Source organism: Paenibacillus sp. S28 (assembly GCF_016624415.1).
Lineage (GTDB): Bacteria > Bacillota > Bacilli > Paenibacillales > Paenibacillaceae > Paenibacillus_AQ > Paenibacillus_AQ favisporus.
This window is the reverse complement of record NZ_JACVTM010000013.1, coordinates 1-115,343: the sequence shown is the minus strand read 5'-3', so window position 1 is coordinate 115,343 and position 115,343 is coordinate 1. Positions and strand designations below refer to the sequence as shown.

Annotated in this window: 100 protein-coding genes (1 of these 100 running past the window's edge); 73 read left to right on the top strand and 27 right to left on the bottom strand. The window is 53.9% G+C overall.

What is annotated here, in order from left to right:
- The 4 genes from IAE55_RS25555 to IAE55_RS25540 all read left to right on the top strand — a co-directional run.
- A protein-coding gene (locus IAE55_RS25555) for a hybrid sensor histidine kinase/response regulator (RefSeq protein WP_200634252.1) crosses the window boundary here: on the top strand, positions 1-1,919 show its 3' portion. Its footprint begins 1,195 nt before the window's first position; 1,919 of the gene's 3,114 nt are visible here — the last part of the coding sequence; its start codon lies beyond the left edge, outside the window; the stop codon is at positions 1,917-1,919.
- Positions 1,897-2,997, top strand: coding sequence for a response regulator (locus tag IAE55_RS25550; RefSeq protein WP_200634251.1), 1,101 nt, complete (start codon positions 1,897-1,899; stop codon positions 2,995-2,997). The genes IAE55_RS25555 and IAE55_RS25550 overlap by 23 nt, the downstream gene beginning before the upstream one ends.
- A gap of 189 nt (positions 2,998-3,186) precedes the next feature.
- On the top strand, positions 3,187-5,151 hold the full coding sequence (locus IAE55_RS33935; RefSeq protein WP_234489860.1) for a dockerin type I domain-containing protein: 1,965 nt from the start codon (positions 3,187-3,189) through the stop codon (positions 5,149-5,151).
- Between the two features lie 4 nt (positions 5,152-5,155).
- Positions 5,156-8,113: an InlB B-repeat-containing protein gene (locus IAE55_RS25540; protein WP_200634250.1), complete on the top strand. Its 2,958-nt coding sequence runs from the start codon at positions 5,156-5,158 to the stop codon at positions 8,111-8,113.
- 82 nt (positions 8,114-8,195) lie between these two features.
- Here IAE55_RS25540 and IAE55_RS25535 read toward each other — a convergent pair whose 3' ends face one another.
- Positions 8,196-9,020, bottom strand: a complete 825-nt coding sequence (locus tag IAE55_RS25535; RefSeq protein WP_145161971.1) for an AraC family transcriptional regulator — start codon at positions 9,018-9,020, stop codon at positions 8,196-8,198.
- Between the two features lie 315 nt (positions 9,021-9,335).
- On the opposite strand from IAE55_RS25535, the gene IAE55_RS25530 reads away from it, so the two are divergent.
- Both IAE55_RS25530 and IAE55_RS25525 read left to right on the top strand, forming a co-directional pair.
- Positions 9,336-11,519, top strand: a complete 2,184-nt coding sequence (locus IAE55_RS25530) for an alpha-galactosidase (RefSeq protein WP_200634249.1) — start codon at positions 9,336-9,338, stop codon at positions 11,517-11,519.
- Positions 11,520-11,629: 110 nt separating this feature from the next.
- On the top strand, positions 11,630-11,821 hold the full coding sequence (locus IAE55_RS25525; RefSeq protein ID WP_200634281.1) for a hypothetical protein: 192 nt from the start codon (positions 11,630-11,632) through the stop codon (positions 11,819-11,821).
- Between the two features lie 90 nt (positions 11,822-11,911).
- Here the strand turns inward: IAE55_RS25525 and IAE55_RS25520 are convergent, their stop codons facing one another.
- Positions 11,912-12,148, bottom strand: coding sequence for a hypothetical protein (locus IAE55_RS25520; protein WP_116233076.1), 237 nt, complete (start codon positions 12,146-12,148; stop codon positions 11,912-11,914).
- Positions 12,149-12,451: 303 nt separating this feature from the next.
- Positions 12,452-12,571 (bottom strand): YjcZ family sporulation protein, encoded by a 120-nt coding sequence (locus tag IAE55_RS33930; protein WP_208629353.1) that lies wholly within the window; start codon positions 12,569-12,571, stop codon positions 12,452-12,454.
- A gap of 405 nt (positions 12,572-12,976) precedes the next feature.
- Here IAE55_RS33930 and IAE55_RS25515 point away from each other — a divergent pair, with 405 nt between their 5' ends.
- Positions 12,977-13,867, top strand: coding sequence for a cation diffusion facilitator family transporter (locus IAE55_RS25515; RefSeq protein ID WP_105445147.1), 891 nt, complete (start codon positions 12,977-12,979; stop codon positions 13,865-13,867).
- A gap of 22 nt (positions 13,868-13,889) precedes the next feature.
- On the opposite strand, the gene IAE55_RS25510 is transcribed toward IAE55_RS25515, so the two are convergent.
- Positions 13,890-14,735 carry a WYL domain-containing protein gene (locus IAE55_RS25510; RefSeq protein WP_200634248.1) on the bottom strand — a complete coding sequence of 282 codons (846 nt, stop codon included), beginning with the start codon at positions 14,733-14,735 and terminating at the stop codon, positions 13,890-13,892.
- Positions 14,722-16,029: a helix-turn-helix transcriptional regulator gene (locus IAE55_RS25505; RefSeq protein WP_200634247.1), complete on the bottom strand. Its 1,308-nt coding sequence runs from the start codon at positions 16,027-16,029 to the stop codon at positions 14,722-14,724. Before IAE55_RS25505 ends, IAE55_RS25510 begins: the two co-directional genes overlap by 14 nt.
- 232 nt (positions 16,030-16,261) lie before the next feature.
- On the opposite strand from IAE55_RS25505, the gene IAE55_RS25500 reads away from it, so the two are divergent.
- On the top strand, positions 16,262-17,527 hold the full coding sequence (locus IAE55_RS25500) for a class I SAM-dependent methyltransferase (protein ID WP_200634246.1): 1,266 nt from the start codon (positions 16,262-16,264) through the stop codon (positions 17,525-17,527).
- Between the two features lie 5 nt (positions 17,528-17,532).
- On the top strand, positions 17,533-20,118 hold the full coding sequence (locus tag IAE55_RS25495; protein WP_200634245.1) for a metallophosphoesterase: 2,586 nt from the start codon (positions 17,533-17,535) through the stop codon (positions 20,116-20,118).
- 66 nt (positions 20,119-20,184) lie between these two features.
- Here the strand turns inward: IAE55_RS25495 and IAE55_RS25490 are convergent, their stop codons facing one another.
- The gene (locus IAE55_RS25490) at positions 20,185-20,514 is read right to left on the bottom strand and encodes an ArsR/SmtB family transcription factor (protein ID WP_105445150.1); all 330 of its coding nucleotides are present in this window, start codon (positions 20,512-20,514) and stop codon (positions 20,185-20,187) included.
- Between the two features lie 254 nt (positions 20,515-20,768).
- Here IAE55_RS25490 and IAE55_RS25485 point away from each other — a divergent pair, with 254 nt between their 5' ends.
- From IAE55_RS25485 to IAE55_RS25475, 3 genes are all read left to right on the top strand, one after another.
- Positions 20,769-21,398 (top strand): HD domain-containing protein, encoded by a 630-nt coding sequence (locus IAE55_RS25485; RefSeq protein WP_089549375.1) that lies wholly within the window; start codon positions 20,769-20,771, stop codon positions 21,396-21,398.
- Positions 21,399-21,685: 287 nt separating this feature from the next.
- On the top strand, positions 21,686-22,702 hold the full coding sequence (locus tag IAE55_RS25480) for a phosphodiester glycosidase family protein (protein ID WP_200634244.1): 1,017 nt from the start codon (positions 21,686-21,688) through the stop codon (positions 22,700-22,702).
- 31 nt (positions 22,703-22,733) lie between these two features.
- Positions 22,734-23,810, top strand: a complete 1,077-nt coding sequence (locus tag IAE55_RS25475; RefSeq protein ID WP_200634243.1) for a bifunctional glycosyltransferase family 2/GtrA family protein — start codon at positions 22,734-22,736, stop codon at positions 23,808-23,810.
- Positions 23,811-23,937: 127 nt separating this feature from the next.
- Here IAE55_RS25475 and IAE55_RS25470 read toward each other — a convergent pair whose 3' ends face one another.
- Positions 23,938-24,630, bottom strand: coding sequence for a hypothetical protein (locus tag IAE55_RS25470; protein ID WP_200634242.1), 693 nt, complete (start codon positions 24,628-24,630; stop codon positions 23,938-23,940).
- Positions 24,631-24,922: 292 nt separating this feature from the next.
- On the opposite strand from IAE55_RS25470, the gene IAE55_RS25465 reads away from it, so the two are divergent.
- A complete protein-coding gene (locus IAE55_RS25465; RefSeq protein ID WP_200634241.1) occupies positions 24,923-25,708 on the top strand; it encodes a hypothetical protein in 786 nt (261 codons plus the stop codon).
- 78 nt (positions 25,709-25,786) lie between these two features.
- Here the strand turns inward: IAE55_RS25465 and IAE55_RS25460 are convergent, their stop codons facing one another.
- Positions 25,787-29,818: an endo-1,4-beta-xylanase gene (locus IAE55_RS25460; RefSeq protein WP_200634240.1), complete on the bottom strand. Its 4,032-nt coding sequence runs from the start codon at positions 29,816-29,818 to the stop codon at positions 25,787-25,789.
- Positions 29,819-30,205: 387 nt separating this feature from the next.
- On the opposite strand from IAE55_RS25460, the gene IAE55_RS25455 reads away from it, so the two are divergent.
- Positions 30,206-31,093, top strand: a complete 888-nt coding sequence (locus IAE55_RS25455; protein ID WP_200634239.1) for an ADP-ribosylglycohydrolase family protein — start codon at positions 30,206-30,208, stop codon at positions 31,091-31,093.
- A 72-nt stretch (positions 31,094-31,165) separates the two neighbouring features.
- Here the strand turns inward: IAE55_RS25455 and IAE55_RS25450 are convergent, their stop codons facing one another.
- Positions 31,166-32,344 carry an epoxide hydrolase family protein gene (locus tag IAE55_RS25450; RefSeq protein WP_200634238.1) on the bottom strand — a complete coding sequence of 393 codons (1,179 nt, stop codon included), beginning with the start codon at positions 32,342-32,344 and terminating at the stop codon, positions 31,166-31,168.
- Positions 32,345-32,486: 142 nt separating this feature from the next.
- Here IAE55_RS25450 and IAE55_RS25445 point away from each other — a divergent pair, with 142 nt between their 5' ends.
- The 4 genes from IAE55_RS25445 (at position 32,487) to IAE55_RS25430 (ending at position 36,589) form a co-directional block, all read left to right on the top strand.
- On the top strand, positions 32,487-33,428 hold the full coding sequence (locus IAE55_RS25445) for a helix-turn-helix transcriptional regulator (protein WP_200634237.1): 942 nt from the start codon (positions 32,487-32,489) through the stop codon (positions 33,426-33,428).
- A 199-nt stretch (positions 33,429-33,627) separates the two neighbouring features.
- Positions 33,628-34,074, top strand: coding sequence for an Hsp20/alpha crystallin family protein (locus IAE55_RS25440; protein ID WP_145161928.1), 447 nt, complete (start codon positions 33,628-33,630; stop codon positions 34,072-34,074).
- A gap of 302 nt (positions 34,075-34,376) precedes the next feature.
- Positions 34,377-35,765: an FAD-dependent oxidoreductase gene (locus IAE55_RS25435; RefSeq protein WP_200634236.1), complete on the top strand. Its 1,389-nt coding sequence runs from the start codon at positions 34,377-34,379 to the stop codon at positions 35,763-35,765.
- A 347-nt stretch (positions 35,766-36,112) separates the two neighbouring features.
- Positions 36,113-36,589 (top strand): SgcJ/EcaC family oxidoreductase, encoded by a 477-nt coding sequence (locus tag IAE55_RS25430; protein ID WP_234489859.1) that lies wholly within the window; start codon positions 36,113-36,115, stop codon positions 36,587-36,589.
- Between the two features lie 201 nt (positions 36,590-36,790).
- Here IAE55_RS25430 and IAE55_RS25425 read toward each other — a convergent pair whose 3' ends face one another.
- Genes IAE55_RS25425 through IAE55_RS25415 form a run of 3 tightly spaced genes read right to left on the bottom strand, consistent with a single transcriptional unit; the run spans position 36,791 to position 39,934 of the window.
- Positions 36,791-38,095: an MFS transporter gene (locus IAE55_RS25425; RefSeq protein ID WP_145161922.1), complete on the bottom strand. Its 1,305-nt coding sequence runs from the start codon at positions 38,093-38,095 to the stop codon at positions 36,791-36,793.
- A gap of 55 nt (positions 38,096-38,150) precedes the next feature.
- Positions 38,151-39,296, bottom strand: a complete 1,146-nt coding sequence (locus IAE55_RS25420; protein WP_145161920.1) for a cysteine desulfurase family protein — start codon at positions 39,294-39,296, stop codon at positions 38,151-38,153.
- Entirely contained in the window at positions 39,269-39,934 is a 666-nt protein-coding gene (locus IAE55_RS25415; protein WP_145161918.1) for an ArsR/SmtB family transcription factor, read from the bottom strand. Before IAE55_RS25415 ends, IAE55_RS25420 begins: the two co-directional genes overlap by 28 nt.
- Before the next feature lie 375 nt (positions 39,935-40,309).
- Here IAE55_RS25415 and IAE55_RS25410 point away from each other — a divergent pair, with 375 nt between their 5' ends.
- The 10 genes from IAE55_RS25410 to IAE55_RS25365 all read left to right on the top strand — a co-directional run bounded on the left by IAE55_RS25410 (position 40,310) and on the right by IAE55_RS25365 (position 49,630).
- Complete coding sequence (locus IAE55_RS25410) at positions 40,310-41,761, top strand: amino acid ABC transporter substrate-binding protein/permease (protein ID WP_145161916.1); 1,452 nt, start codon at positions 40,310-40,312, stop codon at positions 41,759-41,761.
- Positions 41,754-42,482, top strand: a complete 729-nt coding sequence (locus IAE55_RS25405) for an amino acid ABC transporter ATP-binding protein (RefSeq protein ID WP_105445159.1) — start codon at positions 41,754-41,756, stop codon at positions 42,480-42,482. The genes IAE55_RS25410 and IAE55_RS25405 overlap by 8 nt, the downstream gene beginning before the upstream one ends.
- 211 nt (positions 42,483-42,693) lie before the next feature.
- Positions 42,694-43,023 carry a PadR family transcriptional regulator gene (locus tag IAE55_RS25400; RefSeq protein WP_076173111.1) on the top strand — a complete coding sequence of 110 codons (330 nt, stop codon included), beginning with the start codon at positions 42,694-42,696 and terminating at the stop codon, positions 43,021-43,023.
- Positions 43,023-44,318: an FtsW/RodA/SpoVE family cell cycle protein gene (locus tag IAE55_RS25395; protein WP_200634235.1), complete on the top strand. Its 1,296-nt coding sequence runs from the start codon at positions 43,023-43,025 to the stop codon at positions 44,316-44,318. Before IAE55_RS25400 ends, IAE55_RS25395 begins: the two co-directional genes overlap by 1 nt.
- 129 nt (positions 44,319-44,447) lie before the next feature.
- The gene (locus IAE55_RS25390; protein ID WP_116233052.1) at positions 44,448-44,786 is read left to right on the top strand and encodes a PadR family transcriptional regulator; all 339 of its coding nucleotides are present in this window, start codon (positions 44,448-44,450) and stop codon (positions 44,784-44,786) included.
- Complete coding sequence (locus IAE55_RS25385) at positions 44,773-45,387, top strand: DUF2812 domain-containing protein (RefSeq protein WP_200634234.1); 615 nt, start codon at positions 44,773-44,775, stop codon at positions 45,385-45,387. Before IAE55_RS25390 ends, IAE55_RS25385 begins: the two co-directional genes overlap by 14 nt.
- A 278-nt stretch (positions 45,388-45,665) precedes the next feature.
- Positions 45,666-46,727 (top strand): D-alanine--D-serine ligase VanG, encoded by a 1,062-nt coding sequence (vanG, locus tag IAE55_RS25380; protein ID WP_200634233.1) that lies wholly within the window; start codon positions 45,666-45,668, stop codon positions 46,725-46,727.
- A complete protein-coding gene (locus IAE55_RS25375; RefSeq protein WP_234489858.1) occupies positions 46,724-47,548 on the top strand; it encodes a D-alanyl-D-alanine carboxypeptidase family protein in 825 nt (274 codons plus the stop codon). Before vanG ends, IAE55_RS25375 begins: the two co-directional genes overlap by 4 nt.
- Complete coding sequence (gene vanT, locus IAE55_RS25370; protein ID WP_234489857.1) at positions 47,545-48,756, top strand: serine racemase VanT catalytic subunit; 1,212 nt, start codon at positions 47,545-47,547, stop codon at positions 48,754-48,756. Before IAE55_RS25375 ends, vanT begins: the two co-directional genes overlap by 4 nt.
- Positions 48,757-48,895: 139 nt before the next feature.
- The gene (locus IAE55_RS25365) at positions 48,896-49,630 is read left to right on the top strand and encodes a WD40/YVTN/BNR-like repeat-containing protein (protein ID WP_200634232.1); all 735 of its coding nucleotides are present in this window, start codon (positions 48,896-48,898) and stop codon (positions 49,628-49,630) included.
- 95 nt (positions 49,631-49,725) lie between these two features.
- Here IAE55_RS25365 and IAE55_RS25360 read toward each other — a convergent pair whose 3' ends face one another.
- Positions 49,726-50,100, bottom strand: coding sequence for a hypothetical protein (locus IAE55_RS25360; RefSeq protein ID WP_200634231.1), 375 nt, complete (start codon positions 50,098-50,100; stop codon positions 49,726-49,728).
- 469 nt (positions 50,101-50,569) lie between these two features.
- On the opposite strand from IAE55_RS25360, the gene IAE55_RS25355 reads away from it, so the two are divergent.
- Positions 50,570-51,961: an MATE family efflux transporter gene (locus tag IAE55_RS25355; protein WP_145161895.1), complete on the top strand. Its 1,392-nt coding sequence runs from the start codon at positions 50,570-50,572 to the stop codon at positions 51,959-51,961.
- Positions 51,962-52,061: 100 nt separating this feature from the next.
- Here the strand turns inward: IAE55_RS25355 and IAE55_RS25350 are convergent, their stop codons facing one another.
- On the bottom strand, positions 52,062-52,826 hold the full coding sequence (locus tag IAE55_RS25350; protein ID WP_145139070.1) for a DeoR/GlpR family DNA-binding transcription regulator: 765 nt from the start codon (positions 52,824-52,826) through the stop codon (positions 52,062-52,064).
- Positions 52,827-53,211: 385 nt separating this feature from the next.
- Here IAE55_RS25350 and IAE55_RS25345 point away from each other — a divergent pair, with 385 nt between their 5' ends.
- From IAE55_RS25345 to IAE55_RS25305, 9 genes are all read left to right on the top strand, one after another.
- Positions 53,212-53,961: an ABC transporter ATP-binding protein gene (locus IAE55_RS25345; protein ID WP_105445251.1), complete on the top strand. Its 750-nt coding sequence runs from the start codon at positions 53,212-53,214 to the stop codon at positions 53,959-53,961.
- The gene (locus IAE55_RS25340) at positions 53,954-55,573 is read left to right on the top strand and encodes an ABC transporter permease (protein WP_200634230.1); all 1,620 of its coding nucleotides are present in this window, start codon (positions 53,954-53,956) and stop codon (positions 55,571-55,573) included. The genes IAE55_RS25345 and IAE55_RS25340 overlap by 8 nt, the downstream gene beginning before the upstream one ends.
- A 278-nt stretch (positions 55,574-55,851) precedes the next feature.
- Complete coding sequence (locus tag IAE55_RS25335; protein ID WP_234489856.1) at positions 55,852-56,856, top strand: extracellular solute-binding protein; 1,005 nt, start codon at positions 55,852-55,854, stop codon at positions 56,854-56,856.
- Between the two features lie 54 nt (positions 56,857-56,910).
- Positions 56,911-58,008: a 2-aminoethylphosphonate--pyruvate transaminase gene (gene phnW, locus IAE55_RS25330; protein WP_200634229.1), complete on the top strand. Its 1,098-nt coding sequence runs from the start codon at positions 56,911-56,913 to the stop codon at positions 58,006-58,008.
- On the top strand, positions 58,005-58,844 hold the full coding sequence (gene phnX / locus IAE55_RS25325; protein ID WP_200634228.1) for a phosphonoacetaldehyde hydrolase: 840 nt from the start codon (positions 58,005-58,007) through the stop codon (positions 58,842-58,844). The genes phnW and phnX overlap by 4 nt, the downstream gene beginning before the upstream one ends.
- Before the next feature lie 172 nt (positions 58,845-59,016).
- Positions 59,017-59,400 (top strand): VOC family protein, encoded by a 384-nt coding sequence (locus IAE55_RS25320; RefSeq protein WP_152399593.1) that lies wholly within the window; start codon positions 59,017-59,019, stop codon positions 59,398-59,400.
- Between the two features lie 101 nt (positions 59,401-59,501).
- The gene (locus IAE55_RS25315) at positions 59,502-60,098 is read left to right on the top strand and encodes a LysE family translocator (protein ID WP_200634227.1); all 597 of its coding nucleotides are present in this window, start codon (positions 59,502-59,504) and stop codon (positions 60,096-60,098) included.
- 7 nt (positions 60,099-60,105) lie between these two features.
- Positions 60,106-60,891 carry an AraC family transcriptional regulator gene (locus tag IAE55_RS25310; protein WP_200634226.1) on the top strand — a complete coding sequence of 262 codons (786 nt, stop codon included), beginning with the start codon at positions 60,106-60,108 and terminating at the stop codon, positions 60,889-60,891.
- 305 nt (positions 60,892-61,196) lie between these two features.
- Positions 61,197-61,790: a YdhK family protein gene (locus IAE55_RS25305; RefSeq protein WP_200634275.1), complete on the top strand. Its 594-nt coding sequence runs from the start codon at positions 61,197-61,199 to the stop codon at positions 61,788-61,790.
- Between the two features lie 209 nt (positions 61,791-61,999).
- On the opposite strand, the gene IAE55_RS25300 is transcribed toward IAE55_RS25305, so the two are convergent.
- Positions 62,000-63,076 carry an LCP family protein gene (locus IAE55_RS25300; protein WP_234489855.1) on the bottom strand — a complete coding sequence of 359 codons (1,077 nt, stop codon included), beginning with the start codon at positions 63,074-63,076 and terminating at the stop codon, positions 62,000-62,002.
- Between the two features lie 353 nt (positions 63,077-63,429).
- On the opposite strand from IAE55_RS25300, the gene IAE55_RS25295 reads away from it, so the two are divergent.
- The 4 genes from IAE55_RS25295 to IAE55_RS25280 all read left to right on the top strand — a co-directional run bounded on the left by IAE55_RS25295 (position 63,430) and on the right by IAE55_RS25280 (position 66,186).
- The gene (locus tag IAE55_RS25295) at positions 63,430-63,768 is read left to right on the top strand and encodes an antibiotic biosynthesis monooxygenase family protein (RefSeq protein WP_186382023.1); all 339 of its coding nucleotides are present in this window, start codon (positions 63,430-63,432) and stop codon (positions 63,766-63,768) included.
- 161 nt (positions 63,769-63,929) lie between these two features.
- Entirely contained in the window at positions 63,930-64,505 is a 576-nt protein-coding gene (locus IAE55_RS25290; RefSeq protein ID WP_105445174.1) for an NADPH-dependent FMN reductase, read from the top strand.
- Positions 64,506-64,713: 208 nt separating this feature from the next.
- Complete coding sequence (locus IAE55_RS25285) at positions 64,714-65,292, top strand: TetR/AcrR family transcriptional regulator (protein ID WP_116233032.1); 579 nt, start codon at positions 64,714-64,716, stop codon at positions 65,290-65,292.
- Between the two features lie 75 nt (positions 65,293-65,367).
- A complete protein-coding gene (locus tag IAE55_RS25280; RefSeq protein WP_200634225.1) occupies positions 65,368-66,186 on the top strand; it encodes an SDR family oxidoreductase in 819 nt (272 codons plus the stop codon).
- A gap of 190 nt (positions 66,187-66,376) precedes the next feature.
- On the opposite strand, the gene IAE55_RS25275 is transcribed toward IAE55_RS25280, so the two are convergent.
- Positions 66,377-66,694, bottom strand: coding sequence for a winged helix-turn-helix transcriptional regulator (locus tag IAE55_RS25275; RefSeq protein WP_076173085.1), 318 nt, complete (start codon positions 66,692-66,694; stop codon positions 66,377-66,379).
- Positions 66,695-67,006: 312 nt separating this feature from the next.
- Between IAE55_RS25275 and zwf the strand changes: the two genes are divergently transcribed.
- The 6 genes from zwf (at position 67,007) to IAE55_RS25245 (ending at position 75,804) form a co-directional block, all read left to right on the top strand.
- A complete protein-coding gene (gene zwf / locus IAE55_RS25270) occupies positions 67,007-68,509 on the top strand; it encodes a glucose-6-phosphate dehydrogenase (protein WP_200634224.1) in 1,503 nt (500 codons plus the stop codon).
- A gap of 76 nt (positions 68,510-68,585) precedes the next feature.
- Positions 68,586-69,479, top strand: a complete 894-nt coding sequence (gene gnd / locus IAE55_RS25265) for a phosphogluconate dehydrogenase (NAD(+)-dependent, decarboxylating) (RefSeq protein WP_076173084.1) — start codon at positions 68,586-68,588, stop codon at positions 69,477-69,479.
- Positions 69,480-69,707: 228 nt separating this feature from the next.
- Positions 69,708-70,373: a fructose-6-phosphate aldolase gene (fsa, locus tag IAE55_RS25260; RefSeq protein ID WP_076173083.1), complete on the top strand. Its 666-nt coding sequence runs from the start codon at positions 69,708-69,710 to the stop codon at positions 70,371-70,373.
- Positions 70,374-70,700: 327 nt separating this feature from the next.
- Positions 70,701-72,995 (top strand): ABC transporter ATP-binding protein, encoded by a 2,295-nt coding sequence (locus tag IAE55_RS25255; protein ID WP_200634223.1) that lies wholly within the window; start codon positions 70,701-70,703, stop codon positions 72,993-72,995.
- Positions 72,992-73,555 carry a DUF1854 domain-containing protein gene (locus IAE55_RS25250; protein ID WP_200634222.1) on the top strand — a complete coding sequence of 188 codons (564 nt, stop codon included), beginning with the start codon at positions 72,992-72,994 and terminating at the stop codon, positions 73,553-73,555. The genes IAE55_RS25255 and IAE55_RS25250 overlap by 4 nt, the downstream gene beginning before the upstream one ends.
- A 41-nt stretch (positions 73,556-73,596) precedes the next feature.
- Positions 73,597-75,804, top strand: coding sequence for an ABC transporter ATP-binding protein (locus tag IAE55_RS25245; RefSeq protein WP_145161855.1), 2,208 nt, complete (start codon positions 73,597-73,599; stop codon positions 75,802-75,804).
- A gap of 179 nt (positions 75,805-75,983) precedes the next feature.
- Here the strand turns inward: IAE55_RS25245 and IAE55_RS25240 are convergent, their stop codons facing one another.
- Positions 75,984-76,268: a hypothetical protein gene (locus IAE55_RS25240; RefSeq protein ID WP_105445183.1), complete on the bottom strand. Its 285-nt coding sequence runs from the start codon at positions 76,266-76,268 to the stop codon at positions 75,984-75,986.
- A 240-nt stretch (positions 76,269-76,508) separates the two neighbouring features.
- Between IAE55_RS25240 and IAE55_RS25235 the strand changes: the two genes are divergently transcribed.
- From IAE55_RS25235 to IAE55_RS25225, 3 genes are all read left to right on the top strand, one after another.
- Positions 76,509-77,831 carry an MFS transporter gene (locus IAE55_RS25235; protein WP_145161852.1) on the top strand — a complete coding sequence of 441 codons (1,323 nt, stop codon included), beginning with the start codon at positions 76,509-76,511 and terminating at the stop codon, positions 77,829-77,831.
- Positions 77,803-78,717: a polysaccharide deacetylase family protein gene (locus IAE55_RS25230; RefSeq protein ID WP_145161849.1), complete on the top strand. Its 915-nt coding sequence runs from the start codon at positions 77,803-77,805 to the stop codon at positions 78,715-78,717. The genes IAE55_RS25235 and IAE55_RS25230 overlap by 29 nt, the downstream gene beginning before the upstream one ends.
- A gap of 148 nt (positions 78,718-78,865) precedes the next feature.
- Positions 78,866-79,981, top strand: coding sequence for a mechanosensitive ion channel family protein (locus IAE55_RS25225; RefSeq protein ID WP_234489854.1), 1,116 nt, complete (start codon positions 78,866-78,868; stop codon positions 79,979-79,981).
- A 120-nt stretch (positions 79,982-80,101) separates the two neighbouring features.
- Here the strand turns inward: IAE55_RS25225 and udk are convergent, their stop codons facing one another.
- Positions 80,102-80,737, bottom strand: coding sequence for a uridine kinase (gene udk, locus IAE55_RS25220; RefSeq protein ID WP_089549327.1), 636 nt, complete (start codon positions 80,735-80,737; stop codon positions 80,102-80,104).
- A 293-nt stretch (positions 80,738-81,030) separates the two neighbouring features.
- On the opposite strand from udk, the gene IAE55_RS25215 reads away from it, so the two are divergent.
- Entirely contained in the window at positions 81,031-82,002 is a 972-nt protein-coding gene (locus IAE55_RS25215; protein WP_145139360.1) for an acetylxylan esterase, read from the top strand.
- Positions 82,003-82,469: 467 nt separating this feature from the next.
- On the top strand, positions 82,470-85,718 hold the full coding sequence (locus tag IAE55_RS34150; RefSeq protein WP_200634221.1) for an S-layer homology domain-containing protein: 3,249 nt from the start codon (positions 82,470-82,472) through the stop codon (positions 85,716-85,718).
- Between the two features lie 77 nt (positions 85,719-85,795).
- Here IAE55_RS34150 and IAE55_RS25205 read toward each other — a convergent pair whose 3' ends face one another.
- Positions 85,796-86,539 (bottom strand): MBL fold metallo-hydrolase, encoded by a 744-nt coding sequence (locus tag IAE55_RS25205; RefSeq protein WP_442793352.1) that lies wholly within the window; start codon positions 86,537-86,539, stop codon positions 85,796-85,798.
- Positions 86,540-86,742: 203 nt separating this feature from the next.
- Positions 86,743-87,711: a hypothetical protein gene (locus IAE55_RS25200; protein WP_200634220.1), complete on the bottom strand. Its 969-nt coding sequence runs from the start codon at positions 87,709-87,711 to the stop codon at positions 86,743-86,745.
- Between the two features lie 281 nt (positions 87,712-87,992).
- On the opposite strand from IAE55_RS25200, the gene IAE55_RS25195 reads away from it, so the two are divergent.
- The 3 genes from IAE55_RS25195 to IAE55_RS25185 all read left to right on the top strand — a co-directional run bounded on the left by IAE55_RS25195 (position 87,993) and on the right by IAE55_RS25185 (position 90,859).
- The gene (locus tag IAE55_RS25195; RefSeq protein WP_200634219.1) at positions 87,993-89,051 is read left to right on the top strand and encodes a fatty acid desaturase; all 1,059 of its coding nucleotides are present in this window, start codon (positions 87,993-87,995) and stop codon (positions 89,049-89,051) included.
- Between the two features lie 69 nt (positions 89,052-89,120).
- Positions 89,121-90,263 (top strand): sensor histidine kinase, encoded by a 1,143-nt coding sequence (locus IAE55_RS25190; protein ID WP_105445188.1) that lies wholly within the window; start codon positions 89,121-89,123, stop codon positions 90,261-90,263.
- The gene (locus tag IAE55_RS25185) at positions 90,260-90,859 is read left to right on the top strand and encodes a response regulator transcription factor (RefSeq protein ID WP_105445189.1); all 600 of its coding nucleotides are present in this window, start codon (positions 90,260-90,262) and stop codon (positions 90,857-90,859) included. Before IAE55_RS25190 ends, IAE55_RS25185 begins: the two co-directional genes overlap by 4 nt.
- A 41-nt stretch (positions 90,860-90,900) precedes the next feature.
- On the opposite strand, the gene IAE55_RS25180 is transcribed toward IAE55_RS25185, so the two are convergent.
- Together IAE55_RS25180 and IAE55_RS25175 are read right to left on the bottom strand one after the other, a co-directional pair.
- Entirely contained in the window at positions 90,901-92,310 is a 1,410-nt protein-coding gene (locus IAE55_RS25180) for a sensor histidine kinase (RefSeq protein WP_105445190.1), read from the bottom strand.
- Positions 92,288-93,025, bottom strand: a complete 738-nt coding sequence (locus IAE55_RS25175; RefSeq protein WP_105445191.1) for a response regulator transcription factor — start codon at positions 93,023-93,025, stop codon at positions 92,288-92,290. Before IAE55_RS25175 ends, IAE55_RS25180 begins: the two co-directional genes overlap by 23 nt.
- Positions 93,026-93,189: 164 nt before the next feature.
- Between IAE55_RS25175 and IAE55_RS25170 the strand changes: the two genes are divergently transcribed.
- From IAE55_RS25170 to IAE55_RS25150, 5 genes are all read left to right on the top strand, one after another.
- Positions 93,190-94,092, top strand: a complete 903-nt coding sequence (locus tag IAE55_RS25170) for a hypothetical protein (RefSeq protein ID WP_105445192.1) — start codon at positions 93,190-93,192, stop codon at positions 94,090-94,092.
- 236 nt (positions 94,093-94,328) lie between these two features.
- Positions 94,329-95,426: a threonine aldolase family protein gene (locus IAE55_RS25165; RefSeq protein ID WP_105445193.1), complete on the top strand. Its 1,098-nt coding sequence runs from the start codon at positions 94,329-94,331 to the stop codon at positions 95,424-95,426.
- A gap of 139 nt (positions 95,427-95,565) precedes the next feature.
- A complete protein-coding gene (locus IAE55_RS25160) occupies positions 95,566-96,072 on the top strand; it encodes a DedA family protein (RefSeq protein ID WP_076173067.1) in 507 nt (168 codons plus the stop codon).
- A gap of 93 nt (positions 96,073-96,165) precedes the next feature.
- Positions 96,166-96,765, top strand: a complete 600-nt coding sequence (locus IAE55_RS25155) for a peptide-methionine (S)-S-oxide reductase MsrA (RefSeq protein WP_325168681.1) — start codon at positions 96,166-96,168, stop codon at positions 96,763-96,765.
- Between the two features lie 326 nt (positions 96,766-97,091).
- Positions 97,092-98,270 carry an MFS transporter gene (locus IAE55_RS25150; protein WP_234489853.1) on the top strand — a complete coding sequence of 393 codons (1,179 nt, stop codon included), beginning with the start codon at positions 97,092-97,094 and terminating at the stop codon, positions 98,268-98,270.
- A gap of 115 nt (positions 98,271-98,385) precedes the next feature.
- Here the strand turns inward: IAE55_RS25150 and IAE55_RS25145 are convergent, their stop codons facing one another.
- Positions 98,386-98,676: a transporter gene (locus IAE55_RS25145; RefSeq protein WP_105445195.1), complete on the bottom strand. Its 291-nt coding sequence runs from the start codon at positions 98,674-98,676 to the stop codon at positions 98,386-98,388.
- A gap of 46 nt (positions 98,677-98,722) precedes the next feature.
- Positions 98,723-99,040 carry a hypothetical protein gene (locus tag IAE55_RS25140; protein WP_105445196.1) on the bottom strand — a complete coding sequence of 106 codons (318 nt, stop codon included), beginning with the start codon at positions 99,038-99,040 and terminating at the stop codon, positions 98,723-98,725.
- A gap of 350 nt (positions 99,041-99,390) precedes the next feature.
- Between IAE55_RS25140 and IAE55_RS25135 the strand changes: the two genes are divergently transcribed.
- The 4 genes from IAE55_RS25135 to IAE55_RS25120 all read left to right on the top strand — a co-directional run bounded on the left by IAE55_RS25135 (position 99,391) and on the right by IAE55_RS25120 (position 103,560).
- Complete coding sequence (locus IAE55_RS25135) at positions 99,391-100,521, top strand: serine hydrolase domain-containing protein (RefSeq protein WP_200634216.1); 1,131 nt, start codon at positions 99,391-99,393, stop codon at positions 100,519-100,521.
- 70 nt (positions 100,522-100,591) lie between these two features.
- On the top strand, positions 100,592-101,440 hold the full coding sequence (locus tag IAE55_RS25130) for a MurR/RpiR family transcriptional regulator (protein ID WP_076173063.1): 849 nt from the start codon (positions 100,592-100,594) through the stop codon (positions 101,438-101,440).
- A 196-nt stretch (positions 101,441-101,636) separates the two neighbouring features.
- Complete coding sequence (locus tag IAE55_RS25125) at positions 101,637-103,235, top strand: ATP-binding protein (protein WP_200634215.1); 1,599 nt, start codon at positions 101,637-101,639, stop codon at positions 103,233-103,235.
- A 49-nt stretch (positions 103,236-103,284) separates the two neighbouring features.
- Positions 103,285-103,560, top strand: a complete 276-nt coding sequence (locus IAE55_RS25120; RefSeq protein WP_200634214.1) for a hypothetical protein — start codon at positions 103,285-103,287, stop codon at positions 103,558-103,560.
- Between the two features lie 13 nt (positions 103,561-103,573).
- On the opposite strand, the gene IAE55_RS25115 is transcribed toward IAE55_RS25120, so the two are convergent.
- A complete protein-coding gene (locus tag IAE55_RS25115) occupies positions 103,574-104,125 on the bottom strand; it encodes a GNAT family N-acetyltransferase (RefSeq protein ID WP_200634213.1) in 552 nt (183 codons plus the stop codon).
- Between the two features lie 153 nt (positions 104,126-104,278).
- The gene (locus IAE55_RS25110; RefSeq protein ID WP_200634212.1) at positions 104,279-104,713 is read right to left on the bottom strand and encodes an Lrp/AsnC family transcriptional regulator; all 435 of its coding nucleotides are present in this window, start codon (positions 104,711-104,713) and stop codon (positions 104,279-104,281) included.
- 164 nt (positions 104,714-104,877) lie between these two features.
- On the opposite strand from IAE55_RS25110, the gene IAE55_RS25105 reads away from it, so the two are divergent.
- From IAE55_RS25105 to IAE55_RS25070, 8 genes are all read left to right on the top strand, one after another.
- Positions 104,878-105,330 (top strand): VOC family protein, encoded by a 453-nt coding sequence (locus IAE55_RS25105; RefSeq protein ID WP_200634211.1) that lies wholly within the window; start codon positions 104,878-104,880, stop codon positions 105,328-105,330.
- 175 nt (positions 105,331-105,505) lie between these two features.
- Positions 105,506-107,836, top strand: coding sequence for a helix-turn-helix domain-containing protein (locus IAE55_RS25100; RefSeq protein ID WP_200634210.1), 2,331 nt, complete (start codon positions 105,506-105,508; stop codon positions 107,834-107,836).
- A 222-nt stretch (positions 107,837-108,058) separates the two neighbouring features.
- Entirely contained in the window at positions 108,059-109,021 is a 963-nt protein-coding gene (locus tag IAE55_RS25095; protein WP_234489851.1) for an ABC transporter permease, read from the top strand.
- A 12-nt stretch (positions 109,022-109,033) separates the two neighbouring features.
- Positions 109,034-109,933 (top strand): carbohydrate ABC transporter permease, encoded by a 900-nt coding sequence (locus IAE55_RS25090; protein ID WP_089549307.1) that lies wholly within the window; start codon positions 109,034-109,036, stop codon positions 109,931-109,933.
- 13 nt (positions 109,934-109,946) lie between these two features.
- Positions 109,947-111,620 carry an ABC transporter substrate-binding protein gene (locus tag IAE55_RS25085; RefSeq protein WP_200634209.1) on the top strand — a complete coding sequence of 558 codons (1,674 nt, stop codon included), beginning with the start codon at positions 109,947-109,949 and terminating at the stop codon, positions 111,618-111,620.
- Between the two features lie 16 nt (positions 111,621-111,636).
- On the top strand, positions 111,637-113,010 hold the full coding sequence (locus IAE55_RS25080; protein ID WP_200634208.1) for an alpha-L-fucosidase: 1,374 nt from the start codon (positions 111,637-111,639) through the stop codon (positions 113,008-113,010).
- Between the two features lie 207 nt (positions 113,011-113,217).
- Positions 113,218-113,532: an ArsR/SmtB family transcription factor gene (locus IAE55_RS25075; RefSeq protein ID WP_089549304.1), complete on the top strand. Its 315-nt coding sequence runs from the start codon at positions 113,218-113,220 to the stop codon at positions 113,530-113,532.
- A 103-nt stretch (positions 113,533-113,635) separates the two neighbouring features.
- Positions 113,636-114,130, top strand: a complete 495-nt coding sequence (locus tag IAE55_RS25070; protein WP_325168680.1) for an SRPBCC family protein — start codon at positions 113,636-113,638, stop codon at positions 114,128-114,130.
- A gap of 219 nt (positions 114,131-114,349) precedes the next feature.
- Here IAE55_RS25070 and IAE55_RS25065 read toward each other — a convergent pair whose 3' ends face one another.
- The gene (locus IAE55_RS25065; protein ID WP_116233006.1) at positions 114,350-115,195 is read right to left on the bottom strand and encodes an AraC family transcriptional regulator; all 846 of its coding nucleotides are present in this window, start codon (positions 115,193-115,195) and stop codon (positions 114,350-114,352) included.
- Positions 115,196-115,343: the final 148 nt, after the last annotated feature.

Below are 115,343 nucleotides of genomic sequence, written 5' to 3'. Positions count from 1 at the left end.
TCCTCATGACGGATCGGATTCGCGGAGCTTTCCTGCGGAGTGAACGTTTGGCTCAGCAGCTGCTGGTCCATGACCGGCAAAAGGATGAATTTTTGGCAAAAACATCGCATGAGCTGCGTACACCCTTGCACGGCATCATCAATTTGTCGGAGACGCTGCTGGAAAACAAGACGACACCGCTTGCAGCGGAGCACCGTGAGAACATCAGGCTGCTGCATCTGATCGGGCGGCGGCTTGCCGGACTGGTTAATGACATCCTTGATATGAACCGGATTCGGTACGGTCAGCTCGATGTGCAGCCGAAGCCGGTCGATCTGTACGTATCGACTCGCTTTGTCATGGAAACGTTGTCGATTGCGCCCATCAAGAATGGAGTCCGGCTTGCAGACGAGCTGCCTCCCGCGCTTCCCCTTGTCCTGGCAGATGAGAACCGGCTGCGGCAGATTTTGCACAATCTGCTCGAGAACGGATTAAAGTACACCGACAGGGGAACCGTCTCGATCTCGGCCGAAAGGCGGGGGGAGCTGCTGGCTGTTTCAGTAAGCGATACGGGGAGGGGGATCCCGGAAGAAGTCATGGATGATTTGTTTCAGCCGTTCTTCCAACATGACGAGGAAGGCTCCCATTCGCGTGATGGCATCGGGCTGGGACTTAGCATTTCGAAGCAGCTGGTCGAGCTGCAGGGTGGTCAGATGCAGGTGGAATCCGAAGTGGGCCGGGGCTCCCGGTTCACGTTTACATTGCCAATTGCCTGGAGCGGAGAGCATGAAGCGGCAGCGGCCGCAGAAAACGCCACAGCCCAAGCATATCCAGGGGATCGGCAGTACCCGGAGTACGGGAGAGGGAGATACACAGTACAACGGGACGACCAGGAGCCTCACCAGCCTCCCCAGTCCATGTCCAGCGGACAGAAGGAGATGTTCCATGTTCTCATCGTTGACGATGAGCCCTCCAACCTGAAGGTGGCCACGGACGCGATTGGCTCCATGGGACATGCCTATACAACGGCGGCCGGCGGGGCAGAGGCAATGGAGGCCCTTCGGCAAAGAAAACCCGATCTGGTGCTGCTCGACTTGATGATGCCCGGCGTATCGGGGCTCGACATTTGCCGGGAAATCCGCTCTCTGCACGGGCTGGCCGAGCTTCCGGTACTGATGCTGACCGCCTCGGGGCAGACGCGCGATACTCTGGCCGCCTTTGCGGCGGGGGCCAACGACATTTTGCATAAGCCTTTTGAACTGGCGGAGCTTCGGGCCCGGGCACAGTCACTGCTGGCGATGAAAAGCTCGTCGGAGCGCGCGGTGCGCCGGGAGATGGACTTCTTGCAGGCACAAATTCCCCCGCATTTTCTGTACAACAGCCTGAATGCCTTGGTTGGGCTTAGCTATAAAAATGTGGAGAAGCTGCGGGAAACGATTCATCATTTAACCACCTACCTGCGCGCCAAGTTCACGTTCGTTTTTCACGGGGATGAAGTTCCGCTGGAGCGGGAATTAGAGCTGGTTCGCGCTTATCTGGCGATTGAGCAGCTTCGGTTCGGTCAACGGTTGGCCGTACGCTATACGATCGACGAGAATGCCCACTGCCTCCTGCCCCCGCTCACCCTTCAGCCTATTGTCGAAAATGCCGTCCGCCACGGGATCGGGCAAAAGCCCGAGGGAGGGACCGTGGATATCATCATTCGCCCTGCCGACAGAGGCGTCGAAATCATCGTCGAAGATGACGGGGCCGGAATGGATGAAGATACGGTAAGACTGCTGGAGCAAGGAAAGGCTGGAGGAATCGGCATCGGCAATGTGAACCGACGGCTGCAAATGAGGTACGGGCGAAGTCTGGAAATTCACAGCGAACCAGGCAAAGGAACGAGAATAACGATTTTTTTGACGGAGGAGCGTTATGTGGAGAGCCATTCTGATTGACGATGAGGAGATCGCGCTTGACGTCATGGATATTATGCTGAATAGGGTTGGCGGGGTGAAGGTCGTCGGCAGATTTCAACTGGCTGGCGAAGCGCTGGCACAATGCGGCGCCCTTCAGCCGGATTTAATCTTTCTGGATATCGAGATGCCTGGGGTGAGCGGGCTCGATGCTGCAGGAGAGCTGGCTGCGAGCTGTCCGGACGCGGAAATCGTCTTTGTCACAGCCCATGATCAATATGCGATCGATGCATATGACACCGAAGCCATCGGATATTTGCTGAAACCCGTTGCGGAGGACAAGCTTGTTAGGGTATTGTCCCGCTATGCGAATCGGCAAGCTAAAAAGAAAAACCGCAGCGATGATTCTGTCGTTGGGTCGCCGAGTGCCGCCGGTTCGGCAGCTGAGCCGGGAAGCTGTGCGGAAGATAAGCCGGCACTGTCGCTCAAAGTGCTGGGCAGTATGGAACTGTATGCTCCGGACGGCCGGCTGTTGACATGGCGTACCAAGAAAACAAAGGAATTGTTCGCATTTCTCTGGCATCACCGGAGGCAGCCGGTTTATAAATACGCCATCCTGGAGCATTTATGGCCGGATGATCCGGCGGAGCGGGGGCAAAAGCTGCTGCATACCTCACTCTATTATTTGCGGAGCTTGTTTAAGTCGGTTGGATACGAAGCGGTTGTGAAGTACGGAGATGATCGGTACTGGATTGATGCGTCGTCTGTTCGCAGCGATCTGGAAGATCTGTTTGGGGGATTGGAGCAGGGAGGAGCTGGAGCTGGCATCAAGGACATCCTTCAGCTATATGCCGGCGACTATTTGGAGATGGAGTATTACGATTGGGCAAGCGCCTATCGGATCGAGCTTCGCACTACCCTGTTGTCAACGATGACTGCAGCCCTGGACCGGGCAGCGGATGAATCCCGCATGCTGATCCTCTGGAAGCTGATCGAAGTGGAGCCAAGTCAAGGGCACTATTATGATTTGCTGGCGGATGTGTTAAGCAAGGCTGGGGATCAGGCTGGCGTCCGCCGGGTGCATGCCATGAAGGAGCAGATGCGTTTAGACGAAGGTTAGAACGGTAGAGTAATCGCTAATAATGTCGAAAAACGGTCTTCAGACATGGGTCTGGAGGCCGTTTTTTGTCGTTTTTTGGGAGTAATGTTGTGAAAATGTTGAGAGCTGCTTGTTACAATGGGCGCAGAGCAGGAGACCTCATGACCATGAGATCCTGTATTTTACAAATTCAGAAAGAGGGGGTCAGAAATGAACGCACAGAAGAGGAACAACACCATTGGCAGGGCGGTCATATCCGTCGTTATAAGCCTGATCATGTTGTCCGGGGTGATTCTCCAACTGTTGGTGGGGCCGGGACAAGCTTCCGCCGCCCCGGGAGTCGTATGGGAGCCGATCGATGGGGGTGGGCTCAATGCGGGGGCGAGTGAGAACCCCAACTCGAGGGACCCGAGCATCGCGATCTGGAACGACCATTTGTATGCTGCATGGTCAGAGCAAAAGGAATATATGAATAACCAGATGCAGCATGAAACAGAAATAAGAGTAATGAAGTGGGACGGCAGTCAGTGGTCGGCGGCTGATGATGGGAGTGGCCTGAACTTTATGTCGAGCAGCAGTGCAAGCAGTCCTTCGCTTGCAGTATATCAGGGCTGCTTGTACGCCATCTGGATGGAAGCTGAAACCTCATTCATGGGGGGGTATCCGTTGAACCAGATTATGGCCAAGAAAAATTGTGGAGGCGGATGGGTTTCGACAAGCGGAAACGATCCGGTAAGCGGCAGTGGCAGAGGTGAAATGCCGGTGCTCCTCGTTTATCATGACGATTTATATGCGACTTGGATAGGTACTTCGGACGGGAGTACGGGCCGAAAAATTCAAGTGAAAAAATTTGACGGCAGCGTCTGGACCAACGAAGCGGTGGATATGACGTTCGTTCCAAACGGAACGGCATTTGGGCCGCGGCTCGCAGTCTATAAAGACGATCTTTATTTAACCTGGAGCGAGCAAATGGTGGATAGCCCATATTACTCTTATATTCCTGTCATGAAAAGAACGGTCAACGGTGCAGGAAAGGTCACTTGGGCGAACGTATCGGGGAACTCGGGGATTACGAATACGACGACATCGGCAGGAAGCCCGGTTCTGCAAGCCTATAACGGGCTGCTATACGCGGTATGGAGGGATAACAATCCTGCTCAGTTGAAGGTAAGCAGCTTCGATGGAAGTGTCTGGAGCCCTGTCGGCAGCGGGTATTTGGATAAACCGGAGGGGGCCCAATCACAAGCTCCGAATTTATTTGTATATAATCAGAAGCTGGTTGCCATTTGGAACGATGTGAATTCACAAGGGTTCCAGTGGGATTTCCGGGTCCAGGAATACGATGGCACGAATTGGAGCCCGGCGGACCAGGGACTGGCGGACACGAATCTCGGCAACGTTACTTCTTTTGCCACATTGAACAACGCAATGTATCTAGCCTGGTCCGACGTTTCGAAAATTTATGTGTCTGAGCGTCGGGAGCCTCCAGCGGCCCCTACAGGATTACAAGCCGTTGCAGGAAATAAGGAAGCGGAGCTTAGCTGGAATTTGGGGAGCGGGGTTGCGAATTACAAGATTTATCAAGGCACCGCCAGCGGAGTGTACGACCCCGATCCGATCACGACAGTAGATGGCACGACCGGCCATTATAAAGTTCAGGGGCTTGAGGGTGGAAAGACCTACTACTTCGTCGTGACGGCCGTTAACGATAATGGGGAGAGCTCCTTCTCGGTGGAAGCGAGCGCACAGCTTACAACGCAGCTGGCGACGGTGAGTTATGCGCCTGGAGATCACGGCACGATTAGCCACACGAGCGAGCAGGTAGAGATCGGCGGGCATCCGGCATCGGTGCCAACGGTTACGCCTGATGAGGGGTACCATTTTGCAGGATGGAGCAGTGATGGTGGCATTACGAAGCTTAGCGGTCAAGAGGTAGCGGCTTCGACAGTGACGGCTGATGTGACGTATGCCGCGTATTACACGGCGTTTGTCTTGGGAGACGCGGATGGCGACGGTAAAGTGACAGCTGCGGACGCGCTTCTGTTAAGCAAATATATCAAAGGCAAAATTACGCTCACGCCGGAGCAATTGCAGGCGCTCGACATGAACGGCGACGGAAAATGGGACGATGAGGATGTCAAAGCGATTCTTGCCGTCTCTGTAGGAAAGGGGTGATTCTATGCGTTGGAAAAAATGGATTTCGACAATGCTGGTGGCTGTTATGCTTTTGCCTTTCGGAACGATGGGCTATGCCGAATCGGATACAGCGTCAAATTCGATGAGAGTAAGCAGCGAAGAGGGGGATCCCGGAGAGTCTGTGGACGTTTCGGTGTTTTTGACACCGGAGGATATGATCAACCAATACGATATTTCAATCGGATTCGATGCTGCCTCGCTCGAACTGGTGTCCGGGAATGAAGTTACAAATGAACTGGGTGCCAGTCAAAACGATACGTTTGATAAGGATTTTTCCATTACAGGGGTCGCCAATGTAAGAGCTAATTTGGTTGATAATCCGGTTTTCGATGAAGATACAAAAGTGTTCACCCTTCATTTTAAAATCAAGGATTCTGCAGAGCCTGGTGATTTAGACCTGACTGTGCTCAAGCACGATCTCTATGAGGGTAACGAGATTGCTTCCACAACGGTGGAAGAGGGCAAGATCACCGTAAAGGCAGCGAGTGCTAAACACACCGTGACGTTCGATTCACAGGGAGGCAGCGCGGTTGGGCCCGCTACCGGTGTGGTCAGCAACACGATGATCAACGAACCCCCAGCCCCGACGAAGGCAGGTTTTACATTCGCAGGCTGGTATAAAGATACGCTTGGGACCGATGCGTGGAACTTTGCGACGGATGTGGTTACGTCCGATATGACGCTGTACGCGAAATGGACGGCGAATGCGCAGGAGCAGTACACCGTGGCGTTCGACTCGCAGGGAGGCAGCACGGTTGAGCCTGCGACAGGCGTGGTCAGCGGCAACACGATCAGCGAACCACCGGCCCCGACGAAGGCAGGATACACGTTCGAAGGCTGGTACAGGGATGCAGATGGAATAGACGGGTGGAAATTCGCGGAGGATACGGTGACATCCGATGTAACGCTGTACGCGAAGTGGATGCGGCATGCGGCACAGATTCAGATCGGCTCGGTGAACGGAACGCCGGGATCTACGGTGGACGTACCGGTCACGGTGGCCGAATCCACCTATGGAATAGCAGCTTACGGCGTACAGCTTGATTTTGACACGGAGGGATTGGAGATAACTGGAGTTACAGGAAATGCGGGAGATTACTTCGACTCCAATTACGATAACGATGCAGGCTGGCTCAAAACGGCTTGGGTAGACAGCGACGCGGGCGATACGCCGATCGATGCGGGAGAGAAGTTGTTTACCGTGAGCTTCAAAATTAAGAGCGGGGCAGAACTAGGCGTTAAGAAACTGACGGTGAAAACAGGAGAGCCGACGCTTTTCTCAATCTTGGATGCATTCGGGGCTGAGATGAACAAAACGTTGAACCCTGGCAAGGTAACGGTCAAAGAAGGACCGGTGCAGCACACCGTGACGTTCAATTCACAGGGAGGCAGTGCAATTTCCAGCATCACCAATGTGGACAGCGGCACGATAATCAGTGCTCCGCCAGCGCCGACGAGAGCGGGCTACACATTCGCAGGCTGGTACAAAGAAGCAGCGGGAACCAACGCTTGGAGCTTTGCGGCGGATACGGTCACGTCCGATATGACGCTGTATGCGAAGTGGACAAGCAATGGTTCAAACGGTTCGAACAACTCGAACAATAACTCGAACAATTCAAGCAATTCGAATAACTCGGGCACGCCATCCATTCCAAGCACGACGACCCCTGAGAAGCCTGCCGGTCTTCAAGTCATTGTCGATGGCGTTGCGAAAGACCAGATTGCTGCTGGTTCGACCACTAAGGAGAACGGCAAATCGGTACTGACGGCTACGATCGACCCATCCAAGCTGGCTGATCAGCTCAAGCAGGCGGCAGATAAGTCCACTGTGGTTATTCCCGTAACCGCCAGTGTGGACAAGGTATCGGTGGTTTTGACGGGTGAAGCGGTGAAGAGTATGGAAAACAAGCAAGCGGTGTTGGAGGTGCAGACGCCAAGCGGAACCTACAAGCTGCCTGCCGGGCAAATCGCCATCGACGATATCTCTTCTAAACTTGGTGAACAGGTTAAACTTTCGGACATTGTCGTTCATGTGGAAATTGCCAAGAGCGATGAGGCTGCGGCGGTTCTTGCAGAAACTGCAGCGGCCCAAGGAAACTTTGAGGTTACGGCTTCGCCTGTCACCTTTAATGTAACGGCTTCCTACAACGGTAAGACGGTAAGCGTCGAGCAGTTCGACAGCTACGTGGAACGCGAAATTCCGCTTCCCGCCGGCGTTGACCCGAGCAAGGTGACTACGGCAGCCGTCCTGAACCCGGACGGCAGCGTACGACATGTCCCCACCTATGTTACGACCCGTGAAGGGAAGTATTATGCGGTCGTGAACAGTTTGACCAATAGCGACTACTTCCTGATCTGGAATGCAAAAACATTCGCGGATGTGGAAGGGCATTGGTCGAAGCAGGCCGTAAATGACATGGCTTCTCGTATGATTGTCAAAGGTAGCGATGAGAACCATTATAATCCCGATGCGGTTATAACACGTGCGGAGCTTGCAGCCATCGTGGTCCGGGCGTTGGGCTTGTCCGACAACGGCAGCGGCACCACGTTCAGCGATGTCAATTCTGCTGATTGGTATGCAGGCGCTGTCGCCAAGGCTGTGGAATACGGCTTGATCGAAGGCTACGACAACCGGACGTTCGCTCCTAACCGGACGATTACCCGGCAGGAAGCGTTGGTGATCATGTCCCGGGCGATGAAGCTGGCCGGTCTTGAAGCCGACGGTGCTAATGTGGAGTCCCTGCTGTCCTCATTTGCAGACCGGACAGCGGTCGCCTCCTGGGCAAAGCCGGCCATGGCCGCAGCCGTGAAGAACGGCCTAGTGGAAGGATCTGCAGGGGGCTTGAACCCGACTGGCAACCTGACCCGAGCTGAAACTGCGGCGATTGTACAGCGGTTTTTGATCAAGGCCAACCTTATCGATAGCCGGAACGCCAACTAGTTAAGCTGGCGAAAAGGCTTAAAAGCAGTACAAAAACCAGCCTCTCCTCCTTATCACTTGGAAGGGAAGGCTGGTTTTGTCTTTATGTTGATGCAGTGGCAGACCGATAGTGTTTCGGAGAGGACCCCTTCACCTTTTTGAACATTTTGGAGAAAAGGAGCGGGTCGGCATAGCCGACCGAGCGGGCGATATCGCCGATCGAAAGGTCTGTGCTTCCCAGCATTTTAGCCGCCATATCCATTCTGTAGCGAATCAGGTAATCCTGAATGCTTATGTTCATTTGCTGTTTGAATAACGAGCACAAATAGCTTCGATTAAGCCCAATCAAATGCGCGATGTCCTCGATAGTAATTTTTTGAGAAAAGTTCATTTCGATAAAATCGATCACTTGCTCCACGTAAATCTCAGCCCGGCTTTCCCTTTGAACGGTGGGCGTTTCCGGACCAGATTCCACTAGCAAAGATAACATCAAATACAGCAGCCCCGTTAGTCTGGTTTCCCGGGCTTTATGGCTTGGTCTCGACTGGTCCATCAACTGCAAATACTGATGGATCATATCATCTCGATCATAATACAGAATTGGAGATGAAGGGGTTAGCCCTGCTTGCATAAGGAGGGGTTCGGCCAACGTGCCGTTAAAACCAACCCAGCCGTATGACCAAGGGTTAACTTCGTCGGCTTGATAATAGGTAACGACATGGGGACAAATCAGAAACCCCTGTCCTTTTCGAAGGTGGTGCCTCACTCCCCCTACCTCAAAAATCCCCTCCCCTTTGAATATATAATGGAGCAAATAGTGAGTCCTTACGGCGGGCCCAAAATAATGACCGGATATACAATCCTCCATGCCAAATTGCGTCAGATGCAGCTCGGTGTGCTGTTTGCTTCGAGGCAGATACTCTAACACAAGCAGATCCCATCTCCTTAAAAATAGAATGCCTGTCAATTATCAATCATAATAACATAATGAGTGAGCACCATGCCATGTACGACCTATCGTATGATCATATATGATTTTTGTATATAAGCCTGTATTTCTGGAATCGTAGGGATCAATCCTAAAGCCATGTTTCAAGGATAGATTGAATACAAAGATGCCAGAGCATTGCCCCGGATGGCGGAGATGTAATGGTTCATAGATACGAATATGGCACAAGCCATTTTCTAGACCTTGTTACGATCCATGAAGTACCGATAGGCAGGAAAGAAGGGATGTTTACCAATGGGCGTAATCGTTCAAGAGCAAGCAGGGTTGTTTCATCTGCAGTCGTCCGGCATGAGCTATTTGGTTCAGATCGTGGACGGTTATCCTGTACATGGGTATTGGGGAGGGAGACTGAAGCATCGGGAAACGATGGGCGATCTCCTGATACACACTCCCGCGAGGGCTGGGCTTGACCGGCTGCCGCAGGAATACCCACAGTACGGCAGCGGAGACTTCCGGAATCCGGCGTACCAGGCCGAACTGGAGGATGGGACGAGGATTACGGAGCTCAAGTACGACGGTTACCGGATCCTAAAGGGAAAGCAGCCATTAAGCGGACTTCCGGCCGTTTATACGGAGGACGAGTCCGAAGCAGAGACGCTCGAGCTAATATTAAAGGATGCCTACTCGGGACTTAAGGTCGTCCTGCTTTATTCCATCTTCACGGATCGCAATGTGATCATTCGGTCGGCTCGTTTGATCAACGAAGGGGACAAGAAGCTTCGGCTTCGCCGTGCCCTTAGTGCCAGCGTCGATTTCTCCGGTCATAGCGATTTGGAGATGGTGTACCTTTCCGGGGCGTGGGCCCGGGAAGGAAATATGAAGCGAAGACCGCTTGAACAAGGCGAAACCCGCATCGACAGCAAAAGGGGCATGAGCAGCCACCAGTTTAACCCTTTTGCCGCTCTGGTCACACCGGAAACGACGGAACGACATGGGGAAGCTTTTGGCTTTAGCCTGGTATACAGCGGCGGATTTGAAGCAGGGGCGGAGGTAGATTCCTTCGGCTCCACAAGGTTTAGCATTGGCGTGAACTCTTTTGATTTCGTGTGGCAGCTGAATCCGGGGGAGAGCTTCCAAACGCCGGAAGCGGTCATGGTGTACTCCGCGCAAGGATTGGGGGAGATGTCGCGGACATACCACCGCCTGTACCGGACCCGGCTGTGCCGGGGGAAATACCGGGACGAAGAACGGCCGATTCTGGTCAATAACTGGGAGGCCACTTATTTCGACTTCAATGCGGACAAGCTGGTTTCGATTGCGGAAGAGGGAGCCAAGCTGGGCATTGAGCTGTTTGTCTTGGATGACGGCTGGTTTGGCAAACGGGATGCGGACAATTCGTCGCTGGGGGATTGGTACGAGGACCGGCGGAAGCTGCCGGACGGACTGGCGGATGTCGCGGAGCGCATCAACCGGCTGGGCCTGAAATTCGGGCTGTGGTTCGAACCCGAGATGATTTCGCCGGACAGCGAGCTGTACCGGAAGCATCCGGACTGGTGCCTTCACGTCCCGGGGCGGAGACGCAGCGAAGCAAGGTGGCAGCTGGTGCTGGACTACACGCGCCAGGAAGTGCGAGATTACATCTATGACTCGCTCTCTGCGATTTTCTCCACCGTGCCGGTTGCTTACGTGAAATGGGACATGAACCGCGCTTTGACGGAAATCGGGTCTGCCGCCCTGCCGCCGGAGCGCCAAGCTGAGACTGCTCACCGCTATGTTCTTGGGCTGTACGAGCTGCTTGAGCGAATCACCACTGATTTTCCGCATATTTTGTTCGAGAGCTGCTCCAGCGGCGGTGGACGCTTTGATCCCGGCATGCTGTATTACATGCCCCAAACCTGGACCAGCGATAATACCGATGCGGTGGAACGGCTGAAGATTCAGTACGGGACCAGCCTGGTCTACCCTGTAAGCGCCATCGGAGCGCATGTGTCGGCGGTACCGAACCATCAGGTCGGACGGATCACACCGCTTGATTTTCGCGGCAATGTCGCCATGTCCGGAAATTTCGGGTATGAGCTGGATCTCACCAAATTTACCGATGACGAAAAGGAAACGGTCAAACGCCAAGTCGCCGCCTACAAGCAGATCCGCAGTTTGGTGCAGCAAGGCGACTTGTACCGTCTGAAAAGTCCGTTCGAGGGGAATGAGTCGGCGTGGATGTTCGTTTCGGAGGATCAAAAGGCTGCCTTGGTCTACGCTTTTCAAGTGATGGCCGTGCCGAACGCACCCCAGCGGACCTTGCGCCTGGACGGACTTGACCCAGAACTGGAATACGAAGTGGAGCCCGGAACCGGCGGGGAGATTTCGATCTTGGGGGGAGACCGGCTGATGCAGCTCGGTTTGCCCCTTGCCTACGAGCATAAAGATTATCAAAGCCGATGGTTTAGACTGCGGGCGCTCAAGCCCGGCAAGGTGTAACCATTGATCTAAGCCCGAAAGAGCATCAATGGATGGAGTTTAAGCCCCTTTTTTAAGCGAAAAAGGGGCTTTTTGCGCGCAGCAGAACAGATAACACGGGAGGTAGCGCTATGTTTTTTATCCGGATGATGAATGATATGAAAATAAGGAAGAAGCTGGCCGTTACGTTTATATCGGTGGCCGTTCTTCCCTTGCTGCTGTGCGGCCTTTTTTTGACCGGAAAGCTGCGCGAAATCGTTATTGAAAACGCTTTTGTGCAGGTCTCTACCAATGTGGAGCGTGTTTCCGAAGAAACGAAATAAAAAATAAACAAAAAATAGACTGCGAAGTAAGCAGTCTATTTTTTGTTTATTCTTGTGAATATGGTGATTGATTTTTTATCGCTTAGGGATTTAGATTAAAGCAATCGCGAGCAGCGTGAACAGGCTTAACGTCAGAATGGAGTTGCGAGCCCTGAATCCGTAGGGGAGAAAAGCGGAGGTCGTTACAGGTCCATCTCTTCGATCTGTCTCCAAGTACACATGATCACGATCCACTTTTACGATTCTTCCTTCGTGCACATAACCGCCTCTTGTTATAATGCGGACTCTCTGGCTCATGAATCGCGTGCAGCTATAATAGGCATCCATCTCATCATTCCTTTCTTTGACAAAGCATCATATGAACGCGTTGGACAAGAGGTCACGGCAGTTATACCAATGAATGAGGCCGATTCCGCTAGTTTACGAAATTTTGAGAAACGAACTTTAAAGTGCAACTTTAAACCTTTAAAAAAGATTCAAAAATAAATTAAACCCTGCAGCACAAAGCGGTCAGGGTTTAAAAATGTTATTTGTTTAGAAAAAGAAAGATCTAATGCTTTCAGATCACAACGGCGCGTCCACCCTGCCAACAGGTAGCCGGCAGGGTTTTCGTCAATCCTGATATCTGGTTTACCAACAAAATGCTGCCAAAATAATTACCAACAGAATGAACAACACAAGGATAGCACCAACATTGTTGTGCAAGCCGTAACCGTACCCTGCGCCAACTCCTCCTACAACTCCACTCATCCCTTACTACCTCCTTGGGTTTAAAGTACAATGTATCTTATGATTAAATCAGGATTGGGTATGGGCAAAGCGGTAAATAGATAATCATATCATATGGATTATGAACATTTGGGGAAGGGCAAACCTCTCAAGGGCAAACACTCATTTTTAAGTTTCGGACTATAAATTTAGAATGAATCAAAGAAACGACCCTGCCAGCTAATAGCCAGCAGGGTTTTCGTCACTCCTGTGGAGGCTTTTTTTGTTATGTAAAAATATTTTTCACCCGTACAACTCTTTATGCCAAGTCATACTTTTTAGGGACACACAAAAACTGTTTCTCTGGACCCACACGGTATTTGTACGCTACTATTAAAACCTATCGTTTCAACACGGATGCTACTGAATGTGTAAGGAGTTAAAAACGTGAACCATGAAGACAGACAATCGACATTTGCCATTTGGCTCAGCTTCATAAGCAATATCGTGTTAACCGCTATTAAACTCGGTGTTGGATTCTTATCCAATAGTCCGGTACTTATTGCCGATGGCGTTCATAATGCAGGAGATGTCGTCGCTACAGGCGCAGCCCTCAGCTCCATGCGAATCTCCAAGCAACCTCCGGATGAGGATCATCCCTATGGTCATGGGAAGGCAGAGGTGCTGGGGGCAGGGGGGGTGGCCATCATTTTAGCGCTGGCCGCTCTATATATGGCCTATCATTCCGTGATGGTGCTGTTCGAACCCCCGCACAAAACGACCGTCGTCGCGCTGGCAGCAGCGGCTTTTTCTTTGATTTTGAAGCAAGTTCTCTATGTTTATACCATGGCTATCGGAAAACGTCATCGAAGCAGCGGGCTCATTGCTACAGCTTATGATCATCTGGCAGATGTCTATGCTTCCATTGCCGCGGTCATCGGCATCGCATTGGGCATGCTCGGCGATCATTACGATATCGCGATTCTCTCTTATGGCGATCCTATTGCCGGAATCGTCGTCGCTTATTTGGTGTTAAAGCTGGCGATTCATATGGGAAAATCCTCGGTCGATGTTTTGATGGAGAAAAACGTGGACTTGGAGAAAATGAACGAGCTTACGGAGTTAGTCAAAACGGTTCCGGAAGTAAAGCGTCTGGATCGCCTTCGTGCGAGAGACCACGGCCATTATATTATTGTTGATATTCGAGTCGGGGTGGCGGCTGAGCTTAGTGTTCAGGAAGGGCATGATATTTCCCGAAATATTAAACAAACGATCATGAAGCATTGCTCCGATGTCGGAGAGGTTATGGTTCATTTAAACCCATGGTATGAAGAGTAGTCCGCAAATAGCTAAACCCCGCTCATTGAGCGGGGTTTAGCGCATCCTCATCTTTATCCGTAACTTCCTCCACCATGCCGTACCGTTCCAGCGCCTTCACCGAAGCCTCCAGCATGCGTCTCTTCACATAGTCTCCTTCAAGCACCCGCACCCGTTTGCCCAGGAAACGCAGCTTGGACAGCAGAAATTCCCTCTCATCGCCCATAACGCATACCTTCACCGTATAAGTATCGGTTTGCGCGTCATACTGCACCTCCTTGTCAAAGCAGCACAGCGCGTACAGAATGCGCGACATCTCCTGGTTATACTGCGGGATGATCTGGATGAGCACCTCGGCTTTGCGGTTCTCCAGTGTCTCGCCGATCCGCGCCAAAATATCGCTCACCCGCTCATGCGGCAGCTCCTGCTCAGTGACAGAGAGGATGTTATCCAGCTTGGTGCTCATGAATGCCCGGTTGCGGATATGGTGCCACAGCAGGTACCATTCCCGCTTCACCATGGAATACTCCAGCCGATACGGCACGCCGAGTTGGTTGGAGTAGACCTGCCCGCTTTTCAGAGCGTGGGTAACGCGGATGCCGCTCCGGTTCATAATCAGGCGGCGCAAGGGTCGCAGGAGGGGGTGGTACACCTGCTTTTCCCGGCTCCGCGCTTTCTCGATCAGGTGAGCGCCGGTGTCCATCGCTTCATCTTCGGCCAGCAGTGCTGCCAGCTTCGCCAAGGTTTCGGGCGTAAATGCTTCGGAAGCGGCGGGGTGCTCCAGCACGGTTTTCAGCCAAGCGCGTTCGTGGGCGGTGACCATGAAGGTGCCGGAATCGTCGAGGCGCGAGATGATCTGGTAGTTAAAAATCTTTTCAAACAGATTCATAATAGGCGCGTATCTCCTTCCATTCCGCGATCATTTCGCGGCGCAGCCGGATCGGCTCAAGCACCTCACAGCTGGAACCGAAGCTCCGCAGCCACGGCTTGATTTCCGTCGTGCCGTTTACAGTAATCTCGTAGATGAAGGTCACGTCGTCTTCTTCGACGATTTGCCCCCACTGACCCTGCAGCAGCACCCGCTCTTTGATGAAGTTCGGTCCGTCGCCGGGATTGTAAAATTTAGCGCGGACCGTAACCTGTGCGCCGGTGTCGATCAGCCAGCTGTAGCGCAGCTTCTCCAGCAGCTCCTGCTGCTTCTCCGCAAACCAGACGGGATCCGCCTCTTCCGCCTCCTCAAACTGTGTGATGCCCTCCATCCGGTATTTCCGGATGCCTTCCCGGCCATAGGACAGCAGATACCAGCGGCCGTATTGATGGTCGTACACGACCTTTAGCGGCAGTGTCTGTTCCAGCTTGCCCTGCGTTTTCCGTTCAAACAGCGGGTTAGTGTTCTGGGATGCGTAGCTTTTTTCCGCTTTGGGCGAGAAGTACAGGAACCGGACCTTCCGGTGCTTGCGGATCGCATCCAGAATGGAGAACAAATGGGCTTCGTCCAAAATCCGCGAGTGGTAGTGATATTTATATAAAAAGGGCTCGACCGCATGCCTCTCCGAATGGCTTCGCATCAGCTGCTTCTTCAGTCCGTCCCGCAGCAGGTAGCCCTGGACGGAAGGAATTTGGGTACCCGCCATGACGTCCACAAAATCATACAAATCCAGCAGCTCATCCTCGGTCAGCTCCTGAACGAGCTCGCCGCGAATGGCGTATCGGTAAGGGCGCGCTCCGCCTATTTTGCGGATCACCCCTACTTCTTCCAGGTACTTCAGATCCTTGCGGATCGTCTTCTCATCCGGGAGCGGGAGATGGGCGGCCATCGCGTTCGTGCAGCTGTCCAGCAGCTCCAGCGCCGTAAGGGACTGCGTACCAAGCGCCCCAAGCAGCAGGGACAGCCGCTCGCTTTCTGATTCTTTCAGCGACTTGGCGCGGAACAGGAACAGCAGCATCGGGTCGGCCGAATCGTAGTAGTTGTACCGCAGCCCTTCGCTGAACTCCTTGCCCTGTTCCTCCGGCAGCTGCTGGTACGTGGCCTGGACAATCTCCTTGAGGCGGCGGATCGTCTTATCGAACGTGTTCACGGAAATCCCGAGCCGCTTGGCGAACTGCTGCCGGTTATACGCCCCGCTCGTCAGCACCAGCAAGCGCAAAAACTGGATTTCTTTATCAAAGCTCTCTTTGGCCATCTGACGGTTCTCCTTTTCCGTATCGATCTCATTCTATTGTAGCAGGCGAACCGGGTAGTTAACACGTGAACCTTACCATGAGCGTGCCGTGATCGTGTGAGCGGAAACACGAATGACGCCTGTTTCACCAGATTTCTATGCCGGGTCGTAATACTTGCGCCATGTTCGTGCGCACGAAAATAAGCGATGATGACAGCAAGGAATTGAAACCCGCAAGCAAGGAGAGTGCAGTATGGCGATCGTGCAAATCAAGTCCACGAACCCGCAGTTTTCATTTTTGATCAAAAAGAACCCGCATTCCGGCATGATTCTCCGCAGCATCCGCAAAGGGATGGCCTACGGCTGGTATTCGGATGAGCAGACGTTCAACGTCTATTTCAAAGACGCCGATAATGAAATTTCCTATAAGCAGCATGCCGACGAGCAGTTCGAATATTTGAACGTGTCGCGTTACAACACGCCGTTATTTCCGCTCAATGCGATCAGCGAGTTTTTCGCTCACCCGCTCAAGCACCATGACGAACGTGATACGGAGGGGTATGAGCATACGTTGATGATCGGCATGATTCATATCGAGCTCACGCGCTACATCGATTTTTTTGAAAAGCATCTCAAGGACTTCACGTTTCAGATTACGCATCAGGCGCATAAGAGCTACTCGCTCACGGTGACGACGCAGCGGAGCCTTTATGAGCTCCTTCACGCCGTGAGCGTGCTGTGCCTGTTCCTGTCCATGTTCGGCAACGAATATATCGACATTTCCGAGCATGTGCTGGACAAATACATCCGCAGCATCAACGTGATCGACGCACCGTTTTACATCCGCAGCCTGTTCGTCCGCAATTTCCTGGCTTCCCGGGAGCGGTATAACAAGTACAAGGCGGAGCTTGAAGCATCGACCCGTTACCGAATCCAATTTGCTTACGGGGGTACAGCGCTGCAGCGCCGAAATTACATCGGCGGCGTGCTGCCTTTCGATAAGTCCATTCTCGACGTCGGGTGCGGCGAAGGCTTTTATGCGCTGCCGTTTGCCGGCAAAATCGAAGGAAGCTACTACGCGGTCGATATCGACGAAGAGAGCCTAGCGGCCCTGACCCGCAAAGCGGAGTCCCGGCAAATCGATAACATTGCGCCCTTCCACTCGATGGACCATTTTCTCGAGGACTATAACGGCGAACGTGTCGACGTGATCCTGACGGAAGTTATCGAGCATATGAGCAGAGAGGAGGCGGCGCAGCTGATTCGGCAGATCGTGGCCGGGGTCGACTTTGAGCATTTGGTGATCACGACGCCGAACGCGGACTTTAACCGTTATTACGAGCTGTCCGGCTTCCGCCATGACGACCACAAGTGGGAGATGGGGCAGGAGGAGTTCCAGACGTGGATGCTGGATGTGATTCAGGGGCTCGGACTGTCGCATGACTTCGCGGCGATCGGGGATGAGGTCGACCAGATCCGGACGACACAGGGCGTTATTTTGAAGAAAGAGGGGGCTTAGAGCTCATGGAAATCCGCACAAAAATGCATACCATCTTTATGCTCGTCGGTTCCACGGAATGCGGCAAAACGACGTTTGCCCAAGACGTGCTGATTCCGGGACTGCGGTTTGAGGATGAGACATCGAAATTGAAAGCAAACATTCAATATCTGTCCTCCGACCGGATCCGCCAGGAGGTGCTCGGATATGATTACGATAAATACGATCAAGTGATGCTGGAGGCGAGCGAGCAGGCTTTTCACCTGCTGTTTGAGCGGTTGAAGATGGTTACGTCGTTTCCGGTCAATGCCGATTTCGTGGTGGTGGACACGACGGGGTTGGCGGAGGATTTTCGCGAAAAGGTGCGGGAGATCGCCCGCAGCAATCACTACAACCTTGAGGTCATTGTCTTCGATTACCGGAATAGGGAGGACTACTACGCATCGGAGCGCTCCAAACGGCTCATCACGAATCATATCAACCGCCTGAAAAAAGACGTGCTCGGCGCGCTGCCGCGCGAAGGCTATGAGAAGATTCATAAGGTGCGGGCCAAGGACTTTTACCGGCCAGAAGAAAGCAAGGCCAATCCCGACTACCGCGTGATTATCGATGATTTGGAGGCTTACCGGGAGACGGTTCTCCCGCATGGCCCGCAGTACATTATTGTGGGGGATGTTCATGAGTGCGTGGAAGAGCTGAAGGGCCTGCTGCTGAGCTACGGCTTCCGGATCGAGGCAGGCAAGCTGCTCGCAGGGGAGAAGCTGCGGTCTATGAAGGTCATCCTGGCTGGTGACTGGATCGATAAAGGCAAGCAGACGCGTGAAATCCTCGAATTTCTGTATGGGAATCAGGAACATTTCTTGTTCGTGCTGGGGAATCACGAAAATTTCGTCTACAAATACCTGCGCGGCGAGATCCAGGGCGTGGATCAGGAGCTACTGCAGACGTATTTTGATTCCACCGAGACACTGGCAAACGATGATAAGCTGCTCGTGATGTTTAACGAACTGGTGGAAAAGGCAAAGCCCTTTTACCGCTATGTAGGAACGGACGGCCCTTCCTACTATGTAACGCATGCACCCTGCATGAAAAAGTATATCGGCAAGCTGGACGCCCAATCGGCCCGCCATCAGCGCAATTTCCGCATCGACCGGGAGACGCCGCTGGAAGAGCAGCTGTCTTTCCTGAAGGATGAGGCGGTCGGAAACCACCCGTATCATATCTTTGGTCACGTGGCCGCCAAACAGGCTTTCCGGATCCGGAACAAAATCCATCTCGACACCGGCGCCGTGCATGGGAACGGGCTAACGTCCGTGACGATTTCGTTCAAACCGTTCATGAAATCGCATAAGTCGCACACATCCGTGCTGACCGAGGAACTTCCGGTGCTGTTCCAGGAAAATCGGAAGGTGTCCGTGCAGGATTTGGGGGAGGACGATATCCGCAGGCTGCACTACTGTTCCCGGCATAAAATCAACTTCATTTCCGGCACGATGTCCCCGGCGGATAAAGATATGGAGAGAAGTGAGCTGGAGTCGCTGAAGCGGGGCTTGGACTACTTCAAGGAGAACGGCGTCCTGAAGGTGGCGCTGCAGCCGAAATATATGGGATCGCGCTGCAATATTTATTTGCATCCCGACGTAGAGCAGTGCTTCGCGGTAAGCCGCAACGGTTACAAGGTGAAGCAGGTGGATCTGACGGAGGTCTACCATCGGCTGCTGGCCAGGTTCGGCCCTTATATGCAGGAGCGGGGAATCCGCATGCTCATCCTGGACGGCGAGCTGATGCCGTGGAATGCCCTCGGTGAAGGGCTGATCCAGCGGCAGTTCAAGCCGATCGAAAAGGCGCTGGAGGGCGAGCTTTCCTTTTTGCAGGACCATGGTTTCGAAACCGCTCTGCAGTCATTGACCGAGCAGTATCAGGCCAGCGGCTTCGAGCAGGATCAATACCGAATGCCTAAAAAAGACCTAAGCGATAAATATGGCGCCAGCGTGTACCAGAACTATAAGCATATACACGAAATTGTGGAGACGTCCGTATCGTTGGCACAGCATATCGAAGCTTACGAAACGTACAAAAGACAGCTGGAGCTGTATGCTGAAGCAGGGGAGATGGAGTATAAACCGTTCGCCATCTTGAAAATCGTCTTTGAAAACGGAGGGGAGGAATTGCCGCAGTGGACGACATCGGAGACGTACAGCTTCTTGTCGGACGATGAATCGGTCTCGCTTGATTTGTCCGAACCGGAGAGTTATGCAGAGGCGGAGCGGTTCTTTGCCAAGCTGACAACGGAGAAGCACATGGAAGGCGTAGTCATCAAGCCCGAGGCTTGGGACGGCCGGACGGTACCGTACATGAAAGTGCGCAACCCGGACTACCTGTCCATTATTTACGGCTACGACTACCGGTTCCCGCATAAGTACCGGAAGCTGCTGAAGCAGAAAGGCATCGCCCGCAAGCTGCGGACCTCGCAGAACGAATACCGGCTTGGCCTCCGGATGCTCAGCGTGAAATACGACGAGATCGAACCGATGCATGCGGCGTACCAGGAAGCGGCGGCCAATCTGCTGTTTGAGGTGGCCAAGGAGCAGGAGATCGATCCACGGCTGTAGCGTTCGATTCTCCCCCATGTAGATCCAATGAGAAAGACCACCTCTATGGGTGGTCTTTTTAAAAACTCATTCTTCTTCCTCCTCTAAAAGCTGCTTCAAGCGCAGCATATTTGTACTCCAGAATTGGGTATAATAAGCCACCCAATCTTGAATTTCTTGGAGCGGGGAAGCGTTCAGCCTGAATCGTGTTTCTCTGCCGACTTTCCGGTCAACGACCAGTCCGGCCTCTTTCAGGATGGTCAAATGCTTGGATACCGCTGTCCGGCCCATCTGGAAATGTGGTGTCAGTTCATGAAGCGGGAGCTCCTCCGCCTCGGATAACAGACGAATCAGTCGGCGTCTGGTTGGATCTGCAACGGCGTCAAATACATCTCGATTCTCATTGTTCTCGCTCACAGCACTCTCTCCTAAGCCTTATTGTCGTCTCATGATGTGACACCTTTTGGTGACAATTTAATTGTATGACACCATTTGGTGTCGTGTCAATGTTTTTACCATGTGTAATGGGACCGCCGCCGGGTTATCCTGTGCATAACCATCCGTTGGTTCCCAATAACTTCTTGCGTCACTTTACGGTCCTTTTACAAACCGAATGTATACTAGAAATACAGCAGTATATAAACCATTTTACACAAAGAAAGGGTGCAGCTATGGGAATTCATACGTACTTTCAATCGCTGAACGACCTCGAACGCATCATTCGTTGTCCCGGCAAGTTCAAATTTGAAGAGCACAGCGTTTCCGCCCATTCCTGGAAGGTTGTTCAGTACGCCAAAACGCTGGCTGACATTGAGGAAACCAACGGAGTCACGGTGGACTGGAAGAAGCTGTACGAAATTACCAGCAGTCATGATTACGGCGAGATTTTTATCGGGGATATCAAAACGCCCGTGAAGCACCACTCCCTCGAACTGCGTGCAATGCTTCAGCAAGTGGAGGAAGGCATGGTCGCTCATTTCATTGATGAGCATATTCCGTCTGAGTTTCAGCCGATTTTTCGCAGACAACTGCGTGAAGGCAAGGACGATTCCGTCGAAGGCAGAATCCTGGAAGTGGCCGATAAACTGGATCAAATCTACGAAGCCTTTACAGAACTGCAGCGTGGAAACACGGAAAAAGAGTTCGTCGTCATGTATAGAGATGCCCTCATCAAAATTAAAGGAATCAAGCTTCACTGCGTTGACTATTTTTTGCAGCATATTCTCCCCGATTTAGTCAGCGAAGGATCCAGATCCCCGATCGATATCGAGAAAATTACGAAGGAAGCCTTAGCCACATAAGTAATGATTGCATCATTGGTTGTATCCTCCTGCCTTTCAATCTTTTTGAACCTCAGTTCATCCTCTCAAGCTTTACAGCTTCAATTGATTTCTCCTCTCTTTTTTTAAAAAATATTTCCCTACATATACGCTTCGAACCAAGATGAGGCCATGCGGCTCTATGGCCACCTTCGTCAGATCCCCGCTTTTTGCACCATTCCATCAGCTTCATATCCCATTTAAGTTCCATTTAAATATTCGGGTTTACTCTAGGGCTATCCCATTATAGCCACAAGGAGTAATCATCCATGAACAATAAGAAAAAGAAGTCCAAGCGCATTCTGCTCATCAGTCTCACGCTGTCCGTTGCCACAGTCGGCGGTATCCTGTACGGGCTGGCCGACCGGTATTTGATCCCGCATGTGGAGGAGGTCGTTGCCCAGCCCAGCACGGCAGCAGCCATAGAATCGTCCGCTTCCGGTAGGCAGTCGGCGAGTACAACGAAAACAGCTGCTACGAATACATCGACGAACACGGAATCTGCGGCGTCCACGGCCTCAGCGGTAAACGCAACCTCTGACGATTGGAACTACAAGAGCGATAACGTCGATATTTCGATCAAGCAAGTGGAGACCGGTACAGGCGCGGATAAAATTACGTATTACGTCGCCGATGTTCAGCTGAAGGACGCGTCCAACCTTCGGACAGCCTTCGCGGATAATTCCTTCGGCCGCAACATTACCGAGCATACCTCGGAGATCGCATCCGCCAACAATGCCATTCTTGCCATCAACGGGGACTATTACGGGTTCCGGAATGACGGCGTCGTCATCCGTAACGGCACCTTGTACCGTGATGAGCCTGCGCGTGACGGGCTGGCGCTGTTCGGTGACGGCACGATGAAATCGTATAACGAGGAGGAGGTCTCCGCCGAGGATTTGCTTGCCCAAGGGGTAACGAATACCTTTTCGTTCGGACCGGTTCTGGTGAAAGACGGCACCGCGGTGCAGGATTTCGATAACGTCAAAATCGATACCAACTTCGGCAATCGCACGATCGACGAGGCCAACCCGCGGACGGGAATCGGCATCATTTCGCCGAATCACTACGTGTTTGTCGTGGTGGACGGGCGGCAGCAGAATTACAGCCGGGGCATGACGCTGAACGAGTTTGCGAATCTGTTCGAGGATCTGGGTGCGACCGAGGCCTACAACCTCGACGGCGGCGGTTCATCGACCATGTACTTTTTGGGCCGGGTCGTCAACAGTCCTGGGGGCAAAGGCCAGGAGCGCGGCGTCAGCGACATTATTTATGTTGGCGAATAACGGACCGACGAAGCTGAAGGAGGCTACCGACATGACAACCGTATTGATTCCGGCCTATGAGCCTGACGAGAGACTGCTGCAGCTGATTGCCGACCTGAAGGCGGCTTGCCGCTGCAGGATCGTCGTGGTCGATGACGGCAGTGGGGAGGACTATGGGGAGCTGTTTCGTTCGGCACGCCAGGCCGGCTGCATCGTGCTGACCCACGACCACAATCTTGGCAAAGGGCGGGCCTTGAAGACCGGCTTCGCCTTCCTGAAGAAGGCGGGTGAGACGGGAGGGATCGTCTGCGCGGACAGCGACGGACAGCACCTTCCGTCCGATATCGTCCGGATTGCCGCAGCGGTCGATGAGCATTCGGACCATATCGTGCTCGGCTGCCGGCATTTTACCGGCAGGGTACCGCTGCGAAGCCGGTTCGGCAACCAAGCGACACGCTTGGTTTACGCCCTGACGACCGGCCGCTCCGTCACGGATACGCAGACCGGCCTCCGCGGCTTCTCGCCGGAGATGCTGGACTGGCTGTGCAGCATTCCGGGGGACCGTTTTGAGTATGAAATGAACATGCTGTTGCAGGCACGCGGAGACGGCTACCCGATCCATGAGGTGCCCATTGATACCGTCTATTTGGAAAAAAACAAGTCTTCCCATTTCCGCCCGATTGCGGACTCCATCCGGATTTATGCCCCTATACTGAAGTTTTGCTCTTCGTCTGTACTCTCGGCGGGGCTGGACTTCCTGCTGCTCTTTGTGCTTCAGTTCGTTACCGGCAGCCTGCTGGCCGCCGTAGTCGGTTCGCGGTTGTGCAGCGCCATATTCAACTACGCTATGAACCGGCGCTATGTATTTGTGAACAAGGACGCCCCCCGGCTGATCGAATCGGCTCCGAAATATTTTGCGCTGGTCGCGCTGATCATGGGATTGAATTACGGGCTGTTGGTATTGTTCCACGAAATGGTGGGGATTCCGCTTTTCATCGCCAAGCTGCTCACCGAAGGCTCCTTGTTCGTGTTCAGCTACTGGTGCCAGCGCAAATTCGTGTTCCGTTCCCAGACACGAGCCGGGGGCAGGCCTCCCAAAGCTTTTTTTAAGAGATATAAGAAAGTGTGAGTCTTGCAATAGTCGTGGTCCTTATATCGCAAAAGAAAGTTCCGCTAAATGCGGGCCGGATTTCTATAAAAAAGAGCGATCCAATGCGGACCGCTCTTTTTCGTCTATTTATGCTTTTCGAACAGGTTTAGCTTCTATTAAATTCCTCGTTTAAACGGCTCACGTAATGTTCCAGCACGTAGTCCCTCACAAATTTTTCCTTAGCCTCGTTGTCCTCTATCCTTTGAAACAGCACGTTCCTTTTTGTTCGTTCCGGCGCAGGCTTGTTAAGCCAGAGCTCCAAGGCCTCGCTCTCCAGCTGTCGCTTCACCCTTCGTTCCGTTAGGTGATCCGCCTGTTTCCGGCTCTGGGTTTGAACCGCCGGGGACAAGGACGCCGCCGCTTCGGTCTGCTTCATAAGGAGCTCGGTAAGACGTTCGACTTTTTCCTGCTCACGCTGCAGCAGTTCGAGCAGATGCTGATTAAATTGCTCCTGATTGTTAAAGCGATCGATCACGGATTTCTCCAGTTCGGACAAGGCTTCGGCAAGATGATCGCTCACGCGCTCATCCTTATGGACGCTCGTACCGCTCACGGTCGTGATCGTGGATGGCTGGCCCAGCAGCACCTCCTCGACCTGCTCCCCGTTCAACCCCTTGGAGTATTCGTCACGGATCCGGGCCAGCGTGGGAATAGACGCGGAAGATATCAGATAGCTTTTATGCTGCTTTTTCGTATGCAAGTGATGTCCGTGCCGGTCCATGTATCGCCTGATTGTTGGCTGAGGGATTTCAAGCTGTCCCGCCAAATCGGAAACTTTCAGCCATTGCTCATCGCTCATGTGCGCTCACTCTCCCATCATCATACGCTCATAGCTGATATATTCTGGACGCGGGGGGCTTTTTCCTTCGAGCGTAGAGCAATTAGGCTCACTCAATCATTCACGGCTGGGGTGGCTGGACTTCAAGAGCCGGATTATTCAGTCCTCGGCATTCCCTGGGCGTTACTTCTCACGATTAGCAGCGTTTATAGATAAGAGGTTACGATATTTTCAAATCATAACAACCATTTCTTAAATTATATGGAAAAAAGAACGTATATAATAATGTGCATCAACTAGCGAAAGTGAGAGGATGGTCATTAACAAGCTCGCATTATTTTCGGCTTCGATTTTAATGTTCAGTTTTCTTGTGGGTTGCAGCAAAGATCAGACGATAAACAGTCCCTCAACAGGCACGGAAGCAACAACAGAATCTCGGGTAACAACGAATTCACAACTAGAGAATCATATGAATACGGTCGATCCGTCACTGGATACGAAATCTTGGTCTTCGGAGAACAAGGAGGTAAAGCTGACGCCGGTTAAGGAAGGGCAATATTCGTATGAATCCGTAGCCGTTGACGTGAATGGTGTGAACAAGGCGTTCGACTGGAGCTTTTCGACGACTGAGGACCCGCGGATTTACTACACGGATGTTACCGGCGACGGGAAGGAAGAAGCGGTGATCATCCTTAATAAGGGAAAGGGGACAGGACTGAATATTGATGAATTACATGTGCTGGACGGGACGGATCTCTCCGAAATCAAAGTGCAAAGTTACCAGGACATTGTCGCCGGCCAGATCGAAACGGGGGTTACCCGGAAAAATGATCAGACTTTGGCCATTAAGGTAAAGTCACAGGGAAAAGAACATCAATTTGATTATCATGTTGCCGGTATAAACTTTAAACAGGACAAGCTTAGTTTTGGCGGCGTCATCTATTATTGGATGAGGAATCAACGAATCGTCACCACGTTAGGCGCGAGCGTTGGCATTTCTCCGCAATACGTAGGCGATTTTCAGATCACTTATAAATTCGATCCTGCAGAAAATAAATTGATTGCTGATCAAATCAGATTTGAACCTGTTCACAGATAAGATGATCTGGGGATAAAAAGGAGACACCGGTCAACTAACCAGTGTCTCCTTTCCATTTCAAAGTATGACTCCCCAATGCTACAACATCCAAATCCGATACAAAATGACCGCCGCCTCAGCCCGGGTGAGCGGACCTTGCGGCACGATCTTACCGTTGCTGCCGGTGACGATGCCGGCTTTCACGAGCGCAGCCGCACTATCCTTGGCGTAACCGGCAATGCTTGAGGCGTCGGCGTATGCGCTCAGGCTTCCGCTGCCCACAACTGTTTTTCCGGCAGCGGCTAAAGCACGTGCAGTGAGCATCATCATCTCCTGGCGGGTGATCGGGCTGTCCGGCTTGAAGGTACGGTCTGGCAAACCAACCGCAATGCCCAGCTCATTGGCGATGTCCAGCTCGCTATGATTATAAGCGTTTGGATCGACATCGCTGAATGCGGTTTTCGGGCTGCCTGTACCTTGGAGTTCAAGCGCCCGAACCAGAAGGGCTACGAAGTCGGCCCTCTTGATTAACGCTTCAGGAGAGAAGCGGCTCTTGGACATTCCATGGATAACTCCACGGGCGGCCATGGCGTCAATGGCTGGCTTGGCCCAAGGGACGTTTTGCAGGTCTGTGAAGGCCGTGGAAGCATAGGTGACTGCATAAGTACTGAAATGGGTGGTGTGGAATACCACCATTCCAGTGGCGGCATCATAGCGGCCGTTAGGAATAGGGGTCGCCTGGCCTTGGCCGTCGACATACCAAACTACAATCTGATCCGAATCGCTTAACTCCTCAGCAGTCGGCTTGTATGGGATTTCCACCGTCACAGGGGCTGCAGGATTGTTCCAATCCAAGGTTCTGCCGCCTGCTGCAAGGCTCAGCTCGATCACCGGACGGCTGCCGATCCGTTCACGATCGGCTGCGCTTAGGTTCAAATGGTCCGTCGATGCGGTTCCGATGCGGACGGATACCTGCCCGGATAGATCTGTCTGATTGGATAGCATGCCGCTTGGAATTCGAAGAACAGCGGAATCCGTCTTCAGCAGCAGCTCGAAGGATTCTTTTCCACTAAGGCTTTGAGCCGAGAGCTGGACTTCAACGGAACCGGTGCCGGGCAGCTTTGCAGCCTCGATCACGATTTGCTTCTTCCCGCTGCCTGTTGCCGCCGCTTGCTCCAGCGCCTTTTTCAAGTTGTCGGTGGAAATGGTACTCAAGGCACGTCCTTCTTGGACTTTCGCTTCCGGCTTGATTGTAACGACACCACCGGCGCTAACGGTAATCCCGGTTTGCGGGCTGCCGCCGCCGTTGCTGTTATTGCCGCTGCTGTTGCCGCCATTACCGCTTCCGCTATTACCGCCGTTTCCGTTACTTCCGCCACCGCCCTCATTACCCGAGCCATTGTCGCCCGGATTGGCGGGTTTGCCGGTGAGGGTCAGTACGCCGAACACGGATGGATCCTGGTAGCCGTTGCCGGTCGTGTCGTTCCAGGCGGCGACGCTTTGACGGGCGCCGTCTTTCGCGTCATTGACCTGGGCGTCGAAACCAAGCTTCAGCTGATTGGCTGGCGTTACTGTCTTGAGCGGAATTTTCATTTCTACCGTGTAGTTTGTGCCGGCTGCTTTGGTCACCGACTCGAAGCCATCTGCGATCTTGGGCGGATTAAAGGAAGTTTCGTTATCAAAGTTAATGCGGAACTGCCCGTCGTCATCCTGGTAGAACGTAGTTTTTGCGTTGTTCTCGTCCAGGAAGACTTCGACGGAGTCCTGTTCCCATGCATTCGCGCTGGATTTGTCCAGCTGAGTGTCGCTGATTTGGATCAGCACGTACAGGTTGTGGTCGTCCCAGAGCGCTTTGGCTGTGCCCGTCGCGCCCTGCCACGCCATCTGATAGCGGTTGATCGGCATGGCGGCCGCTTGGTTCCAAACCGCGTCGACCGTCCCGTCAATCACCGGCGTGCCGTACGCCGCGGTGGATTGGTTGGCATTGCCCGACTCGGGCGGATGCTCCGTGATAAATTTGTCCGGATCAATGACGCCGTAGTATGCTGTCTTGGCCTGAAGATTTTTATCAAACAACAACGGGTTGGAAGAGGCCCTCCAGCTTGTACCGTCGTCCATTCCCCAGAAGGTGACCCGGCTGATGTCGGCGGCATGGTTCTTGAATATCTTCATCAATTGCGCGTACAAGTAGCCCTGGGCGTTGGCCAGCTTCTCGGGGAGCTCGTAGTTGCTGCCGGCCTGGATGTCCAGCTCGCTGATGCTGACCTCGACCCCTAAGGAGATGAACTTCTCCAGGGAAAGCTTCACATTTTCCGGATTCGTGTTCACATTGTAGTGCCCCTGCATGCCGACACCGTCGACCAACTTCTTGCCGGGATGCTTTTCGGCATATCTGTCGTTCATGGCTTTGACCATGTTATAAATGGCCTGGGCCTTATTCTGGTTGTCTTCGTTATAATCGTTGTAATACAGCTTGATATCCCAATCCGGATGATCGTTCAGCACTTCCCTGGCCGCAAGGAACGCCTGCTCAACGTAGTCCGGCCCGATCGCGTTATACCAAGGGGATTTGCGTAAAGACTCCTCCCAATTCACAGGATTCGGCGGGTTGTCGTTCATCGCTTCGTTGACGACGTCCCAGGAAATCACCTTGTCGCCGAAATGCTCCATGACGGTTCGAATATGGGTCCGCAGGTTGTCCAGCGCTTCCTCGCGGCTCAGAGGGACCGTGTTACCCTGCGCGTCCTGAACCGTATTCATCCACGCCGGCGACTGCTGATGCCATACCAGCACATGCCCGTGCATCTGCATGCCTGCAGCCCGAACTTTATTGACCATTGCATCGGCTGCGGTGAACGTGAAGCTGCCCTTCGTCGGCTGCAGCGCATCCGGCTTCATGGCGTTCCCCGCCGTGGCGACGTTGTGATGCATGGTTAACAGCTCCAGCCGTACGCCTTCCAGATCCTCCGCCGAGATGGCGTTTCCGATCAGAAAATCGTTTTGGTACGCGTCCTTGATGGGGACCAGATCTTTCTGGATTTCGACTGGCGTCGAGCCGGTTTTTTCGAAGCTGATATCGTCGATATAAAAGGAGGCTTCCGCGTTACTCGAACATTCCACGTAGAGGGTTAAGTATTCGCCGCCCACGCTGTTGTAACGGTAGGTTCCTTCAAATTGGACCCAGCCGTCATTGGTGCTGATCGTTTTCGGGGCCAGGGTCGCATAATTTGCGCTGCCACCGCTGCCGATCTGGGTGGACAGCTGAATCTGCGAGCTGGCGGGGCTGATTAGCTTGACCCAGGCGGATATTTTATACTCGGCGCCTTTATCCACGTATTTCTCCACGTGTAATGACGGCCCATGCCAGGTGGCTGTCCTGTTTTCCACTTTGAGGGCGTACGCACCGTCCGGTGTGTGGTTGGCTTCATCGGTGACGGTCAGTTTCTCCGTGCCGGATCGGCCTTCAAAGCCACCGGGGGTCTGATCCTCAAAAGTGATCGTGCTGAAAGGCAAGGCCGGATCTCTAGGCGGTTCTTCGTTTCCGCCCCCGCCGGAGTCAGCCTTTTCAGTGATGAGGATATCGCCGAGGTAGAAGGGGACTGTGGCACCGGCGCTGTTGGATTGAACACGCAGTCGAGTATCGCCGCTGCTGGTATCCAAGGTGAATTCTTTGGTCAACGTAAAAGCTTCCCCAGCTCTAAAAGCTGCGCCGGCCAGCCAGCCGTAGCTTTTGTCAACGGTTTGAAGATACGCTTGGGCGTCGTCAGGAACGGTGGCTTCAGCGTCCACATATCCTTTAACGGTGATCGTGTAAGCTTTGCCGTTTTGGATTCCTAAGTCGGTGTAGTTGAAATCAGCCGCATCGTAATCGTGGGTACGGTTGCTTACATAAAGAGCCCCTCCGTCCTCGTTCCCGTCAAACACTTTGCCTGAGACCTGTGCGAGGCTGGCGCCTCCCGATTGAACGGCTTTGCCAATTCCGTCCGAAAAAGTTTCATGGTACACCACCGTTACCGTATCGGCATCCGGCTGCTCTGCCTCCGCGCTTACATGCGAGGCCAGCCAGCCCGACGGAATGATCAGAGCCGCGGCGATTATGGCCGAAAAGGCTTGTTTCATCCATTTACTCATTCATTGCACTCCCCCTGCACCAATGGTTTGTTGATTAAGCGCTTACATTTTTACTCGGCGAGTCCTCCTTTCCCGCCAAGATGATACCATTCGCCCGGAAAGCGCGTCTTACAGCAAATGAAAGGAGATATCGTGCTTTTTTTATATAATTCTGAGAGCAGAAGAAAAGGGGAATCACGCGAAGCTCGGCCGACCGGGCCGCAGGAAGTTCGCTGCATCTATGGAATGGATGATGTAGAATATGCATAGGCAATGAAGATTCGGGCAGAGGTGGGGAATGATTGAGGAGTTTCTATTCGCTTATCCCACTAGCCTGCACTTGCTATAATCATAACTAATAGAACAGACTTCTTTTCAAATATCTCATTAGAACGCGGGAGTGATGGCATGCAGGACCAAATGCTCGACCGCTTGAAGGGCGGCCTCTATGGCGTGGCTGTGGGTGACGCGCTTGGCGGAACGACGGAGTTTATGAGTGTCCGGGAAGTAAAAGCCCAATATGGCTATTTGACGGAAATCATCGGCGGCGGAGTATGGCAGCTCGAACCGGGGGAAGTAACCGACGATACGATGATGACGCTCTGCGTGGCGGAAGGGATTCTGGAAAATCCCGTGGAGCCGATGGAGGCGATCGGGCGTTATTTTCTCGAATGGTATCAATCGCGGCCCAAGGACATTGGGAACATCATCCGGCATGTGTTTGAAAAATATGAGGGAGATTGGCTCGAAGCCGCTTTTATTGCTCACGCAGACATGGGTCAGAGCGGCGGGAATGGCTCCTTGATGCGATGCTTGCCGGCTGCGCTGGCTTACAACGACCCGGCTGAGGTTGAGCGGGTGACGATCATACAATCACGCATGACGCATTACGATCCAAGGTGCGCGGAAGCTTGCGTTATTTATAATCGCATTGCCGATCGTCTATTGCGCGGTGAGGACTTGAGCGAAGCCATCCTGGCTGAGGTAAAGGGCAGCGAGTATGAAGGGATGATCGAAGACGAACCGGACTGTCCTCCCAGCGGGTTTGTGGTCCATACGTTCCGTTGGGTGCTGCATATTCTGCTTCACGCGTCCGACTTCAGCGATGCGGTGCAGCGGGCGGCCAACCTGGGCGGCGATTCCGATACGATCGGAGCGATCGCCGGCGGGTTGGCGGGAATCTATTACGGCTATGAGGGGATTCCGGCGAAGTATGCGGAGGCCATCCTGATCAAGGATCGGCTCGACCGGGTGGTCTCGCAGCTGTATGCGTTGAGGACTTCATCGTCAGCGTAAAAAGAAGCCGAAGCAATAAAAGGGAAAAGGGCACACCTAAGGTGCCCACCCTACCTCTATCCACTTTAACGGTTACAGCACATTCCGAAAAAACGTACGGATGTCCTTGATCATCAGATCCGGTGCGTCGATCGCGGCAAAATGCGTACCCCGCTCGAACTCGCTCCAATGTACGATGCGGTTGCCCTGCTCGGCGAAGCGGCGGATCGCCACATCGGATAACTGGAATACCGCGACACCTACAGGAGTTGGCGACATGTCTTTCGGTGCCCAGGCACCCGGGTCGTGTGCGCCTTCGTAATACATGCGCGTAGAGGAGTTTGCCGTTCCCGTCAGCCAGTACAGCATAAGGTTGGTGAGGAACGTATCACGGTCCACGGCATCGACCGTATCGCCAAAGCCGTTAAACAATTCGCAGGTCCAGGCCAGAAGTCCGGCCGGAGAGTCGTGAAGCCCGTAAGCGAGCGTCTGCGGTCTGGTGGACTGGATCATGTTAAACCCGAATCTTTCCTTCATAAAATGCCCCAACCGACCGACCCGCACCTTCTCAGCATCGGTCAGCGATGCAAATACGTCGTCTTCGATAGCCCCGAACGGCACAAAGCCCATGGTCGCCGCGTTGACATGCACCCCGATGACGCGACCGGCGGCGATGCGGCCGATTTCCGGTGCGATCATGGCGCCCATATCCCCGCCCTGCACACCGTACTGCTCATAGCCGAGGAGCGTCATGAGCGCATCCAGTGCTTGGGCTGCCCGCGATGGGCTCCAGCCCGCATCGGTGGTCGGGCCTGACAGGCCAAAGCCCGGCAGCGAAGGGATGACCAGGTGAAAGGCATCTGCGGCATCGCCGCCATACGATGTCGGATCGGTCAGCGGACCGACCAGCTCCAGGAATTCCACAGGGGAGCTGGGCCATCCGTGAATGAGCATGAGTGGCACTGCACCCGGCTCCGAGGAACGAATATGGAAGAAGTGGATGTTCGCACCGTCAATCGTCGTCATAAATTGAGGATAGCTGTTGAGGCGCTGTTCCTGCTTGGACCAGTCAAAGGAATGCTCCCAGTAGGCCGCCATGTCTTTCACAAAAGAGAGCGGTGCTCCGTAATTCCAGCCTGCGCCCGGAAGCTCATCCGGCCAGCGGGTCATGCTTAGGCGCTGCTTGAGGTCCTGGAGCTCTGCCGGCGTCGTTTCCAAGCGGAAGGGGCGGATCGTACCTGGATTGGTTTGGCTACTAGCGAACATTTTCATTTTTAACATCCTCCTCGGGGGTTCTTATGTCTTTATTGTAGGCGCCCCACCTTGACAGCAGTATGTCAGCGAGAAATGCAGTGGATATAAAAAGTGATCTTTTTTGTGAATCACCATTTCTTAGATGAAGGAGAGGGGTAGCTTGAAAGTAGAACGGCTGCTTGGTATTACGATGATCCTGCTGAGTCGGCGCAGGGTAAACGCCCAAACCTTGGCTGATAAGTACGAGGTATCGCTGCGCACGATCTATCGCGACCTCGAGACGATCAACGCTGCGGGCATCCCCATCGTGTCGTACGCGGGAACGGACGGTGGATATGAAATTATGGAGAAGTACCGGATCGAGCGGCAAATTGTCACCTTGGAAGACCTGAAATCGATCCTCGTCGCCTTAAAAGGCGTACAAGCTTCGCTGGATGACCGGGAAATGGACGATCTGCTGACCAAAATCAAGGCGCTTGTCGCCAAATCCGAGCAGGACCAAATGGAGGATGAGGGCGAAACGCTCGTGTTTGACACCAACCTGTGGCATGGAGGAGGAATCAAGGACAAGTCGGTCCTCGTTTCGCTAAGGCAGGCGTCCAAGCACCGATCGGTCGTGTCCTTCCTATACACCAATACGGAAGGGACAGCCGAGCAGCGCGAAGTCGAGCCCATCGGCCTGGCTTGGAAGGGGTACGCCTGGTACTTATACGCCTACTGCCGAACCCGTCAGGATTATCGGACGTTTCGGGTTTCCCGATTGAGCGGCTTGAAGGTGCATCTGGAACAATTTCCGTCCCGCGGCGTGCGCATGGAAGAACTGGATGCAAGGTGGGGCAACCAGGAGACCGGACCGGCAGTTTCCCTCCTTCTGCGTTTTAAGCCGCGGCTGAGAGTACGGGTGGAGGAGGCTTTTGGCGTTGAGAACGTTGAGACGGAAGCGGACGGATCGCTGCTGGTCCGAACGAGTTACCCGGATAATCATTGGATGTACGGCATGCTGCTGAGCTACGGGCCGGATTTGCGGGTGCTTGAGCCAGCGTATGTAGCCGAGAGGATCCGGTATATGGCGGTGCAAACGGCGGGGAATTACGAGGATTAAGGCAGAAAATTTACATACGATTATCCGAAGGTCAAATAAGGTCAAAATAATAATTTTCACGATAAATCCACCATAAAACAAGTCAAATCAGGCTATAATCGCGTGTAATCAGCTGTAATCGTTTTTGTCATTTCACACCCACGGGCATATAATAAAGTCGTAAGGTCAAACAAGGTCAAATTGAAAGGGGAAATGAAGCATGTTTGACTTGATTCCTTTTGGAAAACGCAGAGAAGATGCTTTTGGACAATTGGTGAAATCCTTTAACGACGTGTTCAGCGACGATTGGTTTACATCTTTCAAAGGATCGTTGACGTCCTTCAAGACCGATATCCGGGAAACGGAGCAATCGTATCTGGTGGAGGCGGAGCTGCCCGGTTTTCAAAAAGAAGATATCGAGATCAGCTACGCTGAGCCTTACCTGACGATCAAAGCCGTTCGCAAGGAAGACCATAGCGTGGACAACCAAGACGAACAAGTCGTCCGCAGAGAACGCCGCTATGGGGAATACACGCGCAGCTTCTACGTTCCCGATATTCATGCAGACGGAATTAACGCGTCCCTGAAAGACGGCGTACTGAACATGGAAATACCAAAACAACCTAACCAACGCACCAAACGCATTCAAATTCGCGAAGACATCTAATCATATAGTAAATTGATATGAAGCATCCCGGACGGGGTGCTTTTTTGTGAAGATTATAATTTTGAGATTTTTTTCACAAACCCCTTGCAAAGGTGAAAGGTAAGGTGTATGATTAAGCCATAAAGAGGTTGTGATATAAATCACAAATAGATCAAGGCAGATAAATCATCGGAAATATTTTTTTAAAGTATATTGTGCATTATTTCACAAATGAGCAGTGACCTCCATTCCGCTGCTTATCCATTAAGTTATTCATACCGTTTCACATTCATCCATTTCATTCCCTATAAGGAGGAATTACCATGAAAGTCGCAGTCATTGGATGTACCCATGCCGGAACCGCCGCTGTGAAAAGCATTGCCGTGCAGCACCCGGAAGCCCAAATTACGGTGTACGAACGCAACGATAACATTTCGTTCCTGTCGTGCGGCATCGCCCTTCACGTCGGAGGCGTCGTCAAGGACGCAGGCGGATTGTTCTACAGCAATCCGGAAGAGCTGGCCGGTCTCGGCGCCGTGACCCGGATGCGGCACGAAGTGCTGGCCGTCGACACCAACGCCAAGACACTGAATGTCCGTAACCTGGTAACCGGCGAGGAATTTACGGACAGCTATGATAAGCTGGTGGTCACCACAGGCTCGTGGCCGGTTATTCCGAAGATGGAAGGAATCGATCTGGACAATGTCCAGCTGTGCAAAAACTATGCTCACGCGCAGGAAATCATTGCCCGCGCTGCGGATGCAGAGCGCATCACCGTCATCGGCGCCGGGTATATCGGCATCGAGCTCGTCGAAGCGTTCCGCGAGCTTGGCAAGCAGGTCACTCTGATCGATAACATGGACCGTGTCATGGCCAAGTACCTTGACCGCGATCTGACGGACCTAGCCGAGCAGATGCTGAAGGACCGCGGTGTGCAGCTGGCGCTGGGCCGGACGGTGGAAGGCTTCCACGGCAGCGAAGGCAAAGTGCGCGAGGTCGTCACCACAGACGGTACGTTTGAAGCCGATATGGTTGTGCTGTGCATCGGCTTCCGCCCCGGCACGGATCTGCTGAAGGGTCAGGTTGACATGCTGGCGAACGGCGCGATTATCGTTGACGACTATATGCGCACAAGCAACCCTGATGTGCTGGCCGCTGGCGACAGCTGCACCGTACGCTACAATCCGACGGGAACGGCGATGTACATTCCGCTGGCCACCAATGCCGTTCGGATGGGTACGCTGGCCGGCATGAACCTGGTTCAGCCGACTGTGCGCTACCAAGGTACCCAGGGAACGTCGGCCATCCGGCTGTTTGACTGGAACATCGCGTCGACAGGCATGACCGAGGCCGCCGCGCTTGCTGCAGGCTTGAATGTGAAAACTGTAACAATCCATGAAAACAACCGTCCGGAGTTCATGCCGACCTACGATGATGTCATGCTGAAGCTGGTCTTCGAAGCGGCCGGCGGCCGAATCGTCGGAGCCCAGGTGATGTCGAAGGCGGACATGACCCAAGCGGCCAATACGCTGTCGGTGTGCATCCAGAACCGGATGACGGTGCAGGAGCTGGCTTTTGTAGACTTCTTCTTCCAGCCGCATTACAACAAGCCATGGAATGTGCTGAATACGGCCGGACTGGCTGCCATGGAGGAAATGAAGAAGGAGCAGACTGCTCCGGAAGCTGCGGTCGAAATTAGCCGTGTAATGTAATCACGAGTCATTTAATCATTCCAACCACGAGGAGTTCCATTCCGGCGGGAAGCGGGATTGCCAGCCTGCTTTTTGCCAATACCATAACCATGCTTGATTCCGGCCCGAAGGGGCCGGGATTTTTTTTGCTTTTTCGCTGATGGAGCGGGATGTGCTTCATTATTTTTTTAAAAAAACTTAAGGTATCTATTGACAAATCACCTCCGGCCGCATATTATCTTAATTAATCAAGATATTATATAAATCAAGATAATTAATTGGTCCAGTTAATGTCAGCAAATCGTTTCTTGAATAGCAAAGAAATCCGCCTAATCAGGCGGCCATTCAATCAAAGGAGATGAAGGAAGATGAACATGAATACAAATCAGGCGAAAGACCGGAAGGAAATTGAGCAGCTGTTTGAAAAGCTGAAATGGGCTTGGGGAAAAGGGGATGGCGAGGCTTACGGGGCATGCTTTACCGACAAGGCCGACTACGTTACTTTTCAAGGCGAGCATTTGCAAGGAAGAAAGGCGATCGCCGATGTGCATCAGGAGCTGTGGAACGGCGTATTGAGAGGGTCTACGCTGGACGGGGAGATTGCGAAAATCGATTTTATTACGCCGGAGCTGGCGATCTTTCACGGACTGGGCGCCGTCAAAATGAGATGGCAGAAGCAGGCGCCAAAGAAACGTGACTCCATTAACACCAATGTGGTTGTAAAGCAAAACGGCGAATGGCGCATCGCCGCGTTTCAGAACAGCCGGATTTCCGGACCGGGATTGATGCAAAAAATATTCACGAAGATGAGCTCGCGGCGGGCTGTTCAGCAGCAGCTTCGTTGAGACAGGTACAGGAGGATGGCCTGATCGGCGCATCAGCCTGGGAACGATTGAAGCATAGAAAGAACCCCTTTCGTCCTACTCGGCTGCCGTTGCAGCAAACCGAAACAAACGAAAGGGGGGATCTATTGTGATGATCACCTTAATACCCAAACCCGGCGGTTCCTAAATAAAGTCACGAGGGAGTATCGGTTGAAGATCGCATCAGGCTTTCTTTTTCCGCGACCAGACAATAACCGGAATTAGAAGCAAGGACAGGAATCCTCCGGCCAAAGAAAGTGCGGAGTAGCTGGATTGGGCCACAACCATGCCGGATAAAGCTCCTCCCGAAGCCCCGGCTAAGGCAATGAGCACATCCACCGTGCCTTGGGTCTTCGCCCGAGTATGCGGAGGCGTCGCGTCGACAATGGCTGCCGTCCCGCTAATCAGGCCAAAGTTCCAGCCCAGCCCTAGAAGCGCAAGCGCAAGAATGAGAAATACCATCGATTCTCCGGGCGCGAGCCCAGCCAGCAAGCCTGCCGCAAGCAAGGTGATTCCGGAAGCATAGGACATCAGAGTGTGTCCGTACTTATCGACCAGAACGCCGGTAATCAGCGAAGGCAGAAACATCGCAGCCACATGGATGCCGATGACGAGGCCGACCTCGCCCAGCCCGTGTCCGTGATGCTTCATGTGGACCGGTGTCATGGTCATAATGGCCACCATCACGATTTGGGTCAGCACCATCACCGTCGCACCGATCATGATTCCCATTTTATTCATGGCTGCGTCCTTTACGCCGGTGTTCTGCGTGCCATTCAGGCTTTCATCTGCTCGCTGTGCCTCCACCATGGCCTTGGCCACGATCAGCGGGTCTGGACGAAGGAAGATGAGGAGGACGACGCCGGCTATAATAAATGCTGCAGCAGCCAGCATGAATGGACCCGAAAGCGCTGGGAAACCTATGGAAGTGGCAAACCGTCCCGTGATATTGACCAGATTCGGTCCGGCCACTGCACCGAATGTGGTGAAGACCATAGCGGCACTGATCGCTTTAGCCCGCTGCGTTGGCAAGGCTAAATCCGTCCCGGCATACCGAGCCTGTAAGTTTGTTGCCGTTCCGGCGCCGTACACCAGCAAAGAAATAAAGAGAAGTGCCAGATTGCTTATGAGGGCTGCCAAAACGACGCCTAGCGCACCAAGCCCACCCGCCAGGAAGCCCGCTGCCAGCCCCGTCCGGCGCCCTAACCGCTGGGACAGACGGCCGACGATCAGGGCTGACGCTGCTGATCCTAACGTAATTAAGGCAGAAGGAACCCCGGCATAGCTGTCGGATCCAAGCATGTCTTGGGCAAGCAGCGCTCCTACCGTAACCCCTGCAGCAAAACCGGCCCCGCCGAAAATTTGCGAAATGATGACGATCAACATCGTCCTTTTATGGAGCTGCCGCTGCCTCTCAGGCGATTCAACATATTGCCGTAGAGGTGCAGGGAGGGGATTTACCCTTTCTACAACCGTGGTCTCTGACATCTATTGTTCCTCCCTATATTAGACGAACCAATTCATAAATGATTTGCTGTTCCCCTCACTGCAGACGATCCTGGAATAAAGAAATGACGGTCTCCACTTCTTCTGTGGTGGTGTACCGGCCCAAGCTGAACCGGATCGCTCCCAGCCCTTCGTAATCGCTAAGGCCCATGGCCCGCAGCACCGGTGAAAGGGTTGTGCTTCCGGAGTGGCAGGCGGATCCGGTGGAAGCGGCGATTTCCGGAAAACGACCCAAAATCTCCTGCCCGCTCAGCCCGAGGAAGCTTACGTTGAGCGTGTTGGGCAGATGGTTGCCGGGATCGCCATTAAACCGGATCCGGTCTCCAAAGGCTTCCTTGAGCCCTTCTTTCAATGCCTCCCGGAGGTTTTGAATTTCACGGGAACCGACCTTCTGCGCTGCCAGTGCTGCGGCTTTGCCCAATCCGACGATATAAGGCATATTTTCCGTTCCTGCCCTCCGGCCGGATTCATGGCCTGCCCCATGCACAAACGGGGCGAGTGCCGTGCCTTCACGCACATATAGTGCGCCGATACCCTTGGGGGCGTACAGCTTATGGCCGGCGATGGATAACAAATCGACGCCCAAGGCATCGACGTTCACCGGGATCTTGCCAAAAGACTGTGCAGCATCCGTATGCATCAGGATACCGTAGCGTTTGGCGATACTGGCCACCTCTTCAATGGGCTGAATCGTTCCGACCTCGCTGTTGGCGTGCATGACCGAAATGAGTATGGTATCCTCGCGGATAGCACGCTCGATATCTGCGGGTGACACCCGGCCCCAGTGATCAACGGGAACGTAGGTCACTTCAGCGCCCAGCGTTTCGAGGAAGGCACAGGGATTGAGAATCGCCGGATGCTCAATGGTTGTCGTGATGATATGTCTGCGGGGCTGGTTGGATGCAAAGTAAACCCCTTTTAAAGCGTGATTGTTGGCCTCGGTTCCTCCGCTGGTAAAAATCACCTCACTGGATTTCGCCCCGATCGCTGCGGCGATCCGGCTTCTAGCGTGCTCGATCGTTTCTTTGAGTGAAGCCGCCGCCCAATGCGACGAAGAAGGATTGCCATAGTGCTGCTCGAAAAACGGCAGCATTTCCTGGAGCACCTCCGGATCTAACGGGGTACTGGCGTTATAGTCCAGATAAATGCGTTTCGTTACCTCTGTGCTTGAAATTCCCGCCATTCGTAAACTCCTTCCTCCACCCGGAATGCTGTAAAGCCCTCACGCTGCAATTTCTCAACCGCCTCGGCCGCTGCAACGCAGTAAGGTCCGCGGCAATACGCAGCAATTGGAGTTTCCTTGGGCAGACTTTGCAGATATAGATGAAGCTCCTCCATCGGAACGGAGATCGCCCCGGGAATGTGTCCTGCCTCAAATTCATCGGCCGGGCGTACATCCAGTAAGATCATGCTGCCTTCGTCCATTTTGCGCAATACTTCATTTAAAGACAGGGTTTGTACATCCTCGCACTGACTCAGAAAGTCGTTTTTCACCCGGGTGATGTCGGCCAGCTGCGTTTCGCTCATTCGCCATAGAGCATTCAAAAAGCCCTCAATATGGGGACCAGCCAAGCAGTAGATGACATACGTCCCCCGCTTGCTATACTTCACCAGGTTGGCATCCAGTAAAATTTGGAGATGCCGCGATACATTGGCTACGCTCATTTCTGTGGCCTCGGCCAATTTTTCAACAGACTTGGGTCCTTGGGATAACAAATGCATGAGCTCGAGCCGTTTATCGCTGGACAAGCATTTCCCGATTCGGGCAAACTGCCGGTACAAGTCGTCTTTAAAAGCACGAACGGGAAAATCGTGGTCCATATCTATTCCCACCTTGCTATAATATTCAATGAATTGATTGAATTATAGTCGCGGTTCTCTTTGACCGTCAAGATCATAATGAGCTCATAGCTTGACTATATTTTACGAAAGTTCTAATGATGGTTAGGCAAACTTGTCTTGAATGGGTAATGAATGATAGCTAACTTGCTTCCTTTATCTGCAGACTGTGTTAGTCTTAGTAGTAAATTTCTTGGTTAATGGTTAGATTGAACTAAAGTAAATGGTTGAAAATGTATTTTTAGGAATGATTGGTTTTTTGGTAAAATAGGATACTAGGTGGGAGAATACCTGCCACCAAAAAAGAAAAAGTATGAAGGGGACAACATTCGGCGTTGACCGAGAAGGGGAGGACACATGAAATCATCCAAAAAGGTATTATTATTTTCATTAGCGCTGCTGCTCCTCGTGGTGACCGGATGGTCTGGTTGGACGGGAAGCGCCGCAGCTGCGCCGGATTCCGGCAAAACCTATGTCATCGGTACCGACATTACGTTTGCTCCGTTTGAGTTTCAGGACGTCAGCGGCAAGTTTGTCGGGATCGACATGGATCTGATGGAGGCCATCGCTAAGGATCAGAATTTTAAGTATGAGATCAAGCCGCTGGGCTTTAACGCAGCCGTCCAAGCGCTGGAGTCGAACCAGGTGGACGGCGTCATCGCAGGAATGAGCATTACCGACGAACGGAAGCAGAAATTCGACTTTTCCGAGTCCTATTTCGAATCCGGCGTGGTGATGGCCATCAGCAAGAACAATGACACCATCAAGAGCTATGAGGATTTGAAAGGGAAGAAGGTAGCCGTAAAGACAGGTACAGAAGGCTACAGCTTCGCCGAATCCATCGCCTCGAAATACGGATTTACCATCGTCCCGTTCGACGATTCTTCGCAAATGTACGACGATGTCAAAACTGGAAACTCCGTGGCCTGCTTTGACGATTATCCCGTGCTGGCTTATGGCGTGAACCAGAACAATGGACTCAAAATCGTAACCGAGAAGGAAGCAGGCGGCTCCTACGGCTTTGCGGTCAGCAAAGGCAAAAACCAGGAGCTGATGCAAAAGTTCAATACCGGCCTGACCAATCTCAAAGCCAGCGGGGAGTATGACCAGATTCTCGAGAAATATCTGGGTGACAATGCGTCCGGACCGGCGAACCAAAGCCGCTGGGGACTGATTCAGGATTCACTGCCGCCGCTGCTGACCGGTCTGGGAAAGACGCTGCTGTACACGATCGTATCGCTGTTCTTCGCCTTTATCCTGGGGTTGATCTTCGGCTTTATGAAGGTGAGTCGCAATAAGTTCCTTCGCGGTTTGGCAACGGTATTCGTCGACGTCTTCCGCGGCATTCCGCTGATCGTCCTGGCTTTCTTTATTTACTTCGGTATTCCGCAGGCGTTCGGCTTCACGATGCCGCTGTTCCTGGCGGCCATTCTGACGCTGACCCTGAATGCCGGCGCTTATGTAACGGAAATCATTCGGGGAGGTATTCAGTCGATCGACCGCGGACAAATGGAAGCGGCCCGTTCGCTCGGTCTGCCGTACCGCAAGGCGATGATGAAGATCATCATCCCGCAGGCGATCCGCGTCATGATTCCGGCGTTTATCAACCAGCTGGTCATTACGCTGAAGGATACGTCGATTCTGTCGGCGATCGGTCTGGTCGAGCTGACGCAGTCCGGCAAAATTATTATCGCCAGAACGTTCTCCTCATTTGATATTTGGCTGGTTGTAGCCATCATGTATTTGATTGTGATCACAATCTTAACGAAACTTTCAGGCTTCTTGGAAGGGAGATTGCGCCGTGGATAAAATCAGGGTTGAAGGATTAAAGAAGAGCTTCGGCGCCAATCAGGTGCTGAAAGGAATCGATATGCAGGTGAAGGAAGGCGAAGTCGTATGCGTGATCGGCCCTTCCGGGTCGGGGAAAAGTACGTTTCTCCGCTGCATTAACCGGCTTGAGGACATCACTGCTGGCCGTGTCATCGTTGATGACCAGGATCTGAACGATTCAAAGACGGACATCAACAAAGCGCGTGAAAATATTGGGATGGTGTTCCAGCATTTTAACCTGTTTCCGCATTTCAGCGTGCTCAAGAACATCATGTTTGCTCCGATGGAGCTGGGCAAAATGAACGCGAAGCAGGCGCGCGAAACGGCGCTGCGCCTGCTGGACCGGGTCGGACTCGCCGACAAGGCGGATGCGTTCCCGAGCCAGCTATCGGGCGGGCAGAAGCAGCGGGTGGCGATCGCCCGCGCGCTCGCGATGAATCCCGACGTCATGCTGTTCGACGAGCCGACGTCCGCGCTCGACCCCGAGATGGTCGGCGAAGTGCTGGGCGTCATGAAGGATTTGGCCGCAGAAGGCATGACGATGATGATCGTCACGCACGAGATGGGCTTCGCCCGCGAGGTGGCGGACCGGGTCATCTTTATGGACGGCGGCTACATCGTTGAGGAAGGTCCGCCGGAGGAAGTGTTCGGCCGGCCGAAAAACGAGCGTACGATCAGCTTCCTGGAGAAGGTGCTGTAAGCACGTTATAAGCATGAGTGAAGCCGCGTACGTGATGAACCGTTATTCGGTGCTCACAGCGGTTTGGATGAAAGCCCGGATGGGCAGCGTTAGCTGCTTGGCCGGGCTTTTTTCATTTGGTCCCCATCTATTGCCAATCCAAATGCTGTTCGATATACTCATATACATAGTATTACGATGTATTGTAAATCTAGGTATTAGGAGAATGAGCATGGCGATTAATAAAGAGCTGCTCAAGGGCAGCACGGTCATTTTGCTGCTGACGGTGCTGAACAAGAAGGAAATGTACGGTTACGAATTAATCAAGGAAATCGAGAAGAGCTCCGAGGGCGTTTTTTCCATGAAAGAGGGAACGTTATATCCCATCCTGCACACACTGGAGTCGGAAGGCTGGCTGGAAGCGTACTGGAGCACGCATGACGGCCGCAAACGGAAGTACTACCGGATAACCGACCAGGGCCGGAGTCAGCTGAAAGAAAAGCAGCAGGAGTGGGTCCGGTTCCGCACGGCGGTCGATACGGTGATCGGGGAGGGAATCTAATGCGGGCTGTGGAAAAGGATGCGGCGGTTCAGGAGTTTCTCGACCGGGTGTGCCGGCATATCCGCGTTAAATCCATGCATGCCGAAATCCGTGAGGAGCTGGGAAGTCATATTGCGGAACGGATGGACATGCTGGCATCCGAAGGAGTTGCTGAAGAGCATTGCGCGCAGGAAGCAATTAGGCTGATGGGCGATCCCGACGACATCGGACGAAGCCTTCACCGGGCGCATAAACCTGTGTTCGACTGGAAGCTTGTTGTTCTATTAGGGCTGCTGACGATTGTGGGGTTGTTTGGATTACTGAATGTGCAGATGTCTGGCCGAAGGATTTGGATGCTCGCTCAGTTTTTTGAGAAGAAGCTGTTTTATGTTGCGCTAGGATTTGTCGGTCTGTTTATCTGTTATTTCCTGGACTACCGAAAGCTGAGGAAGTATTCCGGAGTAATATTCTGCGGGACCATCGCTTTAATGGCTTTAACGTTGAAGGTAGGCATCACGACGAATGGGCAGACGACCAGTCTGGCGATCGGTTCCTTCAGCCTTAATGTGATGGCCGCATCCATACTGCCTTTGCTCATTGCGACGTCAGGAATGAACTATAAGTTCCGGAGTAGCGATATAGTCGGCTGGATCAAGTTCGGGGGCCAAATGGCCGTTCCGGTCGTGCTGTACTGGCAGAGCGGCTCCTTGCTGTACGGCTGCATTTATTTAGCGGGGTTCGGAATCATTGCACTGCGGCACAATCGGTTTCCACTGCTGGCTATCGGACTGCCGATCCTTTCTTTGTACATACTCAAACTAACGCAAACCCCTTACCTTGTGGAGCGGCTGCACTCCTTTTTGAGCGAAAAGGATAAGGATTACCAGACCTTGCAGACGATCGTAGCGATCCGTTCGGCGGGGTGGACGGGCCACGGATTTGCGGCGGCGAACGAAACCCTTCCGTATATCTATGACGAATCGATGTACCCGTATCTCATTTATTGTTTTGGATGGGGTGCCGGGAGCGTCATCGGGCTGCTGGTCATTGGATTCATGATACGAATTTGGAAGATGAGCGTGTCCATTAGGGATGAATATGCCACCTGTATATTTTCCGCGTTCATCGTCGTATTTGGCATTCGGCTGTTGTGGCCGCTGCTTATGGCGTACGGCGTGGTGCCCATCGTGGGGCAGAGCCTGCCCTTTGTCGGCTATGGCGGGTTCACGCAGGTGATTGATTTTTGCGCCATGGGGCTGCTGTTATCGATCTATCGGCGCAAGCAGATGCTTCCCGCAAGGATGGAGACCGTTTGAAATTAAGGCCAAGCCCGATACTTTCGGGTTTTGGTCTTTTTGCTATTGCAATATACAGTGTAACTGTATATAGTGTAAGTATACAGTTGAACGATATAAAGTGTGACTGAGCAAAAGGGAGGCACTTCATTGAGCAGAGATAAACATTTACCGCTGACCGAAACGGTATATTATATTTTGTTGGCGCTGCTGGAGCCGGCGCATGGTTATCTGATTATGCAGAAGGTGGAGGAGCTCAGCGCGGGGCAGGTCCGGATGGCGGCCGGCACGCTGTACGGGGCGGTGGACAATCTGCTGAAGCAGAAATTTATCCAGCCGACTGCGAGCGAGGACAGCCGCCGCAAGGTGTACGTCATCACGGATCTGGGACGGGAAATGCTGAGACAGGATTACGAGCGGATGCGCCACATGATCGAAGTAACCAATATGCAGTGGGGCAAGGAGGAGTTGCTGCATGAAAAAATATAAATTTTTTACGAATTTGGACCAGGAAGAACAGTGGCTGAACGACATGGGCCGGCAGGGTTATACGCTTGTCCGGAAGTCTATCGGCTATCAATTCGAGCGAAGCGTACCGGAGGAAGCCAACTACCGGATCGACTTCCGCACGTTTAAGAATCAGCGCGACTTTGAGGATTATGTTGCCCTGTTCGAGGACAGTGGCTGGACGCATGTCGCCGGCACGAAGGGGTCGGGGGCTCAATATTTCAAGCAGAACGGTGACCAGGGGAACGAAGATATTTTCTCTGATGCCGACTCCAAGGCGGCCCGGTATAAGCGGATTTCCGACATGTGGATGACGCTGTGCTGCTGCTTTATCCCGATTTTCGCAGTGCTGATTTCGACCGACGCCATTGACGCGTCCGTCATTCTGAAGCCCCAATCGCTGTATTACACGCCGGGATTGTGGGAAATGAACGGTCCAAGATTTTGGCAGGCGTTCCTGTTCGAGACGCCGTTTGCGCTGTTCCGCGGGATCGTCTGGATGGTCATTCCGGTTATGATTATCGTCTACTCGGTTTTCGCCTACAAAGCCAAAAAGGAATACGACAAGTCCCAGCAGCAGTAATGTCGATGGGAGCCAATGGAGGATGCTGCTCTTGCTGGCATCTTCCTTTTTTCATGTGGATGGCAGCCGGCGAGCAGTTTGGCAACATCGGGCTCTGCATCGGTTGAGCATGGATGCCCGTTCATGCCAGCGGGACCGGCTCTTTAATCTTTCTTTAGATTTCCTTTAATATTAATTTCTGTTTACTTAACATCCTCTCCCTATAATCAAAAGCATCTTAGGTTCACGCTCAGGCGCTCACGCGGAGTGGGCACCGGACCGGAAATGGGGAGAAAGAGATGCAGAAAAAAACGATCGCCGTACTGTTTGGCGGCTGCTCAACGGAATATGAAGTCTCGCTGCAATCGGCGGCTTCCGTTATAGATCATTTGGACAAGGCCAAATATGAGCTGGTGCTCATCGGCATTACCCGGGAAGGAGCCTGGCTGAGGTACCACGGAGATCCGGAGGAGATCCGCAGGGACCGCTGGCATCAGCATCCGGGGTGCATCCCTGCGTTTCTGCCGCCAAGCAGGGAGATGGGCGGAATCGTGGAGTTGGTCGGGACGGAATACCGTTTGACGCCGGTGGACGTCGTATTCCCGGTTCTTCACGGCAAAAATGGGGAAGACGGCACGCTGCAGGGGCTGCTGGAGCTGTCGGGCATTCCTTTTGTCGGCTGCGGCACACTGGCTTCTGCCCTTTGTATGGACAAGGAGGTTGCCAGCAAGCTGGTCAAGGCGGCTGGAGTGGAAGTGGCGGGTTCGGTCACGGTCCTCGCAGGAGACGACTTGTATGCGGCCGCCAAATCGGCTGAGACGCTGGGCTACCCCGTCTACGTTAAACCGGCCAAGTCCGGTTCCTCTTTCGGTATTACGAAGGCGTACGACAGGCTGGCGCTCATGGACGGCATCCGTGAGGCACTGCAGCATGACGACAAGGTGGTGGTCGAGCAGAACATTGCCGGATTTGAAGTGGGCTGCGCGGTTCTGGGTCATCGGGAACCGTTCATCGGAGAAATCGACGAGATCGAGCTGCAGGGCGAGTTTTTTGACTATACGGAAAAATACCAGCTGATTTCGTCTAAGATCCATCTGCCTGCCCGGATTTCGGAAGAAACGGCGAACCGGGTCAAAGAGACCGCGCGCCGCGTCTATCGGACGCTCGGCTGCCGCGGCCTGGCCCGGGTGGACATGTTTATTACCGAAGGGGAGCGGATCGTATTCAATGAGGTGAACACGATGCCCGGCTTCACGGCCGCCAGCCGCTATCCGAATATGATGCGGGCCAGCCACCTGCCGTACCCGGACCTGATGGACCGGCTGATCCAGCTGGCCGAAGCGATGGAGGTGGTCCGATGATCGGGGTTGTAGGCACGGAAGGCCGAGTGATTCATATCCAGCCGAGCATGGTGCACCGGGGTCACCTGGTCCTCATTAACAGCGAGCACCCGCTCCGCCAGGCGCCTTATTCCAAGAGCCTCGCACCTGTGGAATCACTCGCTCATACCAGCACTCATGAGCGGGTGATGCGTCTGGAACGCAGCTGCCTGCAGCAGCTGGAGGCGCTGCTGGACGCCTGCGGGGGCCGGGGAGGCATCGGAGTGGTCAGCGGCTACCGCACCGCGATGGAGCAGCAGCGCATCTACGACCGGTCGCTGGTGGAGAACGGGGAGATTTTTACCGCGAGTTACGTGGCTCGTCCCGGAGAAAGTGAACACCAGACCGGACTGGCGGCCGATGTGGGCGATAAGCATACGGGGGTCGACTATTTATGCCCTTCGTTTCCGGAGGGCGGCGTTTATGCCTCTTTCCGGAAGCTGGCAGCAGAGCATGGCTTCATCCAGCGTTACAAACAGGGCAAAGAGCATCTGACGCACATTGCCTGCGAGCCTTGGCATTTTCGCTATGTGGGCGTGCCGCATGCCATCATCATGGAGCAGTATGGGATGTGCCTGGAGGAATACACAGACTACTTGAAGCAGTTCACCCTGAAGGGGCCGCATCTATTCAAGAAGGTGAAGGAACATCTCGTGGAGATATATTTTGTCCCCGTACATGAAGAAGAGCAGGTGCTGACGATTAAGGCCCGCCCTGAAACAAGAGTGGAATGCTCGGGGAACAATGTGGACGGCTGCATCATCACCGTCTTCCATGATTTGCGGAAGGGGCTGGTGGGTTGAGGGCGCATCGTCTTCGGGCAGAGACGTTTCCTGTGAGATGGGGATACTCGCTTACTTCTCCGGGCGAAAAGAGAGAGATCCGTCCTTCCCTATCCCACCGGGCGTGGGCGGAAATCAGCCTGGATCACTTGCGGCATAACGCCGAAGAACTCCAGCGGCTTCTCCCATCGGGGTGCCGCCTGATGGCGGTGGTCAAAGCCAATGCGTACGGACACGGCGTTGTAGGGATCGCGCGGCATCTGAACCGTTCGGGGATTCACTGCTTCGCCGTGGCTGAAATCGGGGAAGGGATTCTTTTGCGGGAACAGGGCATCCAGGGGGAGATTCTAATCCTTGGCTACACCGATCCAGAGAGAGCCGCTGATTTATCCAGGTACCATCTGACGCAAACGATGGTAAGTTGGGAATACGGGCAGGCCTTGGAAGCGCGCGGTATCGACCTGGAAGTTCATGTCAAAATCGATACCGGCATGAACCGGCTCGGCGTACCCCACCAAGATACGGAGTCGATTCTGCGGTGCTATGATTTTGTCAATCTTCGAGTGACGGGCATATTCAGTCATTTGTCCATGTCGGACGGACTTGGACCGGAGGAGACCGAATTTACGCGCCGGCAGATCGCTCACTTTGATGGTGTGGTCGCGCAAATCAAGAAAACGGGCATCGATCCAGGCCTTGTGCATCTTCAGAGCAGCTACGGCATGCTGAATTACCCGGAGCTGCGCTATGACCGGGCCCGGCCGGGGATCGCGCTGTACGGCCTGCTCAGCCAGGAGGGCGACGCCGTGCGGTGCCAGGCCGAATTGCGGCCTGTGCTGGCGCTCAAGGCGACCGTGACGCAGGTGAAGGAGGTGCAGGCCGGGCAGCCGGTCGGCTACGGACGCCGCTTCGTGCAGGAACACGATATCCGGATCGCCACGGTATCCATCGGCTATGCCGACGGCGTTCCAAGGATACTGTCGGACGGGGGTGGACAAGTCCTGATCCGCGGGCAGCGGGCCACCATCATCGGCAGCATCTGCATGGATCAGCTGACCGTCGACGTCACCGGTATCGACGGCGTAATGCTAGGGGACACCGTCACGCTGATCGGTCAAGATGGCGATGAGCAGATCACCGCCGGCGAGATCGCCGCGCGCTGCCGTACGGTCACCAACGAAATCGTGAGCCGGATCGGCAGCCGGGTGCAGCGCATATATGTTCAATAGCTGCTGGAGACGGCGGCTCAGGCTGCCGAGATCGTTCTCGACAGCCTGAATAAGTAATAGTGCACTTGTTTTATTGTTAAGAGAAACAATCTGGGTATACTTGGCATCTATATAGTAAAACCGGATTGGGGTGTTCTTAATGAAGCGAGCTGTTTATTTTATCTCAATCGTCATGCTATCTCTAATTTTTACAGGATGTTCGTGTAACTCCATCGTTAAAGAAAATACGAATAATTCTTCCACATTTATTAATTCGGAAAAAACGAATTCTCAGGGCCAAGATCCCCAGTCAACAAAAGAAGAAACTGCCATTACGGGAAACATAACTTGGAAGGCTCAGTATGAACCCATCGGCATGTTTGCAGTAAAAATGGTTTTATCTCAATCCACAGATCAAGGTAAAACGTGGACTATCGTGACAAGCAGTGACCAGGAAGGCAGCACAATACCTGGCGGGGCAGAGTCCTTCACATTTACCGATGCAAATACCGGCTGGATCGTAACGAATACACCAGCGGAAGGTAAGGTTGGGGCTTATAAGTCAATCGACGGAGGTAAGTCGTGGTTCGATCTTAACCTGCCTGTTCCAGACGAGTTACAAAGCTCAAACATAAAGGCCGTTCTCCCTTACTTTTTGAATACAGACATATGTGTTATGATGACAACTCAAACGGACGAATCACCAGAATCATCGAAAAGCCTGTTCTACGTTTCTATAGATGGTGGAGTTGAATGGAGTCCTATCTTTAATCAAAGTGAAGGAACGGACAAAAGCCTTCACTGGAGTAAAGACAAAAACAACAACTACAGTTTTTTCATCGGTAAAGAAAAGTGGGAGTTCACAGGATCTCAATGGTTAAGAAACAGCAAATAGCCGGTTTGTCGTTCTATTTAGCATACATAAGTGTCGTAGTGCCGCTGGGTACAGCGGCTTTTTTGCGCTTATGGCTGTGGTCGGGGTTACCGCCGTTACTTCGTTGTATTTCGGCGTTTGAACTCTTTTATGATGACGTTTTTTGCGGAGACGATCAGCATTTCCGGGATGAGAACGCACCCGATGTATAGCAGGATGATGAACGGAAGGGAAGCCGTGAAAATAGCGAAGGTTTGTTCTTCCTGCGGCTTCATGATAACCAGCCATAAAGGGATCGCGACCACCCAGGTTAATAGGTTGGAGATCAGCAAATAGGTCAGGTTTTCCCACAGCAAGCTGAATAGAATCAAAACAGCAATAGGGATCGTCCACGAATCTAGCGGCTGATAGAGACTCAAAAAGCAGAAGAAAGCCATGGGATAGATCAGAGTGATCACGATTTGGCTGACCTTAATTCGACTCCGTTTCATTTGGCACCCCTTTCTTTTACGTGATGTAATAAAAAACCACCGCCTTGTGAATGAACCTCCAGCGGTTAGCGATGCCTAACAAACGAGGGGACAGGCATCGATGAATCCTCCATCCCTATTCGTTTCAAAACCCCATTGTATTCGCTGCAGACCCGCGAAATCCCTTTTAAACGGACCGGAATAAACTATATTTTCATGCCTTTGAAAAAACACAGAAATTAACCGTTGACAGGGGCCACCCCCGGTGATAACCTCAACCAGAGGAAAAAAGCCAACCTGCTATACGATATGTATGATTGATTAACGCGGCAGACCCTTGAGGAGCCGTTTTTTAAAGACGTTATGTCCTTTGTGGACCCCTAGATCCGCATACCTGGCAAGCCGACTCTTCTTTCCGAAGGGTTTTTTCATTTTATAAAAACGTGGGCATGCTGCCAGATGCCTAATCCGACAAAAAGAAAGTGATCCCTTGTATCAGCTAAAGTTTAAGGCGAACACCGAGCGCCTGCTAGACAAACATCTTACCGGTGAATCGATCGATTACCGGCAGATTATTTCCCTGTTCATTCCGATTCTGATCGACCAGGCGTTTATTATTTCGCTGAACATGGTCAACGCCGCCATGATCAGTTCGGCCGGAGTCGCCGCCATCAGCGCCGTCAATATGGTCGACTCGCTCAATATTTTTCTGGTCAGCGTCTTTATCGCCATGTCGACGGGCGGAACGGTCGTCGTCGCGCAGTATAAGGGCAGCGGCAACGACCTGATGGTTTCCAAAGCAGCGTCCAGCACCGTCTCCGCCTGCGCGATTCTGGCGCTGGCTCTCAGTCTGATCCTGGTCTTGTTCCACCAACCGCTGCTCAGCGTGCTGTTCGGAGCGGCTTCGCCGGAAGTCATGGACAATGCCAAAGTGTATCTGCTCGGAGGTGGCGTGTCTTTTGTGGGAATCGCCATTACTGAAGCGGTGTGCGGCGCGCTGCGCGGGATCGGCAAATCGAGGGCTTCGCTCATGCTGTCCCTTTTCATGAACTTGACCTACGTCGCGCTGAATTTGGTGTTTATCAACCTTTTGCACATGGGCGTTCTTGGCATGACGATCGCGATCAACATCGCCCGGTACCTGGCGGCCGCCTGCGCGCTGTACTTTCTGGTGAAAAGGGACACCGATCTGCATTTCCAGCTCCGGTCCATCGTTCAGGTGAACCTGAAGATGCTCCGCAAAATCTTTAACATCGGCATCCCGTTTGCAGCGGAGCAGATGTTCTTTAACGGCGGTAAAATGCTGACCCAGATCTTCATCGTCGGCCTTGGCACTTATGCCATTGCCACCAATGCGATCAGCGGGTCGCTGGCAGGCGTCTCCCAAATTCCGGCGAACGCTCTCTCGCTCACGCTGGTGACGGTAGTGGGGCAGTGCATCGGACGGAGAAACGTGGAGGACGCGCGCAAGTTCACCAAGACGTTCCTGTGGCTGGCGTCCTTCTCCTTCGTGCTGACGGGTGTGATCATGATGGCCTTGTTCCATCCGCTGGTCAGCCTGTTCCACCCGCCGAAAGAGATCGTCGGGGACATCTTCACGGTCCTGCTCATCAACCTGATCGCGCAAGTACCGCTTTGGGCTATCAGCTTTATTATGCCGTCGGCGCTGCGGGCCGCGGGGGACTCCAAGTTCACCTCGCTGGTCTCCATGCTGTCGATGTGGCTGTTCCGGGTCATCCTGGGCTATGTGCTCGGCATTGTGCTGCATTGGGGAATCGTCGGCGTCTGGCTGGCGATGAACTGTGAGTGGGGCGTGCGCGGCACCGTCTTCCTGCTGCGTTTCATGGGCAAGAAGTGGTATCAGCACCGCTTGATTGATTGAATATATACGATATCCATTCCGAATTTTACGGTAAAAAAAGGACTTTCCCCGGCTTGTCAGCCGATCTGGGAAAGTCCTTTTGCGTTAGGCGGTTGCTCCGCTATTCGTCCGCAATAATAAGCTTCGTCTGCGTCTTTTTAAATTTGGCGGCATAACTGCGGTCCACCAGGTTGTCTGTCACGATCGCATCGATTTTGTCCAGCGGCGCGATCGCAATGGTGACGTCCCGGCCGAATTTGCTGCTGTCGGCGGCGACGAAAACCTCTTTGGACAGCTCGATCATCTTTTTGCGCGTGGTCGCTTCCTCCAGATTGTAATCGGAAATTCCCCGTTCGGTTGTGATGCCGCTGCAGCAAATAAACGCCTTGAGAACGTTCAGTTCATGAAAGTTGAAAATATACTCAAACGTTACGACCGACTGCTCGTCCTTACGGATTTTTCCCCCGATGATCATCAGCTCGATATCGGTGTTCATCAGCTCGGTAATGACCGGGATGGAGTTGGTAATGACCGTCAGCTTCTTCTTGTCCTTGATGTATTTGGCAATATGGTACGTCGTCGAGCCGCTGTCGATATAAATGCAATCCCCGTCCTGAATGTATTCGCAGCATTTCCGGGCGATGGTTTCCTTCTCCTCCAGGCGGTCGATCATGCGCTCATCCATGGAAGGCTCGCCATACTTGGGCTCGGCCAGCTTGATTCCGCCATAGATTTTGACGATTTTCCCCTGATTGGCCAGCACATTGATGTCCCTGCGCAGCGTGTCTACGGAGATGTCCAGCTCTTCGGTCAGCTCGTTCATCTTCAGCACCTTGCGGACGTTCAGCAGGTCGATGATTTTCTTTTGTCGTTCTAATGGCAGCATGTTTTTCACCTGTATTTATGACGTGGAAGCCTCGATATTCAAGTTAAGTCAATACCAGTGTACTGATTACACCTTGCAACTTCAATACCATTTATACCTTGGAGCCCCAGGTTTCTGCCTGAGCATCCTGCCCGAAACTGCATGGTCTTGCACCAGCTAAAAAAGGGCCGTTGCCGTCAAACGCCATAGCGCCGAATCGGTACTCCAAAGTACTGGTTTGGCGCTTTTTTTACGTATATATGAGAAGAAATTAAGGTGATTTAGGATGAAGTTAGTCAAAACATATGAATAACATATGCATAATTTACTTCGGCTTTACACAATGGACGATTTGGATTGACATTCGCTTTTTATACTGGGGTTGTGTTTATGGGAGGTGAGCCGTCTGCTCAAGCTGCAGCATATTCGTAAACAATTCGACGAAAAGGTAGTTTTGGAAGACATCAGTCTCGAGATCGACACGGGCGAAATTGTATCGCTCCTCGGTCCGAGTGGAAGTGGGAAGACGACCCTTCTCGGCATTATTCTCGGGTTAACCGATATGGATCAAGGCAAGATCCTGTTTAATGGCAACGACATCAGCCGGGTGCCCATGAACAAGCGGGGTTTCAATATCGTGTTTCAGGATTATGCCCTGTTCCCGAATTTGAACGCTTACGACAATATCGTATACGGGCTTCGCAACAAGAAGGGAGTCAGCAAGGAGGAGGTTCAGGAAACGATCGATTTTCTTGAGCTCGGGCCCCATCTGAAAAAAAGAATCAGCGAACTGTCCGGGGGCCAGAAGCAGCGGGTGGCTTTGGCCCGAACGCTGGTCACTAAGCCGAAAATCCTGCTGCTGGATGAGCCGCTCAGCGCCCTCGACGGGGTGATCAAGGAATCGATCAAGCAGCGGATTCAATCGATCGCGCGGGAGTTCAAGCTTACGACGATCATTGTGACCCACGATCCGGAAGAGGCGCTGACCCTGTCGGACAAAATTCTGATCATCAACCAGGGTCAAATCGCCCAATACGGCACGCCGCAGGACATCATCCAGCAGCCGGCGGATGCTTTCGTGGAACAGTTTATCATCCGGCAGCTGCAGATCAAACGGCAGAACATTTACCAGCTTTTTGGTGCAGCCCATGCATAAAGTCAAGCCTGAAATGCGTGTGATCTTCATCCTGATCGTGCTGCTGTTCGCCGTGTTTCTGTTCATCCCGCTAGTGGTGCTGCTCATTCGCTCTTTGGAAAATGACCAGGGCTTTACGCTTGCAAACTATATCGATGTGTGGAGCAACCGGGACCTGGCCCGTTCCATTCTGAACAGCGTCAAAATATCGGCGCTGACCGCACTCATCACGACGGTGCTCGGCTTTATTCTCGCTTATGGTATTCACTGTACCAACGTGTACCGGCCCATCAAGGGCGTAGTAAGAATGTTGGTTTCGCTCCCGATGCTCCTGCCCACGATTACCTACGGATTCGCCATCATGTACTCCTTCGGCAACCAGGGGCTGATCACCCGGATTACGGGACGGAACTGGTTTGAAATTTACGGATTCAACGGACTGCTGCTCGGCTATGTCATTTACACGCTGCCGCCGGCCTTTCTGCTGATCCACAATGCGTTCCGCTACGTGGACCGGAAGTTTATCATCGTCTCCAGGTTGATGGGGGACGGCACGCTGCGCAGCTTCAAAAATACGGTGCTGCGGCCGATGGCGGGAGCGCTGGGCGGTGCGTTGATCCTGTCGTTTATCCTGAGCTTTACCGATTTCGGGATTCCGGCGTCGGTCGGCGGCACCTACGAGGTCGTGGCAGGGCAGCTGTACCAGGTGATGCTCGGCTCCATCCCGGATTTTAACCAGGGGGCGGTCGTTGCGATCGTCATGCTGATCCCGGCGGTGTTTGGCATCTGGCTGCTGCAGGCGCTGGAAAATCTCAATTTCCACGTCGATAAAATGGCCGATACGCCGCTGCCCAAGCACCGCATACGGGATACGAGCTTCGGGATCCTCTCCCTGGTGGTCGTGCTCGGCATGCTTTCTATCTTTGCGGTAATGTTTATCGCGCCGTGGACGAACGGATACCCGTACGATCTTACGTTTACCTTCAAGCATGTGGCGAGTGTGCTGGAGTCCGGAGATCTCACAGGGGTGTACAAGCATTCGCTGTGGGTCGCGCTGCTGACGTCCGTCTTCGGCACCCTGGCTGCTTATGCCGCAGCGCTGCTCAATGTGCGCACGAACCTGCGGTGGCGGGGAGTCACGGATACCATCTCGATGATCACCAACACGGTGCCGGGCATGGTACTGGGGATTGCGTACCTGCTGTTTCTGAACGGGAGCAGTCTGAAAGGTACGTTTACGATTCTGATGCTGTGCAACATCGTCCATCTGTTCACGACGCCGTACCTGATGGCTAAAAATGCCCTTTCCCGGATGAACCCGTCCTGGGAAACGACAGGGGAACTGCTCGGGGACAGCTGGCTGCGGACTGTCCGGCGGGTGGTGCTGCCGAATTCGGCCGCCACGGTGGTCGAAATGTTCGGATACTTCTTCGTCAACGCGATGGTGACGATCAGCGGTATCATCTTTCTGGTATCGGCGCAGACGTCGGTGGTGGCGAGCAAAATCAAGGAGCTGCAGCACTTTGCCAAGTTTAATGAAATTTTCGTGCTGTCCATACTGATCTTCGCAACCAACCTGATCATCAAGGTGCTGTGCGAAATATTGCAAAGACGGAGGGCGGTGCAGCGGTGAGCCCAGGGTTTGCTCTTCGCCTAGCGGGATTAATGGCAGCTGTTTCACGATTTCTTAGTATCGCTCTGGAAGGTTACATGGCTAGCTATGAATACAGTCTACACTCGCATTGACATGGCTTTGAATTTGTTTTCACTATCATTCACTCTTTTCGCCAAGCCCAGCGTAGGGGCCGAAATCCGTTTGGAGAAGCGCAGCGATCGGAAAACCGATTCGGACCCGGAGCGGCCTCTAAAGCAAATTAGTAACTATTTTATTTGAAGCGAGGGAATTTACCCATGTCCATGTCCAAGTCCAAAACGTTCAAAGGCCTTCTGCTCACCCTGCTCGCCATCAGCCTGGTATTCGCCCTGGTCGGATGCAGCAGCAGTAAAGCGGAGGAATCCAAGAAGGTCGTCATCTACACCAACGGCGATGAAGAAGCGGTAGCCGCCATGGAGACTGCGCTGAAAAATGCCGGTTACGACGGCAAATACGTGCTGCAGTCACTCGGCACTTCCGAGCTCGGCGGAAAGCTGATGGCGGAGGGCAGCGATATCGAGGCCGATCTCATCACGATGAGCTCGTATTTTATCGACAGCTCGCAGAGCAAATACCACATGTACAAGGACCTGTCTTTTACCACCAACGCCATGGATTCCTACCCTTCCTACTATACGCCGATTCTGGCCAATACCGGATCGATCTTCGTGAATACCGAGGTACTGAAGCAAAAAGGATTGGAGAAGCCGGCATCGATCAAGGATTTGACGAAGCCTGAATACAAAGGCCTGGTATCGATTCCGAACATTATGGACTCCTCCACCGGCTGGCTGCTCGTGCAGGCCGTCATCACGCAGTACGGAGAAGAGGAAGGCAAACAGGTGCTGCACGATCTGATCGCGAACGTCGGCCCGCATTTGGAGAGCTCTGGCTCCGGCCCGATCAAGAAGGTCGAAGCCGGCGAAGTTGCCGCAGGCTTCGGACTGCGGCACCAGGCGATCAAAGCTAAGGCTTCGGGCGCGCCAATCGATTATGTCGACTCGTCGGAAGGTAACTTCTCGCTGACCGAGTCCATCGCGGTGGTCGATAAGAAGAACGCCACGACCGACCTCGCCATGAAAATGGCCGAGACGATCATCAAGGATGCGCGCAAGGACCTGATCACGAACTATCCGGTCGCCCTCTACCAAGGTGAGACGGTGGAAGACATCAACAAGCCGGCCAAATCGATGAAGTTCGCCAAACCGCTGACGGTGGAGCTCCTTGAGGAGCATCAGAAGTTTTTTAACGATGCCAAATAACAAATGACGACGACCGAAGAAAGAACCCAATACACCGCAGGGAGTGACTTACCCATGAACCAATACAAGCTGTTAACCCCGGGACCGCTGACCACGACCCGTACGGTTAAGGAGGAAATGCTCCTGGACCGCTGCACCTGGGACGATGACTATAAATCGATCACGCAGCGGATCCGGTCCCAATTGCTCGGCATCGCCGGCGCCGATCCCGCGGAATACACCGCCGTGCTGATGCAGGGTAGCGGCACGTTTGCGGTCGAATCGGTCATGACCTCGGCCATTTCCGACCAGGACAAGGTGCTGATCATCACGAACGGCGCTTACGGCGAGCGGATCGTCCAGATGGCGCGGTATATCGGCTTGAACTATGCGGAATATCGCATCGATTATGACCAGCATCCCGACGAAATGGATCTTCGTGACTTGCTTGACGCCGATCCTTCCATTACCCATATCGCGATGGTTCACTGCGAGACGACGACGGGCATTTTGAATCCGCTCGAAACCGTAGCGGGGCTGTCCCAAGCGTACGGCAAAACGCTGATCATCGACGCCATGAGCAGCTTCGGCGGCATTCCGATCGATGTGCCGGGCCACGGTATCGACTATTTGATCAGCAGCGCCAATAAATGTATTCAAGGTGTACCCGGCTTCGGGTTTGTCATTGCCAGGCTGGAGAAGCTGAAGGAATGCCAAGGCACATCGCGCAGCCTGTCGCTCGATCTCTACGACCAGTGGAAGGGCATGGACAAAGACGGCAAATGGCGGTTCACCTCGCCCACCCATGTCGTGGCGGCCTTTGCGAAGGCGCTTGACGAGCTGGCGGAGGAGGGGGGCGTCCAGGCCCGGTTCGAACGCTACCGCCAGAACAACCGGCTGCTTCGCGACCGGCTGGCCGGCATCGGGCTGTACGCCTATATCGAGGAAGCGAAGCAGTCGCCGATCATTACGACGTTTTTGTTCCCTGACGGGCAGCATTTCAGTTTTGCCGACTTTTACGCCTACGTGAAAGAAAGGGGCTTCGTCATCTACCCCGGCAAGCTAACGGACGTCGATACGTTCCGCATCGGCAACATCGGGGAGATCTATGAGGAGGACATCGAGCAGTTGTGCGGTATAATCGAGGAATATATGGGAGGAATGAAGCGATGAACCGGATCGAGGGTGTGATTTTGGATTGGGCCGGAACGGCCGTCGACTTCGGCTGCTTTGCGCCGGTGAACGTCTTTGTCGATATTTTCAACCAGGCTGGTATTGAAGTTACGATGGAGGAAGCCAGAGCACCGATGGGCATGCTCAAAATCGACCACATCCGCGCCATGCTGTCCATGCAGAGAATTTCTGCTCTCTGGAAGGACAAGTACGGACGGGATTTCAGCGAAGAGGACGTACACCGGCTGTACGCCGCGTTTGAGCCTGCGCTGATGGCCTCCCTGTCCGAATATACGGCTCCGATACCTGGCGTCATCGAGACGGTGGAAGCGCTGCGGGCAGACGGACTGAAGATCGGCTCGACTACAGGGTATACGCGCTCCATGATGGACGTCGTCACTCAGGGCGCACGGGAAAAGGGGTACTATCCCGACTATCTCGTCACCCCTGACGAAACGGGATCTTACGGCAGACCGTATCCGTACATGATTTTCCGCAACATGGAGCATCTGAAGCTGTCCGCATCCTGGAAGGTGGTCAAGGCCGGCGATACGGCCTCCGATATCCAGGAAGGCGTGCAGGCCGGCGTATGGTCGGTCGGCGTCGTCATCGGCAGCTCGGAGATGGGCTTAAGCCAGGAGGTATACGACAGCTTGCCCGCGGCAGAGCGGGCCGAGGCGATCGAGCGCACGAGACGGGCGTTCCTGGCGAACGGGGCCGATTTTACGATCGATACGCTGGCCGAGCTGCCGGCCATCATCGGAACGATCAACCAGATGCTGGCCAAGGGCGAACGCCCGGGCCAAGCACAGCGGCTGCAGACCGCAGAGCTTTAATAGCATATAGTTCAGCTGTCATCCAACCGCGCCTCGGCGCGGTTTTTTATATTGGCTAAATCTATTCAACAACGATCCTCTTGAAAATTTGCTGGAGGGATGGGTAGAGTAATGTAAGGGTGCCGATTGTAACGAGAGCACCAACACCACAATTTCAAAGGAGGCACAAAGGATGAAAATCGTTGTGACCAGTATATTTGTATCAGACCAAGATCGGGCACTTCAGTTTTATTCGGAAAAGCTGGGGTTTGTCAAAAAGGAGGACGTTCCCGTCGGTGAATACAGGTGGATCACGCTTGTCTCTCCCGACGAGCAGAACGGCACCGAGCTCTTGCTCGAACCGAATAACCATCCTGCTGCCAAAGAGTATCAAACGAAGATATTTGCTGATGGCATCCCGGCAGCGATGTTTGGTGTGGAGGATATTCATACAGAGTATAAGCGGCTGTTGGAAAACGGTGTAAAGTTTACGATGGAGCCGACCCAAATGGGCCCTCTTACATTAGCCGTCTTCGACGATACATGCGGCAACCTTATCCAGATTGTGCAGAAGTAACACAGCAGAGCGGCTGAAGAAGTCCCTGCAATAATGTACTATCCGCCTGCCCGCCCCGCACCCTATAATGCTAAAAAACGACGGTGTGAGGAGTATCCAACATGAACATTGCTTCTTTTCTGCTGTACTGTGTCATTGTTACCTTTACGCCGGGGCCATCGAATATCGTCATTTTGGCGGCGGTCCGGCAGGAGGGCTTCAGGCAGGCGGCCAAATATATTACCGGGGCTTCTATCGCTTACTCTTTGCTGGTGGCCGCTTCGGTCGTGGTGAACCGGGAGCTGGTTACGGGGATGCCCGTCGTTCTTACGGTTCTAAGGATCGCCGGCAGCTTGTTCATTCTGTACCTGGCATACCAGATTTACCGCATGGACGTGTCCAAGGCGGCGGCCAAGCAGACGGCGTCTTTTATGTCGGGATTTTGGATGCAGTTTCTGAACCCGAAAGTGGTGCTGTTCACCATTACCGTCATTCCCATTTACGTCATGCCCTATTATTCTTCAGGTTGGGTCTTGGCCCTGTTTGTGGGATTGGTCTCGCTGATCGGCGTTGCCGCCTATTTTTCCTGGGGACTGTTCGGCACGCTGCTCAAGGGCATTCTGCAAAAATACCAAAAAATCTCGAATATCGTTTTCGCCCTGCTTCTGGTATACTCGGCCGTAATGGTATCCGGGATCACAGACATCGCGAGGGGGTGAGCGGAGGATGGAACGGTTCGAGTATAAGCAGGCGGCGGGCATTACCGCGCTGTCGGCAAGCATTGCCGATTTTACGTACAAAAAGCACTGCCACGAGGAGTACGCGCTTGGCGTCACCCTCCGCGGCGTTCAGCAGTACGACCTGGAAGGGAGCCTGCAGTCCTCCCACCGCAGCGGCGTGATGCTGTTTCATCCCGAGCAGACGCATGACGGCTGGTCGCAGGAACGCTCCGGCATCGATTATGTCATGCTCTACATTCACCCGGATCAATTCCTGGAGGCTTTGGGGAAAAAGGAAGTGCTCCGCTTCTCCGACCCCATCGTGTACGACGCGGGGCTGCGGCGCAGCATTCTCGATCTGTCCACCGCCATTGCCGGCGGCCAATCCGAGGCTGTATGCAGCGAGCTGCTGTTTCGAGTTGCGGGCCACTTTTCGGAGGACATTCTGCGGCCGATGGACATCAAGGCCCCGTCGTTCACCCGCAAAGCCAAGGAACGGATCCACGAGAACCTGGAGCATGTGCTTCGGCTGGACGAAATCAGTGGGGAGTTCGGGATGTCCAAGTATCAGTTCATCCGGGCTTTCAAAGCCAATACCGGGCTCTCACCCTACCAGTACTTCCTGAATTGCCGCTTGGAGCGGGCCCGGCAGCTGATCGAAAAGCACCGGGATATTTACCTGGCGGTGAGCAGCTGCGGGTTTGTGGATCTGGCCCATTTGAACCGCCATTACAAGCATGTGTACGGCACGACGGCATTCGAATATTTGTCTTACTTGGAGGGGAAGATCTGACCTCGTTAGGTTTGTCTTTTATAAGTTCGTAATGCGGGCATGTCATCCGAAAGGATGGCGTGCCTTTTTGCGTTTTGCGTTGGAACACCGGACTGACTCCCGGATGGCGCCCCTGTCCGACAGGAGGTTCTTTCGTCATTTCCCCATGGATCTTCGGATTGAACGGCTGCTCATGTGAGCGACGTTTTAAAAGAGAATGTATCGGGAACAATGGATGTCATGAAATGTCCATGATTATAGTATAGGGTACTAGGGTATATTAGAAGGGGGCAGTCATTCTGAAGACGAAAAGGAGTGCTGACATGATGAAAAAACAATGGCTTATACTCATCGCCGCGGCCATGCTGGTGCTGGGAGGGTGCCAAAATAATGACTCCGCGTCGGAGCCGGCATCCGTGACCCCGTCGCAGCACGAGCAGGCAGCGGATGATTCGGACATGAACATGGATCAGATGGACGAGATGCATCATTCCGGTTCCGGGGAAGTTCCCGCAGGGCTGAAAGAAGCGGCGAATCCAGCTTTCAAGGTGGGAAGCCAGGCGATCATCGAGGCCGGCCACATGAAGGGGATGAAGGGCGCCAAAGCTACCATTGTCGGTGCCTATGACACGACGGCCTATGCCGTCTCCTACACGCCGACGACCGGGGGGCCCAAGGTGACGAACCACAAGTGGGTGATCCACGAGGAGATCGAGAACGCCGGTGCCGAGCCGTTCAAGCCGGGGGACGAGGTTGTACTGGAGGCGGACCATATGCCGGGAATGAAGGGCGCCAAGGCGACGATCGATTCCGCCGAGAAAACGACGGTGTATATGGTGGATTATGAGCCAACGACGGGCGGCGATCCGGTCAAAAACCATATGTGGGTTACGGGAAGCGAGCTGTCGGCTGCCAAATAACCGCGCCGAATACCCCTTAACCATCCAGGGCCACGATCAAGTGGCCCTTTGATATTTTCCAGGCCGATACTCTTAGAAGAATTTCTATTCCGGATTCATCGCCCTTTCGCAATATTGGATAAGCATCGAAAATAAAAAAGCACCCTCTAAGGGTGCTCACGCAAATTTGGGCCGGATCCCAATCCCTACTTTCCGGAAAGGCGGTTGAGTTACTCTCCGGAATATAGGCCGATACGGTTCCCGAGGGTCGACAGCCTCTTCGGCCTTTGGTCCAGCTCACCGGCCAAGACGGTCAGTGCTTCTTTGAGCTGCTGCTCATTCCAATACACATAAGGGCTTTTCCACTGGCCCTCGACGGTCTGCATCTGGATTTGGTCCGGTTTCATTTTTTTGTAATTGAGGAGCCACCGCTCCATATTCTTGGCGGGAACGTCCGTCTGAACCTGTTCCCCGATAATGTCCAGCACTTGCCCCCATTGGCTGATGCCTTTAAATGAAGTGAGCTTGTCCAGGACCTGGTTCAGCACCTGCTGCTGGCGCCGGTTCCGGTCGAAATCTGAAGACGGCGACGATCCGTCGTTGGACTTCCGGTAACGGACGAAGTCGAGCGCCTGTTTGCCGTCCAGATGCTGCATACCCTTGCGCAGATTGATATCCGTGCCGTCCGCCGTATCTTTGTACCGCATGTCCATGTCGACGTCAACATCGACGCCGCCGACAGCATCGATGATCTGCCGGAATCCTTCAAAGTTGATCATAACCATATAATCGACCGGAATGTGGAACAAGTCGCCAAAGAACTCCTTCGTGTCGGCCATGGCCGCCTTTTTGTCCTTGATATAGTAATGGGCGTAATAGTAGTTGGCTTTGTGCGTCCCCAGTTGGGATTGGCTGACTTTTAAATCCCGGGGGATGGATATTAAGCTTGCCGATTTCTTTTCAGGATTTAGCGCCCCCAAAATCATCACATCGGTATTGATCGTTCCCCCGCTGCCTTCGCGGTTGTCGATTCCGGCGAGCAGAAAAGTCATTGGCTTCATGTCGGCCTCGGTTACGCTTTCAACCGGCGGCTCGCTGACGGCCTCCCCCTGTTCCTGCTGCTGGGACTGGGGTGCGTAATATTCCGCTGCAGCCGATATTTTATGTAAGGTTGATATCGCTTTATGATGCAAAAATCCAAGGAATCCGCCTACTCCGATCAGCAGGAGCGCGATTACTGCAGTGATGCTGAGCATCCACTTGCGGAGCCGGCTTATTTTCTTCTTTTTTTTGGAACGTGGTTGCATAACATCCTCCAATCCTGTTCTATATAGAATGAACTAAAGAAATGAATGTTCTAGGCTTCTATTAGGCCGCTATGACCGAAAGTTCAATGCAAAACTTTAATTCATTCTATCTATCAAAAAAAGCACTATACATATGTATACTATAATTATTACAAGCGAGCAACTTTACATAGGTTTCATTATACAATGTACAAAACTTAGCGCTGAATACAGTCGGCAATGGACCTTCAACGGAATGATGATTCGTTCTCTTGACAATCGGCATATTCTGGAATAAGATGGTTCCATAAATGACAGTAAGCACTGACAGTCATGATTAGCTTGGCATTTTTTAAAACAAAGGAGGAAAGGAAATGGGAGATGATCAAATGGGCGGAAAACCGGTCGTGTGGGTCAATACCTTTCAAGTGAAGCCGGGCAAGCTGGACGAATTCATGCGGATTCAGTCTGAGGAGCTGCGTTCTTTTGCAGAACAGGACACCGTAAACGGAGCGCTTGGGAGCCGACTTCTGCGCGCATCCCATCGGGACCGGGCCATAGCCATTGCATTGTTCGAGAGTGTAGAGGCCCACCAGTCCTGGCTTAAACAGGCGGATTTCTCAGCGCATTACGACAAGATCAAGGATCTGATCGAAGGGGCGGAAGGCGATTATTATACGGTTGAGGCTGCCTACGGGGCAACCATTGAATAAACAGGGCGGCGAGAGACGGGTGACGGGATGGCTGTGAGTGAGTACCTGTGAATGAAGTGCACCATGAATGACAGTAAGTACTTACTGTAATCTATGAATGAACTATTAATCTATTTATGAGCTACTAATCTATTTTGAATAATGAAAGGAGTTATTAAGTCATGATGAATATTGGAATTATTATTGGGAGTACCAGACCGGGACGCAACGGGGAGGCGATCGGCCGCTGGGTGCATGACATCGCAAGCAGTCGGAGCGACGCCAGATTTGAACTGGTCGATATCGCGGATTACCGGCTGCCGCTGTTTGATGAGCCGATGTCCCCGATTATGGGGCAGTACTCCAAGGAACATACGGTGGCATGGTCGAAGAAAATCGCCGAGTTTGACGGCTTCGTGTTCGTGACTCCCGAATACAACAAATCCATACCCGGAGCACTGAAGAACGCCATCGATTTCCTGTACCATGAATGGAACAACAAGGCGGCAGGCATTGTGGCTTATGGCGGAGGCGGAGGCTCACGTGCAGCGGAGGCGCTTCGATTGATCCTTGGCGAGCTGATGGTAGCTGATGTTCGCGCACAGGTGGGGCTGTCCCTGCATACCGATTTTGAAAATTACACGGTTCTGAAGCCTGGCGCCCATCAGGAAGCGGCGGTTCACGCCATGCTGGATCAGCTTGTGTCCTGGAGCGAGGCGCTGCACACCGTTCGGCAGAAGGAGAAAGCCCACGCCTAAAAGGGCTCTCCAAGTTATGCTCTTTAAAGCCAATCCGGAGGATGATGCCGGGTTGGCTTTTTTTCCTACTATATATAATGGGGTTTGGAGCAGGGCGTCTATCCTCCGACCGAGTGTCCCTTGACAAGACGACCAGGGATCGTTAAGATTAGAATGAACGTTCTATCGTGATTCAAATTTCGAAAGCAGGCTGGAGGCTAAACCGATCATGTTTGAGAAATATAACAAAGTTCAACAGGCAGTGCTGGAAACGACGCTGCGCATTATTATCGAAAAAGAGCTGCAGGCGACGTCGATGGCGCTGATCGCCAAGGAATCGGGCGTGTCTACCGGAAGCATTTATCATTATTTTTCAAGTAAGGAAGAAATTATAAACGAATTGTATCGAGCGATCGTTCTATACAATGGAGAGTATGTTACACGAGGGATGGACGCCAAGGAACCGATCCGGACCCGTTTTAACCGCGCCTGGGAGAAGGTGTTCCAGGTCAGCCTTACACATCCGGAAGGTTTTCAGTTTATCGAACAGTATTCGTTCTCCCCGTATATTAACGATGCTGTCAAGCGGGAATCGTATGATGGCGGCTGGTGTAAGCCGATGGCGGCTTTGTACGCCAAAGCGATCGATTACCAGCTGTTCATTGAGCAGGAGCCGGCCATGATGGTGCAGATGCATTACGGCACGATGGCTTACCTGGTCAAAGGGCATTTGCAGAAGCATTTTACGCTGACGGATGAAGTGATTCAGACGGTAATTAACTCCTGTTGGAAGTCGGTTGCCAAATAACTCCGCACCGTAGGTGTGGTTTTTCCAGCCTGTTAGAGTGAACGTTCGATATGGAGGAGAAAAGGAGCTTATACAATGAGCAAAACGATATTAATTACCGGAACCAGCTCGGGTCTGGGCAAATTAACGGCCATCCATTTTGCGAAAATGGGCTGGAATGTAGCGGCGACGATGCGCACGCCGGAAAAAGAAACGGAACTGACGGCATACAGCAACATTCAACTGTTCAAAATGGATGTGACGGATGTAGACCAGGTTCAAACCGCCGCGAAGCAGGCGATCGATGCCTTCGGCGCTATCAACATCGTCGTAAACAACGCCGGGATGGGCACTTACGGGGCGCTTGAGCTGGCGGAAGAAGAGGCGATTGACTGGCAGTTTGCCGTAAACACACGGGGACCGATTAATGTGATCCGGGCGTTGCTGCCGCATTTTCGGGCGAACGGGGGAGGGATGTTCATCAATATCAGCTCCTTCATGGGCGTAACGAGCGCGGTTCCGCTGGGCTCCTTGTATAACATGTCCAAGTTTGCCCTTGAGGGACTGACGGAAGGCCTCTATTACGAACTGAAACCGCTGAATATCGAACTGAGGCTTGTGGAGCAGGGAGGATCATCGGGGAACAACTTTATGAACAATATGGTCTGGAGCACGAGTCCCGACATTCACGACTACGATGAGCTCACGGCCCAGCTGAAGAAGCGATTAGAACAGCCGGAGGGGGCCGACGCGGATGATCCTCAAACGATCGTGGATGTCATTTCGGATCTGGCCACCGGCAAGAACAAGCAGTTCCGTACGCTCGTGGGGAATGCGGCCCATGAATTGATGCGGCTCAGACAGTCCGTGCCGATTGAGGAATACTTGGAGACGATGCGAAAGACATTTTTGTAAAAATCGATCTCCCTGTTCAACACATGCGGCATGTCATGTATAAACAAAACTGTACGGCTTTGTTCCAACCAGATTAGAATGAACATTCTATCGGTGACAACGGCCATTTAATATCTAAAAAAGATCAACTCCGGTGGGGTTGATCTTTTTCCTTTTCGCAAATGATAAGACATGATGATACCGGCTCGGGTTAGAACCATTTCTCGGCCCATTCTTCAACGGCTTGAAGCGCTCTGCCGAGTTCGGTTCCCTTTCGCGTCAGAGAATACTCCGTACGGATCGGCCGCTCGGTAATGACATTGCGGATAATGATACCGTTATCCTCCAGCTCTTTAATGCGTTCGTTGAGCATGCGTTTGCTGAGATCAGGGATGTATGCATGAATTTCGCTAAAACGCTTTGGTTCCTCCATTAGGGTATGAACAATCAGGCTGACCCACTTTTTTCCCGTAATCTGGTGTGCGAGCTCGACCTTTTCGCATAAAAGCCTGGCGCGTTTCTCATCCATAGTGCTGACCCCCCCTGTGTGCACTGGTTACTTAATATTAACAAGTTATGATCTCTGTAAGGATTCCAAAAGATTCCCAAATCCAGCCGTCAATGGTCATACATTGCCATTATAATATCATAGAAAGCGCTGTCATCAAAGGGATTTTATTTCCGTTCATAATTTGGACAAGAATCTGTTGACTAATCGCTTAAATGGGTTTATGATTGCCAATGTGAATTTCAACAGGTTATTAAAAGTAACCTTGTTGCAACGGATTTATCTGCCAGCATGCGCATGGTTTTTGGTGGGAATGGAATGGAGGAGTCATACGTGGACAACATGACATTTGTCTTGTTTGGAGGAACAGGGGACCTGGCAAAGAGAAAAATATACCCTGCACTCTACAATCTGTTTATAGATAAAAAGATGCCTGAAGCGTTCTCGATTATCGCCTTGGGCCGCAGAGAACAATCTAGTGCAGATTTTCAGCAAAACGTAGCGAAATCGCTGCATACTTTTTCAAGAAGAACCGTAAACGATCCGGCCGCTTTGGAAGCTTTTCTCCAAACGATCCGGTATACCGTCCTTGATGCCAATCAAGTGGAGGATTACCATAAGCTGCGGAGCCTAGTAGAGTCGCGTGAACAGGAATTGAACATTCCTCAGAATCGCATGTTTTATCTCTCAGTGGCGCCGGAGTTTTTTGACGTGATCGCCTTAAATATTAAAGACAGCGGACTTGGTTCGACAAGCGGATGGAAACGTCTGATTATCGAAAAGCCTTTCGGACACGACCTGCAGTCTGCGCGCCATTTGAACGAGCAGCTCAGCAAAGCGTTTGATGAAAGCGAAGTGTACCGCATCGACCATTACCTCGGTAAGCCGATGGTGCAAAACCTGGAAATCCTCGAGTCTTCTAACCCGATTCTCAAAGCGCTGTGGTCCAACCATCACATTGCCAACGTCCAAATTACGGCAAGTGAGACCGTCGGCGTGGAAGAAAGAGCCGGATACTACGACAACTCGGGCGCAATCCGCGATATGGTTCAGAACCATTTGCTGCAAGTGCTGATGATGGTTAGTATGCGTCTTCCAGGCAGAGGCGATGCGAACGAAGTCCGTATGAAGAAGAAGAACGTCATGCAGTCCCTTCGTCCGCTGCAGAAGGAAGATATCGCGAAGAACGTGATTCGCGGCCAATATGCCGCCGGTCAAATGCAAGGGAAGCCGGTTCCCGGTTATCTTGATGAGCCTGGCGTCCCTGCGGGCTCGAAGAACGATACGTTTATCGCTACGCGCCTCTGGATCGATAACTACTTCTGGAGCGACGTTCCGTTCTACATTCGCACAGGCAAGAGAATGAAGGAAAAATCTACGCGGATCGTCATTGAATTTAAGGAGCCGTTGAAGGGACAAAATACCACCAACGATCCGAATCTTCTCGTGATTGAAATCAATCCGAACGAAGGCATCTTTATGCAATTGAACAAAAAGAATCCTCGGAACGATTCCAAGCTGGAGCCGATGCGCATTCACTTCCATGAAAATGGAAAGGACGTACCGGAAGCATACGAAAACCTGATTTTCGATGCGGTTCGCGGGGATTCCACGTTCTTTGCCCATTGGGATGAAGTCGAATTGTCCTGGCAGTACGTGCAGCCGATTCTGGATGCATTCGAGGAGGACAGCGTTCCGCTTCATCAGTATCCTGCAGGTTCGAACGGACCTGAAGCGTCTGACCAGCTGCTGGCTGAGGACGGCTTCAAATGGTGGCTGGATACAGAGCCTGAAGTTGTGAAAGAAGAAGAAAAGGTACTTGTGGGTCAATCTTGATCCAGGTTGTAAACCATACTGGTAAAGGTTTCAATAAACAAAAATAGAGAAAATGCATGGTGTGGAGGGAATTATAATGAAAGTCGGATTGATTGGATTAGGCAAAATGGGTTTGAATTTGGGACAAAATTTGATGGATCATAACCACAGCGTCGTTGCATTCGATTTGAACACAGCCGCTGTTGAAGACATGAAGAGCAAAGGCGCCGAAGGCGCTGCAAGCATCAAAGAGCTTGTGTCCAAGCTGGAAACGCCAAGAATCGTGTGGATCATGGTGCCTCACTCCGTTGTAGACTCGGTTCTTGACGAGCTGAAACCACTGTTGTCCAAAGGCGACATCGTGATCGAAGCCGGCAACTCGCACTACAAAGAGTCGATTGAAAGATATAATCAAATGAAGGAATTCGGCGTAAGCTACCTCGACGTAGGTACTTCCGGCGGTATGGAAGGCGCTCGTAACGGCGCTTGCTACATGGTCGGCGGAGATCAGGAAGCATGGGACATCGTTGAACCGATCTTCAAGGACACCGCTGTAGAGAACGGCTATCTGTATGCCGGCAAATCCGGCAGCGGCCACTTCCTGAAAATGGTGCATAACGGCGTCGAATACGGCTTTATGGCTGCCATCGGCGAAGGCTTTGAAGTGTTGGAGAAGAGCGACTTCGATTTTGACTACGAAAAAGTGGCCCGCGTATGGAACAACGGCTCCGTTATTCGTTCCTGGCTGATGGAATTGACGGAAAAAGCCTTTGCCAAAGACGCGAACTTGGACGAAATTAAAGGAATTATGCAATCTTCCGGCGAAGGTAAATGGACTGTGGAAACCGCTCTTGACCTGCAGACCGCTACACCGGTTATCGCTCTGTCCCTGCTGATGCGTTACCGTTCCCTGGAGAACGATACGTTCACAGGTAAAGTAGTTGCCGCGCTGCGTAACGAATTTGGCGGCCATGCTGTAGTTAAGAACTAATTCTAATAAATAAGTTGAACTAATGAATAGGATGCAGGCAAGGGAGTAAAAGGATTCCGAAGAAGCGAAGCGGTCGTATTTGGCTTTCGGATTTCTACCTTAAGTGGGCTCTGTACTATCAAGAAATCCGAAAACAAGAGCGATCGTAGGAACATTTTACGTACTTGCCCCATCATCCATTTTAATGGTTCAACTTATATAAAAAAAATAAGTGGAGGTTGTGAAATCATGAAATTTTTCATCGACACTGCAAACCTGGACGACATTAAAAAAGCATATAAAATCGGCGTTCTTTCCGGCGTGACGACAAACCCTTCTCTGGTTGCCAAAGAAGGCGTGAAGTTCGAAGACCGCATTGAAGAAATTTTGAAGGCTGTTCCTGAAGTGGAATCCGTATCAGCAGAAGTAACTCCGGATGCGGAAACTGCGGAAGATATGATCGCACAAGCCGATGAACTGATCAAAATCAACGGCGGAGACAAAAACATCACGATCAAGCTGCCAATGACGCTGGCTGGTCTTGAAGCTTGCCGTTACCTGACGAAAAAAGGCGTAAAAACGAACGTAACCCTGATCTTCACCGTGAACCAGGCTCTGTTGGCTGCACGTGCAGGCGCAACGTACGTATCCCCATTCCTGGGCCGCCTGGACGACATCTCAGAAGACGGCGTGCTGCTCGTGGCCAAAATCGCTGAGCTGTTCCGCGTTCATAACCTGGACACTCAAATCATCGCTGCTTCGGTTCGCCATCCAGACCACGTAACCCGCGTAGCGATGGCCGGTGCGCATATTGCTACTGTTCCATTCAGCGTCATCGCTCAACTGGTAAAACACCCGCTGACGGATCAAGGCATCGAGAAATTTGCTGCTGACTGGAAAAACGCAACGAAGTAATATTCAGCATAGCGGCTGAATAAGTATATATTAGGATAAAAAGGCTTCCTTCCTGCCGGGCTGCGGCGGAGGGGGGCCTTTTTAGCTTATAGAAATGGATGTGCTCAATAGGCCTGCGCTAAAGGATCTGGATCAAAACGGGTGCAAACTCCCGATAGTATGGGGAATTTAGCAATCGTGTAAACCGAAGGGAGCTGGTGTTGCCCAATGTTCAGTGTGTAATATTTTTGTATTAAGTAAATTTTCCCTTTCTTGGGAGAGGCAAAGGGTGTATGATATTTCGTACCTAATAAGACAACTGAAAAGACAACAGAATTTGGAGGACTCATGGATACACTTCCAAAGGCAATCATGAACGCACTGGCGCAGCACGGCGTGGCAAGTGAAAGCGTGCTCTGCTGGCTGCTGTGCGACCGGGCCCTGGAGAACGGGTTCAGGGATACGTATGTACTTTTGACCCGTGAGGAGCTCTTGATCTTGTCCCATGACCAGGCGCCAGCGCGGGAGAAGACATACAGCGGGTATGCGGCAAACACCCCGTTGAAAGGGCTTTCTCCGGAACAAGAGGCCCACTGGGAGCTGGAGGCGCTGAAGATTCGGGACATCGAATCGCTGAGCATCGTCAATCTGGTAGCCTCCGGCATGGTCGTCATCAAGGCACCGGAGGAGAGGGCCGTTGCCGCGTTCACGAATGGCGGCATGCGGAGCGCAGCCAGGCTGGCCAAAATTTTCGAGAAGCTGAAGAAAAGCGAAGAGCTCGGTCCGGAAGAGCTGCGGGACGACCAGGAACGGGCCACATGCCCGAAATGCGGCATGATCTACCCCGAAGAGGGGCGCCAAGTTTGCCCCAAATGCATGAAGAAGCACGCCGTCTTCGGCAGGCTGCTGTCCTTTGCGGGCAAGTATAAAGTTTCGATGTTCTGGATCGTGCTGTTTATGCTGCTGAACTCGGCGGCGGGATTGGTCATTCCTTATTTTCAAGGTACGCTGCTGTTCGACCAGGCATTGGGCGGCAAAGGCACATTCGCAGGTCAAATCGGGCTGGTCATCGGGCTCATCATCGTATTTCGGACGCTGTCGCTGCTGTTTGGGGTCATTTTCGGCGTCATCAACGCCAAGATGGCTGCGAATATCGCCTTTGACCTGAAATCGAGCGTGTTTCACGCCATGCAGAGGCTCTCTCTAAGCTTCTTTGAGAAGAAGCAGACGGGGCAGCTGATGACCCGCATCAACAATGATGCGACCGAGCTGCAGTATTTTTTCGTCGACGGTATTTCGTATTTTGTGGTCAACGCCATGAACATCATCGGGATCGTTACCGTGCTGCTGATCATGGATTGGAAGCTGACCCTGCTGTGCCTGCTTCCTCTCCCCTTCGTGTTCCTGCTCGTCCGCAAAGTATTTCCCAAACTGTGGAGGCTGTCCATCAGGCGGCATAAGCGGGTCAGCGCGATGAATGCCATCATCAGCGACACGATCCGCGGCACGCGGGTGGTGAAGGCGTTCGGGAAGGAGCAGATGGAGAATACCCGTTTCCAGCGGGCCAGCGGGGCTTTTTCCGATGCGGAGCAGTCTTTTAACAAAATGGGCGTGACCTTGTTTCCGGTATTGAACATCCTGACGCAAATTGGCGGCATTCTCATTTGGGCCTTTGGCGGCTGGAAGGTCATGCAGGGGGATTTTACGTTCGGTAAAGTCATGACCTTCATGAACTACATGCTCCTGCTGTACGGTCCGATCCAGTTTATGAACAATATTATGAACTGGTGGTCCTACTGTATGTCCGCGGCGCAGCGGATTTTTGAAATCCATGATGCGGTGCCCGACGTGGTGGAAAAGCCGAATGCGATGCAGCTTAAGGAAATGCAGGGCGAAATCCGCATATCGAACGTCACCTTCGGCTACGAGCCGAACAAGGCGATCCTGAAAGGGGTGTCGCTGCATGCAAGGCCCGGTCAAATGATTGGCGTCGTCGGGCACTCGGGGGCCGGGAAATCGACGCTGGTTAACCTGATTCCGAGGCTGTATGACGTCAATGAAGGAGAGATCCGGATCGACGGCATCCCGATCAAGGATGTGTCCATGGCGTCCCTCCGGACGCATATCGGCATCGTATCGCAAGACGTCTATGTCATGTCCGGAAGCATCGCTGAAAATATCGCCTATGCCGATCCGGACTGCACCTTGGCCGACCTGATTCACGCTGCCAAAGTGGCCGGCGCACATGACTTCATTGAGAAGCTGCCGGACGGTTACGATACCATTGTCGGTACCGGGGGGCATAACCTGTCCGGGGGCGAGAAGCAGCGGCTCAGCATTGCCCGGGCCATTTTGCACAATCCGAAAATACTGATTCTGGATGAGGCCACCGCCTCGCTCGATACGAAGACCGAGCTGCAAATCCAGGAGGCGCTCGATACGCTGATCAAGGGAAGAACGACGATTGCGATTGCGCACCGCTTGTCCACGCTAAGAAACGCCGACTATCTGGTCGTGCTGGAGCAAGGCAAGATCGTGGAGGAAGGGACGCATGAACAGCTGCTGGTGAAGGAAGGGGCTTATTACGACCTGGTCAAAAAGCATGACGATGCGCTGAAGATGAATGAGGTGATTACGGCATGACGCTTAAGGATGTGAGTGTTAGCGAGATTCTAAGGCCCGAGGACGGCGGGACCAGCCCCGGCCTCGCGGAGGCGGCACAAATCCGTTATTTGTCCCCGGACGATACGGTGTTTACCCTGACGGAAGGCCATATGCTGAACGTGAAGGCGGGGGGCAAGGAGCATGTCGGAGTGTACGTGCACTGCTCTTTTCCGCATACGAATAAGCGGATCTACTTATCGATCCGAACCGTCGAGAATGAGGAGATCGGGATGATCCGTTCCCTGGACGAGTTCCCGGAGAAAACGCAGCGGATGCTGGAGGAGCAGGTGGAGCTGCGGTATTTTGCCCCCGAAATCTCGAAGGTTCTCTCCGTCAAAGAGGAGTTCGGATATTCGTATTGGGATGCGGAAACCACATCGGGGCGCTGCCGCTTTACGGTTCGCGGCGGCGGCGGGAGCGTCAAGCTGATGACCGCAAACCGGCTGCTGATCGTGGATGTGGACGGCAACCGGTTTATCATCCCGCATCTGGACCGACTGAGCGACAAGGAATACAAGATGGTTGAGGTATGCATGTAGGTTGAACTTCGACGCCTGTCGATACAAGGACGGAGGTATTCATGAACCTTAATTTTACACTGCCGGAGCGCGAGCTGGAGGCCGCCTCGCAGGCTGTGGGGGAGCATATCCGTTACTGCGTGCCTGTCGATTTGACGCTGGGCGGGCAGCGGACGGAAGGTTATTTCGTAATTGGAGAGCAGAAATGGGCCCTGCTGCTGGAGGGCCGTGTGGTCGACAGCCGTCTGATTACCGACGCGAAGGAATACAAGGTGGTGCCGCTGATCGGCAGCGCCGTGCTGGAAGGGGACGAGGCCGGCACTAAATTTATTCTTACGAGGCTGTCCATGAAGCACGCAGCGAGGTACGGTTATATCGCCCAGATTCTGAATGATCTGTCCAGGCAGCGGACAATTCGAATATACAACGATGAAGAGGAGCCGGTCTGCGCCAGCTGCGGCGGTTCGCTCATTCCCGGAACGAGGGTGTGCCCGAAGTGCATGAACAAGGCAGCTGCTTTCAAGCGGCTGGTCTCGGTGGCGATGAATCACAAAAAAACCTTCGCGATCGGGCTTGCAGTGACATTAGCGGCGTCCGCCATATCGATGGCCGGCCCTTACTTTCAAAAGCTGCTGGTGAATTCCTCGCTGCAGCCTCCTCCCGGCCAATCACCGAGCGTTCCCGTGTTCATCTGGGCCATTCTCGGCCTGCTCTTCGTCCTTGTCGGCGGAGAGGGGCTCGGGATCATCAAAGGGCGGATCATGGCGGGGGTCAGCTCGCAAATCGCGGCCGACCTGCGCAAGCTGGTCTATGAGCGGATTCAGAGCTTGTCCCTCGGATTTCTGACCACGCAGCGGGCAGGGGACATCATGAACCGGGTCACCTCGGATACGGACCGGATCCGCAATCTGGTTCAGGAGCTGTTTACGACGGCTGTCTTTCAGCTCATTATTCTCGTGTCCGCGAGCGTGCTGCTCTTTTCAGCCGATTGGCGCCTGGCTTGCGTTGTGCTGCTGCCGGCGCCGCTCGTCGCCTACATCCAGCGGTATATTTGGAAAGGCGTGCTGTGGAAGCTGTTCCGCAAGCAGTGGAGGGTGTACGACAAGGCGAACTCCTTCCTGCATGACGTGCTGAGCGGGATCCGCGTCGTCAAGGCGTTCGGCAAGGAGGAGCGCGAGGTGAAGCGGTTCAAACAGTACAATGCCGAGTTTGCTGCGGCGACTATCCAGACCGAGAAAGTATTCAGTATCCTGTCGCCGATCTCGAACTATTTGATCCAGATGGGGCAGTATCTCGTGCTCCTCATCGGATGCAATATGATTCTTGGCAAGCAGATGTCCCTTGGGGAGCTGGTGCAATTCAGCGGCTACGCCGGGATGATATACGGTCCGATTGCGTGGCTGATGTTCATGCCGCGATGGCTGTCCAATGCCATTATTTCGGTGGACCGCATCTTCTCGGTGATCGATGAGCAGCCGGAGGTGATGGATTCCGAGGCGTCAGTCAAGCATTCGATTCAGGGAACGATTACGTTCCGGAATGTGATATTCGGCTACAAATCGTATGAGCCGGTGCTGAAGGAAATTAATGTGGAGATCAAGCCGGGGGAAATGATCGGTCTGGTTGGACATTCCGGGTCAGGGAAGTCGACGCTGATCAACCTCGTCTCCCGGTTCTATGACGTAAATGAAGGCGAGATCCTCATCGACGGAGTGGACATCCGCCGGATCGAGCAGGCGCATCTGCGCTCGCAGATCGGCGTCGTGCTGCAGGAGACATTTCTGTTCAGCGGCACGATCCTGGACAATATTCGGTACTCGAAGCCGGAAGCGACGTACGAGGAAGTGCTTGAGGCGGCGAAGATCGCCAATGCGCATGATTTTATCCTGCGCCTGCCGGACGGCTATGATACACGCCTGGAGGAGAACGGCGGCAACCTGTCCGGCGGAGAGCGGCAGCGGCTGGCGATTGCCCGGGCGGTGCTGAACGACCCGCGGATCCTGATCCTCGACGAGGCGACGGCCTCGCTCGATATCGATACGGAGAGCGCCATCCAGGAGGCGCTGCAGCGGGTCACGCGCAACCGGACGACGCTGGCGATCGCGCATCGCCTGTCTACGCTGCGGCATGCCGACCGGCTGATCGTCCTCGACAAGGGCGAGATTGCCGAAATCGGCACGCACGCCGAGCTTGTGGCTAAAAGAGGGATCTACTACAACCTCATCACTGCGCAGCGCAACATGTCCAAGAAAGCCGAGGCGGTGGGGTAGACCAGCAGGGGATGGCTGCGCCGGGTGGCCGAGATTGATGTTTGTGAAAAATGTATAGTTGTTCATCGCACTCCGGCTCTACGTGGTAGAGCCGGAGTATTTTTGTTTTAGCACGGGATGTCTTGGCAATTGTACTTATTGCGAATGTATCCTAATGAGGAAGGATAACAGCTTGTTATCTAGCTTTGCTTCTCCTTGGTAAAGAGACCGACCAGCAAAAGAATCACCCCGGTCAAAAAGAACAGCGGAATCAGGAGCATCATGAGGCCGATGGCAGCGAACCCGTCATGGGCGATCCAGTCCCCGTATATCAACGCAACGAGCCACGAAAATACAAATGCGATCGGCAGCATCGTCGTGATTCCCCACACCATGTATTTTCTTTTCGCCGATTTCCCCCTGCTGAGCTCAAAGGCTAAGCTTAACGCAGCGAGTACGATGACCGCTCCAACGACCAATGCCATTGGTATCCCTCCTGGTAGATAATTGTCTTTTTGCTTGTCATAGGTGAACTGCATGGCGACAAAGCTTAGGATGACCTGCTGATCCAAATGATAGCTTATGATATAGAACGCTTTAACATCCAGAGGGTTGGTTAAAAATGGTTTTTTGCTGCTCCGCAAAGGTAAAATCAGCCATTTGTTGAATAGTATTTCAGTAAGGCCTTAGGCCAAGAAGCCTATTCTCGTAGGGGAGGAATACACATGGCGCGCCGATGGGTAAATTCGCCGTACGCCTTTGCGCTGGGGATGTTTGCGATGATGGTTCCGAGTCAGGCATTCAGTTCGTTTTACAGCTATTTTTACGTGGAAAAGCTGGGACTCGGCGTCGGGCTCGCCACGCTCGCCAGAACCATTTTCCTGATCTGGGATGCGGTGAACAATCCGCTGTTCGGCTATTGGTCGGACCGGACCGAGACGCGCTACGGCCGGCGCAGGCCGTGGGTGTTTGCCTCCATTCCGCTGTTTATGCTTACCTTCGTGTTGGTCTTCTCCCCGCCGGGAGGATTATCGCAAAACGGGCTGTTCACCTGGTTTCTGGTGACGCTGGTGCTGTATGAGGCGGTAGCGACCGTTCTGTGGGTCAACTACGGGGCGCTGTTTCCCGAGCTGTTCCGCGGCGACCGGATCCGGGCCAAAGCCTCCGCCATCCAGCAGGGCTATCAGGTGCTGGCCCTTCTCATCGCCACTGCCCTGACGCCTATCATTTACGCGGCGATCAACTTCTCCAATATGGCGATCGTGTATGCTTTCGTGTTCGGCATCTGCATGCTCATCTGCATGCTTAGCGTGCGGGAGCAGCGGGACTCTGACAGGCCGGAGCCGATGAAGCTGGCCGCCGCCTTTAAGGAAACACTGAGCAACAAGAAGTTTTGGGTCTTCAACATTTCCAACTCGTTTGCCCAGACCGTGAACGGACTGGTCAGCTCCATGATCCCGTTCTACGCCAAATACGTGCTGCGGATTTCGGAGGGCCAGGTGTCGATTCTGCTGGCAGCCGTGTTTGTGTCCGTCATTCCGCTCGTGGGCGTATGGTACTGGATCGTCCGCCGGATGGACGGCGTGAAAGCCTGGCGGCTGTCGCTCATCCTGTACGGTCTGTCGGTCGTTCCGCTCTGGTTCGGTTACAACCTGGTGAGCGGCGTGGCGGCCGGCATCGCGGTAGGTTTTGGTTTGGCCGGTTTCCTCGTCACGCCGGCGATGGTCAGCGGACGTATTATCGACGAGGATGCGGAGCGGACCGGACGGCGGCGCGAGGGCATTTATACGGCAGTCAGCGGGTTCATTACCCGGTCAAGCGGGCTGATTTCGGCGCTGGCTTTTTACGTGGTCGGCCTGATCTTTGGTTATGAAAGCGGTGACAATCCGGGATCGAATCCGGAAGCGACGTTTCGTTACCTGATCAGTGTCGTGCCATTGTGTTTATTGGTCATATCGGTTGTGATATCTTTTATGGCCCGGTTTGATTTTCATATGACGGGGAAAGGAGAGGTGAAGCATGGCCAAGAGGCTCATCATCAACTGTGACGATTTCGGGCAGAGCCCAGCGATGAACCGGGCCATCATGCATCTGCTCGAGGAGGGCAAGGTCTCCTCGGCGACGATCATGGCGGTGGCGCCCGGTTTTGAAGAGGCGGCCGACTGGGCTGCGCGCCGGCAGCAGCCTAATGTGGGGCTGCACCTGACCCTGACGAGCGAGTTCGACGCCCTGCGCTGGAGCAGTCTGACCGGGCACCCGTCGCTGCATGACGCTGAAGGCAAGCAGTACCGGACGGTCAGGGAATTTGAGCTGGGCGCAGAGACGGGCGCCGTCGTGAAGGAGATCGACGCCCAGTACGAACGGGTCAAGCAGGCCGGCATCCGTATCAGCCATGTCGACAACCACATGGGCAGCCTGTACGGTATGGAGACGGGGCGCAGCCTGCTGCCCCAGACCTTTTGGAAAATTTCACGCTGGGGCCTGCCTTCCCGCTTTTTCCGCTACATCCACCCCGATGACCCGCTCCTTCGTTCGCTGAGCGGCATTGAACGCCCAGTAGCCAAAGCGGCGGCGCTGGCGGACACCTTCGGGGTGCCAATCCCGGATTATTTGCTGTCCCATCCCTTCGGATTGGTGGAAGGGGAAACGTATGACAGCTTCAAACGGTCGATCATCGCCAAGCTGTACGCCCTGCCGGAAGGGGTATCAGAGACCTACATTCATCCCGGCGCGGAGGATGCGTGGATGCTGGCCAACATTCCGCAGTGGGAGAAGCGGGTGTGGGAGTTCCGGCTGCCCTTTGATGACGATTTTGCGTACGCTTTGAAGGATGCGGGCGTGGAACTGACCCATTACGGCTATATTCAGGAGTACCTAAGACGGCCGCGCTTCAGGTCGGCTTTCCGGCTGATTCGAGAGCTGACCCGGAAATAGGGCGGCGAATATAGACGTTGTAAGGTCCCGTGAGGCGGGGCCTTTTTGGTTCTGGCATGATTTAACAACTTCCATTTTGGGCTTGGTGTTTAGACACAGGAAACGCCAAAATGTTATAATATAGGTCAATTTTCTGGGGGGTGTCTATTTGAGTATATGGACGTGGCTGCAGGATGTGATCGGCCGTGTCAGATGGATGGATGTGCTGGTTTCTGCCGGAATCATGGCCATTTTCGTGCTGCTGAACCGGTTTCTGGTCCGGTACGTGTTTTCGCTGGTAAACAGGAAAAACCGGGAGAAGGAACGGACGCTGTTGTGGGAAGAGGCGCTTGAGAAACCGCTCCGGTTGTTTGTTGTCGTCCTTGGGGTGTATCTGGGATTAAAATATTTGTTTTCCGTCCGTTGGGAGACCGCCATTGCGTTGGACGGACTTTTTCGCAGCGCGGTCATCCTGCTGATTGGATGGAGCCTGCTCACTCTGTCCAATCGGTCTTCATTTTTATTGGAGCAGCTGAGCAAGAAGATCCGGCTGGATGATTCGAGCATGCTGATTCCCTTTATGTCCAAAGTGCTGCGGTTTGTCGTGATCGCCCTGACCATTACGCTGATCGGTACAGAGTGGGGATTCAGCATCAACGGCCTGGTCGCAGGCATGGGGCTCGGCAGTCTGGCGATCGCCCTGGCTGCAAAGGATACGCTCGGCAATATTTTTGGGGGGATCGTCATTATATTGGAGAAGCCCTTCTCGAAGGGGGATTGGATCCTGACCCCCAGCGTGGAAGGATTCGTCGAGGATATCACCTTCAGGAGCACGAAAATCCGTACCTTTGCAGATGCAGTCGTGACAGTACCGAATGCAGCGCTGGCGGATCAGCCGATCACGAATTGGAGCCGCATGGGCAAGCGCAGGGTTACCTTTACGCTCGGCGTGGCGCTTGATTCGGACAGGGAACGGCTGGCCGCTGCGGTCGAACGGATCGAGACGGGCCTAAGGGAAAATGATAAAATCGATCAGACGACGATTCTAGTCAAGTTTACGGAATTTCAGCAAAGCAGCTTGGGCCTTTTCTTTTATTTTTTTACGAAAACGACCGTGTGGGCGGAGCATTTGGCAGTACGGCAGGAGGTAAATCTTGCAGTGATGAAGGTGCTGGAAGAAGAGGGAATTCGCCTCGCCTATCCAGCACAGCGCGTACTCCTTGAAGAAGGAGCCGCATGGAACGCGGAAGAAGAGGGACTGAGATCCGTTTCGAGCGCGGGATGATCCTTTCGTGCATAGAAAACAGCCCTTCGCACACGATTGCGAAAGGCTGCATTGGCTTGTCCGGTTTATTGTTCGCTGCCCGCTGGGAATCAACGGTTCTATAAACCGCTCAAGCCGAGTTTAGATGTCCGACCAGTTCCGGTCGCCCGTCAGGAACTTCTCCGTCAGGATCGACAGCAGCTGAATGCCGACTTCGTTTTCCCCGCCTTCGGGAATGATGAGGTCGGCGTATTTTTTGGATGGCTCGATAAAGGCCTCGTGCATCGGCTTTACCGTCGCCAGGTACTGCTGGTGAATCGACTGGATGCTGCGTCCGCGTTCCTCAATGTCGCGCAGGACGCGGCGCAGAATGCGGACGTCCGGATCGGTGTCGACGAACACCTTGATGTCGAGCATCTCGCGCAGCTTCTCGTCCGAGAGGACGTGAAGGCCTTCGATGATGACGATATTGTTCGGCGTCAGCTCCACCTTGTCGACTGAGGAGCGGGCGTGAACCGTAAAGTCGTACACCGGCGCGTAAGCGGTTTGGCCTTCTTTTAACTGGCTCAAATGCTCAATAAGTAGTTCATTATCAAAGGCGAACGGATGATCATAGTTGATCAGCTCCCGTTCCGCCAGGCTAAGATGAGGGTTGTCCTTGTAATAATTGTCCTGGGAAATGAAGGTGACCTTTCCCGAACCGAGACGATCGATGACCGAACGGGCCACCGTCGTTTTGCCGGAGCCAGTGCCGCCGGCGATACCAATAATAAGCATGACGAGTCGTGTACCCCCTAAATGAATTGCCACCTGCAACTATAACCCAAATATTGTAGCACAGCTGCTGCTTTTTTTCACCTTATCGGGGTTATGAGAAAAATGGTAAGGTAGTTGAGTGAGCAAGGCGAGCGCAATGGAAAAAAACTTGTTATGGATGGGTTAGCAAACCTTGTCGAGGATAGCTTCTTATTGGTTGCAGGCACGGGCAGGAAATAAAACGGTAACGGGCGAATGTAAGTAAGATTAAAAATTACTAAATTGACTTTGTAAACAAAGAAAGGTTGATGATTGTGCCACTCGTAGATATGCCGCTGTCCCAGTTGAAGCAGTATGAAGGAAGAAATCCGAAGCCGGATGATTTTGATACATACTGGTCGCAGGCACTGGAAGAAATGCGGGCTGTTGATCCGCAGGTGGAACTCGTTCCAGCGGATTTTGAAGTGCCGTTTGCCGAATGCTTTTCGCTGTATTTCACCGGGGTGAACGGCGCGAGAATTCATGCCAAGTACGCCAGGCCAAAAGGGGCCGCCCAGCCTCACCCGGCCGTGCTGCAATTTCACGGTTATACGGGAGACAGCGGGGATTGGATGGATAAAATGGTCTACCCGGCGATGGGTTTCTCCATCGCATCGCTGGACGTCCGCGGCCAAGGCGGCTTGTCCGAGGATAAGGGCGGTGTGGTCGGCAACACGCACCATGGACATATTATCCGCGGCCTAAGCGACAAGGACCCGCACAAGCTGCTTTTCCGTGACGTGTTCCTGGACACCGCACAGCTGGCGGCGATCGTGATGGGCTTCCCGGAGGTCGACGCAGACCGCGTGGGGGCGACGGGCTGGTCACAGGGCGGAGCACTGACGATTGCGTGCGCCGCGCTGGAGCCGAGAATCAAGAAGGCGGCCCCGGTATATCCGTTCCTGAGCGATTATAAGCGGGTATGGGAGATGGATCTCAGCGTTCATGCGTACGAGGAACTCCGTACCTATTTCCGCAAGTTCGACCCGCAGCATCAGCGCGAAGACGAAATTTTCACCAAGCTTGGCTATATTGACATCCAGAACCTGGCTTCGCGCATTGAGGCCGACGTCATGGTTGGCGTAGGACTGATGGACACGATCTGCCCGCCATCGACCCAGTTCGCCGCCATTAACAAAATGAAGTCGCCTGTGAAGCTTGAAATCTATCCGGATTTCGGCCACGAAGGTCTCCCTGGCCTGAACGACAAGATCGTGCAGTTTATGAAGGGACTCCAGCAGGAATAGTCGCGTATCATAGCCGCAGATGATAGCGGTGGATTGATTGGCTAGCTCTTAGGCTATAAAAGAGGCTGCGTTTCATTCCGGCGTTGCTGTGATCGGATGCATCGCATCGTTTGACAACCGGCTGTCATTGAGCGGACTTTTTTGCACTCCTTTGTTTTTCTAACCTACATGCTCCTTAATCAAAGGCATTCCTTGAGGCTAAATATCGGCCAGGGAATGCCTTTTGGCGTCTGTAAAATGGTACGGGTTACGGAAATGGATAGTGTTTAGAATGGGGGTACGACCGGATAGAAAAAAATATCGAATTTTGGCGGCCCAGTTAACTTTCGTTAATTGTTGGTGCCTGTTTGCCTTGCTACGATAGGGATGCCTTTTTGATCCCGATTCAAAAGACCTAGACGGAAAGACTCATGCCGGCTTGGTGTTGGGACAATTTTCATATCTGAAAGAGCAAGGAGAGATAGGAAATGCACCGATTAAGAAAGCTAAGTCTGGGAGCCGTGCTTATGTTCGGCCTGCAGCAGCTGTACCCGGTGGCGGCATTTGCCGAAATTGCAGTGGAGCCGCAGGAGGACCCGTTTGTTTTTTATGTTAGCGACAACGATTATGGTGAGGGATACAAGCTGAGGGTTAGCTCCTATAACGATCAGGAAGACCTTTTGCACGAGGAGACCAGCGCGAACCCGCCGAATGAGCCTTTCGTCATTTCCATTAATCCGTACGAAAATCCATGGATTCCGCACGTGGATCTGGATGACCCGCATCCAATTACGTTCCGGGTGGAGACGATTAAAATGAACGTCAGCGGTTCGGAAGGGGAGGGAGCATCCCCTGAGACCTCTGGCGGCACTGGCGGAAGTGAAAGCGGCGAAAGTGAAACCGGAGATGCGGGGCAAGCCGATCCGATTCCCGGGAACTCCGGGGAGCCTGGAGGTTTGCCTGGAATCGGTATCGAATCGATTAGCTCCGATGTACCGCAAGGGGATAGCACAAGTGTGGCGGCGGTTCCCGGCAATGAAAACAGCGAAGAGATTGTGGACAGCGTCGATTATACGTGGAGCCCAATGGCGACCGTCGAAGGGGATATCCCCGTTGAACCCGGATCGGTGGACGACCTGAGAGTGCTGGTGGCGAGCGGAGACAGCCTCGGGACCTCCGTAGGCGAAGGTGATGAAGGATTTAAATACGATGAAGAAACACATACGGTCCATTATAAGGTAAACCTGCCGAAGGGCGGACCTTACCTCGTCGAGGCCACAGTTGACGGTGACCCTTATGGATCGGCTCTGGTGAAGCCGGTTACCGGGGTGAACCGTTTCCCAAGTAAAACGCTGCTCGAGGGCAACCAGATCCATACTTATTTTGAAGTAGACGCTGATCCACTTGTCCCGTACACCGTAGAACAACTGAATGGGATGGACGACAGCTTGAATGCGGCCGATGGACAGACGGTCGATTTCGGCGGACAAACGTCCAATACGTCCAAGGAGGTCGAACTTCCGTTCGAATTTCCGTTTTATGGGGAGAAGCATGGCCAGATCTGGATCGATATCAACGGAGGAATTTATTTTGACAATTATTCCACTCCGGGTCCAGAGAATTATCCAGATGTAGATGCACCGCCTGCACTGCAGGCCTATGTATCCGGTCTGAGGCTGAATTCTAACGATCCCAGTTCCAAAATCCTGACGAAAACGATCGGGGAGGAAGGGGACCGGAAGTTTATCGTCCAATGGAACAATATGTATTTTTATAACGCCGATGCCCCGATTACGTTCCAGGCGATTTTATTCGAAAATGGGGATGTGCAATATCAGTATCCGAACATCACGATAGAAAACCGCGAATACGATGACGGCGAGGCTTCAACGATCGGCATTCAAGCCGCTCAGGGCTTGTCCCTAAATTACCTCCTCTATTCGCATCGCATGTCCATGATCGAAAGCAACCAGGCGATCCGCTTCAGCCCGGTAACGGTCTCGGACGAGAATCCCTCCGATCCCGGTCATGGCCAGTACACAGTGACCTACAACGGTAATGGCAGCACAGAAGGCGAAGTCCCTGTGGACGAACAAGCTTATGGTACTGAGGATAGCGTAACTGTTCAGGGGAACTCCGGCGGCCTTAAGAAGGATGGGTACGATTTTGCCGGGTGGAGCCGGCATTCGGACGGAAGCGGCACGCTGTATAAGGAAGGCGACACCATTTCGGTCGGCTCGGAAAATATAACGCTCTATGCGGTATGGGCGCCGGTAACTCCTCCGGGTGGCGGCGGCGATAACGGAAACGGCGGAGGAGGAGATAACGGCTCCGGCGGAGGGGATCATGGCTCCGGCAATAACGGCGGATCTAACGGCGGTGGAAGTAACGGTGGCAACAATAGCTCGGGCGGCAGCGGCGGATCGAATAACGGCGGCGGCAGCACTGGCGGCTCAACCGCGCCAGCATCTTCGGGAAATTCGGCTGCCAGCGTTCCTGCGCCGATCGTGGTGAACGGTAAGTCTTACGATGGTGTGCTTCAAACGACGACTTCTACCAATAACGGGCAGACGTCCGTAACGGCGGTCCTTGATTCGTCGAAGCTGCAGGCCATGCTGAGCCAGGCCGGGCCGGGACAATCCGTCACCATTCCGGTCATGCAGGCGGCAAATACAACGACGGTGGGGCTGACAGCAGAATCGCTGAGGGCTCTGGAAAACGGCGCCAGTCAGCTGGTGATCCAAACCGCAAACGGAAGTTATCAGATTCCGGTTTCTGAGATCGGCACGTCAAGACTAACCCGGCTCTTCCAAGCTTCAGGTGATGTTACGGGCATGAACGTCCAGATCACCATCGCCGGGTATGAAGCGGCAAAGGCAGCACAACTGCAGGCAGCCGCCCAAAAGATGGGGCTGCAGCTGGTGACCGGGCCGGTCGATTTTCGGATTGCAGCTTCGTTCCAGGGTCAAACCTTGAACGTTAGTCCGTACAGCACTTATGTGCAGCACGTCCTACCGATTCCGGCAGCAGGTGAAGGCATTGTGTCCATGGGAGTCATGCTGGACGAGAACGGAACCGTGCATCCGGTGCCTACCCGGTTGACCGGAGAGAAGGGCAGCCGCAGTGCGGTCGTGAGCAGCGTAACCGGCGGTACGTTTGCCTTGGTTGGCTACAGCACAAGCTTCAGCGATGTGAGCGGGCATATCCAAGAGGTCGTACAAAACCTTGCCTCCCGCCTGATTCTGCAGGGAACGGGGGATGGCCGATTCAATCCTGACCGTACGGTGACCCGCGCAGAATTTGCGGCCATTCTGGTCCGCGCGTTAGGGCTTGCCGGCGGAGGCCAATTAAGCAGCTATGCCGATGTGAAGCCGGGCGACTGGTATACGGAGGCCGTCACGCTCGCCCAAAAGTACGGCATCGTGAACGGTTACAGCGACGGCACGTTCCGTCCCGGCCATACGATTACCCGTGAGGAGGCGCTGGTCATGTTCAACCGGGCCGGTAAGCTGGCCCGCTTGAAATCCGGTGCCGATCAGGAAGGCTTAAGCCAAGCATTGTCCGCATTTACAGACAGCCAGGCTGTGTCGGGCTGGGCGGCCCAGGCAGTGGCCGAAGCGGCTCAGAACGAGCTCTTGAACGGCCTTGGCGCTCAGCTGCAGCCGAAAAAAGAGATCACCCGAGCAGAAACGGCCGAGATCCTTCAGCGTTTGCTGGAGAAGTCAGGCCTCATCTGATCGTATAAACACTATAGAACATGCAGAGGCAGCTGCCGGGAATATCCCGGCAGCTTTTTTGTTCCAGCCGCTGGGGCTCAGTCCATACCCACCAGCGCTTCAAGTTGAGCCCGAATGGCGCCGCGGGCAAATCCGCCATGATAACAAATGACGTTCTCGATCTCGTAATTCAGGTACCTCTGCAGCGAATGTACCGCCGCGTCCATATCCGGCGTGGAAGGGCGGTGGGGTCCCATCAGCTTGCCGTTAACGCTGAACATCGCATCCCCGGCAACCAGCGTTTGGCTCCGGTGCAGATACAGACTGAGGTGTCCCGGCGTATGTCCCGGTGTATAGATCACCTCGATTCCTCCGCAATAGGGCAGCACCTGCCCGTCTTCCAGCGTGTGATCGACCCTGCCCTTAGGCAGGTTGGCGATCAGGAAGGAGACAATCTGCCTGCGCTCACCTTCCGGTAAGCCTTCCAGCTGCCAGGCCATGTGCTCCATTGTAGCCTTCATTAGTGGGAGCTCGCCTTCGATATACGGCTTCTCCAACGGGTGGGCGTATACGTTGATGCTGAATCCGGCTTCCTCCAGAATATCCGGCAGGCTGCCGATATGATCGATATCCTGATGGGTCAGCAATATTGCCCGCAGTTGCTCTGCCTGAACGCCGTGCCGCTCCATTTCGTTCCGGATCTGCCCCCACTGGCCGGGCGTACCGGTATCGATCAGCACCGCGTCTTGTCCGTCCCAAACAAGCGTAGGGTGTATCGTTTGGGGGCCGCCAAATCCGTCAATCTGCAGTTCCAGCATGATTGCACCATGTTCAATGATCAAGGGAACACCTCCTTTATAGTCAGTTCATAGCGAATGGGCTGCGAAGATACATCTCCCTACCAGAATAACGATCCAAGCGGGCGTAAGGATACGTGAACAGCGTGCCGCTCGAAAAAACATTCCCGGACCAAGCAGCGAAGGACCGGACCCCACATAAAAAAAGCGGTAAGGCCCATGGGCCTTACCGCTATACTCGCAAAGCGTTAGGATTTTTTCTTGTCGGAGCCTCCAAAGTTCAGGCCGAGCTCACCGTCATGGCTGCCGACATTGCCGCCGACCTTAAAGCTGACGCCTTTACCGCCACCAACTTGCGCCCCGGCATGCGCCCCGAGACCGTGATCGCCGCCCACATGCGCACCTGCGCTGAGGCCGGCTCCCTGCCCGCCGCCGACCTGGCTGTTCACATAGGCGCCGACGCCGTGATCTCCGCCAAGCTGGGCTTCCGTATTCAAGCCGATCCCCTGGTTGATGCCGACATGACCGTCGGCGTGGACGCCCAGGCCGTACTTGCCGCCCAATTGGGCGCCGGTATCGAAGCTGAGGCCATGGCTGCCACTTACCCCGGCTTCACCTTGAACGCCGAGCCCGTAGGCTTCGCCGCCGACATGCGTGCCGGCTTGGGTGCTGACGCCGGTGCTGTCCATCTGGCCGCTGGCGCTAACTCCAACGCCATGTTTTCCCCCGACTTCCATGGAGGTGTTCATCTGAATTCCTTTTGTGGATTCGGCTTTTTGCTCACCCTTTACGGCTTCGCTTTTCACAGGCTCCTCTTTCTTGGCCTTTTCCTTGACGGGTTCACTTTTTACCGCTTCACTTTTCACAGGAGCTTCCTTTACGGCCTCAGGTTTGACTGCCGTATTCTCGGGCTTTGCCAGCTCTGTTTTCTCGGTAGTAGGGTTAATCTTGAATTTGTAGCCTTGGGGCGTAGGTTCAACCCGGTTCCAATCATAGGAGAACGGCTGCGGAGCAATGGGGGCAAACGGATAAGGATAGGAGTTGAGCTGCCCGATCGTGTCGTATGCATAGTACGTGCGGTAGGGAACCGGATAGACGTACTGGGGCCACGTATAGGGAAGGGGGTATGGATAAGAGGATCGCTGGTTGTAAGCATAAGCATACGGGTCCACGCATGGCTGCCAGCACGGCCCGTACGGATGTCCATTCGTAATCATGGGGAACCTCCATATTTGAATTTAATACTATAACCTATTCACATGGAGCCCGAGGTGACACCCGCCTACGGGTTGTTTCTTCGAAAGAGAAGATGTATTATTTCCGAGCCTCGCTAAGGTGCCTATTCGCTTGTCTCTCACACCCCCGTATATGACGTTTGTCATACTCCCTACCTGATGTTCATGACTACTCGGTGACGGTTTGGTTTTCTATACTTAGGTATAAGACGTCCTCGGATACCCCGAGTATGACGGCATGCTTCATTCAGGGAGGAAGACAGATGAAAACACAAACCAAGGTCACCAATCTAAAAAAAGAAATGGCCCCCTATGAGAAAAGCAATACGAAATCGAGCATCATACAGGTCGTGACAACCCTAGGACCTCTGTTATTACTCTGGTACGCCGCATATTTAAGCTTATCCGTATCGTATTGGATAACGATTCCTATAACCATTATTGCTTCCGGATTCGCCATTCGGACCTTTATTATATTTCACGACTGCTGTCACTATTCTTTCTTTCAGAATCGGCGGGCCAATGAAATCATCGGTATGATTACGGGGATTCTGACGCTTGTTCCGTACCAGCAGTGGAAGAACGAGCACTCCATTCATCATGCCACGAGCAGCAACCTGGATAAACGGGGGATCGGCGATATGTGGGTGATGACCGTGGATGAATATGCCGCGGCGTCATGGACGAGGAGGCTGGCTTACCGCTTCTATCGCCACCCGGTTGTTATGCTCGGACTCGGGCCGATCTTCGTGTTTGTCATCTCGTACCGTTTTAACCGTAAAGGAGCGAAGCGGAAGGAGCGCATCAACACCCATGTGACGAATGCAGCGATTGTCGGCTTGTATGCAGGGATGTGCTGGGCGGTAGGCTGGGAGGCGTTTCTGATGGTACAGCTCCCGATTTTATTCGTATCTGGGATGCTGGGCATTTGGCTGTTTTACGTGCAGCACCAGTTTGAAGATTCCTACTTTGAAAATGAGGACGAATGGAGCTACGTAAAAGCAGCGGTGGAAGGAAGCTCGTACTACAAGCTGCCCAAGGTGCTGCAGTGGATCACAGGTAATATCGGTTTCCATCATGTTCACCATTTGAGCCCGAAGGTGCCCAATTACAATTTGGAGAAAGCGCATAATTCGACGCCGCCGCTTCAGAAGGCTACGACAATTACGCTCGCGACGAGCTTGGCCTCTCTTAAATTCCGGCTGTGGGATGAGGAGAACAAAACATTTGTCAGCTTTAAGCAGATCAAACTTGGTCGGCGGCAAACCGAGCGTGGAGCTAAACCGATCAAAGCCAACAGAGCAAGCATACAAGGGGAATAGCGCTGTTATCCCGCGTTTATGATAAACTACAAGGAATACTATCGTTCGCACATCGGGGGGGCAGCGGCCTTGCAGAAATGGTACCAAATTTTCCACAGGAGCACAGGACTTAGTCCGTATGTGTGGGTCATCTTTTATATTGTCCCTTTTTATTTCATATTTCGTTCTTCGTCCACGGTTCATGTGGTATTCGGCACTCTGATGATTCTGGCGTTCTTCGGCTGCTATGTGTTGTCGTTTGTATCCAAAGGCTGGTGGTTATATTTTTGGACGTCCATTCAGATTCTGATATCTCTGGCAATGACCCTGATCTTCGGCTATGTCTATTTCGCACTGTTCGTTGCGTTCTTTATCGGAAATATTCATCGCTGGGTTGGATTCGTCACGCTGTATACGATTCACCTCGTCACGACGTTGGTTACGGTGAATTATGAATATGTGACGCAGAATCCCGTCATGATTACCCAAATACCGATCGTTCTGATCAGTCTGATTGCGGTGATTCTGCTGCCTGTCACCACATACTATCGGAACAAGCGAGGGAAACTTGAGATACAGCTGGAGGATGCGAATAAGCGGATTTCCGAACTGGTGAAGCTGGAGGAGCGCCAAAGAATCGCCCGCGATCTCCATGATACGCTGGGTCAGAAGCTGTCCCTTATCGGGCTGAAGAGTGATTTGGCCGGCAGATTAATCAGCACGGACCCGGCTCAGGCGCAGGCTGAGATCAACGATGTGCGTCAAACGGCAAGAAATGCTTTGAAAGAGGTGCGGGATATGGTCACACAGATGCGCGGCACGCGCCTCGAAGATGAAATGTTCCGCATCAAGCAGATCCTTAAGGCGGCCGAGATTGAATTTGTTATGGCAGGAGACCCGATTCTCAGCAATACCTCGTTATTGGTTGAAAATGTGCTGAGCATGTGCCTGAAAGAAGCGGTGACGAATGTGGTCAAACACAGCGGCGCCACCGTCTGCTCGATCGTCATCGAGTCGTCTGCAACCGAGCTGACGATGAAGATCATCGACAACGGGATTGGAATCCAAACGGACCCGGGCTTGGCCAGAGGAAGCGGACTGCGTGGGATGAAAGAACGGCTGGAGTTCGTAAACGGCAGCATGGAAATCACCGCGGGCATCGATCCGGGCACGAAGGTGATCATTAAAGTGCCGAACGCCGTTAAACACCCGGATAAGGAGGTCATCATATGATCCGAATCGTTATAGCCGAGGACCAACGAATGGTGCGGGGCGCACTTGCCTCGCTGGTCAATTTGGAAAAGGATATGCAGGTTGTGGGCCAAGCGAGCAACGGCGAGGATGCCGTCAAACTGGTTCTACAACTGAAGCCTGATATTTGTATCATGGATATCGAAATGCCGGGGAAGAGCGGACTCGAAGCGGCCGAGGAACTGAAAGGAAGCGGCTGCAAGGTAATGATTCTGACGACCTTTGCACGGTTTGGCTATTTCGAGCGGGCCATTAAGGCCGGGGCATATGGATATTTGTTAAAAGACAGCCCCAGCGAAGAATTGGCAAGTTCCATTCGGAGTATCATGGCGGGCAGACGGATTTATGCGACAGAGCTCGTCGACGATGCTTCCGGTCAGGAGAACCCGCTTACCCCACGGGAAAAGGACGTGCTCGGCCTCATTGCCGATGGCAAGAACACAAAGGAAATCTCCAGTCAATTGGATATCACGCAAGGAACGGTCCGGAACTACATTTCCGTTATTCTGGATAAGCTTCAAGTCACGAATCGGGTGGAAGCCATTACGCGCTTTAAAGAGAAGGGCTGGTTCAAATGATTCGATCCCGATGGCCCCTTGGAATGGATTTTGGATGAACCTTAAGGTTTACCGGGTCCGTTTCCAGGGGGCATTTTTGTATTGGACCCTGTAGCCGTTGGAGCTGCCGGAAAGCTCATCGAGATTACAGCCCCGCCTTCCTGCCGGTTGCCTGCGGCAATGATCCCGCCGCAACGCTCCACAATCGCCCGCGAGATCGCCAGCCCTAGGCCGGACTCTCCGTCCTTGCCCTTTACGAACCGGTGGAAAAGAAAAGGGAGAAGCTCATCCGGGATGCCGGGCCCGTCGTCGCTGATGGTCATTTCGATCCGACCCTCCACGACCTTGGCGTGTACATTCATTTGCTCAACGGCATAGCGGGCAGCGTTGGACATGATATTCAGCAGCGCCTGAAGCAGCTTGTCCCGGTCGGCCACGACCCCGAACGGCCCGGACGGCGGGGTGTAATCGATCTGCAGCCGGATCCCTTTCTTGACCAGCAGCGGATTCATGCGTTCCGAAGCTTCGGTGACCAGTTCCTTCAGGGACACAGCGTTTTTGCGGAATACATCTTCCTCGCTGTCGAGCTTCGCAAGCAGGGTCATCTCCGTTACCAGCTTCTTGAGCCTGCCGCTTTCGCTGATGATGATATCGAGGCCTTTGCGGATGCGCTCACCTTCAAATACCCCGTCACGAATGCCTTCCGCATAACCCGCGATGGACATCAGCGGGGTTTTCAGCTCATGCGATGCGTTTTGGAAAAACTGCTTCTGCACATGGTTAAACCGGTCCAGCTCCCCGGCCATGTCATATACGGACTCCGCCACGGAGCCGATCTCGCCTCCGGCTCTGACGAAGCGAACCTCGGAAAACCGGCGCTCCTTGACCTTGATCAGCTCCTCCTGCAGGCTCATGAGCGGCCGGATCAGCTTCTTTGTAATAAACAAGCTGAACGCGACCATGAACGCGCCTCCGACGCCGAAAATAATCAGCAGCCGCTTCAGCAGCGCCTGTTCAATCGTTTTGACGCGGCTTACCGGCGTAAGCAGCGTAAGCGTTCCCTGCGGCATGACGCTCACGGACGTAATAAACCTCTTGTCCGTCCCGTCTACGATGTCTTTAAAGACCTGCTCGCCGGAAACGCCCTTTACAGCCTCAGTGATTTTCATGGCGGCATTCGGAGCGGTTACAGGCATGCTTTTCCCCTGGATATCCGTGAAAATGGCCGCAACTCCGCTGGTTTCCGCCATTTTAACCGGCAGGGCAGGGGTTGTGGACAGCTCCGCCGCAACGGTTTGAATGCTGTCGACCCGCAGCTTGGCGGATATGACGGCGCCCATGGCCTTCAGGTCCTCCTTCTGGGAGCCGATCAGGTGGTCCAGCAGGACGAAATGGATCACCACGGCCGTAACGGACAGGACCAGCAGCAGCGCGATCCCGAAGGCCAAATTAATCTGATGCACGAGCTTCATCGTGAGCGTCTCCTCCTTCGTGTCTTAACCGGTAGCCATGTCCCCAGATGGCTTCGATCGGCACATGCTCCAGCTTTTTACGCATCCGTTTGATCAAATGATCGACCGCCCGGTCGCTGCCGAAATAGTCGTCGCCCCAGACCCGGGTCAGCAGCTCGTCCCGCGTGAAGGCGCGGTTCGGATGCTCGGCCAGCACCTGAAGCATCGCAAACTCCTTGCTGGTCATGTCCACTTCTTCCCCGTGCCAGAATACGCGCCGTTCGTCGGGGATCAGCTGCAGCCCTCCCGTTTCGATCCGGGCCGGATGGGACAGGCCCGCTGCGGCATCGCCGGATCCGCTCAGCTTGTACCAGCGCTGGAGCTGCCGTCTGATACGTGCGACGAGCTCGCGGGGGCTGAATGGCTTGACGAGGTAATCGTCGCTGCCCAGCTCCAGGCCCAATATTTTATCGACCTCGTTGTCTTTGGCCGAGATCATGATGATCGGCACTTCCGCCTCCTGCCGGATCCGCCGGCAAAATTCGTAGCCGTCCATGCCCGGAAGCATGATATCCAGGACCCACATGTCCGGCGGTGACGTCCGCCACAGAGCCCAGGCCTCTTCCGCGCTGCCAAGGCCGACCGTGCGGTAGTTTTCTTTTTGTAAATACGCCTCGACAAGATCCCTTATATGTACATCATCATCGACCACGGCGATGACGTAACTGTTGTTCATCCCATGTACCTCCCGGATTGGAAATTCATCTCCAGTATATCAAGCGGGCGCCTGCGTATGGAGCTCTGCCATTGTTTTTCCATAATTTCTCCCGCGGGCTGCCACAATCGTTCCGTAGACTGGGACATGTAACACCATATCCGAATTAAAGGAGTGCTGAATCAATGATTCGAAACGCATGGTTTAAAAAGACGGTCGCCTCTGCGCTGCTCATGTCCGCCGTAGCGGCCCCGGCCGTAACAAATGCAGACGCGAGTGAACAGCCCCAGGTTCCTTCCGATGTTCCAGCCAAGGTGGCTGCGATACCGGCAATAAAGGGAGCGGTCGTCACATCGGCCATGGCAGATCCGCTCGAGCTGGCCCAAAAATATGCGCCGGACACCGTAGAAGACTGGAAGCAGACATTGGAGCAATTCAAAAAGGTGGCAGGAGAAGGTCCACGCTTCTTCAGCGTAATCAAAGCGGTTCCTGTGGAAGATGCAGCGAAAGTAAAATCGGGTGAAGCGTCTCCGGTTACGGAGACGCTTCAGCAGGCAGCAACTATTTCCGGGGAGAAGATCCGGATCGAAATCCTCGACAAGTTGAAGGGTGAGATGGCCGATGCGCTGGGTCAAGCCAAGGATTTGGAGCTAGCCGATGTGCCGGATCAGATCAAGGTATTCGATAAAGCCGAGGTGCTGGGCCAGCTCAAGGAATTGGACAAAGCTGAGGTATTGGGCCAGATCAAGGAGCTGGTGAAATCCGAAGCGACGGACCAAGCCAAACCTGTGGATGAGGCCAAGGAGCTCGGACCTGCCAAGGTCATCATCTCCAAGCTGGGGGACCTGAAGGTAGAGGCGGCTAAGACTGAGCCGGCGGCGGCAGGCGATTCAGAGCATTCCAAAACTTTGAGCATTGCCGTCAGCAAGGAAGCAAGCGAGTCCGCCATTGCGTTTATGAAGGCCCACATCGCTTTGCATGACGCCGTGGAGTCCAAGGACGAGGCGGCCATCAAGGACGCGCTCGCCAAGCTGCTCGTTCAATACAAGGCGCAGATCAAGGAACTTGAAGCGGCGGCTCAATCTTAATCGTTCGATTGAGCAGTCCGTACAGACACATACAGGAGATATGAAGGCAGTCCCTGTTTCAGCCCCGGCTGGAGCGGGGGCTGTTTGCGTGCGCAAAAAATTTTGCATCTTCCTTTCAAGATTTAGTATGCTAAAGACAGCAAACAACGATCGTTGTTGAACATGTCACGTGAACGGCCGGACTTATGCATAGTCCGGTTGCAATGCGCGAGTTGAAAGGGAGTCGGTCCGGACGAATGAATACGACTAAAACATTGGCAGAAGCAGGCAAACAGGCGGAATATGTATTGGGAGGGCACGGTCCACGAAATCTGGATGTGCTGAAGGAGGCCTTCCGGGAGGTGGACGGGTCCCTTGGTGGCGATGCCTACGGCAAAGGCAAGGTGATAGAGGATTTTCAGAACAAAATGGCGGCGTATTTGGGCAAGGAATCGGCCGTCTTTTTCCCGAGCGGGACGATGGCCCAGCAGATTGCGCTGCGGATCTGGTGCGATGAGAAGCAGGTGAAGAAGGTGGCATACCACCCGCTGTGCCACCTGGAAATCCACGAAGAGGACGGTTTAAAAGAGCTGCATCATATTGAACCGGTGCTTCTGGCGGACAAGGATCGCCTGATCCGGCTGGAGGACGTCGAGCGGATGCCGGAGGACGTATCCTGTCTCCTGCTGGAGCTGCCCCAGCGCGAAATCGGCGGCCAGCTGCCGGACTACGGCGAGCTCGAAGCGATTTCCGCCTATTGCCGCGAAAAGGGCATCCGACTGCATCTCGATGGAGCGAGACTGTTCGAGGTTACGCCTTACTATGGAAAAACCGCCGCGGAAATTTGCTCGCTATTCGACAGTGTCTACGTTTCTTTTTATAAAGGCATCGGGGGCATTTCCGGTGCGGTCTTGGCGGGAAGCCCGGATTTTACAGAGCGGTCCAAGGTATGGAAGCGACGGCACGGCGGGGACCTGTTCAGCCTGTATCCGTATGTAGTCAGCGCCGATTACTATTTTGACCGGCGCATTGGACGGATGGAGCAGTATTATGAGGAAGCCAAAGAGCTTGCCGCGCTCTATAACGAATGCCACGGCGTCACGACAAGGCCGGTCGTTCCCGTATCGAATATGTTTCACGTCCATATCCAGCTTGGCAAAGAGAGGCTCGAGGCGCTCCTGGTGGATATCATCAGCGAAACAGGCATTCAATTGAATCATTATGTGAAAGATAATGGGGATTCGGAGTCCTCCTATGAAGTCAGCATCGGGGACATGTATGCCAAGGTGCCCAAAGAACGAATCCGGGACGCGTTCCGGGCGCTTGACCGGAAGCTGAAGGAAGAGCTGGGCTAAGAAAGGTTCAAACTGTTGAGGATGGGATTCTCAATGGACCGGAAGGCGGCATAAGTTAAAAGGGGGGCCTGTCTGGCAGCGTGCCTTCAGGGCTTCAGCATGGACTATTTTTGCTGGGTATGGGAGGAACCGAAAGAGTATGGATACGTTGATGGGACTCATTGAGCAGGTGGGTTATTTTGCGTTCTTTTTCGTATTGTGCTTAGGCGTTATTGGCCTCCCGCTTCCGAACGAGGTGGTGGTCATGATCGGCGGGGTGCTTGCCGGGACAGGGCATCTGGCACCGGTCTCTTCGTTCATCACGATTTACCTGGGAATCTGTTCGGGCTTAACCGTCGGCTTTGTCGTCAGCCGTCTGGCGGCAAGCCGCCTGCTCGACCGTCTGACCAGGTCCAAGCGGATGGCCAGGTATATCGATAAAGCGGAGCTGCTGAACCGGAAATACGGTAATATGGCCATGTGCATCAGTGTATTCCTGCCTGTTCTGCGAAACGTGACGCCGTATGCCGTCGGCATGAAAGGAATGGCTTACCGCCGTTTTGCCCTGGTCTCTTACACGACAGCGTTCGTGTGGACGCTGCTGTATTTTCTGATCGGCAGCACGCTCGGGCTTCAGGTCGACGATATCAGTACGATGTTCGCCTAAATGTTGAAGGGGGTGAAACCAATGCGCATACAGGATTCCGGATCCCATCATTCTCAAGAGCCAGGTGTTGCTCCAGAGATAGTGACGCTGGGGATGGGCTGTTTCTGGAGCCCGGAGGCATTGTTCGGCCATATGCCGGGGGTAATCCGGACGCGGGTTGGCTATGGAGGAGGAACGACATCAGACCCCACGTACCGGAACATGGGTGATCATACAGAGATGGTCGAGGTCGTGTATGACCCTGGCGTCATTTCCTTTTCCGACATTCTGAACGCGTTCTGGGACAATCATAACCCTTTGAATATTAACGATTACAAAGGCAGGCAGTATTTGTCGCTGCTCCTCTATCGCGGTGATGGACAGCTGAAGGTGATTCACCAGGTCCTGGCCTGGCGCGAGGAGCAGGGCAAAGGACGGCCGGATACGGAAATCGCTCCCCTTACGGCCTGGTACCCGGCGGAAGACCGCCACCAGAAATACTACTTGAAAAGGCATCCGGATGCGATCGAGCAGTTGAGCCGGCTCTATCCGACGCATGAGGAGCTGGTGAGTTCCACGCTGGCCGCCAGGCTGAACGGACTAGCCAAAGGATACACGAGCCTGGAGCGAATACAAAAAGAGATCCATACCTGGCCACTCGCGGAAGAGGAGCGAAGCCTGCTGCTGGAAACGGCCAAGCGGATTAAATGGTGATATATAACGGACAGAAAACAAACCGAAGGAGGACAGGCTCCTTTGGTTTTTTTGTGTAAACGTATGATTCACTTACAAATTGTTAGTTAGTCAAAATGGCAGGATTATCTCCAAATCATTTGCGTTCTTACGATTTGTTTGTACCTTTCATATAATTCAATCAAGCGAAAAGAACGGTGCACGTTGATGTGCCAGACGTGGCCCGGCACTGTACCGCTCTTGCGCTCATTGATTCTATGAGTATCGGCTTCAGGGTGCACCAAGGCATTGTGCCGGCCATGCCTCGGATCCACCGGCTGCCGGTCGTATATATGGAGGGTATGAATATGGTCCAACGAATGAATCGCTTATATATTTACTTACTGACGCTTGGCGTTTTCCTGACGGCCACCTCGGAGCTGATCGTCAGCGGTGTGCTCAGTGAGATCGCCGGTGATATGAACGTTTCCGTCGGTGCGGCGGGGCAGCTGATCACGGCGTATTCTTTAGCTTTTGCGATCGGCACGCCGGTCTTGATTTCGCTGACCTCCCGTCTCGGGAGAAAAAAGGTGATGCTGGGTTCGCTGCTGGTTTTCGCAGCCGGCTGTGGACTGTCCTTCGCCAGCACCCATTTTGTCCTGCTGATCGCGTCGCGCATCATTCTGGGCATCGGTTCGGGCGTGTACCTGGTGGTCGTGTTCAGCGCTGCCGCCAAGCTCGTCCCGGCGGAGAAGGTCGGCAGCGCCATCGGCACGATTATTCTGGGCTTCAGCTTGGCCATGGTGTTGGGGGTCCCGCTTGGCATCGCCATTACCGGCTGGATCGGCTGGAGAATGATCTTCATCCTGCTGGGAGCGCTGAGCCTGCTGATCATGGCGGCGATTTACCGGCTTCTACCGGTCGTGGAAGGTGATGAGCCCGTCTCCTTGGGACGCCAGCTGCGCCTGCTGGGCAGCGGAGTTATCGTGAGTGCTCTGTTCATTACGCTGTTCCGGGAGACCGGGAATTCGGTGATGTATACCTATATGACCCCGTTTTTGCAAAGCGTACTTCACATGAACGCCGCAGGCGTGGCGGTGACCATGCTGGGCTTCGGCATCCTCGGGGTGATCGGCTCCCGTCTGGGAGGCTACGCCGTGGACCGGTGGGGGGCCGTACGTATTCTGCTGGCCGGTCTGCTCGTCCATGCCGCGGCCCTGGCGCTGCTGCCGGCGTTTTCCTCCTGGCTCGTTCCGGACCTCATTCTGATCGGCGTGATGATGTTCGCCATGTTTGTAACCGCGCCAGCCATTCAAACTTACTTTATCCAGCAGGCGCCGGAATCCTCCGATCTCGTGCTCAGCTTGAATACGTCGGTGACGCATTTAGGACTGGCGGCGGGGGCAGGCATGGGAGGAGCCGTGATCAGCGCCACCTCCACCGTGCTGTACAATCCTTGGGTCGCGGGTCCGGTGGTAACGCTAGGCCTGGGAGCCGCTATCGTCTGCTTCTTTCTTGGCAGGAAGGCATACCGGAGGCTGGCGTAACGGTTGCGGCTGCGCTGCCATTCTGAGCGTGTATGACCCGTGAAAAAGCGGCGGTACGCCGGGAGCGTTAGGGACGCTTTCCGGATACCGCCGCTTTGTCGTGCAGCAGATGCTTCTAGAAGCAGGTGAACGATTGGATGGTTCTGAGGTCGAGCCCCGAGTACATCCAGAAAAATCCGTTCCAGCGGAATCCGGCAACGGAGGTCCGGCCGACGAAGACGGGATAGAACCAGAAGCCCGGACCGCGTACGGGCCAAATGAACGTATTGCGGAAAAGGCAGCCGGAAATTGCGCCGGGATCAATGGCGAGCGCCGATGCGCCGGTTTGTGCAGGCGTAAATTGCGGCGGCGGGGATGAAGGCGGCTGCACCTGGCCTTGAGGGCCAAAGGGAGGCATGAATGCCATGGGGATGACTCCTTTCTTTGCTCATTTGAGCATAGTTATGGCGAGCTTACGCTAATAAGCTGATGACCAGCAGTTCGTACAGGACCAGAGGCAGGATGGTTTGGTTAAAGAAAGGGGGGCGTCCGGGGATGAAAGCCCGGTGTCCGGGTGACTGCGGAATTTGGATATACACGATACCCTTGTCGCAGTGCAAGAGGGTTCCTTCAAATACATCGCCGTCCAGCGTTTCGATCCGGACATGCTTATTGACATGTTGGCGGCACAGCTGCTTGAAGCGTTCCCGAGCCGAATGAAGCGTTTGGCTCATATGAGGCTCTGCCTGGTACAGCGTTTGGTGCTGATAGCCTGAATATTGCACACTCATGACGTTGACCTCCGTTTGGAATTGACCTGCTGCATCCTATGCAGATGCCCAGGCGGAAGTGTCTTAAAATGAACGAAATGTCATACACATCAGTAGGAACGGTCCTTTATGACCTTGGATCAATGGATGTCGCCGAGTTTTTAAATAAAAATTTCTAAATATACGACATTTGTTGAAATAAAATTTCGCAAGCGATATAATAGGCACCAGAAATGTTAACATCTCAAGGCAGCATACAGGGCTTTTCGGTCATTCGCGGGCGGTTACGGATTGCACCGTCTGTTCGGAGCATTTGCGCCATTGAGTCTGCCGGCAATCCTGAAGAGAACCGGAAATCGGGAGGGAAGATCATGTACGCTGATATAGCGGAAGGCGCCAAGGCGCTTGGCCTGGACCCAAAAGGGCTCGAGGCCGCCGGGCGTGCCATTGAGCGGGAGATGGCCGCTGGGGTGATACCCGGGGCGGTGCTGGCCGTTACCCGGCACGGGAAGGAATGGGTTTATGCAGCGGGGAGCGCAAACCCGGGTCCGAATCATCCGCTCCCGGCCGGACCGGATGTCCTGTATGATTGTGCTTCGCTGACCAAGGTGAGCGTTACGCTGCCGCTTGTGCTCGGACTGATCGATGACGGCGTCCTGACGCTTGGTACAAAAGCTGCCGCCTGGATCCCTGAGTTTACCGGTGAGGGGCGGGAAGAGGTGACGATCGGGCAGCTGCTCACCCATACCTCCGGTCTTCCGGCGGATCGAAATATCCACTCGCACGGCTGGACGCAGCCCCAAATGTGGGAGGCGGTCACCGGCGTGGCGCTGCAGCATCCGCCGGGTACGGCCGCCGTCTACAGCGATCTCGGCTTCCTTCTTCTCGGCCGGATCGTCGAGAAGGCGGCGGGCATGCCTCTGGACCAGGCGGCCAAGGCGCGGATCTGGGAGCCGCTCGGCATGGCCGGCGCCGTCTTCGCCCCGCCGGCCGGGCTGCGGGAGCGGACCGCCCCGACGGAATATGACCGCGCTGCTGGCGGTCATCTCCAGGGGGTGGTCCACGACGAGAAAGCCCGCGCCCTCGGCGGCGTCTGCGGGCACGCCGGCCTGTTCGCCACCGCCGGCGACCTGGCGCGCTATGCGCGGATGTGGCTGGCCGGCGGCGCCGTGCCGGAGCCGACCGCGCCGGGCGGCCAGCGGCGCGTCCTGTCGGCGGCGGCCGTCAGGACCGCGACCCGGACCCATACCGCCGGCATCGCCGGGGCGAACCGGGGGCTCGGCTGGGTCCTGAAAGGGGACCGCTGGGACGCCTCCGGCGACTGGATGGGCCCGCGCAGCTACGGGCACACCGGGTTTACCGGGACCAGCCTGTGGGTGGAGCCCGATCTGGACCTGGCGGTGGTGCTGCTCACCAACCGGGTCTATTACGGCCGTAGCGGCAGCGTCGGCGTGCTGCGGGCGGCGGTGCACAACTCGATTACCGCCGCCGTCAAAGATTGATAACGATGAGAACGAGAACGAGCAGGGATGAGATCTGCTACGATACGATACGGGCAAAGGAGAGAGCATCATGAACGGGGGACTAGTCAGACTGCGAGAGATTTTGGACGACCTTACGCCCTCAGAGCGCAAAGTGGCTGAATACATTATCAGCTATCCGCACAGCATACTCGACATGTCCGTAGCGCAGCTGTCTGCGGAAAGCGGCGGCAGCCAGGCTGCGATCATCCGCTTGTGCAAATCCATGGGGGTGAAAGGATACCCGGAGCTGAAGCTGAAGGTGGCCGGGGACCTGAACCAGAACGAGGAGCGCTATGAGTACCGGGAGATTCGTCCGGGCGATTCCATGGAGCAAATTATCCAAACCGTGTCCGCCAACAACATTCAGTCGATCCGGGACACGGTAACGATTCTTGATCCGAAAACCGTGGACCTTGCGGTGGAGGCGTTAAGCCAAGCCTCCCGAATTTTTTTCTACGGGCTCGGGGCTTCCCATCTGATCGCGCAGGATGCGCATCACAAATTTTTGCGGATCAACAAGACAAGCCATTCCTTTACCGATCCGCATCTGGAGCTGACCTCGGCGGTCATGCTGAATCCGGGCGACGTGGCGGTAGGCATTTCGTATTCGGGCGAGACGGCCCACGTCATCGAATGCCTGAAGGAGGCGCGCGCCTGCGGAGCCAAGACGATTTCCATCACCAAGTACGGCAACAATGCCGTGTCGGCGCAGGCCGATTATCCGCTCTACACGTCATCGACGGAGAACGAAATCCGCAGCGGCGCGATGTCGTCGCGGATGACCCAACTGAACGTCATCGATATTTTATATTTGGGCGTGGCCAGCCGGGAATACGATCAATCGGTCCGGTATTTGAAAAAAAGCCGGGAGATTATCAAGCGCCTGACGGGCCGCTGATCGAAACAGGTTATGGCTTATCCTTATCCTAATACATCCTCTTTCCTGGGGCATTGACGGCTCTGCGGGAAGGGGATGATTTATTTTCAGGTAAAATCTTCATATTATGCGGACGCTTTCGTCCCAAAGGATGATAGAATAGAGGGAATTGAACGTCATCTTGGGATGGAATATCGGCATAAATGGGGTATAGGCAATGGATAAAGAGATAGACCTAATGGATGATCGGCAGATCATTGCAGCTTTTAACGCGCATTACAGGCAGCGGGGCCTCGATCCCGCCAAGTTTCCCGTTCTCAGCAAGCGCTACACCCAAGAGGAACTGGAGGAACGGTTGTCCTTTTATAAGGAATATATTGATATCATTCTTTTTTTCGTCAACAAGTTTCTGTCGACCATTCAAGGGACCCCGATCCTGGTCACGGTGACCGATCAATGGGGATATCTGCTGGAATGTTACGGCGAGCCGATGTTTCTCGAGGCCATCGCGGAGCTGGGCATTACCAAGGGGGTCCGCTACAACAAGGAGACCGGCACGGGCTCGGTCCCGCTGTGCCTGCGGTTTAAGCGTCCGTTCCAGACCTTGGGCGAAGAGCATTTCTTCGAGGCGCTCCATGGCATGGCCTGTTACTCGGCCCCTTTCCATCGGGAGGACGGGGCGGTGCTTGGAACACTCTCTCTGATGACCGGGGTCGATTCGGCCCATCCGCACCTGCTGACCCTGCTGTGTACCATGGTTGATTCCGTGGAGCGGGAAATGCTGCTTCGCCGGAACAACGCCCACCTTCACACGTTGAACCAAGTGCTGCTGGAGGCGAATTATCAGGGGGTTGTCGTGACGGACGCCGCCGGCCGGATTATCGACATGAACGATCAATACTTGAGAATACTCCGCTTAGACGGCGGGGACAAACGTCTATACCTGGGCACGCCGGTACTGGAGCACCGCCTGGTTTCCCCCTATTTCGAGCGGGTGCTGGCCAGACAGGAGGAATGCATCGGCGTAGAGCTGCAGGACACCCGGATGGACTCCGACAGCTATTATATGCTGGACGTTCTGCCGGTTTTTGATATGGGCGGCTGCCTCTGCCGCATTATCGGCACCCTGCGGGATATTACGGAAATGAAGAGGACCGAGGAGGTGCTGCGGAATACGGAGAAGCTGGTATTCGCCGGCCAGCTTGCGGTCGGCATTGCGCACGAAATCCGTAATCCCCTGACCACCGTCAAGGGCCTTATTCAGTTGGCGGGACCGACCTCGGGACTGCGGCATTATGACCTGATTATGTCGGAGCTGGATCGGATGAACCTGATCGTTGGCGAGTTTCTCATTTTAGGCAAACCGCAGGAAATCCGCTTCCGGGAAGATTGGTGCATGACGATTCTGCAGGAAGTGCTGAGCCTGATCGAAATCGAGGCGGCGAAGAACAATGTCCGCATCCGGTGCACCTGCATCCGGGAGGAGAAAATTTCCTGCGACCGTAATCAGATCAAGCAGGTGTTTCTGAACATCCTGAAAAATGCCATTCAAGCGCTGCCCGGCGGGGGCCGGATCGACATCGTGCTCGAGGCAGACGGCGGTTACCAGCGGATCCGGTTCATGGACAACGGAATCGGCATGCCCGAAGAGGTGCTGGAGCGGATCGGGGAGCCATTCCATACGACCAAGCTGGAAGGTTACGGTCTGGGCATGATGATCGTGAAGAAAATTATCGCTTCCCACCGCGGCATCCTGAACATTACAAGCGAGCCCGGCAAGGGGACGACGGTCGAAATGGGACTGCCGATCGGCTGATCGAACAGTCCCTGATGGATAAAAATGGAGTTAAGCGAGGTGTCGCGAGATGAAGGTCATCTGGAGTTCTGTGGAAATCATCAGAAATGTCGTGTATTTATTCCTTGGTTTATGCGTGTGCGGTTTTGCAGAAAAAAACCTGACGGCGAGAATCGACGGCAGAATGGATCTGGTGCTGCTGGTGCTGCTTGCAGATCTGATGCTGCTGTTCGTCTTCCACCGTCAGGTCATCGGCCCGAAAGCCAACAAACTTCCCGTTAGAACAAGGAATTATTTAATCATAGCTGCGGTGCTGATCCTCATCGTGGTTTATATGCTGAGCTGACATCCGTTGACCGCTAGAACAGCAGGTACCAGAAAACAGCCGTTTCCTGCGAATGCTCTTTAAAGCCCCGGTATAGATAAGAATCAAAGCCTCCGATAACAAATCCGCAGCTTTCATAAAATTGGCACGCTCGCACGTTGTTGCTCTGCGTCTCCAGCATGAGGCCGGGCGTGTGGCCGGTCTTGGCCCAGAGCACCGCCTGCTCGATCAATTTCCGGCCGATACCGTGTCCCCGGGCGTTCCGATCTACCCGAAGATCCTCGATATAGGCGTACCCGTTCCAATTTTTCGCCAGCATGATCCGGCCGACGGCCTGATCTCCCACTATGGCCAGGTAGACCGCACGGTCCGGACGGCCGATGTACTCCGACAAATTTCCGCTGTCGCCCTGGTGCGCCTCGTCGGGGTAGCTTTTTTGATAACTGGGCACGACGGGTTTAACCGTATAACCGATCCCTTGGTCCGTAACGGACAAAACGAGCTCGGAATCTACCGTAAAGCTGCCGTCGATCTGAATGTGCTCCGGGTGGTCCCGGTCTGTCATTTCTCTGATCTGAATATCCATTTATCGTATCCTCCTGATTCGCGGTTGGATTTTGAACTTGGGTCAAAATGCTACCTTGCAATCCGGAGGCGGGGCTCTGACTTAACGAAATACAAGCTTTGCCGTCATTACGGTTCTCCTCCTATTGGGCAGAATAAGGACACACCGGCTCTATCACAGCAAAATCCGGTGATCCAATATATTTTTCAGGCTGATATGCGATTTCGACGGGCCGAACCTTGCCAGGGCATCCTGGAAGTCGGCTACCTCGTCGACGGACCCCGTCTGGACGTGAACGAGATAGTTGTACTCCCCGCTGATACGGAACAAGCCCGTCACTTGCTCGGACTGCGTGCAAAATTCCACCAGCTCGCTGCATAGCTCGGTCTTCATCAGGATAAAAGAGGTCGTTCCCCGCTGCAGCTCCCGCAAATTCAGATCCGTGCTGTACCCCGTGATCACGCCCCGTTCCTCGAGCTTAACGATCCGCTCCTTCACGGAAGGCTGGGACATGGCAATCTGCTTGCTGATCTGGGCGATCGGCATTCGCGCTTCATGCTGCAGAAGCTTTAAAATTTTCAGGTCGATCTCGTCAACTGCCGTGCTCAAATTCGCCATCTCTCCTGTACTTGATCTAAAGATAAAGTAAGCATACGAAAATAACTTATTTTATGCAAATCGGGAAGGACCAATTCCTTATTACATGCATGTCGATCGCGGAAATGAATCTATAAAATAAAAACGATACGAAAAGCACAAAGGGAGAGATGGTTATGAGCGTGAAAGGACTGGCCCATGCGGCCATTCAGGCAGAGGATTATGAAGGAACGCTTGATTTTTATATCCGGGTTCTCGGGTTTACGGTCGGTCACTCATGGAGCCTGCCTGCGTTTAAAATTAAGACGGCCTCGATGCTGGTTTCGCCTGACGGGCGGACCTGCATCGAGGTGTTCGACCCTGGCGCCGAAGTTCCGGCCGAGGGGGATAAGGCGCCTTCGCGCGAGGAAGTGAAGCACGGCGCCCTGCTCCATCTGGCATTCTACGTGGATAATGTGGACGAGATGGTGGACAAGGCGCTCGCTCACGGGGCGCGAATTTATGTGGAGCCGGCGAATTTGGAGTTGGGTGAGCCGCCGCTTAGGGTCCGCAATGCGGTCCTGCACAGCCCGAACGGCGAAATTATCGAATTGATCGAGGAAGTGGATTTTAACGTGGGAACCCGCTGAGGTTCTGTGTGAGATGGAGGCAGCCGAAGGCTTCGGCTGCTTTTTTGTATGTCATATAACCTTACAAACTCGTTGATAAAAAATATGAAAGCACTTACAATATTGTTATTTAGACATGTTTCGCGTTGTGTTTTGTCGAATCGGCATCCCAGAATGAAGAGAGGAGAAGTGATCCATGCGATGGGCCAATGGATGGAAAATCCAGTACATTTTCGTTCGATTCATGATCCCTTATTTCTTGTTCATGCTGTTTACCCTGCTTGCAGGGGCCCTGTTTTACAGGCAAACCTATGATGTGGTGAAAAAGGAAGTTACGCACAGCAATCTGCAGATGCTGGATCAGGTGAAAGAAACGGTCGACAGCCGCTTCAACGAGATTAACCGGATTTCCCTGCAGCTGCAAAGCGATCCAGCCGTTCAGAGCTTTCAGCAGGTGAAGGAACCGTTCCGGGACACGACGGCGTACAAGGTGTATCGGACGCAAAAAAGCCTCTACAGCTACAATGCAGCCAATGGATTTATTCTTAACTACTATCTGATCTTCAAAAATAGCGATTTGGCGCTATCCCCGGATTCCACTTATGAACTTCCCTCGTTCTATCGTTACATGTTCTCTGAACCCAGCAAGGATTACACGACCTGGAGGAACGATCTCCTTGGTAATTTCCGCAACCGGGAAATCATGTCATCCGGATCCACGGTGTATCAAGGCAAGACGACGGATCTGCTGACATATGTCCAGTCTCTCGGATACCCCGGCCATATTCAGGGGGCGCTGATGATTCTGGTGGACAACCAGCGCCTGCAGTCGCTTCTTCGTGGAATTGACATATCCGACGGGGGCTGGGTATCCATCATGGATGAGAAAGGACGCCTGGTTACATCTCTGTCAAGCGGCGGCCTGGTGACCCGGCAGAGCCTGCCGCCGGGAGCGAAATCCGGAGTGATCGAAGCTTCAGCGGCTACCGGCGGCATGATGATGACCTATACCACCTCGTCCTATAACGGATGGTCCTATGTCGTCGCCCAGCCGCCCCATGTCGTCCTGAGCAAAGTGCTGGCCATCAAGCATACTACCGTGACTATCCTCCTTGCGTTCCTGATTTTTGGCCTCATCCTTGCCTATCTGTTCGCTACCCGGAGCGGCAGGCCGATCGTGAACATCACGACTGCCCTGACGTCCCGGCTGAACGGCGGGGAATTGAAGCGGCCAAAGGATATGTACGGCTATATCCAGCACTCGCTCGCATGCCTGATTGACAACAACGACGAACTGCAGCAGGAAATCGAGCGGCAGGCTCCGCTGCTGCGGGAGTCGTTCTTCGGGCGGCTTCTTCAGGGCGAATACCTGATGGCTGAACACGTCGAATCCCTGCTGAAGCATCAAAACGCCGATATTCAGGGCAGCGGCTGCGCCGTCGGAATCGTTCAGTTTCACCGCGGCGGGCACCGGTTTCAGGAGGAGGAGCTGCGCGAGCTCGATATCGAACGCGTGCTCATCCAGGATATGCTGGGCCGGACGCTGAAGGGCTGTCCCTTCACCTACCCGGTCGCCGAGGATAAAATCGCCGTCCTGTTCGTCAACGGACAAGGCGATCCCGGCGCCTTCCGCAAGACGGTGGAACGGGAGCTGCAGCAGCTGACGCTGGAAATCAGCCGCCACGGGCTCCAGGCGGGCTTTGCGGTGGGAGGCTACCGCACCTCGCTCCTTGAAGTGCCGGAGTCCTTTGAAGAAGCGAGGCAGGCGCTCTCCCGGCTGTATGAAGCCGGAACCGGCCAGTCCGTCTGGTTCGAGGATCTGGCCCATGATCACCGCGGTTTTTATTTTCCGGCGGAATCGGAAAACCGCCTTATGAATTACATCAAAGCAGGCGAGACGGAGGAGGTCCGGAAGCTGCTCGCCTCTCTGTACCGGGAAAATTTCGAGGAGCGGCACCTTCCCTTGGCGATGCAGCAGCTGTTTGTTCTTGACCTGGTGGGCTGCCTGGTCAAAGTGCAGGATCAGCTGATGGTGAAGGAGCAGGCGGACATGAGGCAACTGCTGCAGCAGCTCGGCACGGCCAATCACCCGAAGCAGGCGTTTGATAACGCTACGGAGAGATTCGCGGAAATTTCGGACGACATCGATCGGCGCAAGAAGAGCCGCAACGTCCAATTGATCCGCGATACGGTGGACTACATTCATCACCAGTACGGACAGGCTGATCTCAGCCTGGATGCCGCGGCGGATCATCTGAATATATCCAAGGGGTATCTGTCGCAATTTTTCAAAGAGCAGACAGGGGTCAATTTTTCCGAATATGTTGAGAACCTCCGGATGGACAAAGCCAAGCAGCTGCTGTCTGAGACCAGGCTGCCGATCCGGGATATTGCGCAGCAGGTCGGGTACCAGGCGTCCAGCACCTTCTGCCGGGCCTTCAAACGCGGCAGCGGCATCAGCGCAACGGCGTACCGCGATATCGCACATAAGAAACCGGCTTCCCCTCTTCACCGTCAGGATGCATAAGGCGTTTTTGGGCCAGGGATTTCCTGGCCTTTTCGCTTACAGAGAATACCTCGCCAGCGGCCGGCTGCTAAGGCAAATACGCCCGAATCTAACGAAATGTATACAAGCCGGGCAAAGGTCAACGGCCTTTCTGAACGAGGGTAAACCCGCCGGGGAACAGGCAATTTACACCTTGGGCGGTCCCGGTCTATGCTGGGTCCAATCAAGGGGGGTGAAAGTGAAATGAGCATGTCAGTGACCGAGCGAAAGACAAGGGCAGCGCGCAGGACGGGAAGGAGACCCGCCGTAAAGAAGCTGATCCACAGCTGGCAGTTATACGTGCTGATGGCGCTGCCGCTTCTGTATTTGATCATTTTCAAGTACGTACCCATGTATGGCGCACAAATCGCTTTTAAGAACTTTGTTGTGACCAAAGGCATTTGGGGAAGCGAGTGGGTCGGGCTGAAGCACTTTGAGCGCTTTGTTCACTCGTACGACTTCTGGAGGATTTTGAAAAACACCTTGATCCTCAGCTTTTACAACCTGGCTGCGAGCTTTCCGTTTCCCATTCTGCTGGCGCTCGGCCTCAACTATTTGCGGGGGCGGGTATTCAAGCGGGCTGTGCAGATGGTCACGTATGCCCCGCATTTCATCTCGATCGTCGTCATCGTCGGGATTATCCGGGAGCTGCTCGACCCGAGAACGGGCATCGTCAACAAGCTCCTCGGCTTTATCGGTGTGGGGCCGGTCAATTTTATGGGTGAGATTTCGATGTTCTCTTCCATTTATGTCTGGTCGGATGTCTGGCAGCATGCGGGCTTTAACTGCATCATTTTCATTGCGGCGCTTGCCGCGATCGACCCTGCCCTGCATGAAGCGGCCGTAGTCGACGGGGCTAGCAAGCTGCGCCGGATGTGGCATATCGACCTGCCCGGCATCATGCCCATGGCGATCATCCTTTTGATTCTGAGCACCGGGCATGTGCTCGACGTCGGCTTTGAGAAGGTGCTCCTTCTCCAGAACCCCATTAACCTGAAGGCATCCGAGATTATCGACACGTACGTGTACAAGGTCGGTCTGACCTCGCAGGTGGCGAATTACTCGTACTCAACTGCCATCGGCTTGTTCAAGTCGGTCATTAACCTGGTGCTGCTCATCGTGGTCAACAAGATCGCGCAGCAGTCGAAGCAGGCAAGTCTGTGGTAAGGAGGGAAGCCCATGAACGGCACGTTGCGCAATGATTCCCGGGGGGACAAGGTGTTCTCGCTCGTGAACGGCGCCATCGTCACCCTGTTTTTTATCAGCGTGCTCTATCCGATCGTGTACATCGTCAGCGCGTCTTTCAGCGACTCCAATGCCGTTGTGTCCGGCAAGGTATGGCTGTGGCCGGTTCGTCCGACGCTGGAAGGTTACGCTGCCGTGTTCGACTACAAGATGGTATGGACCGGATTTAAAAACTCCGTCGTCTACACCGTGACAGGCACTGCCCTCAACGTCTTCCTGACGGTGCTGGCCGCTTATCCGCTGTCCCGTAAAGACCTGTACGGCAAAAACGTATTCATGATTCTGTTCATGTTCACGACGATGTTTACGGGGGGACTGATCCCCAGCTATCTGCTGGTGCGGGAGCTCGGTATGCTCGATACGATCTGGTCCATGATCATTCCGGGAGCGCTGACCGTATGGAATGTCATCATCGCCCGGACGTATTTTCAAATGTCCATACCGGACGAGCTGCTCGAGGCGGCACGGCTGGACGGATGCAATGACTTCCAGTTTTTGTGGAAGGTGGTCATCCGGCTGTCGGGACCCATTCTCGCCGTGATTACGCTGTATTATGCGTCGGCCAACTGGAACCAGTATTTTAACGCGATGATTTATTTGAAATCCCAGGACCACTACCCGCTGCAGCTCGTGCTTCGCGATATTCTGATCCAGAACGATGTCGACACGGCGATGCTGGCGGCCGATCCGCAGGATGCGGCCCGCAGGGAGGCACTCAAAATTTTGCTGAAGTATTCCTTGATTGTGATTTCCATCTTTCCGCTTCTGGTCGTGTATCCTTTCGTTCAGAAATTTCTGGTAAAAGGCGTCATGATCGGCTCATTAAAGGGATAAGGAGATGATCGGTGTGAAAAGAAAGTTCCTGTCTTTGCTACTCATATCCGCGGTCATGATCGGCCTGCTCGGCGCATGCGGCAGCGGGGATTCGGGGGGCGCGCCGGCGGCGGAGCCGGGTGCCGGTGAAGCGGTGAGCGATGCGGGCGTGTTCCCGATCGTGAACGACAAACTGACGCTCAAGGTCATGATCGGCGCCAATCCGGCCGTCGAAGATTTCAACACGAACGAATTCACCAAATACTTCGAGGAGAAAACGAATATTCATGTGGAGTGGGAAATCGCCACTGCCGAGAAGCTCAACCTGGCGCTGGCGAGCGGCGACCTGCCGGACGTCATCATGAGCATGAACGTCACGCCGGAGCAGCAGGCGCTGTACGGAGAACAGGGGGTCATTTTTCCTTTGAACGATTACATTGAGAAATACGGCCTGAATACGAAAAAAATGTTTGAGGAAAGTCCGCTGGTCAAACCGACGATCACCTCGGCCGACGGGAACATTTACGCACTGCCGGCTCCGAACGAATGCTACCACTGCTCCATGCGACAGAAGCTGTGGATCTACGAGCCGTGGCTGAAGGCGCTCAATCTGGAGATGCCGACCACGATCGATGAATTTTATAAGGTGCTGAAGGCGTTCAAGACCCAGGACCCGAATAAAAACGGGAAGGCTGACGAAATCCCGTTCTCGGGAGCGCCGCAAACGACGCAAAATTCGACCCTGACGACGAGCGTGGAAAACTTCCTGATGAACTCTTTCACGTATGCCCCGTATACGCGGATGTATGTGAATGAAGAGGGCAAAGTCGACGTTCCGTTCGTCAAGGACGGTTGGAAGGAAGGGCTGGCCTTCCTGCACAAGCTGTACGCTGAAGGCTTGATGGATCCGCAATCGCTGACCCGGGATCCCGCGCAGCTCGTTCAGCTGGGGGAAAATCCGGACGTGCCGATTCTGGGCGCCGCCTCCGGCCCCAATATGAGCGTGCTCACCCAACTGAGCGGTGCTAGCGGCCGGTGGAAGGATTATGTCGCCGTACCTCCGCTGAAAGGCCCGGAAGGGCTTCAGGTGACGCAGTACGATCCTTACCAGGTGGCCCCGGGGCAGTTCGTGATCACGAACAAGGCGAAAAATCCGGCGGCGGCCTTCCGCTTCGCGGACGCCCTGTACGACCGGGAAACGACGCTGCGCTCAACGATCGGCGAGCCGGATAAGGACTGGAGATGGGCCAAAGACGGCGAAATCGGATTAAACGGCAAGCAGGCGGTCTATAAAGACATGTCCCAATTCGGGGTGACGCAGAACAAGCACTGGGCGCAGACCGGCATCGCCTACCGTCCGAATTCGCTGCGCCTCGGCGCGGTGGAGGACAAGGAGAACCCGCTGGAATCGATCCTGTACAACGAGACGAAGACCAAATACGAGCCTTATCGCGTCAAAGTCGAGACGGTGCTGCCGCCGCTCAATTTTACGGTGGACCAATCGCAGGAGCTGGCTGACCTGTCCAAGACGATCTTCGATTACACGAACGAAATGATGGCGCGGTTCATTATCGGCGACGCCGACCTCAACGCTCAGTGGAACGAATACCTGTCGACGCTGAAGAGCATGGGGCTGGACCGGTATCTTGAGATCTATCAGGAAGCGTACGATGCCCGCAAATCCGTGACATCCGAGACCCAATCGTAAGGAGGAAACTTCGATCATGACCGCTATTCAATCGCAAGCCTTTACCGTTCCGGACAAATGGAAGTGGTTTACCGAGAGCCGTTACGGGATGTTCATCCATTGGGGGCCTTATGCGCAGTACGGGCGCGGGGAACAGGTGCTGTTCCGTGAGCATTTGGACCACAAGGAGTATACGGAGCAGGCCTGCGCATGGAACCCGAAGCATTACGATCCCGAATTGTGGGCCTACACGGCGAGAAAGGCCGGGTTTAAATATGCCTGCTTTACGACCCGGCACCACGACGGCTACTGCATGTGGGACAGCGCTTATACGGACTACTCCAGCGCCAAGCAGGCTCCCCAAAGGGATTTTGTCCGTGAATACACCGAGGCCTTCCGCAAGGAGGGGCTGCGGATCGGATTGTACTATTCATGGATCGATTGGCGGCTGCCGGCGTATTTCGACGGTCCGGCCAAGGATCCGGAGGGGTGGGAGAAGGTCCGTGCCTATCTTCACGCCCAAGTCAAAGAGCTGCTGACGAACTACGGAAAGATCGACCACTTCTTCTTCGACGGAGTGTGGCCGCGGAATGCGGATGATCTGCAGAGCGTGAAGCTGGTGGAGGAAATGCGGGCGCTGCAGCCGGATATTCTTATCAACAACCGGCTCGGTTATTCCGCCGCTCATGACGGGTATCGGGCTGACGGGGGCGTGGGTGCCGGCGATTCCGATACGCTCGGCGATTTCGGTACCCCGGAGCATGTGATCCATGCCGAGCAGAAGCGGCTGTGGGAGTCGTGCCAGGTGACGACATGGCGGCTCTGGAGCCATGTAATCGGCGAGCGGTGGCGTCCGGCGGACGTGCTGCTCGACATGCTGTGCGAAAGCGCCGAGAAAGGCGGCTCCCACGGGGGCAATCTGCTGCTCAACGTCGGCCCGACGGCGGACGGTCAGCTCCCGCCTGAATTCGTGGAGCGGGGGCTGGAGATCGGGCGCTGGCTGGAGGTGCACGGCGAGGCGGTGTACGGCACGGACGGAGGCTCCGTCACCGAGTTTATCACCCGCGGACGGCAGACGACCCGCGGCAATAACTTGTATTTGATCATCCGGTTCTGGGACGGCCGCCCGGACATGAGGCTGGCCGATTTGAACACCCGGGTGAAGGGCGTCACGCTCCTGACCACAGGGCAGGAGCTCGCGTTTGAACAGAACGGCGATGAGCTGTGGATTCACGGGCTGCCGCGGGAGGCGCCGACGCGGCTCTTCCCGGTGATCCGCGTGGAATGCGAAGGCAAGCCCGAGGCGAATCAGTGGGGCAGGGAGCGGCTGTGGGAAGGCGACCCCGCCCGGGTAGCCGACTGGGCGCGCTTGCGGGGCACATCGGTATTCGCCGATGGGGCCGAGCGGTAGCTCAGCCGGATTTAACTAAAATGCAAACCCTGACCCTGTAACCTTAGGGCCGTCTCATACTAGGCAGCCGTATGCTTTTTCCTTGGAGCCTTTCTTCCGAGGAAGGCATGCGCTGAGCCTTGGAGGGATGGCCCTTTTGTTGTGAAGAACGATTCGGCGTTATTATATTCCTTTACATTTATATAACCAAAAGGTAATATAATAGTCATGAACACAGACAAACTGTTTGAAGCGTTATCCGAACCGAACCGGCGGAGCATTCTGGAATATTTGCGAGTGCGGGACCGTTCTGTGGGCGAGCTTGTGGAGCTGTCGTCCTTAAGCCAGCCGGGGGTGTCCAAGCATTTGCGGATCCTGCGGGAAGCGGGGCTTGTGACCGTCCGCAGCGATGCCCAGAAGCGGATGTACAGCCTGAACGCGAAGCCGTTGGAGCAGCTTGACGATTGGCTTGGGCCCTACCGCAGGTTCTGGTCCGGCAAGCTGGACGACCTGGAGCGCTTCCTCGATGAAGAAGAGCCCTGAGCAGGAAATACCTGCTTGCAGGGATATGGCAGAATTTAAGTTGGATTGGGTATCCTGGCGGAATGACAAACTTAAAAGAGCATGTGAAAAAGGAGGATCAGCCGTGAATTCCAATGAATTGGCCGTGGTTGAGCAGGACGAGCAGGGAACCCGTGTGCGGTTCGTGCGGCATTTGAAGCACCCGGTGGAGAAGGTATGGGCGGCGCTGACCGAGAATGACCAGCTGAAGCAGTGGTTTGCGGAGCTTCGCGTCGAAGATTTGCGCGAAGGCGGAGTCATCTCATTCGATATGCAGGACGGTACTTATGAAAAGTTCGAAATTTTGGAGCTGAAGCCCCTGTCGGTACTTGAGTATACCTGGGCGGAGGACCGCGTCCGGTTTGAGCTGTATCCCGAGCCGCAGGGCTGCCGCCTCGTCCTGATCGAGACGATCGTCCGAGTCACCGATCATACGCCTAAGGACGTTGCCGGATGGGATGTCTGCCTGGACGTTATCGGGGCGCTGCTCGACGACCGGACCATTGCTTCCCGGAAGGACATCTGGGAAGGGAAATACGAGCAATACCGCAATCGGTTTGCGGAGCTGCGTCAGGGATAAGCCATGAACGGCAGACAGCCGAGATGTACAGCCAAGGAGCCCCCAGTCTAATAGGACTGGAGGGCTTTTTTGGCGTGGCGTTGGCGTTGGGGACGATCTTCAGCCGGCGTTTTGGGCACCTCCAAGTGCACAGTGGACGGGCCGAAAGCCGGAGCCTGCAAAAATGGAAGGCGGTGCTTATCATCCATCCATCATGCTGGTTATGCGAATTTCTGCTCCTCAGCTGCCAGAGGAAATCTGCTGCTCCCGGTAGGATCGGGGCGAGCAGCCGATTGTTTTTTTGAACATTTTGGAGAACAGGAACGGGTCTGTGTAGCCGACCGAGCGGGACACGTCGCTTACCGACAGCTCCAGGTTGTGCAGCAGCACGGCGGCGCGTTTCATCCGGTACTCCAGCAGGAACGCCTGCAGCGACACGCCGAACTGGTCCTTGAACAGGCCGGACAGGTATGTCCGGTCCAGTCCGACAGAACGGGCGATATCCTGAATGCTGATCTTCTGGCTGTAGCTGCTCTCGATATAGCCGACGGCCTTGCGGACGTAGGCTTCCTTCGAGGTGGTGGGACGCGGGGCTTCGCCGTTGTCACGGCAGTCCCGAATCAGTTCGCCCAGCAGCCCGTACAGGATGCCCTGGCTGAGCACGTCGCCGCCGGGCCCTTCCATCGCGGCGCGCAGCTGTCCGTAAAACCGCGGAAAACCGCCGTCCGGACCTGCCTCGTAGACCGGATGGGACGCATTCAGGTGGGCGCGCTGCAGGAGCGTCTTGGCCAGCACACCTTGAAAGCCGAACCATGTATACGTCCACGGATCCGACTCGTCGGCCGTGTATTGCACCAGCATATCCGGTACGATCAGGAATCCTTGTCCCGCGCCGAGCCGGTAGGTGGTGCCGCCGGTGGTGAAAGTCCCCGTGCCGCTGTGCACATAGTGCAGGATGTAGGCATCCCGCAGTCCGGGTCCCCACGAATGGTTCGGCAGGCATTCCTCCATGCCGAAAAAGTGCAGGCGGAGATCCGTTTGGCCCTGCAGGGCGGGCATATAGTAGTCGACATTGATCCGGGTCATTTGCGCTCTGAGTCCCTCCCGTCTGTCTCACAAACCTTTTTTAAGAGATCAGAAAGTATAAGTTTCGGAGCTTCCGTTTCCTGATCTCGCAAGAAAAACTTCCGCTAAACGCGGTCTGTCTTCTTTGAAGGTACGTCGATAGACGTTT

What these genes read in the sequence shown, in the direction of transcription:
- IAE55_RS25385 (WP_200634234.1), top strand. Translation starts at nt 44,773, where the DNA reads ATGAAAAAATATAAATTTTTTACGAATTTGGACCAGGAAGAACAGTGG.
- IAE55_RS25115 (WP_200634213.1), bottom strand. Translation starts at nt 104,125, where the DNA reads ATGGATATTCAGATCAGAGAAATGACAGACCGGGACCACCCGGAGCAC.
- IAE55_RS25195 (WP_200634219.1), top strand. Translation starts at nt 87,993, where the DNA reads ATGAAAACACAAACCAAGGTCACCAATCTAAAAAAAGAAATGGCCCCC.
- fsa (WP_076173083.1), top strand. Translation starts at nt 69,708, where the DNA reads ATGAAATTTTTCATCGACACTGCAAACCTGGACGACATTAAAAAAGCA.
- IAE55_RS25350 (WP_145139070.1), bottom strand. Translation starts at nt 52,826, where the DNA reads ATGCTGCCATTAGAACGACAAAAGAAAATCATCGACCTGCTGAACGTC.
- IAE55_RS25310 (WP_200634226.1), top strand. Translation starts at nt 60,106, where the DNA reads ATGGAACGGTTCGAGTATAAGCAGGCGGCGGGCATTACCGCGCTGTCG.
- IAE55_RS25125 (WP_200634215.1), top strand. Translation starts at nt 101,637, where the DNA reads ATGGATAAAGAGATAGACCTAATGGATGATCGGCAGATCATTGCAGCT.
- IAE55_RS25420 (WP_145161920.1), bottom strand. Translation starts at nt 39,296, where the DNA reads ATGGCGGGAATTTCAAGCACAGAGGTAACGAAACGCATTTATCTGGAC.
- IAE55_RS25510 (WP_200634248.1), bottom strand. Translation starts at nt 14,735, where the DNA reads ATGAATCTGTTTGAAAAGATTTTTAACTACCAGATCATCTCGCGCCTC.
- IAE55_RS25360 (WP_200634231.1), bottom strand. Translation starts at nt 50,100, where the DNA reads ATGAAACGGAGTCGAATTAAGGTCAGCCAAATCGTGATCACTCTGATC.
- IAE55_RS25400 (WP_076173111.1), top strand. Translation starts at nt 42,694, where the DNA reads ATGGCGATTAATAAAGAGCTGCTCAAGGGCAGCACGGTCATTTTGCTG.
- IAE55_RS25525 (WP_200634281.1), top strand. Translation starts at nt 11,630, where the DNA reads ATGTTTTTTATCCGGATGATGAATGATATGAAAATAAGGAAGAAGCTG.
- IAE55_RS25365 (WP_200634232.1), top strand. Translation starts at nt 48,896, where the DNA reads ATGAAGCGAGCTGTTTATTTTATCTCAATCGTCATGCTATCTCTAATT.
- IAE55_RS25200 (WP_200634220.1), bottom strand. Translation starts at nt 87,711, where the DNA reads ATGATTACGAATGGACATCCGTACGGGCCGTGCTGGCAGCCATGCGTG.
- IAE55_RS25335 (WP_234489856.1), top strand. Translation starts at nt 55,852, where the DNA reads ATGTCCATGTCCAAGTCCAAAACGTTCAAAGGCCTTCTGCTCACCCTG.
- IAE55_RS25340 (WP_200634230.1), top strand. Translation starts at nt 53,954, where the DNA reads ATGCATAAAGTCAAGCCTGAAATGCGTGTGATCTTCATCCTGATCGTG.
- IAE55_RS25415 (WP_145161918.1), bottom strand. Translation starts at nt 39,934, where the DNA reads ATGGACCACGATTTTCCCGTTCGTGCTTTTAAAGACGACTTGTACCGG.
- IAE55_RS33930 (WP_208629353.1), bottom strand. Translation starts at nt 12,571, where the DNA reads ATGAGTGGAGTTGTAGGAGGAGTTGGCGCAGGGTACGGTTACGGCTTG.
- IAE55_RS33935 (WP_234489860.1), top strand. Translation starts at nt 3,187, where the DNA reads ATGAACGCACAGAAGAGGAACAACACCATTGGCAGGGCGGTCATATCC.
- IAE55_RS25450 (WP_200634238.1), bottom strand. Translation starts at nt 32,344, where the DNA reads ATGAAAATGTTCGCTAGTAGCCAAACCAATCCAGGTACGATCCGCCCC.
- IAE55_RS25135 (WP_200634216.1), top strand. Translation starts at nt 99,391, where the DNA reads ATGTACGCTGATATAGCGGAAGGCGCCAAGGCGCTTGGCCTGGACCCA.
- IAE55_RS25065 (WP_116233006.1), bottom strand. Translation starts at nt 115,195, where the DNA reads ATGACCCGGATCAATGTCGACTACTATATGCCCGCCCTGCAGGGCCAA.
- IAE55_RS25080 (WP_200634208.1), top strand. Translation starts at nt 111,637, where the DNA reads ATGACCGCTATTCAATCGCAAGCCTTTACCGTTCCGGACAAATGGAAG.
- IAE55_RS25540 (WP_200634250.1), top strand. Translation starts at nt 5,156, where the DNA reads ATGCGTTGGAAAAAATGGATTTCGACAATGCTGGTGGCTGTTATGCTT.
- IAE55_RS25505 (WP_200634247.1), bottom strand. Translation starts at nt 16,029, where the DNA reads ATGGCCAAAGAGAGCTTTGATAAAGAAATCCAGTTTTTGCGCTTGCTG.
- udk (WP_089549327.1), bottom strand. Translation starts at nt 80,737, where the DNA reads ATGCTTATTATTGGTATCGCCGGCGGCACTGGCTCCGGCAAAACGACG.
- IAE55_RS25295 (WP_186382023.1), top strand. Translation starts at nt 63,430, where the DNA reads ATGGGAGATGATCAAATGGGCGGAAAACCGGTCGTGTGGGTCAATACC.
- IAE55_RS25475 (WP_200634243.1), top strand. Translation starts at nt 22,734, where the DNA reads ATGACAACCGTATTGATTCCGGCCTATGAGCCTGACGAGAGACTGCTG.
- IAE55_RS25485 (WP_089549375.1), top strand. Translation starts at nt 20,769, where the DNA reads ATGGGAATTCATACGTACTTTCAATCGCTGAACGACCTCGAACGCATC.
- IAE55_RS25425 (WP_145161922.1), bottom strand. Translation starts at nt 38,095, where the DNA reads ATGTCAGAGACCACGGTTGTAGAAAGGGTAAATCCCCTCCCTGCACCT.
- IAE55_RS25470 (WP_200634242.1), bottom strand. Translation starts at nt 24,630, where the DNA reads ATGAGCGATGAGCAATGGCTGAAAGTTTCCGATTTGGCGGGACAGCTT.
- vanG (WP_200634233.1), top strand. Translation starts at nt 45,666, where the DNA reads ATGCAGAAAAAAACGATCGCCGTACTGTTTGGCGGCTGCTCAACGGAA.
- IAE55_RS25305 (WP_200634275.1), top strand. Translation starts at nt 61,197, where the DNA reads ATGAAAAAACAATGGCTTATACTCATCGCCGCGGCCATGCTGGTGCTG.
- IAE55_RS25530 (WP_200634249.1), top strand. Translation starts at nt 9,336, where the DNA reads ATGGGCGTAATCGTTCAAGAGCAAGCAGGGTTGTTTCATCTGCAGTCG.
- IAE55_RS25255 (WP_200634223.1), top strand. Translation starts at nt 70,701, where the DNA reads ATGGATACACTTCCAAAGGCAATCATGAACGCACTGGCGCAGCACGGC.
- IAE55_RS25145 (WP_105445195.1), bottom strand. Translation starts at nt 98,676, where the DNA reads ATGGCATTCATGCCTCCCTTTGGCCCTCAAGGCCAGGTGCAGCCGCCT.
- IAE55_RS25500 (WP_200634246.1), top strand. Translation starts at nt 16,262, where the DNA reads ATGGCGATCGTGCAAATCAAGTCCACGAACCCGCAGTTTTCATTTTTG.
- gnd (WP_076173084.1), top strand. Translation starts at nt 68,586, where the DNA reads ATGAAAGTCGGATTGATTGGATTAGGCAAAATGGGTTTGAATTTGGGA.
- IAE55_RS25440 (WP_145161928.1), top strand. Translation starts at nt 33,628, where the DNA reads ATGTTTGACTTGATTCCTTTTGGAAAACGCAGAGAAGATGCTTTTGGA.
- IAE55_RS25075 (WP_089549304.1), top strand. Translation starts at nt 113,218, where the DNA reads ATGAACACAGACAAACTGTTTGAAGCGTTATCCGAACCGAACCGGCGG.
- IAE55_RS25240 (WP_105445183.1), bottom strand. Translation starts at nt 76,268, where the DNA reads ATGGCATTGGTCGTTGGAGCGGTCATCGTACTCGCTGCGTTAAGCTTA.
- IAE55_RS25550 (WP_200634251.1), top strand. Translation starts at nt 1,897, where the DNA reads ATGTGGAGAGCCATTCTGATTGACGATGAGGAGATCGCGCTTGACGTC.
- IAE55_RS25230 (WP_145161849.1), top strand. Translation starts at nt 77,803, where the DNA reads ATGGCCAAGAGGCTCATCATCAACTGTGACGATTTCGGGCAGAGCCCA.
- IAE55_RS25285 (WP_116233032.1), top strand. Translation starts at nt 64,714, where the DNA reads ATGTTTGAGAAATATAACAAAGTTCAACAGGCAGTGCTGGAAACGACG.
- IAE55_RS25250 (WP_200634222.1), top strand. Translation starts at nt 72,992, where the DNA reads ATGACGCTTAAGGATGTGAGTGTTAGCGAGATTCTAAGGCCCGAGGAC.
- IAE55_RS25455 (WP_200634239.1), top strand. Translation starts at nt 30,206, where the DNA reads ATGCAGGACCAAATGCTCGACCGCTTGAAGGGCGGCCTCTATGGCGTG.
- IAE55_RS25280 (WP_200634225.1), top strand. Translation starts at nt 65,368, where the DNA reads ATGAGCAAAACGATATTAATTACCGGAACCAGCTCGGGTCTGGGCAAA.
- IAE55_RS25315 (WP_200634227.1), top strand. Translation starts at nt 59,502, where the DNA reads ATGAACATTGCTTCTTTTCTGCTGTACTGTGTCATTGTTACCTTTACG.
- IAE55_RS25435 (WP_200634236.1), top strand. Translation starts at nt 34,377, where the DNA reads ATGAAAGTCGCAGTCATTGGATGTACCCATGCCGGAACCGCCGCTGTG.
- IAE55_RS25320 (WP_152399593.1), top strand. Translation starts at nt 59,017, where the DNA reads ATGAAAATCGTTGTGACCAGTATATTTGTATCAGACCAAGATCGGGCA.
- IAE55_RS34150 (WP_200634221.1), top strand. Translation starts at nt 82,470, where the DNA reads ATGCACCGATTAAGAAAGCTAAGTCTGGGAGCCGTGCTTATGTTCGGC.
- IAE55_RS25095 (WP_234489851.1), top strand. Translation starts at nt 108,059, where the DNA reads ATGAGCATGTCAGTGACCGAGCGAAAGACAAGGGCAGCGCGCAGGACG.
- phnW (WP_200634229.1), top strand. Translation starts at nt 56,911, where the DNA reads ATGAACCAATACAAGCTGTTAACCCCGGGACCGCTGACCACGACCCGT.
- IAE55_RS25465 (WP_200634241.1), top strand. Translation starts at nt 24,923, where the DNA reads ATGGTCATTAACAAGCTCGCATTATTTTCGGCTTCGATTTTAATGTTC.
- IAE55_RS25180 (WP_105445190.1), bottom strand. Translation starts at nt 92,310, where the DNA reads ATGAAGCTCGTGCATCAGATTAATTTGGCCTTCGGGATCGCGCTGCTG.
- IAE55_RS25495 (WP_200634245.1), top strand. Translation starts at nt 17,533, where the DNA reads ATGGAAATCCGCACAAAAATGCATACCATCTTTATGCTCGTCGGTTCC.
- IAE55_RS25245 (WP_145161855.1), top strand. Translation starts at nt 73,597, where the DNA reads ATGAACCTTAATTTTACACTGCCGGAGCGCGAGCTGGAGGCCGCCTCG.
- IAE55_RS25520 (WP_116233076.1), bottom strand. Translation starts at nt 12,148, where the DNA reads ATGGATGCCTATTATAGCTGCACGCGATTCATGAGCCAGAGAGTCCGC.
- IAE55_RS25290 (WP_105445174.1), top strand. Translation starts at nt 63,930, where the DNA reads ATGATGAATATTGGAATTATTATTGGGAGTACCAGACCGGGACGCAAC.
- IAE55_RS25120 (WP_200634214.1), top strand. Translation starts at nt 103,285, where the DNA reads ATGAAGGTCATCTGGAGTTCTGTGGAAATCATCAGAAATGTCGTGTAT.
- IAE55_RS25090 (WP_089549307.1), top strand. Translation starts at nt 109,034, where the DNA reads ATGAACGGCACGTTGCGCAATGATTCCCGGGGGGACAAGGTGTTCTCG.
- IAE55_RS25165 (WP_105445193.1), top strand. Translation starts at nt 94,329, where the DNA reads ATGAATACGACTAAAACATTGGCAGAAGCAGGCAAACAGGCGGAATAT.
- IAE55_RS25395 (WP_200634235.1), top strand. Translation starts at nt 43,023, where the DNA reads ATGCGGGCTGTGGAAAAGGATGCGGCGGTTCAGGAGTTTCTCGACCGG.
- IAE55_RS25170 (WP_105445192.1), top strand. Translation starts at nt 93,190, where the DNA reads ATGATTCGAAACGCATGGTTTAAAAAGACGGTCGCCTCTGCGCTGCTC.
- IAE55_RS25175 (WP_105445191.1), bottom strand. Translation starts at nt 93,025, where the DNA reads ATGAACAACAGTTACGTCATCGCCGTGGTCGATGATGATGTACATATA.
- IAE55_RS25105 (WP_200634211.1), top strand. Translation starts at nt 104,878, where the DNA reads ATGAGCGTGAAAGGACTGGCCCATGCGGCCATTCAGGCAGAGGATTAT.
- IAE55_RS25160 (WP_076173067.1), top strand. Translation starts at nt 95,566, where the DNA reads ATGGATACGTTGATGGGACTCATTGAGCAGGTGGGTTATTTTGCGTTC.
- IAE55_RS25275 (WP_076173085.1), bottom strand. Translation starts at nt 66,694, where the DNA reads ATGGATGAGAAACGCGCCAGGCTTTTATGCGAAAAGGTCGAGCTCGCA.
- IAE55_RS25410 (WP_145161916.1), top strand. Translation starts at nt 40,310, where the DNA reads ATGAAATCATCCAAAAAGGTATTATTATTTTCATTAGCGCTGCTGCTC.
- IAE55_RS25460 (WP_200634240.1), bottom strand. Translation starts at nt 29,818, where the DNA reads ATGAGTAAATGGATGAAACAAGCCTTTTCGGCCATAATCGCCGCGGCT.
- phnX (WP_200634228.1), top strand. Translation starts at nt 58,005, where the DNA reads ATGAACCGGATCGAGGGTGTGATTTTGGATTGGGCCGGAACGGCCGTC.
- IAE55_RS25480 (WP_200634244.1), top strand. Translation starts at nt 21,686, where the DNA reads ATGAACAATAAGAAAAAGAAGTCCAAGCGCATTCTGCTCATCAGTCTC.
- IAE55_RS25140 (WP_105445196.1), bottom strand. Translation starts at nt 99,040, where the DNA reads ATGAGTGTGCAATATTCAGGCTATCAGCACCAAACGCTGTACCAGGCA.
- IAE55_RS25185 (WP_105445189.1), top strand. Translation starts at nt 90,260, where the DNA reads ATGATCCGAATCGTTATAGCCGAGGACCAACGAATGGTGCGGGGCGCA.
- IAE55_RS25375 (WP_234489858.1), top strand. Translation starts at nt 46,724, where the DNA reads ATGATCGGGGTTGTAGGCACGGAAGGCCGAGTGATTCATATCCAGCCG.
- IAE55_RS25150 (WP_234489853.1), top strand. Translation starts at nt 97,092, where the DNA reads ATGGTCCAACGAATGAATCGCTTATATATTTACTTACTGACGCTTGGC.
- IAE55_RS25235 (WP_145161852.1), top strand. Translation starts at nt 76,509, where the DNA reads ATGGCGCGCCGATGGGTAAATTCGCCGTACGCCTTTGCGCTGGGGATG.
- IAE55_RS25130 (WP_076173063.1), top strand. Translation starts at nt 100,592, where the DNA reads ATGAACGGGGGACTAGTCAGACTGCGAGAGATTTTGGACGACCTTACG.
- IAE55_RS25155 (WP_325168681.1), top strand. Translation starts at nt 96,166, where the DNA reads ATGGGCTGTTTCTGGAGCCCGGAGGCATTGTTCGGCCATATGCCGGGG.
- IAE55_RS25100 (WP_200634210.1), top strand. Translation starts at nt 105,506, where the DNA reads ATGCGATGGGCCAATGGATGGAAAATCCAGTACATTTTCGTTCGATTC.
- IAE55_RS25300 (WP_234489855.1), bottom strand. Translation starts at nt 63,076, where the DNA reads ATGCAACCACGTTCCAAAAAAAAGAAGAAAATAAGCCGGCTCCGCAAG.
- IAE55_RS25430 (WP_234489859.1), top strand. Translation starts at nt 36,113, where the DNA reads ATGAACATGAATACAAATCAGGCGAAAGACCGGAAGGAAATTGAGCAG.